The organism is Alkaliphilus transvaalensis ATCC 700919, assembly GCF_000621485.1.
Lineage (GTDB): Bacteria > Bacillota > Clostridia > Peptostreptococcales > Natronincolaceae > Alkaliphilus > Alkaliphilus transvaalensis.
Genome location: NZ_JHYF01000003.1, coordinates 1 through 115343 on the forward strand (window position 1 = coordinate 1; position 115343 = coordinate 115343).

The 115343-nt window shown below is 33.0% G+C and carries 104 protein-coding genes, 7 tRNA genes and 1 riboswitch (1 of these 112 running past the window's edge); of the genes, 90 read left to right on the forward strand and 21 right to left on the reverse strand.

All coding sequences use genetic code 11. From position 1 onward, the window contains the following. Nucleotide 1 precedes the first annotated feature (1 nt). The 9 genes from T335_RS0104510 (at nt 2) to T335_RS0104550 (ending at nt 3970) form a co-directional block, all read left to right on the forward strand. Nucleotides 2–77: transfer RNA gene (locus tag T335_RS0104510), tRNA-Gln, on the forward strand. 4 nt (nt 78–81) lie between these two features. Continuing rightward, nucleotides 82–157: transfer RNA gene (locus T335_RS0104515), tRNA-Lys, on the forward strand. 17 nt (nt 158–174) lie between these two features. Beyond that, nucleotides 175–263 (forward strand) — tRNA-Ser (locus T335_RS0104520). 23 nt (nt 264–286) lie between these two features. Then, nucleotides 287–363, forward strand: a tRNA-Ile gene (locus tag T335_RS0104525). Between the two features lie 17 nt (nt 364–380). Then, a tRNA-Glu gene (locus T335_RS0104530) sits at nt 381–455 on the forward strand. A 7-nt stretch (nt 456–462) separates the two neighbouring features. Then, nucleotides 463–538 (forward strand) — tRNA-Val (locus T335_RS0104535). 65 nt (nt 539–603) lie between these two features. After that, nucleotides 604–680, forward strand: a tRNA-Asp gene (locus T335_RS0104540). A 780-nt stretch (nt 681–1460) separates the two neighbouring features. After that, nucleotides 1461–2882: an aspartate aminotransferase family protein gene (locus T335_RS0104545; protein ID WP_026476479.1), complete on the forward strand. Its 1422-nt coding sequence runs from the start codon at nt 1461–1463 to the stop codon at nt 2880–2882. A 2-nt stretch (nt 2883–2884) separates the two neighbouring features. After that, the gene (locus tag T335_RS0104550; protein ID WP_026476480.1) at nt 2885–3970 is read left to right on the forward strand and encodes a shikimate dehydrogenase; all 1086 of its coding nucleotides are present in this window, start codon (nt 2885–2887) and stop codon (nt 3968–3970) included. A gap of 244 nt (nt 3971–4214) precedes the next feature. On the opposite strand, the gene T335_RS0104555 is transcribed toward T335_RS0104550, so the two are convergent. After that, the gene (locus T335_RS0104555) at nt 4215–5459 is read right to left on the reverse strand and encodes an argininosuccinate synthase (RefSeq protein ID WP_034327740.1); all 1245 of its coding nucleotides are present in this window, start codon (nt 5457–5459) and stop codon (nt 4215–4217) included. A 1330-nt stretch (nt 5460–6789) separates the two neighbouring features. On the opposite strand from T335_RS0104555, the gene T335_RS0104565 reads away from it, so the two are divergent. Beyond that, entirely contained in the window at nt 6790–7953 is a 1164-nt protein-coding gene (locus tag T335_RS0104565; RefSeq protein WP_026476482.1) for an iron-containing alcohol dehydrogenase, read from the forward strand. A 432-nt stretch (nt 7954–8385) separates the two neighbouring features. Here T335_RS0104565 and T335_RS0104570 read toward each other — a convergent pair whose 3' ends face one another. Continuing rightward, entirely contained in the window at nt 8386–9075 is a 690-nt protein-coding gene (locus T335_RS0104570) for a BON domain-containing protein (protein ID WP_051569138.1), read from the reverse strand. A gap of 331 nt (nt 9076–9406) precedes the next feature. Here T335_RS0104570 and cdaA point away from each other — a divergent pair, with 331 nt between their 5' ends. The 19 genes from cdaA to T335_RS0104665 all read left to right on the forward strand — a co-directional run bounded on the left by cdaA (nt 9407) and on the right by T335_RS0104665 (nt 36530). Further along, nucleotides 9407–10234, forward strand: a complete 828-nt coding sequence (gene cdaA, locus T335_RS0104575; RefSeq protein ID WP_026476484.1) for a diadenylate cyclase CdaA — start codon at nt 9407–9409, stop codon at nt 10232–10234. After that, the gene (locus T335_RS19870; RefSeq protein ID WP_034327742.1) at nt 10227–11468 is read left to right on the forward strand and encodes a CdaR family protein; all 1242 of its coding nucleotides are present in this window, start codon (nt 10227–10229) and stop codon (nt 11466–11468) included. The genes cdaA and T335_RS19870 overlap by 8 nt, the downstream gene beginning before the upstream one ends. Nucleotides 11469–11486: 18 nt before the next feature. Further along, complete coding sequence (locus tag T335_RS19875; RefSeq protein WP_051569139.1) at nt 11487–13208, forward strand: sigma-54 interaction domain-containing protein; 1722 nt, start codon at nt 11487–11489, stop codon at nt 13206–13208. A 587-nt stretch (nt 13209–13795) separates the two neighbouring features. Further along, nucleotides 13796–14884: a butyrate kinase gene (gene buk, locus T335_RS0104590; protein ID WP_026476485.1), complete on the forward strand. Its 1089-nt coding sequence runs from the start codon at nt 13796–13798 to the stop codon at nt 14882–14884. Then, nucleotides 14877–15788: a phosphate butyryltransferase gene (ptb, locus tag T335_RS0104595; RefSeq protein WP_034327745.1), complete on the forward strand. Its 912-nt coding sequence runs from the start codon at nt 14877–14879 to the stop codon at nt 15786–15788. The genes buk (T335_RS0104590) and ptb overlap by 8 nt, the downstream gene beginning before the upstream one ends. A 188-nt stretch (nt 15789–15976) precedes the next feature. Beyond that, a complete protein-coding gene (buk, locus tag T335_RS0104600) occupies nt 15977–17053 on the forward strand; it encodes a butyrate kinase (protein ID WP_026476487.1) in 1077 nt (358 codons plus the stop codon). Nucleotides 17054–17064: 11 nt separating this feature from the next. Beyond that, on the forward strand, nt 17065–17736 hold the full coding sequence (locus tag T335_RS0104605) for a hypothetical protein (protein ID WP_026476488.1): 672 nt from the start codon (nt 17065–17067) through the stop codon (nt 17734–17736). Nucleotides 17737–17840: 104 nt separating this feature from the next. Next, nucleotides 17841–18074: a 4Fe-4S dicluster domain-containing protein gene (locus T335_RS0104610; protein WP_026476489.1), complete on the forward strand. Its 234-nt coding sequence runs from the start codon at nt 17841–17843 to the stop codon at nt 18072–18074. A 23-nt stretch (nt 18075–18097) separates the two neighbouring features. Further along, nucleotides 18098–19159 carry a 3-methyl-2-oxobutanoate dehydrogenase subunit VorB gene (locus tag T335_RS0104615; protein ID WP_026476490.1) on the forward strand — a complete coding sequence of 354 codons (1062 nt, stop codon included), beginning with the start codon at nt 18098–18100 and terminating at the stop codon, nt 19157–19159. Then, on the forward strand, nt 19159–19905 hold the full coding sequence (locus tag T335_RS0104620; protein ID WP_026476491.1) for a thiamine pyrophosphate-dependent enzyme: 747 nt from the start codon (nt 19159–19161) through the stop codon (nt 19903–19905). Before T335_RS0104615 ends, T335_RS0104620 begins: the two co-directional genes overlap by 1 nt. 1 nt (nt 19906) lies before the next feature. Then, a complete protein-coding gene (locus T335_RS0104625) occupies nt 19907–20446 on the forward strand; it encodes a 2-oxoacid:acceptor oxidoreductase family protein (protein ID WP_026476492.1) in 540 nt (179 codons plus the stop codon). A 376-nt stretch (nt 20447–20822) separates the two neighbouring features. Beyond that, nucleotides 20823–22175: a phosphoglucosamine mutase gene (gene glmM, locus T335_RS0104630; protein WP_026476493.1), complete on the forward strand. Its 1353-nt coding sequence runs from the start codon at nt 20823–20825 to the stop codon at nt 22173–22175. A gap of 392 nt (nt 22176–22567) precedes the next feature. Continuing rightward, a complete protein-coding gene (gene glmS, locus T335_RS0104635) occupies nt 22568–24397 on the forward strand; it encodes a glutamine--fructose-6-phosphate transaminase (isomerizing) (RefSeq protein WP_026476494.1) in 1830 nt (609 codons plus the stop codon). 1033 nt (nt 24398–25430) lie between these two features. Beyond that, a complete protein-coding gene (locus T335_RS0104640) occupies nt 25431–26636 on the forward strand; it encodes a DNA cytosine methyltransferase (protein WP_026476495.1) in 1206 nt (401 codons plus the stop codon). Continuing rightward, nucleotides 26629–29001: a sensor histidine kinase gene (locus T335_RS0104645; protein WP_026476496.1), complete on the forward strand. Its 2373-nt coding sequence runs from the start codon at nt 26629–26631 to the stop codon at nt 28999–29001. The genes T335_RS0104640 and T335_RS0104645 overlap by 8 nt, the downstream gene beginning before the upstream one ends. After that, nucleotides 28998–29939 (forward strand): response regulator, encoded by a 942-nt coding sequence (locus tag T335_RS21520; RefSeq protein ID WP_026476497.1) that lies wholly within the window; start codon nt 28998–29000, stop codon nt 29937–29939. Before T335_RS0104645 ends, T335_RS21520 begins: the two co-directional genes overlap by 4 nt. Before the next feature lie 487 nt (nt 29940–30426). Beyond that, nucleotides 30427–34701 (forward strand): AAA domain-containing protein, encoded by a 4275-nt coding sequence (locus T335_RS21525; RefSeq protein ID WP_026476498.1) that lies wholly within the window; start codon nt 30427–30429, stop codon nt 34699–34701. Nucleotides 34702–34960: 259 nt separating this feature from the next. Continuing rightward, nucleotides 34961–35803: a 3-hydroxybutyryl-CoA dehydrogenase gene (locus tag T335_RS0104660; RefSeq protein WP_026476499.1), complete on the forward strand. Its 843-nt coding sequence runs from the start codon at nt 34961–34963 to the stop codon at nt 35801–35803. Nucleotides 35804–36164: 361 nt separating this feature from the next. Beyond that, nucleotides 36165–36530, forward strand: coding sequence for a CGGC domain-containing protein (locus T335_RS0104665; RefSeq protein ID WP_026476500.1), 366 nt, complete (start codon nt 36165–36167; stop codon nt 36528–36530). Nucleotides 36531–36658: 128 nt separating this feature from the next. On the opposite strand, the gene T335_RS0104670 is transcribed toward T335_RS0104665, so the two are convergent. Then, a complete protein-coding gene (locus T335_RS0104670) occupies nt 36659–37024 on the reverse strand; it encodes a DUF3796 domain-containing protein (protein ID WP_026476501.1) in 366 nt (121 codons plus the stop codon). Nucleotides 37025–37451: 427 nt separating this feature from the next. On the opposite strand from T335_RS0104670, the gene T335_RS0104675 reads away from it, so the two are divergent. Both T335_RS0104675 and T335_RS0104680 read left to right on the forward strand, forming a co-directional pair. Beyond that, nucleotides 37452–38333 (forward strand): HDOD domain-containing protein, encoded by an 882-nt coding sequence (locus T335_RS0104675; protein ID WP_026476502.1) that lies wholly within the window; start codon nt 37452–37454, stop codon nt 38331–38333. 79 nt (nt 38334–38412) lie between these two features. Continuing rightward, complete coding sequence (locus T335_RS0104680) at nt 38413–39066, forward strand: pentapeptide repeat-containing protein (RefSeq protein WP_026476503.1); 654 nt, start codon at nt 38413–38415, stop codon at nt 39064–39066. Nucleotides 39067–39076: 10 nt separating this feature from the next. On the opposite strand, the gene T335_RS0104685 is transcribed toward T335_RS0104680, so the two are convergent. Beyond that, nucleotides 39077–39538, reverse strand: coding sequence for an 8-oxo-dGTP diphosphatase (locus T335_RS0104685; protein WP_026476504.1), 462 nt, complete (start codon nt 39536–39538; stop codon nt 39077–39079). A gap of 275 nt (nt 39539–39813) precedes the next feature. On the opposite strand from T335_RS0104685, the gene T335_RS0104690 reads away from it, so the two are divergent. The 6 genes from T335_RS0104690 to T335_RS0104715 all read left to right on the forward strand — a co-directional run bounded on the left by T335_RS0104690 (nt 39814) and on the right by T335_RS0104715 (nt 45018). Beyond that, entirely contained in the window at nt 39814–40152 is a 339-nt protein-coding gene (locus tag T335_RS0104690; protein ID WP_026476505.1) for a PadR family transcriptional regulator, read from the forward strand. Continuing rightward, a complete protein-coding gene (locus tag T335_RS0104695; protein ID WP_242837246.1) occupies nt 40145–41503 on the forward strand; it encodes an FtsW/RodA/SpoVE family cell cycle protein in 1359 nt (452 codons plus the stop codon). Before T335_RS0104690 ends, T335_RS0104695 begins: the two co-directional genes overlap by 8 nt. 293 nt (nt 41504–41796) lie before the next feature. Next, nucleotides 41797–42486 carry a hypothetical protein gene (locus tag T335_RS0104700; protein WP_026476507.1) on the forward strand — a complete coding sequence of 230 codons (690 nt, stop codon included), beginning with the start codon at nt 41797–41799 and terminating at the stop codon, nt 42484–42486. A gap of 48 nt (nt 42487–42534) precedes the next feature. Then, nucleotides 42535–43245: a flavodoxin family protein gene (locus tag T335_RS0104705; protein WP_026476508.1), complete on the forward strand. Its 711-nt coding sequence runs from the start codon at nt 42535–42537 to the stop codon at nt 43243–43245. A 349-nt stretch (nt 43246–43594) separates the two neighbouring features. Then, nucleotides 43595–44425, forward strand: coding sequence for a GNAT family N-acetyltransferase (locus tag T335_RS0104710; RefSeq protein WP_026476509.1), 831 nt, complete (start codon nt 43595–43597; stop codon nt 44423–44425). A 32-nt stretch (nt 44426–44457) separates the two neighbouring features. Then, a complete protein-coding gene (locus tag T335_RS0104715; protein ID WP_026476510.1) occupies nt 44458–45018 on the forward strand; it encodes a GNAT family N-acetyltransferase in 561 nt (186 codons plus the stop codon). A gap of 176 nt (nt 45019–45194) precedes the next feature. Here the strand turns inward: T335_RS0104715 and T335_RS0104720 are convergent, their stop codons facing one another. Further along, nucleotides 45195–45461 (reverse strand): YciI family protein, encoded by a 267-nt coding sequence (locus T335_RS0104720; protein ID WP_026476511.1) that lies wholly within the window; start codon nt 45459–45461, stop codon nt 45195–45197. Nucleotides 45462–45740: 279 nt separating this feature from the next. Here T335_RS0104720 and T335_RS0104725 point away from each other — a divergent pair, with 279 nt between their 5' ends. From T335_RS0104725 to T335_RS21910, 10 genes are all read left to right on the forward strand, one after another. Continuing rightward, on the forward strand, nt 45741–46091 hold the full coding sequence (locus T335_RS0104725; RefSeq protein WP_026476512.1) for a PadR family transcriptional regulator: 351 nt from the start codon (nt 45741–45743) through the stop codon (nt 46089–46091). Continuing rightward, nucleotides 46092–47105, forward strand: a complete 1014-nt coding sequence (locus T335_RS19890; protein ID WP_051569140.1) for a hypothetical protein — start codon at nt 46092–46094, stop codon at nt 47103–47105. A 209-nt stretch (nt 47106–47314) separates the two neighbouring features. After that, nucleotides 47315–48205: a DegV family protein gene (locus T335_RS0104735; RefSeq protein ID WP_242837247.1), complete on the forward strand. Its 891-nt coding sequence runs from the start codon at nt 47315–47317 to the stop codon at nt 48203–48205. A 102-nt stretch (nt 48206–48307) separates the two neighbouring features. Next, the gene (locus T335_RS0104740; protein ID WP_242837248.1) at nt 48308–49177 is read left to right on the forward strand and encodes a metallophosphoesterase; all 870 of its coding nucleotides are present in this window, start codon (nt 48308–48310) and stop codon (nt 49175–49177) included. Between the two features lie 268 nt (nt 49178–49445). Beyond that, nucleotides 49446–50663, forward strand: coding sequence for a helix-turn-helix domain-containing protein (locus tag T335_RS0104745; protein WP_026476515.1), 1218 nt, complete (start codon nt 49446–49448; stop codon nt 50661–50663). Nucleotides 50664–50996: 333 nt separating this feature from the next. Further along, entirely contained in the window at nt 50997–52322 is a 1326-nt protein-coding gene (locus T335_RS0104750; protein ID WP_026476516.1) for a tetratricopeptide repeat protein, read from the forward strand. Nucleotides 52323–52364: 42 nt separating this feature from the next. Further along, the gene (locus T335_RS22190; protein WP_156943629.1) at nt 52365–52526 is read left to right on the forward strand and encodes a hypothetical protein; all 162 of its coding nucleotides are present in this window, start codon (nt 52365–52367) and stop codon (nt 52524–52526) included. 220 nt (nt 52527–52746) lie between these two features. Continuing rightward, nucleotides 52747–53247 carry a GNAT family N-acetyltransferase gene (locus T335_RS0104760; protein ID WP_330371188.1) on the forward strand — a complete coding sequence of 167 codons (501 nt, stop codon included), beginning with the start codon at nt 52747–52749 and terminating at the stop codon, nt 53245–53247. 161 nt (nt 53248–53408) lie between these two features. Further along, nucleotides 53409–54107, forward strand: coding sequence for a pirin family protein (locus T335_RS0104765; protein WP_026476518.1), 699 nt, complete (start codon nt 53409–53411; stop codon nt 54105–54107). Between the two features lie 203 nt (nt 54108–54310). Further along, on the forward strand, nt 54311–54469 hold the full coding sequence (locus T335_RS21910) for a DUF1540 domain-containing protein (RefSeq protein WP_084280988.1): 159 nt from the start codon (nt 54311–54313) through the stop codon (nt 54467–54469). Nucleotides 54470–54584: 115 nt separating this feature from the next. On the opposite strand, the gene T335_RS0104775 is transcribed toward T335_RS21910, so the two are convergent. Together T335_RS0104775 and thiT are read right to left on the reverse strand one after the other, a co-directional pair. Then, entirely contained in the window at nt 54585–55184 is a 600-nt protein-coding gene (locus T335_RS0104775; protein ID WP_026476519.1) for a nitroreductase family protein, read from the reverse strand. Nucleotides 55185–55431: 247 nt separating this feature from the next. Further along, nucleotides 55432–56091 carry an energy-coupled thiamine transporter ThiT gene (thiT, locus tag T335_RS0104780; protein ID WP_051569142.1) on the reverse strand — a complete coding sequence of 220 codons (660 nt, stop codon included), beginning with the start codon at nt 56089–56091 and terminating at the stop codon, nt 55432–55434. A 74-nt stretch (nt 56092–56165) separates the two neighbouring features. Further along, nucleotides 56166–56260: riboswitch (TPP riboswitch) on the reverse strand. Nucleotides 56261–56465: 205 nt separating this feature from the next. Between thiT and T335_RS0104785 the strand changes: the two genes are divergently transcribed. The 6 genes from T335_RS0104785 (at nt 56466) to T335_RS0104815 (ending at nt 64635) form a co-directional block, all read left to right on the forward strand. Continuing rightward, entirely contained in the window at nt 56466–56945 is a 480-nt protein-coding gene (locus T335_RS0104785; protein ID WP_026476521.1) for a permease, read from the forward strand. After that, nucleotides 56942–57481: a permease gene (locus T335_RS0104790; RefSeq protein WP_026476522.1), complete on the forward strand. Its 540-nt coding sequence runs from the start codon at nt 56942–56944 to the stop codon at nt 57479–57481. Before T335_RS0104785 ends, T335_RS0104790 begins: the two co-directional genes overlap by 4 nt. Nucleotides 57482–57779: 298 nt before the next feature. Next, nucleotides 57780–59972: a PAS domain S-box protein gene (locus T335_RS0104795; protein WP_051569143.1), complete on the forward strand. Its 2193-nt coding sequence runs from the start codon at nt 57780–57782 to the stop codon at nt 59970–59972. Nucleotides 59973–60137: 165 nt separating this feature from the next. Next, nucleotides 60138–61550, forward strand: coding sequence for a glucuronate isomerase (gene uxaC / locus T335_RS0104800; protein ID WP_026476524.1), 1413 nt, complete (start codon nt 60138–60140; stop codon nt 61548–61550). Nucleotides 61551–61874: 324 nt separating this feature from the next. Then, the gene (gene trhA, locus T335_RS0104810; RefSeq protein ID WP_051569144.1) at nt 61875–62546 is read left to right on the forward strand and encodes a PAQR family membrane homeostasis protein TrhA; all 672 of its coding nucleotides are present in this window, start codon (nt 61875–61877) and stop codon (nt 62544–62546) included. A 61-nt stretch (nt 62547–62607) separates the two neighbouring features. Further along, complete coding sequence (locus tag T335_RS0104815; RefSeq protein WP_026476526.1) at nt 62608–64635, forward strand: bifunctional metallophosphatase/5'-nucleotidase; 2028 nt, start codon at nt 62608–62610, stop codon at nt 64633–64635. Nucleotides 64636–64850: 215 nt separating this feature from the next. Here T335_RS0104815 and T335_RS0104820 read toward each other — a convergent pair whose 3' ends face one another. Continuing rightward, on the reverse strand, nt 64851–66467 hold the full coding sequence (locus T335_RS0104820; protein ID WP_026476527.1) for a hypothetical protein: 1617 nt from the start codon (nt 66465–66467) through the stop codon (nt 64851–64853). Between the two features lie 412 nt (nt 66468–66879). On the opposite strand from T335_RS0104820, the gene T335_RS0104825 reads away from it, so the two are divergent. From T335_RS0104825 to T335_RS0104850, 6 genes are all read left to right on the forward strand, one after another. Beyond that, on the forward strand, nt 66880–68046 hold the full coding sequence (locus T335_RS0104825; RefSeq protein WP_026476528.1) for an efflux RND transporter periplasmic adaptor subunit: 1167 nt from the start codon (nt 66880–66882) through the stop codon (nt 68044–68046). Beyond that, complete coding sequence (locus T335_RS0104830) at nt 68043–68735, forward strand: ABC transporter ATP-binding protein (protein WP_026476529.1); 693 nt, start codon at nt 68043–68045, stop codon at nt 68733–68735. The genes T335_RS0104825 and T335_RS0104830 overlap by 4 nt, the downstream gene beginning before the upstream one ends. A gap of 11 nt (nt 68736–68746) precedes the next feature. Next, entirely contained in the window at nt 68747–69955 is a 1209-nt protein-coding gene (locus T335_RS0104835; protein WP_026476530.1) for an ABC transporter permease, read from the forward strand. A gap of 15 nt (nt 69956–69970) precedes the next feature. Continuing rightward, nucleotides 69971–71470, forward strand: a complete 1500-nt coding sequence (locus T335_RS0104840; protein WP_026476531.1) for a sensor histidine kinase — start codon at nt 69971–69973, stop codon at nt 71468–71470. Continuing rightward, entirely contained in the window at nt 71448–72137 is a 690-nt protein-coding gene (locus T335_RS0104845; protein ID WP_026476532.1) for a response regulator transcription factor, read from the forward strand. The genes T335_RS0104840 and T335_RS0104845 overlap by 23 nt, the downstream gene beginning before the upstream one ends. A gap of 87 nt (nt 72138–72224) precedes the next feature. Beyond that, the gene (locus tag T335_RS0104850; RefSeq protein WP_026476533.1) at nt 72225–72842 is read left to right on the forward strand and encodes a DUF3298 and DUF4163 domain-containing protein; all 618 of its coding nucleotides are present in this window, start codon (nt 72225–72227) and stop codon (nt 72840–72842) included. Between the two features lie 83 nt (nt 72843–72925). Here T335_RS0104850 and T335_RS0104855 read toward each other — a convergent pair whose 3' ends face one another. After that, nucleotides 72926–74158, reverse strand: a complete 1233-nt coding sequence (locus T335_RS0104855) for an LL-diaminopimelate aminotransferase (RefSeq protein WP_026476534.1) — start codon at nt 74156–74158, stop codon at nt 72926–72928. Nucleotides 74159–74439: 281 nt separating this feature from the next. Here T335_RS0104855 and T335_RS0104860 point away from each other — a divergent pair, with 281 nt between their 5' ends. The 4 genes from T335_RS0104860 (at nt 74440) to T335_RS0104875 (ending at nt 78168) form a co-directional block, all read left to right on the forward strand. Then, a complete protein-coding gene (locus tag T335_RS0104860) occupies nt 74440–75108 on the forward strand; it encodes a uracil-DNA glycosylase (protein WP_156943630.1) in 669 nt (222 codons plus the stop codon). Then, nucleotides 75109–75828: a M48 family metallopeptidase gene (locus T335_RS0104865; protein ID WP_026476536.1), complete on the forward strand. Its 720-nt coding sequence runs from the start codon at nt 75109–75111 to the stop codon at nt 75826–75828. It begins immediately after the preceding gene. A gap of 39 nt (nt 75829–75867) precedes the next feature. After that, nucleotides 75868–76107, forward strand: a complete 240-nt coding sequence (locus T335_RS0104870) for a YdbC family protein (RefSeq protein ID WP_026476537.1) — start codon at nt 75868–75870, stop codon at nt 76105–76107. A gap of 561 nt (nt 76108–76668) precedes the next feature. After that, on the forward strand, nt 76669–78168 hold the full coding sequence (locus T335_RS0104875; RefSeq protein ID WP_026476538.1) for a PAS domain-containing sensor histidine kinase: 1500 nt from the start codon (nt 76669–76671) through the stop codon (nt 78166–78168). 187 nt (nt 78169–78355) lie between these two features. On the opposite strand, the gene T335_RS0104880 is transcribed toward T335_RS0104875, so the two are convergent. The 3 genes from T335_RS0104880 to T335_RS0104890 are packed head-to-tail and all read right to left on the reverse strand — an operon-like array spanning nt 78356 to nt 80117. After that, nucleotides 78356–79144, reverse strand: coding sequence for an ABC transporter permease (locus T335_RS0104880; RefSeq protein ID WP_026476539.1), 789 nt, complete (start codon nt 79142–79144; stop codon nt 78356–78358). Between the two features lie 10 nt (nt 79145–79154). Continuing rightward, nucleotides 79155–79784, reverse strand: a complete 630-nt coding sequence (locus tag T335_RS0104885; RefSeq protein ID WP_026476540.1) for an ABC transporter ATP-binding protein — start codon at nt 79782–79784, stop codon at nt 79155–79157. A 24-nt stretch (nt 79785–79808) separates the two neighbouring features. Continuing rightward, nucleotides 79809–80117 carry a PadR family transcriptional regulator gene (locus T335_RS0104890; protein ID WP_026476541.1) on the reverse strand — a complete coding sequence of 103 codons (309 nt, stop codon included), beginning with the start codon at nt 80115–80117 and terminating at the stop codon, nt 79809–79811. Between the two features lie 433 nt (nt 80118–80550). Between T335_RS0104890 and T335_RS0104895 the strand changes: the two genes are divergently transcribed. Continuing rightward, a complete protein-coding gene (locus T335_RS0104895; protein ID WP_026476542.1) occupies nt 80551–80757 on the forward strand; it encodes a hypothetical protein in 207 nt (68 codons plus the stop codon). 109 nt (nt 80758–80866) lie between these two features. Here the strand turns inward: T335_RS0104895 and T335_RS19895 are convergent, their stop codons facing one another. From T335_RS19895 to T335_RS0104940, 9 genes are all read right to left on the reverse strand, one after another. Continuing rightward, the gene (locus tag T335_RS19895; RefSeq protein WP_034327753.1) at nt 80867–82228 is read right to left on the reverse strand and encodes an urease accessory protein UreH domain-containing protein; all 1362 of its coding nucleotides are present in this window, start codon (nt 82226–82228) and stop codon (nt 80867–80869) included. Nucleotides 82229–82268: 40 nt separating this feature from the next. Then, the gene (locus T335_RS0104905) at nt 82269–82883 is read right to left on the reverse strand and encodes an MptD family putative ECF transporter S component (RefSeq protein WP_026476543.1); all 615 of its coding nucleotides are present in this window, start codon (nt 82881–82883) and stop codon (nt 82269–82271) included. Continuing rightward, nucleotides 82835–83671 carry a 4Fe-4S binding protein gene (locus tag T335_RS0104910; protein WP_026476544.1) on the reverse strand — a complete coding sequence of 279 codons (837 nt, stop codon included), beginning with the start codon at nt 83669–83671 and terminating at the stop codon, nt 82835–82837. Before T335_RS0104910 ends, T335_RS0104905 begins: the two co-directional genes overlap by 49 nt. A gap of 13 nt (nt 83672–83684) precedes the next feature. After that, entirely contained in the window at nt 83685–84509 is an 825-nt protein-coding gene (gene ccsB / locus T335_RS0104915; protein ID WP_034327755.1) for a c-type cytochrome biogenesis protein CcsB, read from the reverse strand. Between the two features lie 2 nt (nt 84510–84511). Beyond that, a complete protein-coding gene (gene resB / locus T335_RS0104920; protein WP_026476546.1) occupies nt 84512–85822 on the reverse strand; it encodes a cytochrome c biogenesis protein ResB in 1311 nt (436 codons plus the stop codon). 56 nt (nt 85823–85878) lie between these two features. Next, entirely contained in the window at nt 85879–87096 is a 1218-nt protein-coding gene (locus T335_RS0104925) for an ammonia-forming cytochrome c nitrite reductase subunit c552 (RefSeq protein ID WP_026476547.1), read from the reverse strand. A gap of 282 nt (nt 87097–87378) precedes the next feature. Continuing rightward, complete coding sequence (locus T335_RS0104930) at nt 87379–88116, reverse strand: amino acid ABC transporter ATP-binding protein (protein ID WP_026476548.1); 738 nt, start codon at nt 88114–88116, stop codon at nt 87379–87381. A gap of 11 nt (nt 88117–88127) precedes the next feature. Continuing rightward, nucleotides 88128–88802: an amino acid ABC transporter permease gene (locus T335_RS0104935; RefSeq protein WP_034327758.1), complete on the reverse strand. Its 675-nt coding sequence runs from the start codon at nt 88800–88802 to the stop codon at nt 88128–88130. 19 nt (nt 88803–88821) lie between these two features. Continuing rightward, nucleotides 88822–89634: an amino acid ABC transporter substrate-binding protein gene (locus T335_RS0104940; protein ID WP_026476550.1), complete on the reverse strand. Its 813-nt coding sequence runs from the start codon at nt 89632–89634 to the stop codon at nt 88822–88824. A gap of 244 nt (nt 89635–89878) precedes the next feature. Here T335_RS0104940 and T335_RS0104945 point away from each other — a divergent pair, with 244 nt between their 5' ends. The 26 genes from T335_RS0104945 to T335_RS0105070 form a co-directional block, all read left to right on the forward strand. Further along, entirely contained in the window at nt 89879–90331 is a 453-nt protein-coding gene (locus tag T335_RS0104945) for an NUDIX domain-containing protein (RefSeq protein WP_026476551.1), read from the forward strand. A 1237-nt stretch (nt 90332–91568) separates the two neighbouring features. After that, a complete protein-coding gene (locus T335_RS0104950; protein ID WP_034327826.1) occupies nt 91569–92957 on the forward strand; it encodes an NDP-hexose 2,3-dehydratase family protein in 1389 nt (462 codons plus the stop codon). A gap of 52 nt (nt 92958–93009) precedes the next feature. Next, the gene (locus T335_RS0104955; protein ID WP_026476553.1) at nt 93010–93921 is read left to right on the forward strand and encodes an NAD-dependent epimerase/dehydratase family protein; all 912 of its coding nucleotides are present in this window, start codon (nt 93010–93012) and stop codon (nt 93919–93921) included. A gap of 60 nt (nt 93922–93981) precedes the next feature. Then, entirely contained in the window at nt 93982–94404 is a 423-nt protein-coding gene (locus T335_RS0104960) for a flavodoxin domain-containing protein (protein ID WP_026476554.1), read from the forward strand. A gap of 165 nt (nt 94405–94569) precedes the next feature. Further along, nucleotides 94570–94974, forward strand: a complete 405-nt coding sequence (locus T335_RS0104965) for an acyl-CoA thioesterase (RefSeq protein WP_026476555.1) — start codon at nt 94570–94572, stop codon at nt 94972–94974. 67 nt (nt 94975–95041) lie between these two features. Beyond that, the gene (locus T335_RS0104970) at nt 95042–96259 is read left to right on the forward strand and encodes a beta-ketoacyl-[acyl-carrier-protein] synthase family protein (RefSeq protein ID WP_026476556.1); all 1218 of its coding nucleotides are present in this window, start codon (nt 95042–95044) and stop codon (nt 96257–96259) included. Between the two features lie 11 nt (nt 96260–96270). Then, on the forward strand, nt 96271–97002 hold the full coding sequence (locus T335_RS0104975; protein WP_026476557.1) for an enoyl-CoA hydratase/isomerase family protein: 732 nt from the start codon (nt 96271–96273) through the stop codon (nt 97000–97002). A gap of 36 nt (nt 97003–97038) precedes the next feature. Then, nucleotides 97039–97527, forward strand: coding sequence for a hypothetical protein (locus T335_RS0104980; protein ID WP_026476558.1), 489 nt, complete (start codon nt 97039–97041; stop codon nt 97525–97527). Between the two features lie 220 nt (nt 97528–97747). Continuing rightward, nucleotides 97748–100246, forward strand: a complete 2499-nt coding sequence (locus T335_RS0104985; protein WP_026476559.1) for an FtsX-like permease family protein — start codon at nt 97748–97750, stop codon at nt 100244–100246. A gap of 29 nt (nt 100247–100275) precedes the next feature. Next, on the forward strand, nt 100276–101010 hold the full coding sequence (locus T335_RS19900; protein ID WP_051569145.1) for an ABC transporter ATP-binding protein: 735 nt from the start codon (nt 100276–100278) through the stop codon (nt 101008–101010). After that, nucleotides 100982–102190 carry a nucleotide disphospho-sugar-binding domain-containing protein gene (locus tag T335_RS0104995; RefSeq protein WP_026476560.1) on the forward strand — a complete coding sequence of 403 codons (1209 nt, stop codon included), beginning with the start codon at nt 100982–100984 and terminating at the stop codon, nt 102188–102190. Before T335_RS19900 ends, T335_RS0104995 begins: the two co-directional genes overlap by 29 nt. Nucleotides 102191–102290: 100 nt before the next feature. Further along, nucleotides 102291–102593, forward strand: coding sequence for an acyl carrier protein (locus T335_RS0105000; protein ID WP_026476561.1), 303 nt, complete (start codon nt 102291–102293; stop codon nt 102591–102593). A gap of 27 nt (nt 102594–102620) precedes the next feature. Then, entirely contained in the window at nt 102621–103211 is a 591-nt protein-coding gene (locus tag T335_RS0105005; protein ID WP_026476562.1) for a hypothetical protein, read from the forward strand. A 10-nt stretch (nt 103212–103221) separates the two neighbouring features. Then, nucleotides 103222–103932, forward strand: coding sequence for an enoyl-CoA hydratase/isomerase family protein (locus T335_RS19905; protein ID WP_051569146.1), 711 nt, complete (start codon nt 103222–103224; stop codon nt 103930–103932). A gap of 17 nt (nt 103933–103949) precedes the next feature. After that, nucleotides 103950–105062 carry a 3-oxoacyl-ACP synthase III family protein gene (locus tag T335_RS0105015; RefSeq protein WP_242837249.1) on the forward strand — a complete coding sequence of 371 codons (1113 nt, stop codon included), beginning with the start codon at nt 103950–103952 and terminating at the stop codon, nt 105060–105062. 81 nt (nt 105063–105143) lie between these two features. Further along, the gene (locus T335_RS0105020; protein ID WP_026476564.1) at nt 105144–106541 is read left to right on the forward strand and encodes a B12-binding domain-containing radical SAM protein; all 1398 of its coding nucleotides are present in this window, start codon (nt 105144–105146) and stop codon (nt 106539–106541) included. 12 nt (nt 106542–106553) lie between these two features. Next, on the forward strand, nt 106554–107723 hold the full coding sequence (locus T335_RS0105025; RefSeq protein WP_026476565.1) for a 3-hydroxyacyl-CoA dehydrogenase family protein: 1170 nt from the start codon (nt 106554–106556) through the stop codon (nt 107721–107723). Nucleotides 107724–107921: 198 nt separating this feature from the next. After that, nucleotides 107922–108791 carry a glucose-1-phosphate thymidylyltransferase RfbA gene (rfbA, locus tag T335_RS0105030; RefSeq protein WP_026476566.1) on the forward strand — a complete coding sequence of 290 codons (870 nt, stop codon included), beginning with the start codon at nt 107922–107924 and terminating at the stop codon, nt 108789–108791. Next, a complete protein-coding gene (gene rfbC / locus T335_RS0105035) occupies nt 108791–109348 on the forward strand; it encodes a dTDP-4-dehydrorhamnose 3,5-epimerase (RefSeq protein WP_026476567.1) in 558 nt (185 codons plus the stop codon). Before rfbA ends, rfbC begins: the two co-directional genes overlap by 1 nt. A gap of 21 nt (nt 109349–109369) precedes the next feature. Next, on the forward strand, nt 109370–110440 hold the full coding sequence (rfbB, locus tag T335_RS0105040) for a dTDP-glucose 4,6-dehydratase (protein ID WP_026476568.1): 1071 nt from the start codon (nt 109370–109372) through the stop codon (nt 110438–110440). Nucleotides 110441–110510: 70 nt separating this feature from the next. Beyond that, complete coding sequence (locus T335_RS0105045; RefSeq protein WP_026476569.1) at nt 110511–110696, forward strand: hypothetical protein; 186 nt, start codon at nt 110511–110513, stop codon at nt 110694–110696. Nucleotides 110697–110752: 56 nt separating this feature from the next. Further along, on the forward strand, nt 110753–111340 hold the full coding sequence (locus tag T335_RS19910) for a hypothetical protein (RefSeq protein WP_034327766.1): 588 nt from the start codon (nt 110753–110755) through the stop codon (nt 111338–111340). A 58-nt stretch (nt 111341–111398) separates the two neighbouring features. Beyond that, nucleotides 111399–112592 (forward strand): glycosyltransferase, encoded by a 1194-nt coding sequence (locus tag T335_RS0105055; protein ID WP_026476570.1) that lies wholly within the window; start codon nt 111399–111401, stop codon nt 112590–112592. A gap of 70 nt (nt 112593–112662) precedes the next feature. Beyond that, nucleotides 112663–113817: a DegT/DnrJ/EryC1/StrS family aminotransferase gene (locus T335_RS0105060; protein WP_026476571.1), complete on the forward strand. Its 1155-nt coding sequence runs from the start codon at nt 112663–112665 to the stop codon at nt 113815–113817. A 94-nt stretch (nt 113818–113911) separates the two neighbouring features. Next, complete coding sequence (locus T335_RS0105065; RefSeq protein ID WP_051569147.1) at nt 113912–115078, forward strand: glycosyltransferase; 1167 nt, start codon at nt 113912–113914, stop codon at nt 115076–115078. A gap of 76 nt (nt 115079–115154) precedes the next feature. Next, on the forward strand, nt 115155–115343 hold the 5' end (the start) of the coding sequence (locus tag T335_RS0105070; protein WP_169735929.1) for a 4'-phosphopantetheinyl transferase family protein. 429 nt of this gene lie beyond the right edge of the window; only the first 189 of its 618 coding nucleotides appear in the window; it begins with the start codon at nt 115155–115157; its stop codon lies beyond the right edge, outside the window.

The following is a 115343-nucleotide window of genomic DNA, read 5'->3' on the forward strand; positions in this document are numbered from 1 at the left end:
TTGGGATATAGCCAAGTCGGTAAGGCAACGGACTTTGACTCCGTCATCCGCAGGTTCGAGTCCTGCTATCCCAGCCAATTTGACCCATTAGCTCAGTCGGTAGAGCACCTGACTTTTAATCAGGGTGTCCCGCGTTCGAGTCGCGGATGGGTCACCAATTAAGTTTTAACCAAAGGAGAGGTGTCCGAGTGGTTTAAGGAGCTGGTCTTGAAAACCAGTGATTCCGAAAGGGACCGTGGGTTCGAATCCCACCCTCTCCGCCAAATTACTTTTTAAATAGGATTAAGGGCTTATAGCTCAGCTGGTTAGAGCGCACGCCTGATAAGCGTGAGGTCGGTGGTTCGAGTCCACTTAAGCCCACCATTTAAAATAATAAATTTGGCCCCTTGGTCAAGCGGTTAAGACACCGCCCTTTCACGGCGGTAACAGGGGTTCGATTCCCCTAGGGGTCACCAATTAATTGGGCGCATAGCTCAGCTGGGAGAGCACCTGCCTTACAAGCAGGGGGTCACAGGTTCGATCCCTGTTGTGCCCACCATAAAATTCATTTCAATGGTATATAAGAATAATATACATTGAAGAAACAATAACTATATTGTATAAGGCCTGGTAGTTCAGTTGGTTAGAATGCCAGCCTGTCACGCTGGAGGTCGAGGGTTCGAGTCCCTTCCAGGTCGCCAATAAAGTATAAAAGTAGGTATAATTTGCCTACTTTTTTTATATGTCCAGATAGGGGCCGACTTGTAGGTGAAGGTCCTATAGACTAGCGCCTGCTCCACAAAATTTATTATAGAACCAAAATTTATTGGAGAACTAATTTTAGCTAGAGATAATATTGCATTACCTAAATGATTAATTACAAATAAGTAATTAATCATTTTTTTTGTCTTAAAATTAGATTTAAACTTAAATGGATATAAGTGATTAAGTAATATTAAGAAATTTATTATGTTGTATTAAGGAGACTGCTTACCGGAGGTCTCTTTGTTAAAAGAAATATCAAGTGCTCTATCGAAGATAAATAGAAGTACAAGCAGAATAAAATATAAAACATTGTGTCAAGAAGAAAATAAGTGTTTAGAATAAATCTTTAAAATAATGGAGAGTATCTTAGATAGATAATGTACTAGCTGAAAATAGAAATTAGGCTTTTGAAAAAGATCCCATAATATTAAAAACGGATCTTTAAAGATATGATTGAAAAAATTATTAAAGAATCATCAAGAAAACAATAAAATCACTAAAAAAAGATCAATAAAAAAAATCACTAAAAAAATCACTAAAAATCACTTAATAAATATGACTCAAAAGATATCCTTTAAATAGATGTCATCTAAAAAACTATTAATTAAAGGCCGTAAGTTTAATTTCTAATAAAAATGTAAAAAATTCCAATATACGAATTGATCAGGTCGTTATAAAAATGATAAAAATTAAATAAGAAAAAGGGGTGTAGTAAGATGGGAGAAGTACCAATGAAGAAAGAAGAAATAGTCTCAATCGAAGAAGCTATAGCAATGTCGGCAACGGAAGTAGAAAAAAACTATCGTCAAAATATCAATCCTAACTTTGTTACATTATTAAAATTACTGGGGTTAAACAAAAAGTTTATTCGAGCTGAAGGAACTAAGGTTTGGGATGATGAAGGAAAAGAATATATTGACTTCTTAGGAGCCTACGGAGCATTAAATCTTGGACATAATCATCTAGAAATAATTGAGGCCCTAAAAAAAATATCCAATTTACCTAATTTGCTACAGACGACTATTAACCCAATCACTACAGCTCTAGCTAAAAATCTTTCAATTATTACTCCTGGGGATTTGAAGTACAGTTTTTTTTGTAATAGTGGAGCAGAAGCTGTAGAAGGAGCTTTAAAACTAGCTAAAATAGCAACTGGTAAATCAGGTATTATTTACTGTAAAGGTTCATTTCATGGTAAATCTATGGGGGCTCTATCGGTAACGGGTAGAGATAAGTATAAAAAGTATTTTGGCCCCCTTGTGCCATTTGGAATTGAAGTACCCTATGGAGATCAATACCAATTAGAAAAGGCTATGATCGATGGAAAAGACAACATTGCGGCCTTTATTATAGAACCGATACAGGGAGAAGCGGGAATTATTACTCCCCCTGCAGGTTATTTAAAAAAGGTAAAAGAACTATGTAATAAATACAATATTTTAATGATAGCCGACGAAGTACAAACAGGTTTAGGTAGAACAGGTAATTGGTTTGCTTGTCAAGAGGAAGAGGTTGTTCCAGATATACTTTGTATGGCTAAGGCCCTGGGTGGAGGAATCATGCCTATCGGTGCCTATATTGCTAATGAAACCACCTGGAAACGTGGTTATGGTACTATCGATAAATGTTTATTACATACTTCAACATTTGGAGGCAATACCTGGGCTTGTACTGCTGGTTTAGCCACTATTGAAGTAATTAATAAGGAAGGGCTCCACTGTAGGGCTAAAGAGAAGGGAGACTACTTCTTAAATCAGTTAAATCAACTCAAGAAAGACTATCCATTACTAAAGGATGTAAGAGGAAAAGGTCTGATGATCGGAATAGAATTTGCAGAGATCAACTTGCCGATTATTAATAAATTTGTATCACTGGATCAAAAAATTATTTTAGAAGAATATGTAGGTGGCATGATAGCTTCACAATTAAGTAATGAGTATCAAATTATAACGGCCTATACTTTAAATAATCCAAACGTGATTAGGGTAGAGCCACCTTTAACGATTACAATAAAAGAGATAGACTATTTTGTTGAGTCTTTAGAAAAGATTCTCAAACAGAATAAAAAATTCGGAGGTATGGCAAAGGAAACAATAAAAAATGTCTTCAGCTCCTTCAGAAGACAAAGGGAGGCCTAATCATGGACAAATTTGCATTTCTGATTCATCCAATTGAAATAGATGATGTTTATAGAAAGTATAAGCTCTTAAAATATCTTCCAGAAAAAGTGGTGGAAAAAATAATAGAATTAATTCCTCCTTCTTATGTTTCTCATATTACCAACGTTAAGAGTGAAAGTGGAGAAGTAGAAGGATGGTTTATCGCCGTTCCATTAACTTCAAAGCAAATGATGACTCTACCAGAAGAGAAAGTAATCGGTAAAATTATTAAGGCTGGTAAAATTGCAGAAAAGTTAGGGGCTAAAATTATAGGTCTTGGAGCTTTTACATCAGTTGTAGGGGATGCTGGTATAACTGTAGCTAAAAATCTTAATATTTCAGTTACAACAGGGAATACATATACAGTTGCTGCAGCTTTTGATGCAACGAAAGAAGCTTGTAGACGGCTGGGTAAAAAGTTTTCTGATTGTGAAATAGCAGTAGTTGGTGCTAATGGTTCTATCGGTAACATATGTGGTCAATTAGCAGCAAGAGAAGCTAGTAAGATAAATTTAGTTGGAAGAGATGTAATTAAACTAGACCAATTGAAGCGATCACTTATGAAATCTTATCCAGATCTAGTAGTAGATGCAACAACTAGCATAAAGAAGGGACTAGATAATGCAGATATAATAATAACAGTTACCAGTAGTATAGAAGATGTTATTAAATCCGAATACATTAAACGGGGAGCTATTGTGTGTGATGTTGCAAGACCAAGAGATGTATCTAAAGCTGTTCAAGAAAAGCGGCGGGATGTTTTGGTTATTGAAGGTGGCGTAATTAAAGTACCTGATGGTGTAAACTTTAATTTTAATTTTGGATTCCCAGAAGGATATTCCTATGCATGTATGGCAGAAACCATGATTTTAGCATTAGAGGGTAAATTTGAAAACTATAGTATAGGTAGAGAAATAGAGATTAATAAAGTAGATGAAATAAGACAATTGGCAACTAAACATGGATTTACATTAGCAGGTTTAAGAAGTTTCGAACGGGTAATTAATGAAAAACATATAGAGTCGATCTTAGAAGCTATTGATTCTGGCATTGAACAACAGATATAGCTTGCAGAATAATAAAAACAAAAACAGGCACAATTTCAGGTAGAAATAGTTTAAGTTAGATGTAGTAAGATCAATTAAAGCTTAAGGAATATAGTTAAAATCAATCGAGTTAAAATTGAACATTATTAAATGAGGAATTTGCATTAAATTAATATTACTTATGCAATTTCCCCAAATAACAAAGATCACAGTACTTATCTCTGTGATCTTTGTTTTATAAGGAAGAATGATATGGGCAAATTAGTTATATAACTTGTTTCTTGTTATTATTATTGCTACTATTATTGTTTTTTTCCATATTCATAATGGCTCTAATAGTAAGGGGAAGGGTAAATAGATTAATAAATCCTTCTGCATCTTTTTGATTATAGACATCATCTTCACCAAAGGTTACAAATTCTTCGTTATATAGAGAGTAAGGAGAAGAAGTCCCTACTGCAGAACAAGAACCTTTATACAATTTTAATTTAACAACACCAGTTACGTATTCCTGAGTACTATCAACAAATTGGTCAAGAGCATCCTTTAGGGGAGTAAACCATAGACCATCATAAACCAGTTGGGCATACTTTTCAGAAACAGTCTTTTTAAAACTTAAGGTAGCTCTATCTAAAGTTAATTTTTCTAGTGCTTTGTGGGCAGCATATAGAATTGTTCCACCAGGAGTTTCATAGACTCCTCTAGATTTCATTCCTACTAAACGATTTTCAATTATATCAATAACACCTACTCCATTGATTCCACCAATTTCATTTAACTTAAGGACTAAATCAACTGGACTAATTTTTTGACCATTTAAGGAGACCGGGATACCTTTATCAAATTGAATTTCCACATATGTTGGCTCATCTGGTGCATTTTCTGGAGAATTAGACATTTTATAAATAGAACTATCATGTTCGTTCCATGGGTCTTCTAGATTTCCACCTTCATGACTTAAATGCCAGATGTTTTGATCACGACTATAGATATCCTTCTTTGTTACAGGAATAGGAATATTATTTTTAATTGCATAATCAATACAATCTTCACGAGATTTCAAATCCCAGATTCTCCAAGGAGCAATTATTTTAAGCGTAGGATTTAGGGCTTTTATTGTAGCCTCAAAACGAACTTGATCGTTTCCTTTACCTGTTGCGCCGTGGGAAATAGCAACGGCACCTTCTTTTTCTGCAATTTCTACTAATTTTTTAGCAATTAGAGGACGTGCAGTAGAAGTACCAAGTAAGTAATCATCCTCATAGACAGCGCTTGCCTTTAATGTTGGGTAAATATAGTCTGTAACGTACTCTTCTTTAACGTCGATAACATAAGCTTTAATAGCTCCTGTAGATAGGGCCTTAGCTTTAACAGCTTCAAAGTCCTCTTCCTGGCCAACATCAACACAGACAGCAATTACATCATAAGAATAAGTATTTTCCAACCATTTAAGTATAACAGAGGTATCTAACCCTCCAGAGTATGCTAAAACAACCTTTTCTTTTTTCATAATATAACCTCCAATATCAAATGAAATTTTATAAATATAATTATAAGTGATAATGTATAAATATGCAACAGTTATTTTAAATAAATATGCAAAAAAATATTCCTATGCTAAAATGAAGAATTGCAATTTGAGTAGATATAGCATAGACTTCTTAAATTTACTATAGGTTTTGGGATGTTAAAAAACTAAATGTAAAACAAGATGCCTAGATACTTGGTCATGTATTAGGTTATATATTAGTTGATATATTATAGTATGGAAAGATAGTTTGGAAAATATAAAGTATAGAAAAGTTAAGATTTACAGCACTAGGTTATTTATACATAAGCATGCATAAAAATATATCTAGGATAAGTTTGATATGAAAAAATATAAAAGAATAAATTACTCATTCCACAAGGGCGGTTTTTTTATTTGCATAAATCCTATATAAAAATACTATAAATTCATTATTATGGTATATGGAATTTCCTTAAGTAAAAATAATAAAGCTAAACTAATCCTCAATCCTCATTAAAATTGATGATTAAAATACAGATCTAAAAATACAGATCTAATAACATAGAACTAATAATATAGATTTAATAATACAGATTCAATAATATAGATCAAATAATATATAGCACTAAAATACTCAATTAAAATATGTTTAAGATATTCTTAAAACCGATTAAATGTGGATGATTATCATTGAAGCACATATTTTGAGACACATACTGAAGTTTTAGAATAGTATATAGAAAAGAGCAGAATTTTAAGGAGATGATCTAATGGCAAGTAAGAATATAAAGAGTAGTTTATTATTCTTTTTTCTATTATTAGCTATCATTCTTATGGATAGTGGATTATTTAACAAAGACGATACCAATTTATTATTTTTCTATTTAATTTTAGTTTTTCTATTTACAAGATTTTATAGTTGATAAAATAATAACTAATCAATTAAAAGAGTAAATGTTGCTATCATCGCTAACTAAACTAAATAACAATCTATACTTAATAATAATCTCTATCCTTAACGGCATAGAGATTTTATTTTTTATAAAATTTTTTTTGTTTGCACTGTTATTTTTTTGACTTGTTCAATTTTATAACACTTTAGGATAAAAAATGACCTGTTGTAAGTCAGAAATGTATCGTTATAGAGCAGTTGTACGATTTTGACATAGGGGTTGTTTCGTTATAGAACAGAAAGACATTGATTATTCTTTAACAATACACAGAAAATTCAGAAAATAACACCTTCTATTCAAATTTCTACTAAATTGGCATGGTAATTGCTCTTTAATAGGGTGAAAATAAAAAATAATTTTCAAGGGGGATGTATATTATGACAGTAGCAGATCAAGTATTCGGGTATTATATGCCAACGGTGAATTTAATGGGGCCAGGTTCAGTTAAGGAAGTTGGAGAACAGGCTAAGGGGCTAGGTGCTACTAAAGCTTTAATTGTAACAGATGCAGGCTTAAATAAAATGGGAGTTGCTGATCAAGTAAAAGAGATCATAGAAGGAGCAGGTCTTCAGGCAGTCATTTTTGATGGAGCACAACCAAATCCAACTGACTTAAATGTTGAGGCAGGGCTAAAAGTTTTACAAAAAGAAAATTGTGATTTAATTGTATCTTTAGGTGGAGGTTCCGCCCACGACTGTGCAAAAGGTATCGGAATTGTAGCTGGTAACGGTGGGAACATTAGAGACTATGAAGGTATTAATAAAAGTACGAAACCCATGACTCCATTAATTGCAATTAATACGACAGCTGGTACCGCCAGTGAAATGACAAGGTTCTGTATCATTACTAATACTGAAACCCATGTAAAAATGGCAATTGTTGATTGGAGATGTACAGCAACTGTGTCAATAAATGACCCTGTATTAATGATTAAGAAGCCAGCCGCCTTAACAGCTGCGACAGGAATGGATGCTTTAACCCATGCAGTAGAGGCTTATATGTCGACAATAGCAACCCCTGTTACCGACTCAGCCGCATTAATGGCAATTAAACTAATTGCTGAGAACTTAAGAACTGCTGTAGCCAATGGAGAAAACTTTGAAGCCAGAAATAATATGGCTTATGCCCAATTCTTAGGAGGAATGGCTTTTAACAATGCAAGTTTAGGATATGTTCATGCTATGGCCCATCAGTTAGGTGGATTCTATGACCTACCCCATGGTGTGTGTAATGCAATTTTATTACCCCATGTTGAAAGGTTTAATTTAATAAGTAATCCTAAACGTTTAGCCGATATTGCTGTTGCAATGGGAGAAAACATTGAAGGACTATCAGTAAGAGATGCAGCAGATAAGGCACTAGATGCTATTGTTAAGTTATCTGAAGATATAGGTATTCCTAAAGGATTAACAGAATTAGGAGTTAAGGAAGAGGATCTAAGTATCATGGCTGATAATGCTATGAAGGATGCATGTAGCTTTACTAATCCTAGAAAAGCAACAAAGGAAGATGTAATTAACATATTTAAAAATGCCCTATAAAATGGGATGATAGCAATTAGTTTCTGCTAAGGGAAAAGGTTTACACAAACAAACCCATTGAGAAGGAGTATTCTCGATGGGTTTGCTTCACTTTATTTTTATTTATTATCTTTATTCTAATTTACTATCTTTATTGTAATTTATTGTCTTTATTGTATTTATGGTGTTAGTATATAACTGTGGATACAAAATGATGTTAGTATATAACTGTGGACACGAAAAGTTTAACAGGTTACAATAGTTCCAAGAAAGGTGTGTGTTAAACAATGTCCAAGAACGGTATCCGTTATTCGGAAGAATTCAAACAACAGATAGTTGATCTGTATCAATCAGGTAGCTCTGTAAGCTATCTTAGTAGTGAATATGGTGTAGCAAAAATTTTATAAATCCTTTATCAACTCATAGTATTATATGATGCAATTACTCACTAAACTACTTTCTAATTTTAATTTTGTTTCTTACTTTTTTAACACCTTCAACCCCCATGGCAATTTCAGTGGCAATTTCGATTTCTTCTTTACTATTTAAAAAACCAGATAATGTAACAACCCCACCAGATACATCACGAGCCAAATCTTTGAAGCTTAATTCAGTAGTACTTAATTCTTGAAGGATCTTATTACTGATCCCTGTGTCTGTGTATTCGCCCCTACCAACCTCTATATTACTAACGACATCTTTTACACCCCTAGCTGTGGCGGCGATATGCATTGCTTTGTTAGAATCATTTAACGTAGATAGATTACCCATAAGACTTACCACACCATCTGTAACCTTAACACCAACCCCTGCTACTGCTTCGTTTTCTTGGCTTTGAAGCTTATTTAGAACTTCCTTTTCAATATGTTTATCTGTAATATTACTATCCATGGCAACTGTAATTTTGTTTTCAATACCCTTGATGCCCTCCGTATGAATAGCAATCTCTTCAGCAAGCTTTTTTTCAGAATAAAGATCTACTATTCCTGAAAGATGGACATACCCATCTCGGCTTGTAGCCTTAATATCCATTGCACTAGCTTGCATTTTCTCATGTAGCTTTTCATGAATGTTAGCTATAATTGTTTCATCAGAAGCTGGATTAATTTGATTATCATTGAATGTTTTATTGTTATGCCCCATATATATTCTCCTTTCCAAAGAATCTATAGTTAGTTTTTCTCAAACTACGATAAATATGTTTTCTAAAGGGAATAAATATGATTAACAGGTAAGTTTTTTGTGGAAGGGTTAATAATTTAAATAAAGTTTTAATAATTAGATTTAAGTAATTTTATAATTGTAGTACAATTGAGATATGGCTAGAATAAATAATGCCAATTTATTAAAAGATGGGGTTTTATACCCATAAAAAAAATTTTAATTTAAAAGGTTTTTTATTTTTAATATGGAAATATATTTAAAGTAGCAAATGTAAATTAGGTAACTTGAAAGGGATAGAGGTGTTGGATAAATGGAGCAACTGTTGGAGCTTTTTAAAAATATAGGCCTCAAGGATATCGTTGACATGGCCATCGTTGCTTTTGTATTTTATAAATTATATACGCTGATCCATGAAACAAGGGCTGAACAATTAATAAAAGGGATCGTAGTATTATTAGTAGCAACACAGTTAAGTGAATGGCTACAGCTACATGTAATTAATTGGATACTTAGAAATACCATGACAGTAGGACTAATTGCTCTTTTAATTGTATTTCAGCCAGAGCTGAGACGGGCACTTGAATATATCGGTAGAACAAAATTTTTGACAAAGTCTATCGTTGATATTCAAGAGGAAGAGGCCAAATTTACTGCTGATGAAATTACAGAAGCGGTGGCATCCCTTTCTAGACAAAAAATAGGTGCCTTAATGGTAATCGAAAGGGATACAGGACTAAATGAGGTTGTAGAAACAGGAACCCTCATTAATGGTAAAATTTCTAGAGGTCTTTTAATTAATATTTTTATTCCAAATACACCATTACATGATGGGGCTGCTGTCATTAGAAAAACCGAAATATTAGCTGCGGGATGTCTACTTCCTTTAAGCGATGATAAAAGCATTAGTAAAGATTTAGGCACGAGGCATAGGGCGGCAATAGGGATAACTGAAAGATCAGATGCTATTGTTGTGGTGGTATCAGAAGAAACAGGTGCGATATCTATTTCAGAGAATGGAAAGTTGAAACGATTCTTAGATATAGATGCCCTTAGACAGCTTTTAAAAGATGCTTTTAAATCTGAAGAGAGTAGACAATGGCAATTCTTAAAACTGAAATGGAGGCAGAAGGATGAATAATTTTTTTAATCGAAATACAACTGCTAAAATTATGTCGATCCTCTTTGCCTTAATCATGTGGACTTATGTTATGGGAGAAATAAACCCTGTAATGTCAAGAGAATTTACCAACGTACAAGTACAAATATTAAATATTGAAGAGTTGAAACAACAGGGACTTGTGATTGTAGGCGAAGTAAATGACAATATTCGTGTTACTGTCAGAGGTAGGAGAGACGAAGTATTCAAATTAAGTAAAAGTGATATTAGAGCAACGGCAGACCTAAGGGGTTTTGTTGTAGGAGATAACAATGTACCAGTAGAAGTAGCATCAATCAATAATATAGAAATAGACTATTTCCCTAAATTTTTAAGGGTAGAGTTAGAAGAAGTAATCAGAAGACAAAAGGATGTTAGTCTTCTTGTTGAGGGTAAACCAAGATCGGGCTACATATTAAGTGAACCCCAGTATAAACCAACGGTTGTTTGGATCGAAGGTCCTGCCAGCTTAGTTAATACTGTAGACCGAGTAATTGCTAGACTTGAACTTAATGAAGAAGCAGAAGATATTGTTGTTAGTCTGCCCTTAAAGGCTATTGATAATAAAGGAAATGAAGTATTTAATGTAGATGTTAAATCCCCCTACATAGATGTTTACCTGCCTGTAGAAAGAATGCGGACAATAAAAATTCAACCACAAATAAATGCTACAGCAGCAGAAGGGTATCAAATTACTGATATAACCCTTTTACCAGATCAAGTTACCCTTAGGGGACCACAGGAGATAATTAATAATATTACGATTGTTGAAACGGAAGATATCGTTTTAGAAAACCTAACCACTACCCAGCAAAGGGAAGTAGAATTAAAACTACCAGAAGGGGTATCTGTATTTAGTGAAGATCCTATAGAATTTAGGGTTAATGTTGAAGCACTGGAGGAAAAGGTTGTTTCAATTCCTAAAGAAAGAATAACCTTTACAGAAGTGCCAGAAGGTTTTACGCCAGAATTTAATGAAATTAATCAACAAGAAACTTTTGAAGTAAAGATTACTGCAATATCCAGTATCATTAACCGAATAGAGGATGGCGAAATACAATTAGTGGCGGATTTAAGTAATATTAATAGTGCTAACGGAGGTAATCGTGAGGTAGAGTTAAAAGTTACGATACCGAGAATCCCTGATGAAGAAATAGAAGAAATAATTGTTACGCCAAGGGTTTTAAGCTTTAGACTAGTTGAGAACAGCCAGTAGTATAACAGAGGTGATACATTGAAGAAGGAACTAGATGTTATTTTAAATAGCACCCACGATGCCATGATCGCTGTAGATATATCGGGTAAGATTACACTTTATAATCGAACGGCAGAAGAACTAACAGGATTTGAGGAAGAAAGCGTCTTAGGTAAGCCTATAGAGGAAGTCATTAAAAGTACCCGACTTCCTGAAGTTCTAAGAACTGGGGAAGCAGAGTTAAATCAGAAACAGCCCCTAGGCAACACCTTCATTATAACAAGTCGCCTACCAGTGAAAGACGAAGCTGGAAAGGTTATTGGTGCCGTTGCAGTTTTTCGTGATATTAGCGAATTAATGGATTTAACCGATGAAATTTATAAATTAAAAGAAATTCAGAGTTTATTAGAAGCTATCTTCAATTCAACTCAGGATGCCATAACGGTTTGTGATGAGAAGGGGATCCATGTTTTAATTAATCCAGCCTATACCAGATTAACGGGTTTAAGTAGAAGTGAAATTATTGGAAAACCCGCCGCAGCAGATATTGTGGAGGGCGAGAGTATCCATATGGAGGTTTTAAGGACAAAAAAGCCTATTAAGAATGCTCGTCTTAAGGTTGGACCCCACGGTAAAGAAGTTATAGCCGATGCTGCCCCTATATTAGTAGAAGGAAATCTACAGGGTAGTGTTGGTGTTCTACATGATTTAACAGAAATAAAAAAACTAAACAGTGAATTGAGGAAGGCAAAAGAAATTATTAGAAAGCTAGAAGCCAGATACACCTTTGACGATATTATTGCCAAGGATGAAGGCATGTTGATGGCTATCAATAAAGCAAAAGAAGGTGCTGTAACACCTGCTACAGTCTTACTTAGGGGAGAAAGTGGTACAGGTAAAGAGTTATTCGCCCACGCCATCCACAACTTATCAAATAGAAAGTACAATCAATTTGTTAGGGTAAACTGTGCCGCCATTAGCCAGAGTTTATTGGAAAGTGAACTTTTTGGTTATGAAGAGGGAGCCTTTACAGGAGCAAGAAAAGGTGGCAAGGTTGGGTACTTTGAAGAAGCCCACGGAGGAACAATATTTCTTGATGAAATTGGAGAAATTCCTATTAGTACCCAGGCAAAGTTACTAAGGGTTTTACAAGAAAAAGAAATCATTAGGGTTGGCGGGACTAACCCCATTAATATTGATGTTCGGGTAATTGCCGCCACTAATCTTCCTCTAGAAAAAGCCATAGAAGAAGGAAAGTTTAGAGAAGATCTTTACTACCGATTAAATGTATTTCCGATTTTTATTCCTCCCCTTAGAAAAAGGAAGAAGGATATTTTACCCCTAACCCTACATCTTATTAAGAAATTTAATGAAGAGTATGGTAGAAACGGAGAAGATATTTCAGAGGAAGCTTTAGAAAAGTTAATGGACTACGACTGGCCTGGAAATGTCAGAGAGCTTCAGAACTATATTGGTAGAGCAATTATTAACCTAAAATATCATGAGCGACAGATTACTTTAGAAAGCCTGCCAAAGTTTTTTGATAATGACAAATCCTTAAGTGGTGAAGAAAATCAGCAGACCCTAGAGGTTGTTGAGGGAGGAAAAACCTTAAAAGAGGTGGTTGAGGCCTACGAAAAAAACGTTATTATAAAGGCTCTTAAGAAAAATAATGGTAACAGAACAACAACTGCAAAAGAATTAGATGTCTCTTTAAGAAATTTTTATTATAAACTTGAAAAGTACAACATAGAAATTTAAGGGGATTGTTTAATAAGGAATATATTTTTTAGAATTAAGCTATTATGCAGTTTCCTTATTTAATAAAAGTCAATATAGAAAATTTAACTTTATAATTTAACTTAATAAAGAACACATTAGAGATATCATCAATAGTAAAATAGTAAAATAGAGAAATGGTAAAATTAAAAAATAAAAAAATAGAAAAATAGTAATATAGTAATATAAAAAATAGTAATATAAAAAAATAGAGAAGTAGAGAAATCGCAAATTTGAATTAAAATAGTATAAAAATAATATAATGAAAAAAGTTGCATAGTCATGTGCAACTTTTTTCATGCAAAAAATTGCACGTTTCTTAGTGGTAGGAAAATTATTTAAATGTTAACTAATATTACCAACGATGAAACCTTGAAAAATCAATATATTTATAAACTTTATCAAATTAATAAAACTGGCATAGCTTTTGCATTTAAGATATATGTGTTAATTTAGTATGATTTTATGAAGTTTTAAAAAGACTAATAGGGGATCAATAACGATCCCACAAAATTTAATTACATAAAATGAAGTATTTATTTCTTAATAAAATGAGATGAGGTGAAGGAATGAGAGAGTACGTATTAGCCATCAACCCAGGTTCTACATCAACAAAAGTAGCAATATTCAAAGGAAATGAAAACGTTTTACAAAAGAACTTAAGTCATTCCCCAGAGGAAATTGAGAAATTTACAAAAATAGCAGATCAGTATGATCTAAGAAAAGAAATCATCCTTAAATGGATGGAGGAAAATAATTTTTCAGTTGATGGCCTTATAGCCGTGGTGGGTAGAGGTGGACTTTTAAGACCTATGCCAGGTGGTGCTTATCATGTGACTGAAGCAATGATGAAGGATCTTAAAATTGGTTATCAAGGAGAGCATGCCTCAAACCTTGGTGGATTAATTGCAAAGGCCATTGCAGACTTAGCAGGAATAGAAGCCTATATTGTTGACCCAGTAGCAGTTGACGAATTTACTGATGTTGCTAGAATCTCAGGAGTGCCTGAAATCGAAAGAAGATCTTTAGGACATGCTTTAAACATTAAAGCCGTTGGTCATAGGGCAGCTACAAGTCTAGACAAAAAATTTAATGAAGTTAATTTAGTAGTAGCCCATTTAGGTGGAGGAATCTCTGTGGCACCTGTAAATAAGGGTAGAATTTTAGATTATAATAATGCTAATGAAATGGGACCCTTCTCACCAGAAAGAACAGGCGGACTTCCAGTTGGTGATGTTGTAAAGATGTGTTTCTCTGGAAAATATACGCCAGATGAATTTAAAAAGAAGTTAAGAGGTAAGGGTGGCTTAACTGCTTATCTAGGAACAAATGATGCGATTGAAATAGAAAAGATGATTGATGCCGGTGACGAAAAAGCTAAATTAATCTATGAAGCTCTAGCTTATCAAGTAGCAAAGGAAGTAGGAGCTATGGCAACTGTTCTTCAAGGTGAAGTAGATGCCATTGTTGTAACAGGTGGGTTAGCCTACGGTCCATTAATCGTTAACATGATTAAAGAAATGACAGGATTTATTGCACCAGTAATTGTATACCCAGGAGAAGATGAAATGAAGGCCCTAAATGAAGGTGCTTTAAGGGTTATCAATGGTGAAGAAAAAGCAAAAATCTATGAAAATGAGGTGGCTATCAATGATTAAGAACTTTCAAGAAGTAATGGAAATTGCTAAAGAAAGAGGTCCTAAGGTAATTTCTGTTGCCTGTGCTCAAGATTCGGATGTTTTATTAGCTGTTAATACAGCTAAAAAAGAAGGGGTTGCAGATGCCATCTTAGTTGGAGATCAAGAAAAAATTGAAGCCATCGGAAAAGAACATAATATCGATTTAACACAATTTGAGATTATTGATATTAAAGATCTAGCAGAAGCTTCTTTAAAGGCTGTCGAGCTAGTGTCTACAGGAAAAGCCCACATGGTGATGAAGGGATTAGTAGACACTTCTATTATCCTTAAGGCAGTATTAAATGCAGAAGTTGGTTTAAGAACTGGTAATGTATTAAGTCACGTTGCAGTCTTTGATGTACCAGGGTTTGATAAGTTATACCTTGTAACAGATGCAGCTATGAATATTGCACCAGACCTACAAACCAAGAAGCAAATTATTGAAAATGCAGTTCAAGTAGCTCAAGCGCTTGATATAGATGTGCCAAAGGTTGGCGTAATCTGTGCTAAGGAAAAGGCTAACCCTAAAATGCCTGATACAATGGATGCTCAAGCATTAGAAGAAATGAATAAAAATGGTGAAATTACTGGTTGTTTAGTAGGTGGGCCATTTGCATTAGACAACGCTATTTCTGTAGAAGCAGCTAAGCATAAGGGAATAGACCATCCTGTTGCAGGATATGCAGACATTTTAATGTGTGGTGATATCGAAGCAGGAAATGTTTTATACAAATCATTAGCCTTCTTTGCAAATGCTAAAAATGCTGGTGTTATTGTGGGAGCAAAAGCGCCAATTATCTTAACATCAAGAGCCGATAGTGAAGAAGCTAAGTTATACTCAATTGCACTAGGAGTTTTAAGTGCAGCAAAGCTATTTAGTTAAGTAAATCATTATTAAATAAATCATTATTAAGCAGTTCATTATTGAGTAATTCGTAATTAAGTAATTCATCATATAAATAAAAGATTCTTAAGTATTCATTGCTAAAAAGAGTAGAGCTAAAAGTAAAATATAATCAGTTCATCTAGTAGAACAAGCTAAAGCAAACATTATGGAGAGGTGGAAATATTTTGAGCGAAACATATAGAATTTTAACAATTAACCCTGGTTCAACTTCAACTAAAATTGCAATCTTTGATAACGAGAAACCAGTATTTGAAGAAACCCTTAGACATTCAAGTGATGAAATTGGAAAGTACGACACAATCTTCGATCAATATGAATTTAGAAAAAATGTGATACTTGAAACTTTAAATGACAATGGAATGAACTTAACTAAGCTAGATGCTGTTGTAGGTCGTGGCGGTTTATTAAAGCCTATCGCTGGTGGAACTTATAAAGTAGACGATAACATGTTAGATGACTTAAAAGTAGGCGTTCTTGGAGCCCATGCTTCAAACTTAGGTGGCGTAATTGCTTACGAAATTGCAGGTCAATTAAATATTCCTTCCTTCATTGTAGACCCAGTAGTTGTTGATGAAATGCATGATTTAGCAAGAATTTCTGGTATGCCAGAAATCGAAAGAAAGAGTATCTTCCACGCCCTTAACCAAAAGGCAGTTGCAAGAAGAGCAGCTCAAGAAGCAGGAAAGAAATATGAAGAAATGAACTACATCGTAGCCCACCTTGGTGGAGGGGTTTCAGTAGGAGCCCATGAAAAGGGAAAAGTAATTGATGTTGCCAATGCTTTAGATGGAGAAGGTCCTTTCTCACCAGAAAGATCTGGTGGTTTACCAGTTGGTGACTTAGCAAAGTTATGTTTCTCTGGAAAATACACTTTAGCTGAAATTAAGAAGAAAATTACAGGTAATGGTGGATTAGTAGCTTACCTAGGAACAAACGATGGTAGAGATGTAGTAAAGATGATTGAAGGCGGAGATCAAAAGGCAGAGGTAGTTTATAAGGCTATGGCTTACCAAGTAGCTAAGGAAATTGGTGCTTGTGCAGCAGTATTAAAAGGTAAAGTAGACGCAATTTTAGTTACTGGTGGAATTGCTTATGATAAAATGTTTGTTCAATGGATTAAAGATAGTGTAGCCTTTATTGCAGATGTTAAGGTTTACCCAGGTGAAGACGAAATGATCGCTTTAGCTGAAGGTGGATTAAGAGTATTACGTGGTGAAGAGGAAGCAAAGTCATACAAATAAGGTGATGAACAATGCTAAAAGATAACAGAATCAGAATGATTATTGGTCACTATGGAAGTGGTAAAACAGAATTTGCTGTAAATTATGCCATTAATCTTGCTCAAGTAGCCGATCATGTAGCAATAGCAGATTTAGACGTTGTTAATCCCTACTTTAGAAGTAGAGAAAAACATGAAATGCTTAAGCCCTATGGGGTAACGGTACTTTCTAGTTATGTAAAAGGCTCTGGTTCAGACCTCCCAGCTGTTTCGGCAGATGTATTGGGACCTCTACAAGACAAGTCCAGTAACATTATTTTGGATGTTGGTGGAGACTCTATGGGGGCTAGAACCTTAGGAAGATACCAAGAGTATTTTGTTCCTGGTGAATATGATATGTTCTGTGTTATAAATGCCAATAGGCCAGAAACCCAAGATGTGGCGGGGGTGCTTCATCATATTGACACCATCGAAAGGGCATCAAGGGCAAAGGTAACAGGCTTAATCAATAATACCCATCTATTAAGACATACAACAGTAGAAGAGGTATTAAAGGGGCAGGAACTTTGTAAAGAGGTTTCAAAAGCCCTTAATGTTCCTATCAAATATATTGGTGTAATTGAATCGCTAATGGAGAAACTACCAAAGGATTTAGAGGGAACCATTATGCCAATTAAAATGATTATGAGGGAAGATTGGATGTAGTAATTTGTTATTTTAGCCGGAGGGTAACACCGATGATGGCCTTTATATATAACCTATTTATTTTAATTATTATTTTCTACCTATTATTTAAGGAGGGTTGTAAAATGGCTAAAAGAAGAGGTATCGTTAAGTTTGAAGAAAATAGATGTAAAGGTTGTGAGCTTTGTACAACAGTCTGTCCAGTGAATATCGTAATTATGAATAAAAACAAGATCAATGTTAAAGGATATCATCCAGCAACTGTTGATGAAATGGAAAAATGTATTGCCTGTGCAAACTGTGCTACTATTTGTCCAGATGCTGTAATCCAAGTTGAAACATTAGAAGAAGAAAAATAGATAAATCGCAAGGAGGGAAAACGATGGCTAAAGTATTAATGAAGGGTAACGAAGCGATTGGAGCTGCTGCTATTAAGGCTGGTTGTAAACATTTCTTCGGATACCCAATAACACCACAAAATGAATTACCAGAGTTTATGTCTAGGGAATTACCTAAGATTGGTGGAGCTTTTGTTCAAGCTGAATCGGAGGTAGCTGCAATCAACATGATTTATGGAGCAGCTGGAACTGGAGCAAGAGTTATGACTTCATCTTCTTCACCTGGGTTAGCATTAAAGCAAGAGGGAATCTCCTATGCTGCAGGTGCAGAATTACCATGTGTAATCGTAAATATCAGTAGAGGTGGTCCAGGGCTAGGTGGTATTCAACCTTCTCAAGCAGATTACTACATGACTACAAGAGGTGGAGGAAATGGGGACTATAGACATCCTGTTTATGCTCCAGCTACTTTACAAGAAGCTGTTGATTTAACAATGGAAGCTTTTGATGTTGCTGATTATTACAGAACACCTGTTATCGTACTTGGAGATGGTATGATCGGTCAGATGATGGAGCCAGTTGAGTTTAAGGAAGCAACTAAGAGAGAATTACCTGCTAAAGAATGGGCAACAACTGGTACAGAAGGAAAGCGTAAACCAAATATTATTAACTCATTAGCTTTAGACCCTGCTGAGCTAGAAAAACATAACATTAAGTTAGATAATAGATATAAAGAAATTATAGAAAAAGAAGTAAGACATGAAATGTACAAAATGGAAGATGCAGAAGTGGTTTTAGTAGCTTATGGAACAACTTCAAGAATCGTTAAAAATGCCATTGATGCATTACAAGAGGAAGGTATCAAAGTTGGATTAATTAGACCAATTACTTTATGGCCATTCCCAGAAAAAGCATTCTTAGATATTCCTGAAACAACTAAGGCTATTCTTACAGTTGAAATGAGTATGGGACAAATGATCGATGACGTTAAAATTGCTAACGAAGGTAGATTACCTATTCATTTTTATGGAAGAGCTGGCGGTATGATCCCAGCACCAGAGGAAATCATCAACAAAGTTAAGGAAATTTTAGGGGGTGTGAAGTAATGGCTATAGTATATAGTAAAACTGAAGGTTTAACCGACAAACAATTTCACTACTGCCCAGGATGTACCCACGGAATCATCCACAAATTAGTAGGTGAAGTATTAGTAGAATTAGGTGTATTAGGCAAAACAGTAGGTGTAGCACCAGTAGGATGTTCAGTATTAGCTTATGACTACTTCAACTGTGATATGCATGAAGCTGCCCACGGTAGAGCACCAGCTGTTGCAACAGGCATCAAGAGAGTATTACCAGACAATGTAGTATTCACATACCAAGGAGACGGAGACTTAGCTTCCATCGGTACTGCAGAAATTATCCATGCAGCCCACAGAGGTGAAAAGTTTACGACAATCTTCGTAAATAATGCTATTTATGGTATGACTGGTGGACAGATGGCACCAACAACATTAATTGGGCAAAAAGCAACAACTGCACCTTTAGGTAGAGAAGTTGCTACAGCAGGTATGCCACTAAGAATGTCAGAAATGCTTGCAACAATTGATGGAGCAGTATTTGTTGAGAGATGTACAGTTCACAACGTAGCAGGGATCAGAAAAACTAAAAAAGCTATTAAGAAGGCTTTTGAAGTTCAATTAGAAGGAAAAGGGTTTGGTATCGTTGAAGTACTTTCAACTTGTCCAACTAACTGGGGGCTTACACCAGTAGAATCATTAAAATGGTTAGAGGAAAACATGATTCCTTACTATCCATTAGGAAACTTCCGTACACCAGAGGAGGGTAAATAATATGACAGAAAAAGTTATTTTAGCTGGATTCGGTGGTCAAGGGGTTATGTCCATGGGACAATTACTAACCTATGCAGGAATGATTGAAAATAAGCAAGTTTCTTGGTTACCATCCTATGGACCAGAAATGCGTGGAGGTACTGCTAACTGTGCAGTTATTGTTTCTAAAAGCCCAGTAGGTTCTCCTATCATTACAACCGATGCTACAGCTGCATTAGTATTAAACTTACCTTCTCTTTTAAAGTTTGAAGATAGCATAGTAGCTAATGGTAACCTATTAATTAATAGCTCTTTAATTGAAGAAAAAGCTAAAAGAAGTGATCTTAATGCTTACTATATTCCTGCAAATGATATTGCTAATGAAATTGGTAATAGCAGAGTAGCTAATATGGTTATGTTAGGTGCTTACTTAGAATTAACTAAGGTTGTATCTGTAGATTCAGTAATCGAAGCCCTTAAGAAGGTATTTGGTCCTGATAAGCAACACTTAGTGCCATTAAACAAAGAAGCCCTAGATCGTGGAGCAGCTGCAGTTAAGTAATTGCTACTAATTAAAATGGTTAATCCATATCTACTAATTAATATAGAATCCATATAATTTAAACTAAGTAAATTAATCAAATTAACCATCATAAACTTAAAGGCCCTCATCCCATAAAAGGTGAGGGCCTTTAATCTATTTATTATGATTTAGAGTATATCTAGTATATCTAAGTTTAAAAAGAAAGCCTCTATAAAAAATTTTTATTTAAAATAAATATTAAACACCTAAATTTTTTATGGTCAACGTACCTATTATAGGAATAGAATATATTGTAATAAATTAAGGAAATAATAATTAAAATACTTTAAATTGAGTTTACTTATTAACTATGCTAAAATGGATGGGATAAGGTATTTTGAAGGGAGTATGTTAGATGGGAAAATTATTTGGAACTGATGGAGTCAGGGGAATAGCAAACAAAGAGCTTACACCAGAACTAGCCTATAAATTAGGAAGAGTTGGTGCTTACGAGCTTTTAAAAGATAATAAAAATACTAAGGCAAAGGTTGTCATTGGTAAGGATACAAGACGTTCGGGAGATTTACTAGAAACAGCAATGGCTGCTGGCTTTTTATCTATGGGGATTGATGTAATCTCTTTAGGTGTGATTCCGACCCCTGCTGTGGCCTACTTAATAAGACATTTGAAGGCAGATTGCGGGGTAGTTATTTCAGCTTCCCATAATCCGGCTGAATATAACGGAATTAAGTTTTTTGATCATCGTGGATATAAACTTCCTGATGAGATGGAGGCAGAAATTGAAGGTTATATCTTAAGGAATGAAGATGTACCAACAAGGCCAACGGGGGCTGATATCGGGGTTTTAACCCACTATAATGCAGCAGGAGATGAATATATTAACTTCTTAAAATCTACAGTCAAAAGAGATTTTAAGGGATTAAAAATTGCAATGGATACAGGCAATGGTGCTGCTTACTTATTAGCTCCAAAGCTTTTTAGAGAATTAGGAGCAGAGGTTTTTGTTGTAAACGAAGAACCAAATGGACTAAATATAAATTTTAATTGTGGGTCTACTCATCCAGAAGTAGTGCAGAAGCTTGTTGAAGAAACCAACGCCCATGTGGGAATCACCTTTGATGGAGATGCTGATCGGGCCATTGCAGTAAATGAAAAGTGTCAAATTGTAGATGGAGACCATATAATGGCTATATGTGGTAGCAAGTTAAAGAAGCACAATGTCCTTAAAAATGATACTATTGTGGCTACTGTCATGAGTAATATTGGTCTTGAACTTTGCATGAAGGATTTTGGCTGTCAAGTAGCTAAAACAAAGGTAGGCGACCGATACGTATTAGAGGAAATGATTAAAAATAATTATTCCTTAGGAGGCGAACAATCGGGCCACATTATTTTCTTAGACTATAATACAACTGGTGATGGACTGTTAACAGCCCTACAACTGGTAGATACCATAGTAGAAGAAGAAAAACCCTTCTCGGTTTTATCAAGTATGATGACCTCTTATCCGCAGGTATTAGTTAATGCTAAAGTAAAGAATGAAAACAAAGATGGTTATCTTAAGGATGAAGAAATTATAGCTGAAATTAAACGGATAGAAGACCACTTAGCAGGTAAAGGAAGGGTGTTAATTCGACCATCAGGGACAGAGCCATTGGTAAGGGTAATGCTTGAAGGACAAAATCAAGAAGAATTAAATCATTTAGCTACAGAATTAGCAAAAATGATTGAAGAAAAGTTAAGTTAAGGTTATAATAAGATATTGGGGTTAGTTGGAATACTAGCCCCATGCTATCTATTGAGAGGGGGAATGTCCATGAAGAAAATTACAATTGAATAAATGATCAAGCGCCAGAACTTAGATAGTTAGTAGTTTTTCATATCTGAGTTGACGAGGAACAGGGTTTATCGAAGGATTCGGCGGATGCCCTGCGGTGTATTCACCACCGAAAGCAAGTCTACAAATCTACTGAGCAATCGGTAGGACAAAAAGGCTTAGGTGAAAGGTCTGTGAAGGGTTTTTTAGACTTTTTTTCAGAGGCTTTATTTGTATGTAAAAAATTTGTCAATCAGTCGTTTCAATAATCGAATTTAAGTAAACACTAATATAAAATATAATCTCGAAGGGAGAAAATAAATATGTGCGGAATCGTTGGATATATTGGGGATAAAGAAGTAACGGAAGTATTAATAGAAGGATTATCAAGATTAGAATATAGAGGATATGACTCATCAGGGATAGCAGTTTATGATCAGGGAGAAGTTCATGTAAGAAAATATAAGGGCAGATTAAGCATTTTGGCAGATCATTTAAAGGAAGAAACTTTAACGGGAGTAGTAGGAATCGGCCATACAAGATGGGCTACCCACGGTGAGCCATCCGACAGAAATGCTCACCCCCATACAAATGTATCGGGAAACATTGCAGTAATCCACAATGGCATTATTGAAAACTATATGAAGATTAAAGAGTGGTTAATTGAAGAAAAGGGAATTGAATTTAAGTCAGAAACTGATTCAGAAATTATTGCCCATTTAGTAGACCACTATTATGAAGGAGACCTTTTAAAGGCAGTCTATAAGGCGATAGACAAGATGGAAGGTGCCTATGCCATTGGAGTAATCTGTAAAGATGAACCAGATAAAATAGTTGCAGTTAGAAAGGATAGTCCTCTAATTGTTGGTTTAGGCGAAGGTGAGAACTTTATCGCCTCTGATATTCCAGCTTTACTGAAATATACAAGAAAAATGTATCTAATTGAAAATGATGAAGTAGTGCTTCTAACTAAAGAGGGTGTAACAATCTTTAATGAGTTAGGTCAAAAGATGGACCGTGAAGTATTCCATGTAACCTGGGATGCAGAAGCTGCTGAAAAAGAAGGTTACGAGCATTTCATGAAGAAGGAAATTCATGAACAACCAAAGGGGATTTCTGAAACTTTATTAAGAAGATTAGACAATGAAGATAATATTGTATTAGATGGCATTAAGATTACGAAGGAAGACTTAGAAAATATTAATAAGATTTATATTGTTGCCTGCGGAACAGCCTACCATGCTGGTTTAGTCGGTAGATATGCTATTGAAAAGTTTGCCAAAATACCGGTAGAGGTTGATGTGGCTTCTGAATTTAGATATCGTGATCCTTTCGTAGACGATAAGACTTTATTCATTGCCATCAGTCAATCGGGAGAAACCCTAGATACTTTAGCGGCTCTAAGAGAAGCTAAGAGAAAGGGTGCTAGAATTCTTTCAGTAGTTAACGTGGTTGGTAGCTCTGTTGCTAGAGAGTCTGACGATGTCTTCTATACTTGGGCAGGTCCAGAAATTGCTGTAGCTTCTACTAAGGCCTATACAACTCAATTGGTGGCGATGTATCTAATTGCCCTTCATATGGCTACAACTAAGGGTGTAATGGATCAAGCTAAGTATAAAGAAGTGATTGCAGAGTTGAAGACAATGCCCGATAAAGTAAAAAGTATGTTAGAGAATTTAAACGAGATTCAGTTCTTGGCGGATGCTCAATTTAATAATGAAAGTGTATTTTTTATGGGTAGGGGTGTAGATGTTCATGTAGCCCATGAAGGTTCTTTAAAGCTTAAGGAAATTTCTTATATTAATTCCTTCGCTATTGCTGCAGGGGAGCTAAAGCACGGTACAATTGCCCTAATAGAAGATGGAACCCTTGTAATTGCTTTAGCAACTCAAGATCATTTATACGATAAAATGCTTTCTAACATTCAAGAGGTTAGAGCAAGGGGAGCCTATGTTGTTGGTGTAGCTAAGGAAGGTAATAAAGAGATCGAAAAGACTGCCGACGTTGTGCTATATGTACCAGAAACAATGGATGAATTAACGCCTATTTTAAGTGTAATTCCATTACAACTTGTTGCCTACTATATTTCTGTAGCTAGGGGTTGCGATGTTGATAAGCCTAAGAACTTGGCTAAGAGTGTTACGGTGGAGTAGGGGGGAATTAATAAAATATTCAAGTGTGGACGTGTAATAAAGTCGTTCAATAATTACTAAAGTATCATAAATATTGATTTATCAATGGATACCGTAGCTTGTATTTCAAGATTGAACGACTTTATTTTTAAAACAGTAATAGTTTTTTCGAGTTTTTAATGGTTGTAAGAGTACGTTTTGAACGACTTTGTTTTATGCCTACATCAAGATGTATCCATCAAATAATCTCGACTCCATGTATTAAACTCGACACCAAGAAAATTAAGTCGATTCCAAATTCCCGTAGTAGACGCAGGAGAAATCCTCGTTTTCTGCGGGAATTGCTTTGTTAGAGGGATGGATTAAGGAAAACGGAAAGTAGATTTTCAATAGAAAAAGAATAGATAAAAGTGTTGCTTTTAAAGGTATTGAAAAATTATTGATTCAAGATATTAAAATAGAATCGTTAATCTTTTTTTTTCACCTTATATCCTTATTTAGAACCGATTTTATTATCATATATAGGGTCAAGAATTAGGGATTACGGGCTAAAAAATGGAGAAGAAGAATAGAAGTCTGGAGTCGACTTTAATATTTTAATAGAAAATGGAACGAAGTTTCAATGATTTGAAGGTGTGGGTGGATTGAGACGAATATGTTTATACAATTAGATTAGAGAGTATTTATGCTTAGGAATTTTATATACGCGCTCTATAACTCTGAATGTATTTTACGGTTATAGCACATAAGGGTTAATTTTATAATTTATTGAATATAATTAAATTAATGTAGTTTTTTATAAAAGATTATTAGTAAATATAATAAACAAAAAAACTACAAATATAATATAGATATGTAAACAAACTTGTTGTAAAATAAATATAACGTTATCATTCAACATAGATAGTTTTACTGTGTAGAGGCATATATTATTACTAACATTTATTATAGCCAAGTTATTTTTAGAAGGCAGGTATTTTTAATATTATATAGAATATAAAATTTATAATTATTTAGATTATTAACAGTGTATCTATAAGAAGGAGTTAAATATATGATTAATTTACAATACATTGATCTATTTTCTGGTTGTGGAGGGCTTTCCTTAGGTCTGCATAAAGCAGGATGGAAAGGTATTTTTGCAATAGAAAAAAGTCCAGATGCCTTTGCAACGCTTGAACACAATTTAATTAATAAGTGCCAACATTTTAGTTGGCCAGAATGGTTACCTCAAAAGAATCATGATATAAAACATGTTTTAAAAACTTATTCAAAAGAATTGAAAAAATTAAAAGGTAAGGTACCACTATTGGTAGGTGGACCACCTTGCCAAGGGTTTTCTATGGCAGGGAGAAGGAATGAAGATGATGAAAGAAATCAATTAGTTAATTCATATGTTGAATTTGTAAAAATAATCAAACCTAAGATTATATTTTTCGAAAATGTTTCTGGCTTTACTATGGCTTTTGATAAAAGTAAAACTAGCAAAGGTAGGGCTTATTCTTTATATGTTCAAGAAGAACTACAGAAGTTAGGCTATAATGTGCTTGGGAGAGTACTAGATTTTTCGGACTATGGTGTACCGCAAAGAAGAAAGCGATTTATTTTAATAGGTTGTTTAGGGTTAAATCCGTTAAATTTTTTCGAATTAATGGAAGAAAACAATTCAAAATTCTTAGGGGAAAATAAGCTAAACAATCATGTTACTATAAAAGAGGCAATTTCAGACTTGCTAAGACAGAATGGTGAAGTAGAATCACCAGACTCCCCAAAGTTTAAAGCTGGAAAATACAGTAAAGTAGAAAGTCAGTATCAAAGGTTTTTAAGGTGCGGGGTAAGATATAAGGGGAAAGTGGCAGATAGTCATAGATTTGCTAACCATAAAGCAGAGACAATTGAAGTGTTTAAATATATTATTAAAAATGCACCAAGAGATAAGCGGATATCTGGTGAAGAAAAGAAAAAATACAATTTAAATAGAAGAGGCTTCTTTGTACTGGATAAACACTCACTAGCCCCTACTCTTACAACAAATCCAGATGACTACTTACATTATTGTGAACCTAGAATACTTACAGTTAGGGAATATGCAAGAATACAATCTTTCCCTGACTGGTATGAGTTTAAGGGAAAATATACGACAGGTGGCAAACTTAGAGTTTATGAAGTGCCTCGATATACGCAATTAGGCAATGCTATTCCACCATTATTTAGTGAACAAGCGGGTATAGCATTAAAGGAGATGATTACTATTGAGTAAGGAGTATTTAAAATTTAAAATTAGCTCAGCATTGAAGGACTTAATCGGCAAAGACCTTATTACAGATCAATTTATTGCTATTTTTGAATTAGTTAAGAATTCGTTTGATGCACATGCTTCGCATGTTACATTAATATTCGAAAATATATACGGTAACAATCCTAGAATAATTATTAAAGATAACGGAAAAGGTATGGACTATGATGATATAGAAAACAAATGGCTATTTGTGGCATATTCAGCCAAGCGTGATGGTTCGGAAGATGAACAACTAGAAAAAGAGCAAGAAGATTATCGTGATAAAATAAATAATAAGAGAGTCTATGCAGGGGCTAAGGGTGTTGGAAGATTTTCTTGTGATAGATTAGGAAGTAAGTTAAACTTGGTGACTATTAAAAATAAGCAAGGGGCATTAATCGAGAATATTCAAGTAAATTGGGAGGATTTTGAACGAAATATTCAAGAAGAATTTATTAATGTTGGTGTTGAACATAGAGTTTTAGAAGAACACAGTTATGATATTGAGCACGGAACCGTATTAGAAATAACAGAACTTAGAGACAATTGGCAAAGAGATGATTTATTAATACTGAAAAAATCTCTTGAAAAACTTATAAATCCCAATCAAGTTGACAATAAATCAAATTTCCAGATCGAAATCATTGTAGAAGAGGAGAGGGAAAAAGATAAAATAGAAGTTGAAAACCTATTAAAAAAAGAAAGAAAAAAAGCCAAGGTTGAGAATAGAGACTTTGATTTGGAGAACTTAGAAAGACAAATTCACTTGGTACAAGTTAATGGGTTGGTTAAGAATACAATATTTGAAAGACTTGAAATTAAAACAACTCAAATAATAACAAGAGCTTCAAGTGATGGTCGATATATTGAGACTATCTTAAAAGATAGAGGGACACTTATTTATAAGATTAAAGAAAAAAACATTTATTCAATAGAAAATATAGTAATACATTTATTTTACTTAAACCGTGTTGCCAAAACTAATTTTTCAAGACTAATGGGATTTGCACCTATTGATTATGGTTCTGTATTTATGTATAAAAATGGATTTAGAATATATCCTTTTGGTGAATCTGGAGAAGATGTTTTTAAGATAGATGCCCGTAAGACACAGGGTTATGCAAGGTATTTAGGTACTCGTGATTTAATAGGAAGAATTGAAATTAACGGAGATAATGATCAGTTTAAAGAGACTACCAGTAGAGATGGTGGCTTGGTTAAAAATACTAGTTATAAACAACTTGAAGAATTTTTTTTAGAAAAAGCTTTAAAGCGGTTAGAAAAATATGTTGTTGATGTTATTGATTGGGGGATAGCACCTGGTACTTCAGATGAGGAAATAACTCCACTAGAAATTAAATCGAAAATAATGGACTTTATAAAAAAGCTAACACATACTAATCAGTTGCTTAGTATTGAATATGATGAAAATTTTTTAGAAGTAATTGAGAAAAAACAAGAGAAAAGTGTTATAAAAACTATAGATGAGATTAAAGAAATCGCAATCAAAGAGAAAGATCCTGTACTTCTAAAGAAGGTAAACTCAATAGATGGACAATTTAAACAAGTAATCCAGGCGAAAAGTGAGATTGAAAAAGAAATTGTTCAGAAAACAGAAGTCCTCAGGGCTGTACAAGAAGAGTTAGTACAAAAGACCAATCAAAATTTATTTCTGAAATCTGTTACTACTTTAGATTTTGACAATATTGTAAGTTTACACCATCAAATAGGTATTTATGCCAGTGATATTGACACACAAATTCTATTATTAAGTAGAAAATTAAATAGAGGTTTTGAAATTAATTCAGGAGAAATTAGATCATTTGTTGAAGGTGTAAGTTTGCTCAATCAAAAGATTTTAGCTGTATCTAAGTTTGCTACAAAAGCAAACTTCAATCTCCAATCAGAAACGATGGAGAACGATTTAATCGTATTTATAGAGGACTATATTAACAATATATATAATTTACTTGCAGATAATTCGATTAATATTGAATTAATTAATAATACTAGTAATGGTTACGTCGTAAAATTTAAGCCCATCGAAATAACTATTATTATAGACAATTTAATTAACAATGCTAGAAAAGCTAGTGGAAGAAATATTACAATAACCTTAATAGAAAAAGATAGCAAATTACAAATTAGATTTAGAGATGATGGAAAGGGATTAAATAAGCAAATCGAAAATAAAAACGAAATATTTGAAAAGGGTTATACTACAACACAGGGATCTGGTTTAGGTCTATATCACGTAGCTCAAATAATTAAGGACTTAAAAGGAACTGTGGAAGTTAACACTGAAGTTGATAAAGGACTTGAGATTGTTCTGGAGGTGCAAAAGTGAAATTAGAATATCGAATCTTGTGGTTTGAAGACAATGAATCATGGTTTAAGACGCATAAGCAGGTGATTGAAAATTTTTTAGATGATAGAGGTTTTGTGTTAAATGCAGTTAGGTACGAAAATGATGATAAAGGAATAGAAGAAATATTAAAAGAGTGTGATTATGATTTAATATTAATGGATTATAATTTAACCGATGCAAACGGAGATGTTATTATAGAGAGGATAAGAGAACAACAATTATATACTGAAATAATATTTTATTCTCAAAATGGCGCTCAGGCTATTCGTGATATTATTAAAGAACGAGGGGTCGATGGTGTGTACTGTAGTGGAAGACATATCATAGATTTTGAAGAAAAAGTGACAAAGGTTATTGAAACAACAATAAAAAAAGTACAAGATTTAAACAATATGCGTGGCCTAGTTATGGCAGAAGTTAGTGAGTTAGACGATGTAATGTTACAGATTATATCTAATTTCTTATTAGCTGTGAGTTGTGAAGAAAAGGATAAGTTAATACAAGAAATATTTAAAGTCATGAAGAATTCTATGAAGGATAACGCAAAAAAATTAGAAAGATTCATTGGTAGCAATGATATCCAAAATCTTATTAATTCTCGTTTGTTTGATTCTGAAAAAAAACGAAATGTTGTTTCTAAAATAATTAATATAATTAATGAACAAAATATCATGGAGAATTATAAAGAAGAAGTTTTGATAATACGTAATGTACTTGCTCATGTAAAAGAAGAGATAGTTGACGGAAAAAGAGTATTGAGGAGTAAACTCCCTGGATTTGAAGAATTTATTTTTGACGATCAAATATGTGTTAAGATTAGAAAAGACTTAAAAAAACATAATGACCTTCTAAAAAACATAAATACAACTATTCAAAAAAGAATTCAAGTATTAAAAGATAATCAAATTGGGGCATGACTCAGCTATTGATTTACAATATTTATTTTTAATAGCAAAGTCTTATTAAAGTATTTGGTAGGTCTTTATTAATATTAAATAACACTTCTAATAGAAGATACATTATTGTTTTTTGACAAATAACGTCTTATGTTTACTTATTTTTTCTAGTACTATTTTTATCATTGTCCTAGTATTAATTGTTTGTAAAAACTGCATAATTATTCATATGCAGATATTTCAAAAAGTTATTTACTACAAATACTGTAAGAGTTGTTCATTTAAACACCAAAGACTATAATTTTTATAGAATGACCCCTTGCTATTCTGGCAGGGTTTTTTTTCTGTCGAATTGTGAAAAATAAGTTAATAAATTAATATAAAAAATAGAATTAAAAAATCTAAATCATATCAATAAGTTGAAATAAATTGCCCTTTTCGGTAAAATATATCAGAAAGGATGATTTTTGGAATTATTAGATTGCTGCTAATAAAATGAGGTGGAAAATTGAGAGAGATATTTAGTAAATATAAAGAACGATTAATTAACCTAAGTAGTAGAAATAGAAGTCTTGTATTAAAGAAAGTGTACAAAAAAAGAGCATTTGACCTACATAAGCTCATCAGTATAAACGAAAATATAGATCAAGAAATCCTCAATCTTATTATAAGTGGAACAGAACAAAAACTTATGTTATTAGACGACCCCTACAAAATAAGAATTAGTAAAATAAAAGAAGCAGAGGTTAAATCGAAAGAAGCAGAAGAAAAAGAAATAGAAGAACTAGTAAATAAGGAACTAACTATTCAAGAATCTCAACAGAAAAAAGAGTTAATTCAAAAAAAGTTTCAAGAGGAACTAAAGCTAACTATAGATAAAATTGAAAAAAGAATCGAAACAATAATAGACTATTCTACTAGCCTTACCTATCTAGAAAGAGAAATTAATGCTTTAGAAAAAGAAACTGGTAGATATGAGCTATTTATGGGCTACCCCTTTGTAGAAGGTAGATTTCAAGATAATACCTTCGTTAGAGCACCTTTACTTCTAATACCAGTAAAAATTCTTAAGGAAAATAATAAATGGTATATTAAAAATATCTCTGATCAAGATATTTTAATAAATAAGGTATTTATTTTTGCTTATGGAAAATACAATGAGACAAAAATAAAAGAATTTAATACAGAGTTTTCAACCCTAACTGAATTTGGAGAAGATGTGATAGATGGGTTGCTTAAATACCTACATGATAACAAAATGGTTATACAAGATATAGCGAATAGAAAAATAGAAAAGTTTATAGACTATACAGAAAAGAATCTACCCCAATACAAAGTTGGAGAACTAATGTTAAAAAACCATATAATACTAGGCCAGTTTCCAATATCAAATTCTATCTACAACGACTATCAGCAGTTGGAAAAGATCGGAGAAAAAAATCAGCTGTTATCAAAGCTACTACTAAATGATGGTCAATACGAAATCCAAAAAGACAAGGAAGAGGGTAAATTGACTATATCAGAAGAAGATTTATATTTATTAAATTCTCTAGATTATAGTCAAGAGATAGCAGTAAAAAGAGTCAATGAAACAAACCAATTAGTTATATATGGTCCCCCAGGTACTGGTAAATCTCAAACAATTGCAAATATAATAGGGGATGCATTAGTCAAAGGGAAAAAAATATTGATGGTATCTCAAAAAAGGGCGGCATTAGATGTAATTTATAATAGATTGGCAGGTTTAAACTCTAAAATAATTTTGATACATGATGCTAATAAAGATAAAAAAGACTTCTATGAAAAGGTAAGTCAAACACTAGAAAATAATATCTTAGGTTCTAAAAAAGAAAGCGTATCAACGGGAATTAAGGCGAAGGCAAAAGTTATAAATGAAGGGATACAATCCTTAGAAAAAATTGCAAACATACTACATCAGCAAAGAGAATTTGGACTAACCCTACAACAGATGTATGCTAAAACCAAAAATATAAATTCTAAAGATGATCAACGCTTCGACGATTATAGAGGTTTTAGACGTAATAATAGCTTGAAAAACTACAACTATAAGCAATTAAATGAAGCAATAAAAAATATTTCAGATGACATAATACTAGACAACTATTTAGATTACAGAGATATGGTAACTGATAATAGATTATTGGAAGATTTAAAGCCAAGCTTCGATTATCTTGAAGCCCAAGAAGTTAATGAGTTTATAGATGAAATTATGAAGTCAGTAGAAATAGTAAAATCCCTATTAGCAAACAATAACTATCAGTTACTGATAGATGAATATAAAGCTAGTAAATTTCCTTTAAGGGGTGTAGCTATAGATGAGTTAACTCATCAAATTAATAAGACAGAAAACAATCAATTACTAGAGCCTTTAAATACAGGAAAATGGTGGAGTATTATTTATTGGTTAAACTATGGAAAAAATAAAAAGCAAGAAGAATCCAATAAAAAAGACTTTGAAGAGAAGGGTAATAAGATTCATAGTGAGCTTGAAGCGTATCAAGATATTATAGTAAAGTCATTGAAAAATACTACCTGTATAAGAAATGTTCTAATGGAGGAAACTTATTATAGTGTTGCAGAAGAACTATTAAAGGGAGAGCTTACGAAAGAAAAGCTGATCAAAATAGCCGATGCAATAGAGGATTACGAAAAATATAGAGAAGTCTCTTATAAAGTAAATATATTAAAGGCTATAGAAAAAGAACTACTAGAATATGCTTATAGCAAAGTAAAGGACAAACAAGCCGTTAAAAGGGAATTATCAAGGGTACTGGAGTATGTAATCTTAATAAATATTACTGAAATAGAAAAAGAGATGGGGGACACTTCATTATTGGATTATTCTCGGTTTGATGAACTAACCAACAAAATCTATGGACTCATGGCTGAAAAGAATCAATTAACACCAGAATTAATACTACAGGATTGGAACCAAAAAACATATAATCTAATGAGTATGCCTGAGTTTAGAGAGTTTAAGCGACAGGCTAACAAGAAAAAGATGCTATGGCCTCTGCGTAAATATATCACAGAGTTTCAAAGTCTTATTTTTAATACCTTTCCTTGCTGGTTACTGAGTCCTGAAACTGTATCAGATATGCTACCATTAACAGAAGGTATGTTTGATTTAATAATCTTTGATGAAGCTTCCCAATTATTTATCGAAAATGCCATACCAACCATTTTTAGAGGAAAGCAAGTAGTAGTGGCAGGAGATGATCAGCAACTTAAGCCCACTTCAATGTTTAAAGTAAAGTTTGATGATGCTGATGAAGATGATCTAAGTATAGATACAGCAGCAGCTTTAGAAGAAGAAAGTTTGCTAGACTTAGCCAAGGTAAATTATGATTCAGTCCATCTGAATTATCACTATAGATCCTATCATGATGAATTAATTAACTTCTCTAATTATGCCTTTTATGGAGGGAATCTACAGGTATCACCTAATATATCTAGAAGTAATGCTAATCAGCTACCTATTGAAAGAATAAAGGTAAAAGGTACTTGGATCGACAGGAAAAATACTATGGAAGCAATAAAAACGGTGGAACTAGTAGCAAACATTTTAAAAAATCGGGATAATAACGAAACTATCGGAATTATCACCTTTAATATCAGTCAAAAAGACTTAATAGAAGACTTACTAGAGCGAAAGGCAAGCCTAGACCCAGCATTTAAAGTTAAATATGCTGCTGAGATAGACAGAAAAGATGGTAATGAAGATTTAAGTATCTTTGTAAAAAATATAGAGAACGTACAAGGAGATGAAAGGGATATTATTATATTCTCAGTAGGGTACGCTCCAAACGAAAGTGGAAAAGTCTCAGTTAATTTCGGTGCATTATCTCAAGATGGTGGTGAAAACAGACTAAATGTTGCCATAAGTAGAGCTAAACAAAAAATATATGTAATTACATCTATTGAGCCAGAAGAATTAAGGGTAGATCATACTAAAAATAGAGGTCCTAAACTATTTAAAAAGTATCTACAATATGTGAAGGCAGTATCTGAAAGTCGTATAGAGGAAGCTAATCAAATTCTCTATAGCTTAGTAGATTCCGACATTAAAGTAAATAAAGAAATGGACTTTGATAGTGACTTTGAAATGGAAGTGGCAGATGCCCTAACTGAAAGGGGGTATGATGTCCATACACAGGTTGGGGTATCTGGTTATAAAATTGACCTTGCTATCTACGATGAAGCTTCATCCAGATATATACTTGGTATTGAATGTGATGGAGCAACCTATCATAGCTCAAAATCTGCAAGAGAAAGAGACATTCATAGACAAAGGTATCTCGAATCAAGAGGATGGAATATTATTAGAATATGGAGCCGTAATTGGTGGCAGAACCCGATTTCCGAAATAGCTAAAATTGAAAAAAAACTTAAGACGTGTATAAAAATATCACCTGTAAAGAAAAAAGATAAATTATTAAATCTGCAGATAAATCAAGCAAATGAAGTAAAGTCTACTATTATAGATAAATCTATAGAACAACAAAGATCCCAAAGAGAAAAGATTGCAGTCAAACCAGCATTGAGGGGGAATTTAATAGACTATGGAGACTACGTAATATTAAAAGATATCTTAACTAACGAAACCTTTGAAATACAGTTAGAAGAAAATAAATATAATCGACACCATATGAAGGAAATAGAACGAAAACTGTTAGGACATAGGCTACAAGATCAATTTATATACAAAGGTGCTACATATGAAGTTATAAAGGCTGAACCAATAGCATATAAACAAAATTAACAATTTTATGATAATAGAAGATGGGATATTCATAGATGGATAAGATTCAGTAAAATTATATAAACAAAACCTAGTAGAGAATGATATTAGTATAATAGTAGACATCTAATCAAACAAATATCCTGTAAATTAGTTTGTGAAAGCTTAGTAGATATTTGTAGTTCGTACTATTTATTTCAAAAGCCGAAGGAATCTTCTAGAATCATGAAAAAAACTACAACTATACACGACAATCAACAAATGAGAGGAGCTTACAAAAATGAAGACAGTAGGAGTAATAGGCGCAGGGGTAATGGGTTCAGGAATATCACAGGTTTTAGCCCAGAGTGGATTAGAAGTTGTAATCTATGATATTTCTGAAGCTTCCTTAGAAAATTCAAGAAAAACAATAGAAAAAAATCTAACCAAACTAGTAGAAAAAGAAAAGATGGATGTAGAAAATAAAGAAAAAATTCTTAAAAGATTACATACAAGTAATGAGAAACAAGATTTAAAAAAATGCCAATTAATTATTGAGGCAGCTACAGAAAACATGGAGATCAAGAAAAAAATTATTCAAGGATTAGCGGATATTATAAATGAGAATACAATATTAGCCACTAACACCTCTTCACTTTCCATCACAGAAATTTCAAGTGTAGCTAAATATCCATCTAATGTTATCGGGATGCATTTCTTTAACCCAGTACCAGTGATGAAGCTGGTTGAGGTGATTACTGGAATCCAGACAGATCCTAAAGTAAAAGAAATAATCCTTGAATTGTCAAAAAAAGCTGGTAAGACTCCTGTATTAGTAGAGGAAGCCCCTGGTTTTGTTGTTAATAGAATATTGGTACCAATGATTAACGAAGCTATTGGGGTATTAGCCGATGGAGTGGCAACCGCCCATGATATTGATGAAGCCATGAAGTTAGGTGCAAATCACCCAATTGGCCCCCTTGCGTTAGGAGATCTAATTGGATTAGATGTAACTTTAGCTATTATGGAGACCTTGCTTGAAGAGTTTGGAGATTCGAAGTATAGACCACATCCTTTATTAAAAAAGATGGTAAGGGCAGGCTATCTAGGGAGAAAAACAGGAAGAGGATTTTTCCAATATTAAGGGTATACATAATGTAAATTAAGAACTTCTATCTACAGCACCTAAAATGCGATTACTACGTTTGGTATTATTTACTGTAACATTTATGGTTGCATAAGCATTCGGTCATTCGGTAGAATAATAAAGATAAGTAAAGATAAATAAAGATAAATAAAGATAAACAAAGGTAAATTAAGATTAAATAAAAACCCAGTGTATATGTCTAGAAAAAATTACTGACATAATATACTGGGTTTTGTCTTTTACTTAAAAAGAAAAATAGGCATAAGACAAAGGGCTTACATGTGATAACAATCACATATTAAGAAGGTATGAAAATGATACAATATCAGAATAAATTGTACTTAAGAGGTGATAAAAAATGAAAATTGCCATTTTAGTAAATGAATCTACAATGGATCGTTGCACAGGAAAAGGTTGTTTTAATGCATTTTATCAGAAAATTGATGCCTTTCAGGACTATGATTCAGAGATAGAACTGATAGGATTTACCCATATAGGAGGAGATCTAGAAAGAAAAATATCAAAACTAATTGACAATGGTGTAGAGGTAGTACATCTTTCGTCTTGTCTTAGAGCAAAGTATTTAGAATATGAAAACTTAGCCCATCATCTTGCTAAACATTTCAAGGTTGTAGGCTATACCCACGGTTCCCAAAAAGGTAAGACTAGAGATGCTATTTATTTAGATAAGGTAAATGGTATACATAGTAAAGATTCTTTATAAAAACAGTTTGAACAAATAGGGATGACTTGTGTTCGAGTAGATAAAATAGATTTTAATTATAAAATAGTAATGAGAGCATATCAAAATCGATATGCTCTCATTAAGTGTACCATAAAAAAGTAAGCTCATTAACTAGCCAAACTAAACTTATAAGTCAAAAATGCCCATAGATTTATTGATACTGCAAAAGCTAGAGACACAATTAATAGTTGTAACTTAAAACCTGTTTGCAAATCAAATGAAGTTAGCTTAATAACAATGCTTAATACAAAGGCAATTGCAAAGCATATACTAAAAGATAACGAAGCCGCCTTAAATTTATGATACTTTAAATGCTTATCATCAAATTGCACTAATTTAGCCCACCAAATATAAGCAAAATATCCTCCAAAAGCAAAATTTAAAAGGTATAAAGGTTCATTGTTTATTCCTTTAAACCCTAGGAAAGCAAGAAAACCTAAGAAAAAATAATACTTACTTACACCTTTTTTCATAACAATTCTCCCCTTAATGTTATAAAATTTCATTTTCTTATATACTTCAATATTCAAGTTTAAAGCAATTTATTACTAAAACCAATTGTATAAATATTAAAGAACAAAAATGTCTTTTTATGTATATAGCTTATTACAGAAATAAAGGCTAGACTTTTATCAGTTCTAGCCTTTATTTCGTGGGAAAATAATTATAAATATTTCATATGTTAAAATAATATCATCTATGAAAAAAGGAGAATTATGAATTTACACAGAAATATTAAATGTGGAATCCCATAAAACTTTAGGATTGAGCTTATATTTCATTCATGTATTAATATAAACTTTAAATTAGTTATATAATTTTCTAAAGTATGGAATTTACTCGAATATAAGCTAAAGTAGATATCAAAGGTAAATTAGTAGTACATAAGGAGATGGATATATGGAAAGTCATACAATTATTAATGAAATAAAAAAATCTAATCACTTACCCCAGATGCCAAAATCTATTGGTGATGTTTTTACTATGGTATTAAACCCAGAAGAATTCGAAGTAGACCATTTTATATGTAAGGTTACAGACCATCCTAAACTAGAATCCTTGCTTATACAGTATCTAAATTCTCCATATTTCAGACTCAATCGTGAAATAGAAAATATTAGAGATGCAATCATTTATTTAGGGATTAATAATGTTAAATTAATTGTAATTTCCTTTATCACTAGACTACTACTACCCGATAAAAAAGGGCGTACAAAAACCTTTAATCATAATACTTACTGGAAGCATTGCATTGGTACATCAATTGCAAGTTTTATGATCGCAGAATATACAGGTATAAGCGATAAGCAGAAAATGTTTACTTATGGATTAATACATGACATTGGTATAACTGTGTTAGACATCTGCTTACCAGAGCATTTGGATAAAATTCATGAACTACAATTGAAGGGACTACACCAAATAGCGGCAGAGAAGATCGTCCTTGGGGGAAAAACCCACGCAGACATTGGAATGTGGCTATGTAAAGAATGGGGGTTGCCAATTGAAATAGCTGAAGTAGTAGGGTTTCATCATGGACCGACCCTTTCAAAAGAAAATGTTGATGAAGTTAAGCTCCTCTACTTAGCTGACTCAATTAGTACAAATTATTATGAAAGATTGTTAGGAAATGATAAAACCTTTACCTATTCAGATAAAATTATGAAGGCCATTGGTGTCACGAAAGAGCAGATTGATACAATTATTAAAAGACTGCCCAAGGAAATAGAGAAAGTAAATCGAGTTGTGAATTTTGAGCCAATAGATGAAGAGAAGGAATAATTCAAAGTGAGAAAATCGTATTATTAGATTATGAGACCATAGAAAAATCATTATATCATTAATAAATAGGAGAGAAGATATGACTAAATCTAAAAAAAATAAAATTTTAGCCCCAAAACTGCCTAAAGGGATAGAATCTATTAAAGGTGAAATAGATGGGCTAGAGGATGAAATGAAAATTAGCAACCAGTACATAAGCAATTGCCATCTAGATTACCAAGAAGCAAAGGAAGTATGCTTTGATGGTGTAATTTTGAAGAATGTAAGTCTGAAAAATAGTACCTTAAGTAATTTAGAATTAATTGATGTTAGATTAGAAAACTGTGACCTATCTAATGTAAACATGAAGGGAGCTATTATCCATCGGCTAGAGTTAATAGGTTGCAAGCTAACAGGGATAAATTTAACAGAAGCCACCCTCCATAACACTTATATTAAGGAATGTAATGGTCAATTTGCTTTATTTACCTTTAGTAAGCTTAAGAAAGTAAAGATTGAAGAAAGTATATTAGAGTATAGTAATTTCCACGATAGTCGCTTCGATCAAGTGGAAATTGAAGGCTGCAACTTAAAAGAAAGCGAAATGTCTGGGGTAAAATTAGAGGGAATAGATTTAAGTGACTCTAATATTGAAGGCGTAGGGGTAAGGTTAGAAGACCTAAAAGGAGCAGTGGTTTCCCCAATGCAAGCTGTAGATTTATCGAAACTTATAGGTCTAGTAATTAAAACATAGAATGGCAGTATTACTTTAAGTGATACTGCCATTCGGTTTTTTCTTCATTCTTAATAATATAACATTCATTAATATCATCATTTAAGATCACTTCTAAGTTCATTTCAAACCCTTTAGGGGAAGTTAAATTTCTAATATTATCCTTATCCGTCCAAAAAACCTCCCCTTCATGGGTAGACTCTATTAGATCCCCTTCAAAATCTGAGGTTTTAAATTGGAAGACGATATAACGCAGGTTTTTATCCTCATCGTACCAGTTTTTAATACCACAGGCCTTTAAGTTTTTAATCGTCAGTCCAGTTTCTTCTTTTATTTCCCTTATAGTTGAATCAATAATAGATTCTCCCTGTTCTACATGACCACCAGGAAAAACAATTCCCCTCCAATTTCCTTTTGCTCTATTAAGTACAAGTACCTTGTTGTTAACGACATCCTCCACCATACACATATTAGTTAAGATAACATTCTCCATGGGTTCCTCCTTGCTTTTATCTCCAAAAACTACATATCAAAATTAATGATAACTCTGGGGCTACTTAAGTATTAAAGCTAGTGCTTATCTTTATTTAGATATAGGCTGCTATGTTTTTAAGAGCCTATAGATATATACCCCCAAGCCATTAAAATAAAAAGACATAAAATAATTATAAATGATAATAATATATTTCACCATATCCCTTGACAATTTTTTCTATATATTATATTCTATACATAGATATTCGATGTATAGATGAAGGAGGTATATTGATGAAGATTGATAAGGACTTAATGAAGGGCAGTACAACAATGCTGATACTTAATTTACTAAGTGGTGGAGATATGTACGGTTATCAAATGGTTAAGGAACTAGAGAAGCGTTCGGATCATACCTTTACCTTAAAGGAAGGAACCATGTATCCAATTCTCCATGCCCTAGAAAACAATGGGATGGTTGAATCCTATTGGGATGAAGGGAATTCTGCAAGAAAAAGGAAGTATTACCACATTACAAATAGTGGTAGAAAATTATTAAAAGAAAAGCAAAAAGAATGGGAAATTTATAGTAACACAGTAAATAAGGTGATGGGTGGTGTCTGCTATGAATAACTTCATTAATGATTACATAGAGGAAGTTTGCAGACAAATAAAATATAAAGCTATAGTTGAGGATATCTCTACTGAAATAAAGGGTCATATCGACGAGTTGACAGAAGGATTCATAGAAGAAGGATTATCTGAGCAGGATGCCATAAAAAAAGCCATAGAACAAATGGGAGACCCAATCCAAATAGGTAAAGAACTTAATAAAACCCATAAACCAGTAACAGAATGGTCTATAATAGCCTTAATCGGTACAATGGTATTAATAGGTGGGTTCTCACTATTTTCTATAGCAAAAGACCCAGCTTCTCTTCTTAATTTAAGTCATATAGGCAGATCATATATTATACATCTAGTATTAGGTCTTGGGGTAGCTTCAGCATGTTATTTCTTCGACTACACTAAATTAGAAAAATATTCCCTAAAGATGTTTATAGGTACTATTGCATTTTTATTGATTGGTTCAGGAATAGGTCGAAGTATAGCGGGTACACAGTACGTTGTAATAGGCGGGGTTAGCTTTGCAGTTATATCTGTTGCACTACCGCTATTTATCATTTCTTTTGCAGGTATTGCTAAAAAATGGGTGTCAGGAAATATTAAAGACTTATTTAAAGTGGCAGGAATTGCCTTTCTTGCTATCTTTATATCCCTATTGAGTCAAAATTCATTATCTATAATCCTGTTATTAGCTGGTGGTTTTTTAATCATTATGATAGCAACAATCTTTAACAGGGAATTTAAAGGAAATAGAAAACAGCATTTACTAACTATTTTTGGAGGATGTAGTTTTATTTTAGCTTTAATGACATTTTATATCTTTAATAGCCCCTATCGAAAGGCTAGACTGTTAGTATTTATTAATCCCGGTGCAGATCCACAAGGGGCAGGTTATATAGGCTATTTAATAAGACAAATAATATCGGGCGCTAATTTACTTGGGAAGAATGAAAATATGTATTTTACCTATCAAGGGGTAACAAGAATAGCATTACCAGAAGTAAGTACCGATTTTATCTTTGCCTACATCGTTGGGGCCTTTGGTTGGCTATTGGGAATTGTAACTATTTTAGCCATTGCCTTAGCTATTTTAAGAATGGTGGTGGCAACAAAGAAGATAAAAGACAACTATGGAAAACATTTAGGGGTTGCAATTATAGCCATATTTTCATTACAGGCAATAGCTAATATTCTAATGAATACGGGTATGTTTCCAACCTTAGGGCTATCTCTTCCCTTCATATCCTATGGGGGTACTAATTTAATTGTAAATATGGGCCTAATAGGACTATTCTTAGGAATTTATAGAAGAAAGAACATTGTTTCATTTAAAAAACAAAAACATTCAATTATCTGAATAAATGCCCCTGATCTTTTTATTCAGGTCAGGGGTTAAATTATTTTAATAATTTCAGTAGATAAAGGATCAAGCAGGTAGAATAATTTCCTGATAGAAGTAAAGGAATATATTGACAACATGGAAAATATATGTAATAATACATAAAAAGTTAGTAAAATTAACCCTTCAGAGTTACTCTTAAATAGAATTCTGTAGGGCTTTTTAGTCCATATTTCCAAAAAGAAGAATATTAATAATATTTAAGAATCAATTTAATTAAATTAAAATACCACTATAAGGAGGTTTGAAAGATGGATGCTCAAGATTTAAAGTTAAAACATGCTCAAAATTTAATACGAAATGGCATTATATATTCAATAGTAATTTTCTTATGGCCAATTTTTATGGGGCTATCAGCTGTTTCTGGCTCAATTGAAGAGCAAATAAGATTAATCTCACAAAATACTTTAATATACAGACTTAATTTTATAATTGCCTCCCTTATAGCACCAACCTTTTTCTATTTAATCGTTGTCTTTTTAGAATTATATAAAAAAGAATATAAAAAAGAAAAATATAGCAAAAGGGAGATAGTAGGCTGTGGTTTTTTAACATTATATACCTTTCTTATTAGTATCTCCTACATTTCTCAATATACAATTTTCATAAGACGACTTGAGGGTAACGTCTTAGAAAATATAGAGAGATGGTACTTTGGAAATGTCAATTCTATGGCTTATTTCTTAAATCAATTTGGCTATGCAATGTGGGCTGTAGGTATTCTATTGCTAATTTATAGTTTATTAGAAGAAAAGGGCCTTAAGAAAGTAGCAGCTGTTTTATTACTAATATCTGCAGTAGCATCTCTCTTAGCCTTTAGTGGTTTATTACTTAATAATAGCTTTTTAAATTCTTTAACGATTTTTAGTGGCATATTAATCACTCCTATTGGAATTGTATCAATAATAATGGGATATAAAATTAAGAAAAGCTATAATTAGATTTCCTTGAAATAGAAGCGTTATTTGCAAAAAGGGGGCCTCGTATAAATGAAGGTTGCAATCGTATATGGTAATAATAGAAAAGGGAGTACCTATCATTGCGTGGAGGTTGTAAAGAACTCATTATTAGAATATGGAGAGGTTAGTTTTCAGGAAATTTTTCTACCAAAGGATCTATCAGAGCTATGTCTAGGATGTTTTAACTGTATCATAAGAGGAGAAACCCTATGCCCCCACAGCAAGCAGGTTTCACCGATTATTACTTCCTTAATAGAAGCTGATGGTATAATTATGGCATCACCCGTTTATGGACTTGACGTTTCTGGTGCAATGAAAACCTTAATTGATCACCTATGCTTTATGTGGATTCCCCATAGGCCCCATCCCGAAATGTTTTCTAAGGTTGGCTTTGTCATTTCTACAGCTGCAGGAACAGGTACAAGTAGAACTAATAAGACAATGAAAAAAGCACTAGACTATATGGGTGTAAAGAAGACCTATCAATTTGGGGTATCAGTTGCTGCATCTAGCTGGGAGGATATTAACAAAGATAAGAAACGTAAAATTGAAAAAAAGTTGATAAAAAAAGCTAGAAAATTTTATCATACAACACAAAATAGAAATAATTTAAGAAGTAGACTATTTACAAAGTTAATGTTTACAATGATTAAAAGAATGATTAAAAATTACGAAGACACCAATGTTGATAAACAATATTGGTCTAATCATGGTTGGTTGGAGAAAACAAAGCCATATTAGGTGTAGAATAATATCAAAAGTTATATTATAAAATATACTTTGAAAAAGCATAAACAAGTATATCAATAAGACAATTTAACAACAAATCAATCAATAAATCAATAAATCAATAAGTCTATGAAACAATAAAACAATGAAACAATAAGAATATAATTAATTTACCAATACATATTGACAGTATAGGTAATATATGTAATAATACATAAAAAAGTGAGTATGCTTAAACATTAAATGTGAGCAGCATAGGGGCAAAAAGCCCTACACGTATGGATATATCCCTACGGAGTCACTCTTACGAGTGATTTTGTGGGGTTTTTTTATTTGTTTTTTTATTTCAGGAGGTGGAAAAATGATTAGATTACTTACTCAGAAAGACAAAGAAGCAATACTAGCATACCTTGGAAGAAATGAGATTGAAACATCCTTCTTGTATGGAAATGTAATTGAATTTGGAGTTGATAATAACCCAGAGATTAGACGATGTGCAGATTATTATGGGTATTTCTCTGGAGAAGAACTGAAGGGAATATTACCTTTTTATAATCTTGGAAGTTGTATTCCCCATTATGAAGAAGAGGGAGCCTTACCTTTATTTGCAGAAATTATGAAGAAAAGATCCTTTGATATTATATTAGGTATGAAAAAGGTGGTTGAACCCCTATATTTTCAGATTAAAGACCATAAAGAAATTGAGTCCTGCGACGAAAGTTCATATTATATCAACAAGGACTTTAAGCCCTATCAGTTAGATGAAGCAGCCTTTATTAATATAGATCAGAACTTTGGAGAAGCGATTGTTGACTTTGTTGTAGAGGCTCGACTAAAGGGATTTAACCATAGGATAACGAGAGAAGAGGTTAAAAAGATACTACTTCAAAAGAGCCCAGAAGAGGGTTATATCCTACTTGAAGTTAATGATCAATTTGTAGCCCAGGCCTGTATACAAACCTACACAAAACAATTTAGCCAAATAGGAAGCGTATATACCCTTCAAGAAGAAAGGGGTAAGGGGTATTGTAAAGCAATTGTTTCAGAATTATGTAATAGCATCATTTCAAAGGGAAAGATACCAACCCTCTCAGTTAAAAAGAGCAATGTACCAGCAGTAAGGGCCTATGGTGCATTAGGATTTAAACACTATGATGATTATTTAATTGTAAAAATTAAAGTAAATAAGTAGATTGTTTATGAAGGAAGAAAAGGAGTGGAAGTATGGGTAAAGATATTTCAATGAAGATCCTAAGAACAGTAAAACTGAAAAATGAGAAAGAACTAATACTCAGAATACCAACAGTAGAAGATGCAGAAGCGATTGTTAGGTACTGTAATATTGTTGGGGGTGAAAGTGATAATTTGTTATTTGGGAAAGATGAGTTTCCCCTAACGGTAGAAGAAGAAAAAGCTTTTCTAGAAAAGATTGATGAAAATGCTAATATGTTGTTGGTTTTGGGGATTATTGATGATGAAATTGTAAGTGTTGCAAATATCAATAGTCCTAATCGAAAAAGAATAGCCCACAACAGTGAAATTGGGATTTCAGTTAAAAAAGCTTACTGGGGAAAAGGTATTGGAAGCCTTATGATGGAGGAATTGATTAGATTTGCAAAAGAGCATCCTTTAATTAATAATATAAGTTTGGGTGTTAAAGCTAGTAACCAAGATGCCATCAAGTTATATAAGAAGTTTGGGTTTGAAGAAATCGGGCTATATCATAAGTACTTTAATGTAGAGGGAAGTTTTGATGATAAAGTAATTATGAATCTATATCTATAAAAATGAATTAGAAATAATAATTTAAAAGCACCTTTTGCTAAAGAAGGCTATACACACCCCAGAAGTTAGACCCGAAATCTAATTTCTGGGGTTTTTTTATGCAGTAAACTGTATTTTTTAGCAGCTCTAAAACTTATAAATGTAAATATTTTGCTAGAACATTCTTCTATCAACTACTATTCTGGTAAAGTACTTTTCCATTCTTTAAAGGTCATTTTGCGACTATTTTCCTTAATGACGGGGTCATTCTCAGCTATTAATTTTGCTTCTTCGTAAGAATTAGTCTTATAAATGATCAGTCCCCCTGTGTGGTCTGTAAAGGGGCCTTTAGCATATATTTTTCCTTCGTTTATGTATTTTTGAAGATAAGCCTTATGAACTTCTAGAATTTCTGCATCCTTTTCGGGGTCAATGGTCTCTAAAAAAGCTATATAGTAGGGCATTAACATTCCTCCTCAAATAAACTTCCTTTTGTTAGATTGTATCTAACATTAACAGAAAATTCAATCTAAAATATAGATAGCTATGAAAAAGTTATTGAGGTAAATAAAGAAAATGCATAATTACTTTAAAAATAGTTATAGGATTATGCAATTTCCTAATCTAAAAAATAAAAACATAAGAATGATGATAGAATATTTTAAAATATTTTATTTAATACAATAATAAAATGTTTACAATAGTGTGTGACATACAGTATAATATCATTAGGAGGTGAGTTAATGGACTTAAATAAAGAAGAACAGGTGCTTGAGGGGTTGATACAAGAACTAAGAAGGGGAACCATTATACTTTGCGTCCTAAGCCAGCTAGAAGAGCCTCAGTATGGATATTCCCTAGTTGTTGCTTTAGAAGAAAAGGGAATGACGATAGACCCAGGGACCCTATACCCTTTATTAAGAAGGTTAGAGAAACAAGAAATTTTAATTAGCAATTGGAATACAGAAGGATCAAAGCCAAGAAAATACTACGAATTAAGTAACGGAGGTAAAAGAATATACCAGAAATTATGCCATCAGTGGCATGAGATATCTAGGTCAATGGAAAATTTTATTGGAAAGAAGGGTGAGTAAATGAATTTAGTAGATCGATACGTCTATGCAGTTGTAAGTAAATTACCTGAAAAGCAAAGAGAAGATATTGAAAAAGAAATCAGGACACTTATTGAAGACATGATGGAAGCTTATTCACCAGAAGAGCCAGACGAAAGTAAGATAAATAAAGTATTATTAGAGTTAGGAGATCCAGATCTATTAGCGGAAAAGTATCTGGATAGAAAGAGATATTTAATTGGTCCAAGTAACTTTAATAATTATGTAAATGTACTTAAGATAGTTTTAGGGGCAGTTTTTTTAGGAATTACAATTGCCACAGGAGTAGGTGTTATTCTATCTTTAGATCTAGACTTTGCAAAAACCATACCACGCTATATAGGGTCTTTGTTTTCTGCTTCACTACAGGCTTTTTCGTGGGTAACTTTAGGGTTTGCCATTGCAGAATATAAAGGAATTAATACAACAGAGCAGCTTGAAGATAAAGGTGATTGGAATCCCAAAGATCTTCCGCCTGTCCCTCAGAAGGGTGATAAAATTCCACCAATGGAACCTATTTTAGGTATGATATTCTCTGTAGTTTTTTTAGTTCTTTTCTATTTTACACCTCAATTAATAGGTGTTGCCCACATTTCAAGGGGAGAAGAACCAGTTGTTATCTCGATGTTTAATATTGAAACCTTAAGAAGCTTTGGTTTTATTATACTGGGCATTTTCAGTGTTAGTATGCTAAAGGAGGTTTTAAAACTGGTATATGGGAAGTGGACTCTTCAGTTGTCAATATTATATTCAATTTTAAGTGTTATTTCATTGGGTTTAATAATTGTCCTACTGTATAATGCTCAAGTATGGAATGGCAGTTTTTTAGTAGAGTTGACGGAAAATCTTAATCTTAATTTTATTAGTAAAGAGTTCGATTATTTACAGATTAGAAATATAGCCATTACAATAATAACCATCATAAGTGGGATCGATATTGTTTCGGCCTTATATAAAGGACTAAAGTATAATGCTAGATATCAAAAGACCCTGTAGTTTTTACAATATAATTAATAGAGATGAAATATAATTAATAGAGATGAAAATAGCCTGTAGTGAATAACAATTTATCTATAGGCTATTTATTTTTCCTTATATTTCAAAAGATAGTTTCAAGCCTAAGGAAAAAATGATAGAATATAAAAAAGGCTAATCCAATGACATAGATAGATTTAGTGGGGGAACCAATTATTAGTTAAAGATTAGTGAAAAAAGGAGGGGTATTTATTAAAACTAAAATTATTACGGACTCATGCTGCGACTTAACATTAGACTTTGTTAAGGAAAATGATGTACATGTAATACCTTTTACATTTTTATTAGGAGAAGAAGAGTATCAAGATAACTTTGGCGAATCCTTAAGCTACAAAGATTTTTTTGATGAGATTAGAAAAGGAAAAATGGCTTCAACTTCTCAAATAAACTCATATATATTTGAAGAGACCTTCAAAAAATACATAGAAGAGGGTTATTCTATTATTTATATAGGCTTTTCATCAGCCTTAAGTAAAACCTTTGAAAATGCAGAAATGGCTAGAAAAATTATATCAGAAGAAAATACAAATGCAGATATTAGTGTTATTGATACTAGAAGTGCTGCAGTTGGATTAGGCTCACTAGTTTTTTATGCTTGTCAGATGCTTAAGGAAGGAAAGACTAAAGCTGAGATTGTAAACTGGATTGAAGCAAATAAGCTTAAGCTTAACCACTGGTTTACTGTGGATAGCCTAGATCATTTAAAAAGAGGTGGTAGAATTTCTGCTACAAGTGCTGCTATCGGTACGTTGTTGGAAGTAAAGCCCGTTCTAAATATGGACGATGAAGGCAGACTGAGGATGTCTAAAAAGGTTAGAGGTAGAAAGAAAGCAATTAAAGCATTAGCAGATGAATTAAAAGCTAGAATTGTTAACCCTGAAGATCAGACAATTTTTATTAGTCATGGAGACTGTTTAACAGAAACAGAAAGCTTAAAGGAAATTATTCTAAATGAAGTGAAGGTTAAAGATGTAATAATTAATTATATAGGACCTACAATAGGAAGTCATACTGGGGCTGGAGTAATTTGTTTAGTTTTCTTTGGTGAAGGTAGAGATTAATGTATTATGGAGAACGTGTATTATTTAAGTACATGTTCTCTATTAATATATAGACTATTTTATTAGAGTTAGACAATGGAAAAATGAAAGAGGATTAATAATATGAATAGGATAGAGTCGATTATGAAAAGAAAAAGTAAAAAGAAAATCTTAATCCCACTACTGCTATTATTAGGACTGCTTGCTTTTTTATATCAGCAAAATAATATGATTTCAATAACAAGAATATCTATTGAATCTGAACAACTGCCAGAAGCTTTTAATGGCTATAAAATTGTACATTTATCAGATTTACATGGCAAAGCCTTTGGTAAAAAACAGAAATACTTGGTTGAGAAAATAAAAAAGGCTAAACCTGATTTAATTGTTTTTACTGGAGACCTAATAGACAGCAGACGTTATAAGGAAGAAGCCAGTATTGAGCTGATGAAACAATTGATACCTGTAGCAGACATTTATTATGTTAATGGAAACCATGAGGCCGGATCGGGAAACTTTCCATCTTTAGAGAAACAGTTATTAGATGTTGGTGTTAAGGTACTAAGAAATACTGCTGAAATAATAGAAGTTAATGGAGAGATGATTTATATTATTGGACTAGATGATCCACTATTCGGTTATGCTATCGACCGAACATTTGTGTCTTCGGAGGGAATGTTAGACCATATAACCAACGGATTACAGGAAGATGGTTTTAAAATATTGTTATCCCATAGGCCAGAACTGTTTCACCTCTATATAGAAAATGATATTAACGTAACTTTTTCTGGTCATGCCCATGGGGGACAGATAAGACTACCCTTTATCGGAGGATTAGTTGCTCCAGGTCAAGGGATTTTGCCCCAGTATACTGAAGGTGTATATACAGAAGGAAACTCAAACTTAGTTGTAAGTAGAGGACTGGGAAATAGTCTTTTTCCTCAAAGATTATTTAATAGACCAGAAATCATTGTTGTTCAATTGATGAAATAAAATGATAATCGGATATTTTTGTTCATAACCTTCAATTTTTCGTAAATATATGAAAAGGAAGGTTATTTTTCTTTATTTTTAATACTAAATTAATAAATTTAAGAGAGGTTTTTTTCAGAACTTGTAGAATTTTAAACATACTGAAAAAACATATAATTTAAACTATATTAAATTAGATTATAAACGTAAAGGGATTACAATGCCCTAAAATAATGAATGATTACTTAAAAAAGCGAATCGAAAAGAGGCGAAAGGAGCTAATTTGATAATGGAAGTAAAAACACCAGGAGAACGAATAAGAAGACTAAGAACACAACTAGGACTAAGACAAGAAGACCTGGCAAATGATGAGGTTTCTAAAGCTTTAATAAGCATGATTGAAAAAAATAAAAGAAACTTAACTTATCCAGTAGCTGTTGTAATAGCAAATAAGTTAAATACATACTTTGAAATGATCGGTAGAAAAATCACACCTGAAGAATTAATGGAAACAGAAGCCGAAAAGGCAAAGAGGGAATTACAAGAAGATATAGCCCATTTCCAAGAACTTTTAGAGTCCGATGACATAGATATAAAGATTGCAACCCCTTACTTCGAAAAGCTAATGGCAACCGCAAAAAAGTGGAATCTCAACCATGAAATGATGAGTCTGATATTATTGCGGGGAAGACTAAACTATTTAACCTTTCAATATGAAGAGGCATTAAAAGACTATTCCGATATATTGCCTTATTATATACAAACAGAAGATTACTATCAGATAGCAAGAGTGTATAATTTGATGGGCTGTTGTAATCACAAACTTTTTAGGATGGATCAAGCCCTTAATTATTACCAGAAATCATACAATTTAATAAATGAAAATAATTTTGAAAATGATAAGGTTATGCTTCAATCGTTATATAATTTAATTTTATGTAATAAAAAATTACTGAAATATGATAGAGCTATTTATTATATAAATAGCTTTAAGGAACTGCAAGAAATTGATAGTACAAACCCAGCGTTCTTTAAATATCTTTCAAAAGAAATAATACTAGTTGAAGCTAATATATACCGAGATTTACGAAATTACGATAAAGCTAAAAAAACTTATGATAAATTGTTGGCCCTAAAAGATGAATTGGATGATAGCATACTATTTTTAGCATACGAGAATTACTCTCTAATGTATGAACAACAAGGAAAAATAGACAAAGCATTAGTATATATCGAACAAGCCTTACAATTAAAAGATAATATTGAAAAAGTATATTTGCCAGTGGCATTAATAGTTCAAACAAGGTACTATCTAATGTTAAATGACGTAGAGCGGGCAATAATGTCACTTAAAGATGGATTAGATCTTTCAACAAGATTTGCTGATCGAGAAAAAATAATAGATTTTCAATCTAAGCTACTAGAAATTTACATAGAGCAAAATGACTTTGAAAGGGCTTGCGCTCATTTACAGAATATTGAAGGTTTTATGCGGAATCAGGGGTAAATAAGATGATTCTGAGTAAAGTAATGAAGTTATTAGTTAAAAAATATTAAAACAAGAATATGAGTACTTCTAAAAGCATAAATATAGTTAAGCGAAGTTTAGATAAGTTACTTACTTAATATTTAATTATTTCTTTAATAGTATGAAATATTGTATAAAACCAATCCTAAAAAAATTTACAACATACACGAAAAATCATTGAATTGTGTTAATATTTAGTGTATTATTAAAAGTAGGACAAATAGCCTAACAGATATGCACTTTCTAAATTACTTTGGTTAACATGCTAATTTGAATTTACAAAGCATTTGTAGGGAAAGGGGATTGGTGTAAGTGGAAGTATTAACACCCGGTGAAAGAGTTAAAAAGCTACGAGTCGAGTTAGGATTAACACAAGATGACCTTGCTAATGAAGCAGTCTCGAAAAGTTTAATAAGTATGATCGAAAAGAATAAGAGAGGTTTAACCCCTTCTGTAGCAAAAATAATAGCTAATAAGCTTAATACCTATTATGAAGCCATGAACAGAAAAATTACACCAGAAGAGCTGATGGAGACTGAAGGACAGAGGGTATGTAGAGAAGTAAAAGAAGAAATTAAACATCTACAATCTATAATAGATTCGGGGAAGGTAGATGCAAAGCTGATAATGCCATATTTTGATAAGTTGTTAGGTATAACTAAAGAGTGGGATTTAACCCCTGAGGAAATGGAACTTATTGTTTTAAGGGGGAGACTCTACTATAAAACATTTCAATATGTGGAAGCCTTAAAAGATTATTCCGATGCACTACCATACTACCTACAAGTAAAAGATCATTATCAAGTTGCTAGAATTTATAATTTGATGGGTACATGTAATCATATGCTTATGAGGATTGATCAAGCATTAAATTACTATCTTAAATCCTATGACACTGTGATTGAAAATAATATAGAAAATAGTGAAAGACTAATTATTGAAAGTCTTGCAAATTTAGTTTTATCTTATCGAAAATTAAATCAGTTTGATATGGCTCTTAAATATATTAATTTATTTAAAGAACTTGGTAGTGCTCATTCGATTTATAAGAAAATAAGCGATGAGATTCTTTTAGCAGAGGGAAACACCTATAGAGATATTAGAAACTATGAAAAAGCTACTAGAATTTATGATAGATTACTCTCTATGGAAGAGGATATAGATAAGAATCTATTGTTCTTAGTATATGATAATTATGCAACGCTATATCAAGAACAAGGGAAGGATGGAGCGGCATTAGCGTGTATGGAAGAAGCTTTAAAAATGAAAGATGATATAGCTCCAAGATATATACCTAGAGGGCTACTAGTTCAAGCAAAGTGTCAGTTTATATTAAAAAAATATGATGAAGCTATATGTACTTTAAATGAAGGATTAATTTTATCTAAAAATTTATTAGATAATGAAATGATTATCAAGTTCCAATTTGCATTAATACAAACTTTTCTTGAGAATAGAGATTATAATAGTGTTCTATACCATTTAAATAATTCTGAAACGTTTATGCAACAACATGATATTAAGACAGAAGAAAAAGATCTATATAGTTTTTACGCAGAGGTATATTGTAGACTCGGTGAAACTGATAGAGCAATTGAATATATTAGCAAAACAAGAACAGATTATTTAGCTATGTAGTAAGTTTTAATAGAAAATATAAATTATCTAGGAGGTATTATAATGAAAAAATTAAGAGGTTTATTAGCTGCAGTAACGATTTGTGCTTTATTAGTAACGAGCTCTAGTAGTATTCTAATGAACGTACAACTAAACGACAGTAACCCTGTTGGTGGAGGAGAGGTTACAATACTAGGTGGCGACCCGTTTCCATATGAACATTAGAAATAGCTAATAAAGTGTTTATCTATAATTAATAAACTATCTGTTTTTTTAATATCCAATAAACTATAACGTCAGACTATGGCACCCCCATATCTGACGTTTTTTTCAAATAAAAATTAATAATGTAAATTAAACATTTAAGATAAAATAAACTTTAAGGAGAATACCAAATGGCATACATACCTCCAAAACAATTCAAATTAAAAACGGACAAGTAGAGATCGGTAGTTTAGAAGTACAAGATTCCGAAGAAGTCATAGAATTAATTAAAAGGTTAGATACAGAAACGGATTTTTTGATTAGAGAACCTGGTGAATTTAGTCTTGGAATTGATGCTGAAAAGAATTTTATTTCAAGCGTGATAGAAACAGAGAAAAATATATTAATTAAAGCAACTCTAGATGGAGAGATTGTTGGCACCTTAGGTTTTACAGTACCAACTAATAAACGATATAGCCATAAAGGGCAATTTGGTGTAGCCTTAAAAAAGGACTATTGGGGTAGAGGGATTGGAAAAGCCCTATTAAATACGATGCTACAATGGTGTAAAGAAAAGAAAATTGAAAAAGTGACACTAGAAGTAGATACTAAAAATGAAAGAGCAATTCAAATGTATGAAAAATATGGGTTTCAGAAAGAAGGATATCTCGTTAAAGATAAAAAAATGTCCGATGGTTCTTATCGAGATACCTTAATTATGGCATTATTAATAATTGAATAGACTATATTTTCTTCATGTAAAAAAAATTTAGTCTAAATGTTTGTAATCCTCCACTTAATGGGTATTAAATAAGCAAGAAGATTTAAAGTGAATGTTTAAATCACATTAAATAAACGATCTAGGTGGATACTATACCTATTAGAATAAGGAGGGCGAATTTGATGTTAAAGAAAAAAGAACATGGAAAAATGGGAAGAAATAATTTAGATTGGTTGCAAGCGTTATTTCATTTTTCCTTTGGAGATTACTATGACCCCAATAATAAAAAATTTGGAGTATTGAGAGTATTTAATGATGATATTATTGCTCCTAAAACAGGATTTGATACTCATCCCCATAGAGATATGGAGATTATAACCTATATTATAGAAGGGAAACTAACCCATGAAGATAGTATGGGAAACAAAAGCTCCATAACTAGAGGTCAAGTTCAGTATATGAGTGCCGGTACAGGTGTCTTCCATAGTGAACATAATCTTGAGGATGAACCAATAAGAAGTTTACAAATTTGGATTTTACCAGATGCAAAGGACCACACGCCAAATTATGGAGACCAAAAATTTGAATGGGATGAGAGAAAAAATAAATGGTTGCATATTATTTCAGATAAAAATGGTAGTGCACCTATTAAAATTAATCAGGATACTAATTTTTATGTAATTGAGTTAGATCAAGGGAAGGAAATAGACTTTCCAGTAAAAGAAAACCGACAGGCATACTTGGTACAAATAGAAGGAAATTCAACTATTAATAACATTAAATTAGAAACAAGGGATGCTTTAGAAATTTACGAAGAAGATATTAAAATTATGGCAGATGAAACCTCACATTTCATCCTAATAGAGATGGCAAAGCAATAGTAATTGAAGATACATTAAAAAAGAACTGTGTAATTGCAGTTCCTTTTTAATGTAAAAAATACAAAAATAGTATGAAACTTATAACTATTTTACAGGATAAAAATTGCCCCTTTACAAATAATAATTAGGAAGATTTCAGTACAAATCCAGCGTCGATTAAAGTACAAAGTCTTTTAAAATTTTATTACTAGGAGGGTTTAATTATGAAAATAAATAAAAGCATAGGCTGTACAGTTAATGAATGTAAATACCATGCAAAAGATGACTCTTTCTGTAGTTTAGATCATATCAACGTAGTAAAACATTCGAATAGAGCCACAAGTCAAGAAGCTACAGATTGTGGAAGTTTTGAAGCTGAATAGTTAATATCTATAAAAACCTCTTAAGGTACAGACTAAGTACCTTAAGAGGTTTTATAGTTACTAGTTAATATTTATTAATTAACTTATCTTTTTATAGATTTTGCTATATAAGCCTTTACCTAAAAACTTTAACTCTGTCTTCAACAGGAATAAAATTCTTATCTCCTGCTGCCTCAGTGGGTTTTCCAAAGGGTAATTGTGCAACTAGCCTCCAATGGGCTGGTATTTTCCATTGTTCTCTTACATCATCATCTATTAAAGGATTATAGTGTTGTAATGAAGCCCCCAAACCTTCAAGCTCTAGTGATGTCCATACATTAAATTGAAGCATACCTGAAGATTGTTGAGACCATATAGGGAAATTATCTTTGTAAGAGGAAAACTGGGCTTGTAATCCTTTAATAACACTTTCATCTTCAAAAAATAGTACCGAACCATACCCTGCTTTAAAGGAATTAATTTTACTTTCTGTTTGAGGAAAATTCTCAGCAGATACAATTTTACGCAATGCTTCCATTGTAATATCCCATAACTTATTATGCTCTTCTCCAAATAAGATCACAACTCTTGCACTTTGAGAATTAAAAGCACTAGGTGTGTATTTTACTGAATGGTTAACAATTTCTATAATTTTATCATCAGATATTGGAGATTCTTTGCTGATACTATAAATACTACGTCTTTTTTCAAGGGCTGTTCTAAAATCTATAGTCATTTTTATACGCCTCCGTTCAAGTTTTATTTTTTCCTTTTCTATTTTTACCTAAATAATAATGGAATAAACAACTATTTTCCATTAGTTAAAGACATATATTAAATATATTAAAAGTAATAAGAAGAGATAACTCATTTAAATATTTTTTTTATATAGATATAAGAAGCATTTAACTCTCTTATAAAAAAAAGGCTATTGGCATATACCAATAACCTTAGAAAACTACAATAATTATAAATGATAAAGCTTAAATGCCTTTAGCATATCCTTGGACATGCTTAGTAACATTTTTTACTTGTGGGATAATTGCGATTGCTGAGCAAATTAAAACTTCAATAAGAAGGAAAGAACCATTATAAGTTAAAGAGTAAACAAGTACTGGTGTACCTTCTGGTGTTGCAGAAGCGAAGAAGATTACCCCTGAAATAACATGAATGACTAATCTACCTAAGGCGGCTAATAAAATAGAAATAGTAATATTTTTACGATATAGTCCTGCTAAACCAATCATACCAAAGGCGATAGGATAGTCTAAAAGTACTTGTACCCAATGAACAACATATCCACCTTGAATATATTGTAGAAAACCAAAGGCAAAACCTGCAACAATTCCTGGAATAGGACCAAACATAACTGCGAATAAAATTAAAGGCAACATACTCGCAGGAGTAATACTTCCTCCTTGAGGCATTCTAAACAAACGAATATATGATAGTACGAAAGATAAAGCAATGCAAAGACTTCCATAAACAAGAACTCTAGTAGTAAACTGAGTTTTTCTACTGTTCCATAAGAAGATTGCGCCACCCAAGCCAATAATAATTAGTACTGCTAAAATGGATAAGGTAGTGCTGTTGAAGGCAAACAGCCTTCTAGTAATTTCTGAATTTTTCAATGCATCTAACATAAAACAACCTCCTAATATTATAATTGTATTTATCCCTAGAAATAAAAAAAACATGAAAAGAAGCTTTTCATGTTTAATCCATGGTATGGCTTCCCTACGCAGGTCTTAACCTACAGGTTCAAAGGGTCGGATTTTATCCTCTCAGCCGATGGCTCCCCCAGCGATAAATATGATATTAATCAAATTATACCACAAGAAAGACAAGTTAATCATTCATTATTTTTATTATAGTTATTAAAAAAAAGAGATAACTTAATTGACAGTTAAATAATGACAGGATATAATACTTATATACCCCCTACACAGGGGGTGGGGTATGGCGGAGTAGGGTAGGATGGAATTAGGAGGAAAGTCTAATTGAAAGGGGAATAAAGATGTTTAATACAATATTATATCTATTAGCTAGTTTACTATTAATCATTTCCTATTTTAAAGATCAAGACAAGACTAAAATGGCTTTAAAAAAAGCTTGGAAGTCATTTGAAACGATATTACCACAGTTTATTGTCATATTAATTATCGTGGGAATCATGCTTTCTGCAATAAGTCCTGATACAATTTCTAAATGGATTGGAAGTGAATCGGGATGGTTAGGAATGCTAATAGCGGCGATTGTGGGAGCAATCACTTTAATTCCGGGATTTGTGGCTTTTCCACTGGCAGCAGCCCTTCTTGATGGAGGAGCAGGTTTTATGCAGATTGCAGTATTTATCTCTACTTTAATGATGGTGGGAGTAGTTACTATACCAGTTGAAATCAGTTATTTTGGGAAAAAAGCAACGTTATATAGAAATTTACTAGCATTTGGTTTTTCATTCATAGTAGCTATGGTGATTGGAGTGGTGATTAAATGAAAAAATTAATTAAAAGATATAAATATGCTTTATTAATGATGATCGTAAATGTAATCCTTCTGTTGTTTTTACCAACAATGGGACGCAATTCTATGAAATTAACTGTTAATAATACGAAGGAGATGTTGTTGGTTATTCCACCCATTTTTGTACTTCTAGGGTTATTAGATGTTTGGGTAAAGAGAGAGACTATGATAAAGTTAATGGGAGAAAAATCGGGTATATTTGGAATGCTCATTGCCTTTACTATGGGCTCTGCAGCTGCTGGTCCACTATATGCGGCCTTCCCCATAGCTGGTATTCTATTAAAGAAAGGAAGCAAGTTATCAAATGTCTTAATTTTTATTGGTGCATGGTCTACAACAAAAATTCCTCTTTTGTTGTTTGAAACTTCAGCAATGGGATGGAGGTTTATGGCTACAAGATTTATGGTGAATATCGTAGGAATTGTTACCATTGCTTATTTGATAGAGAAAGCTCTATCTATTAAAGATAAAGAAGAACTACATCAAAGGGTTTCAGCGATGAGCCAGTAATATTTTCATATACGACATTATGTCGTTTTTTTTTGTCTTTTTAGCATTGTAGTTTAAAGGAATAAGAAGCCAAATAGGTTATTTATGTTGAGGAAAACTGTATAATCCTATAACACTGAACTTATACTTATTTTGCATTAATATAAATCTAATATCAATTATAATGGCTTTATTAGGAACATCGGTTTATTTATAAAAAATATTGCTTACTTAAAAGGAAATGTGAACTTTTTGCCTAATATTTACACATAAGTATATATATTGATTAATAGATTGATTTATTGGGGTGAGTCTAATCATGAAGGAATTAGAAATTGAAATAGAAGCGTTAAAGTTAGAAAACGAAAGATTAAGATTCGAACTAGAACAATATAAACAAGCTGGAAAAGTAGTTGAACAACCCAAAGATTCCTTAAAAAGCAATTTAGATAATATAATTTTTGGTTGGGAAGAGAATACAAGGGATTGTTTTTGCTTAAAGGATATATTTGATCCAACTGATAAGACAGAACAACCTTGTTATAAGGAATGCCTTATAGACAAAAAATTATATAAGAACATCTTTGTGGATAACACATCTGTTATGCTATTACTTGATCCTTATACTGGTAAGATTATTGATGCTAATTATGCTGCCGAGAAGTTTTATGGCTATGATATTAGCAAACTAACTCAAATGAACATAGGCGATATTAATAATCTATCCCCTCAGAATATCTCTAATAATATGTATAATGCCCTACATCAACTAGAGAACAAATTTTATTTTAAACATCAATTAGCTAATGGAGAGATTAGAGATGTTGAAGTAAATAGCTCACCTATAGAAATTAATAATATACGTTTCTTGCATACAATCATCCACGACATTACAGAAAATACCAAGAAGGAGGAATTGCTTAGAAAAAGCGAAAAAAAATATCAACAGTTATTTAATAATGTTAATGATATACTGCTACTTTTTAGCTTAGAGGACAGTAAGCCTAGTTGTTTCTTGGAAGTAAATAGTGTAGCCTGTAATAGGCTAGGTTATACTTACGAAGAACTTCTAAGGAAAACCCCCTTCGATTTAGATAACCATGATTCTACTGAATTATCTAAGATATTTCACAAACTATCTACTACCAATAAAAAATCTATTGGTGCTTTTGAATCAGGAATTATAACAAAAAATAATAAAGTAATCCCTGTTGAAATTAATACCCATGTTTTTCAATTAGATGGAGAAAAACTTGTTTTAGCAGTTGCTAGAGATATAGGAAGAAGAAAGTTAATTGAAAAAGAGTTAAGGCTTAATGTGGAAAAACATAAAATTATTATGTCATTTCTCCCAGACGCAGTAACAATTATTAAAGGTGGAAAAATTATTTATATAAATGAAGCCGGTTCTAATATGCTGGGGTACCCCCTAACTAGAAAACTAATAGGAGCTAAGTTTATTAATATCATTCATCCCGATTATCATAAAAGTGTCAAGCAAAGGCTAAAGAAAATGAATAAGGAAAATTGTATAGCACCATTAGTAGAAGAAAGTTATATTAAAAGAAATGGTGAAGCAGTTGATGTAGAAGTAACAGGAGTTAAAATTCCCTATGATAATAGTCATGCATTTTTAATGGTGGCAAGGGACATAACAAAACGGAAAAAAGCAATTATTGAGCTAGATGAGAAGATAGAATTTGAGAAGCTGAGAACTGAATTTTTTGCAAATATTTCTCATGAACTTAGGACACCCTTGAATGTTATTTTAGGTAGTTTGCAGCTATTAGAACTTTATGATCAAGATGATGTGGCTCTTAATAAAACAGAGAAATATATAAAAATGCATAAAAAAATGAAACAGAATTGCCATCGACTATTACGTTTAGTAAATAATATTATCGATATGACAAAAATAGATGCTGGATTTTATAGCATTAATTTAGAAAATTGTAATATTATTAGTTTAATGAAGAATATCGTTTTTTCTGTTGAAGATTATGTAAAAAATAAAGGTATTACAATCCACTTAGAAACAGACCTAGATGATGTTATCATAGCTTGTGATCCAGAAAAAATAGAAAGAATTATGCTAAATCTACTTTCTAATGCCATCAAATTTACACCAAAGAATGGTCAGATTAAAGTAGGTGTAAAAAAAGTAATAGATAGGCTAATCATTACTGTAAAAGATACGGGAATAGGCATACCTAAGGAAAGTTTAGGAGAATTATTTAATCGTTTCACGCAAGTTGATAAGTCCTTAACTAGAAACCATGAAGGAAGTGGTATTGGTTTATCTTTAGTGGAGTCGTTGGTTCAGATGCATCAGGGTGAAATTGTTGTTGAAAGTCAACTAAACGAAGGTAGCATTTTTATCATTACCTTACCTATAAAAAAAATTGTAGGCACTTCAAGAAATGAAGATCATACTTATGACAAAGAGTTAAATATAGAAAGGATGCATATTGAATTTTCGGATATATACCTAAATACGGATGTAATAAAGTAGTAGAAAAGATGGATTTTGGGTGGACAATTACCATGCATAATTATATAATTTACTGTATACACGAAAATATACTTTACTAAGGTTGAGACTAGTTTTAAAACGAAAAGGGTATAGTATGAGTGGGGAAGTATATTGTAGTATAAATAATAAAATTGAGGTGAGAGTATGAAGAAATTTATGGATGAGAACTTTATGTTAAAAAACAAAGTGGCAGAAGAACTATATCATAATTATGCTAAAAATATGCCTATTTATGATTATCACTGTCACTTAAATCCAGCAGAAATCCATGCTAACAAAAAATATAAGAATATTACTGAAGTATGGTTAGGTGGAGACCACTATAAGTGGAGGGCAATGAGAAGTAACGGAATTGATGAAAAGTATATTACTGGTGATGCAAGTGATTATGAAAAGTTTATGGCATGGGCAAAAACAATCTCTATGTGTATCGGCAACCCCCTTTATCACTGGACTCATTTAGAGCTTCAAAGATACTTTGGCATTTATGATATACTAAGTGAAGCTACGGCTGATAAAATTTGGAATAAATGTAATGAGTTGTTGGCAACTGATGACTTTAGACCAAAAGAATTGATTAAAAAGTCTAATGTTAAGGTAATTTGTACAACTGATGATCCGATAGATTCATTAGAGTACCATACCTTAATTAAAGAAGACAAAGACTTTAACGTGGCTGTTCTTCCAACCTTTAGACCTGATAAAGGATTAAACATTGACCGAGAAGGCTTTGACAAGTGGTTTGAAGAATTAAAGAAGGTATCTAATATTGATATTATAGATTACCCTGCATATTTAGAAGCATTAGGCGCACGTATAGATTATTTCCATAAGGTTGGTTGTAGAGTTTCAGACCATGCCTTAGATACAGTTTTCTATGAAGATACAAACATAGAAGAAGTAACAGAGATTTTTGAAAAAGTATTGAAGCATGAAGCGGTATCTTATGCACACGTTAACAAATTTAAAACCTATACATTACAATTCATGGCTAAAAAATATAATCAGTATGGTTGGGCAATGCAACTTCACATTGGTGCTTTAAGAAACAATAATACTAGAATGTTTAATAGCTTAGGAGCAGATACTGGATTTGATTCAATTAATGATGAAATTGTAGCAATACCATTATCTAGATTCTTAGATAGTTTAGCAGTCGAAGACCAACTACCGAAAACAATCATCTACTGCTTAAATCCAAAAGATAATTATGTTTTAGGAACAATGATTGGAAACTTCCAAGGTGGCGGGGTAGCTGGTAAAATTCAATTTGGTTCTGGTTGGTGGTTTAATGATCAAAAAGAGGGAATGCTACAACAGATGAGTGCTTTAGCTAACTTAGGTTTATTAGGTAGATTTGTTGGTATGCTTACCGACTCAAGAAGTTTCTTGTCTTACCCAAGACACGAATACTTTAGAAGAATTTTAAGTAACTTAATAGGGGAATGGGTTATGGATGGAGAACTTCCCTATGACCTAGATCACTTAGGACCGATAGTAGAGAATATTAGCTTTAATAATTCTAAAAATTATTTTGATATTGAAATACCAGAATAAAAATTGATTTATAAAAATTGTAAAAAAATTTCATAATACTTTAGCCTTCTTAACGTTGTTGAGAAGGTTTTTTTATGTTGAAAAACAGCAAAAAACAAGAGTATTTTAGCTTAGCTGCAGTAAATGTTGTAATGGTAGTAATTAATGCAAAATCTTTCGGAATGTTATACTACTCTTATGTCTATAATTTATGATAAAATGAAATTAAGAAGAATTGTAAACCAGTGGAAAATTTAAATGAAATATTTTGTTAGCTAGAAAATTTGATAGGGAATATTTTATTAAAGAGAGTATACATATCTATTTAAAAAGGAGGATTTTTTTATGAAGGAACAAAAACAAAATCTACCAAGTGCATTAAAAAAATATTCAATAAAAGAAGAAATTGCCAATGGCATTACCCATGGCATCGGTATTCTCTTTAGTATAGTCACTTTAACCGTATTACTAGTCTTAGCTATCCAGCAAAGAAGCGCAGTTTCAATTATCGCCTTTAGCATATATGGACTTTGTTCTATTGCCCTTTATAGCGCCTCTACCCTTTATCATAGTTTTCAAAAAGAAAAAATTAAAAAGGTCCTAAGGGTATTTGACCATTCTGCCATATTTCTATTTATTGCAGGAACCTACACACCAGTTTCTTTAATTGCCATGAGGGGGTATTGGAGAATAGGAATCCTAGTTGCTGTCTGGAGTATTGCAATAGCAGGAATCCTCTATAAGATACTTACCTTTAAAAGTTTTGATAAACATAAGTTTGTATCCTTAAGTCTCTACATCTTGATGGGTTGGATCGCCATCGTTGCTGTGAGACCAATTCTTCAAATCATGCCCTTTGGCTTTTTTGGATGGTTACTAGCGGGAGGTTTAGTATACACTTTTGGAACGATTTTTTATGCCATTAAAAAAATCCCTTATAATCATGCAATTTGGCATGGCTTTGTATTAATGGGTAGCGTCTTCCACTTTGTTGGAATTGTACGATATCTTGTGTAATAGCCCTGCCCTATGGTAGCATAGTTTTAAGCACTTAAATTATGATGAGGGGGACCAAAAGATGAATCGTTTAAAAAAACATGTGGCTTTTTGCACTGTTCTATTCATAACAATTGCATATTTAGGGGGACTACCATTATGGAGCGAAGGAACTTCAGGCGGAACTAGCCCTACCCTAATTGAATCTGAAATTTACTTTACATTACTGCATACTAATGATGAACATTCCCAACTAATTCCCCACTCATCGGCAGTAGATTACCACCCTACATTACCAAATACAGCAATAGGCGGCTTTCCTAGATTAGCTACAGCCATCAAGCAAATAAGGGAAGAAAAGGCAGCTTTAGGAGAAGAGGTATTGTTGGTTTCAGGGGGAGACTTTATTGGGGGTACTGCCTTCAGTTGGTTAATCCCTAGAGGGCATGGGGCAGAACTTACAATTATGCAAAAATTAGGCTACAATGTGACCACCATTGGAAATCATGAATATGACTATGGAACTGAGGTTCTTACTAACTATCTAACGGCAGCAGGGTATCCAGAGGCCCACACAACAACAGCTGTACTGGCAACTAATATTCAGGTAGACCCTAACCATCCCATGATGAAGAATGATCTATATAGGGAATATCATATTGTAGAAATGGAAAATGGCTTAAAAGTTGGGTTTTTTGGATTTATCGGTGAAGAGGCCATAGTCGTTTCAGCAGATACTAAACCCTTTACCTTTAAAGACCAAAAAGAAACAGCAAGAAAGGCAGTTGCTGATCTTAAGGCCCAAGGGGTAGACTTAGTCATGGCTGTGAGCCATTCTGGATTAGAAGAGGATAAGGTTTTAGCTAAAGAAGTAGAGGGAATTGACGTAATTATTGGGGGACATAGTCATACAGAACTACATCAACCTATCTGGGTGGAGGAGACAATGATCCTACAGGCAGGAGCCTATCTAAAGTATTTAGGTAGGGTAGACTTAGCTTATAACCCCCAAACAGGAAAGCTACGTTACAGAAATCAAGAATTAGAACAACCCTTTTTAATGCTAATGGATAGTAGTATACCAAGTGATCCAGAAATAGTAGAGTTAATTGCTGGTTATACCGAAGAACTAAATCTATTAATTAGTTATTTTACCGATGGTAAATTTAATGACATGATGGATATTGTAGTTAAATCGGATTTCACGTTAGAGACCTTAGCCCTACAAGAAAGCCCCTTCGGAAATTTTGTTACCGATGCTATGCGGTTGATTACTACTGAAAAAACTGGCAAGCGGGTTGATGTTGCTATTCAGGCAAATGGGTCAATACGAGGAAGTTTAATACCAGGCTCTATGGACTATTCTAAAGGTCAAATCGCTTTTTATGACCTATCGGCTCTAATTAGTTTAGGATACGGTTCCGATGGTTATGCGGGATACCCCATTACCTCTTTTTATCTTACTGGAGATGAGATTAGAAGATCATTAGAAGTTGCTAATTTAATTTCAGAGCTAATGGGAGACATATATTTTCTACAGTTCTCTGGTTTAAGATATGATTTTAATCCTAGTGATGTGGTACTGTTGAATGTACCAGTAAAGGACATACCTGTTCCTTCTGTTCGATCGGTTAAAAAGGCTGAGTTATATACAGGTGAGGGAATACAATCATTTGATGGTGAAAACTATATCCCACTGAAGAAGGGAGACTCTACCCTTTATCATGTGGTAGCAGACTCTTATATTCTATCCTTCTTGCCAATGGCAGGAGAACTACTTCCTCAATTGGAAATTGTGCCAAAGGATCAAGATGGGAACCCAATAGCCTTTGAAGATTTCCATACATTGGAGGTTTATGATGGAGATAAGCAGCTAAAGGTTTGGCAAACAGTTGTAGAATATGCGGCTTCGTTAGAGAGAGGACAAGATGGAATTCCAGTAATTCCAGAATATTATAGGGATGTTGCAGGTAGAATTAATCCTGTAAAAGGAGTCCCTCTATTGGTTTGGATGATTGGAATTTTAGTAATAATCATTATGGTATTTGTTTTATTAGTTAAGGGGATTTTAAGAAATAGAAGAAGACGAAGACGTTATTTATTTAGATAAACTTATTGTTTAGATAAATTTAAGGTGTTTAGATAAGCTTAAGTTGTTTAGATAAAGTAGGCGATCTTTTTAGAGGCGATTATTATAAAATACCTCCCAAGTGGACAAAGTACTAATTTAAAATACTTTGTGATCTTAGGAGGTATTTTTATGGAATGAAATTGTAAACTTATCTACTTAGCTTTAATGAGTAATACATGATTATTTATGATTATTTAGTTGTTGGGTGAAGTTGAACCTATATTAAAGTTCGTAAAGTTAGATAAGTTTATACTCTCGGCAGGACTATTATAGTAGCTTACTTTTACTCTGTCCCCTTCTTTAGTTAATGGAAGATGGTTACTCATGGTTAGGGGTGCAATAAAGATTTTATCCTCCATTGTATCTAAAATTAAATAATAGTAGGTGGCAGCATCAACAATAGAAGTACCAATTCTTACAACAGTTCCTTCTAAGTCAACTTCATCATAAACATTTTCGATAGGAGACCATTGACCTTGATCCCTTAAACGGCTAACATAGTTGGAACTAGCTTGGTTCTTAGTTTCTCCAATACCAACTATACTATAATCCCTTACATTAACAAAGGCAAACTGCTTAATTAGCCCTTGTCTATCTAGCAATGTCATATAATAGGTAGGCTCTCCTTCTAGGTTAATTAAAATCGGGAAGGTAGCTTCATATTCAAATTGTTGTACGGCTCCTTCAGCAGACCTCATGGCAGCCCTTTCGGTAGCACCAGATATTCTATATAATACAGACTCTTTAGTTCTTGTATCTACTAACATAAAGCCAATAGTAGACTGATCTGCACCAGCAGAAGTAATTCCTGTATAATAGTAGCTTTGTCCTTCATTGTAGACAATATTTGTACCATCGGTAGTTTGAAGAATGCCCCGTTTAGATGGGTTCCACCAACCATTAACAAATCGACCCCAATAGTTAATTTGCTCCACAGCAGTTTTTAGCGGGATAGCCCGATCTACCCAGCTAGGCATATTATCTAAGCTATATTCTTCCATTTCACCAGTTTGAGGGTCGACGATTACGACACCAATAGGGTTTCTACCAGAAGCACCTATGGTATTTTTGTATAGAGTAACAACCCAATAGGGATTAAAGTCATCATCAAGTTCGAAGGAAAAATCGGTTAATCCAACATTTCGATAACCTGCTCGATAAATTTTACGTTTTAAATCATCTCCTAAATATCCATCGGGTTGATATTTAATCCGTATCGGTTCACCATTTACTTCCCTCACTAATCTAACATCCCGCTGGTTAGCCGCATTAATTATGACATAACCAGGGGTACCTTCTCTGTTATCCATCCATCTAAAGAAACCCGAATGGGCTAAAGGTGCAACGTAATATAGTTCACCATCTACATGATTAGCCCAAAATTCTGTTAAGGTTACTTGACTTCCCAAGGCCAAATCTTCTCCTAGACGTTTATCTCCAAGGTTTAATGCCATCGTAGGAGTAACCTCAGGTAGTTTTGAAAGATCAAGAGGTGAAATCTCTGTTGAAAATTGTTTCTCTGTAATATCTCCAATTAAAGCCCTTTTATCTTGGTGATTAAAAATACTAGAACTTCTAAAAAATTGTCCAATGGCAAGAAGTATAACTAAGCCCACCAAAATTAAGCTAAAGTAAGATACTTTGTGGCGAAATAGTAAGATTATCATTCCAGAGATCATTAGAGATAGTAGAAATAAAATTAACAATGTAAAAGAAAAATTTAATGACCATACAGGCATTAAAAAATAGTCTATAAAAAATAATGTAAATAAAAGCAAAATAGGCATAAAGATTAGACTAAATTTTTTCAAGTTTTTTCCCCCTTAAATTTTTTATTGTTTGCCACTACTATATTATACTGTATACCCTCAAAAAGAAAACTTAAAAATTACCTTTTTTAATAAAAAGCATTATCTTTTACGATCAGTTATAACAAAGGGACTGCCTTGATTTAAGATTTTGACCACTAACCTTCAGCATTTCATCCTCTGCTTCATGTTTACATAAACCTATATAGATTCATGGTTGGGGTATGATGAAACATCCTCATTATAATTATTATAATGATAAGAAATAAGATAAAGGGATAAGGGACTAATCCATTGAAAATAATAGAAGAGGAAATAAAAGACAAACTGTTTAGAAAAAATTAATATTTGATTTATATCAGGTTTAGATTAATAGGTTACAATGATAGTATGATTAAAATAGGGGAGGGCCAACATGAAAAAGAAATGGCTTATGATAATAGCGATTGTGATATTATTAGGGGGAGGCATTTTTGCAAGAGGTATGGTAAGAAATAGAAACAGATTTGTAGAGGTTAGGACCAGTCAAGTAGCATTAGGCGATTTAAAAGCCTATTTGTCAACAACTGCAATTATAAAATCTCAAGATAGTAAGGAGTATTTTGGGCTGCAAGGGCGAGTTAAGGAGGTACATGTTAGCGTAGGGGATACTGTAGAAATTGGTGATGTATTGGTATCTTATGAAGTGCAGGATCTAACGACAACCCTTAGACAGGCAGAAATACAATACAGTAATGCAGTGCTTCAAAGACAAGAGCTAGTTAATCAGAACAAGCAAATTTTAGATAGAATTAGAGAATTAGAAGAAGAATTAAAAGAACTAGAAGCATCAGATAACCCTTTAGATTTAACCAGAATTGAAGGACTAAAACAACAGAAAAGTAGTTTGCAACCTATATCTCAAGAGCGGCTTAAACAAGCAGATAATGCTGTTGAATTGGCACAACTAACAGTAGCGTCCACAAAGGAAAAAATAAGCGAGAATAAGGATAAGATTGTCTCTGAAAATAGAGGGGTTGTGACAGATGTTACAGTGGTAGCAGGGGGAGCAAGCACCGGTGCACAACCGGCTGTTATTGTGCAGGACATTACAAATTTAAAGGCAGAGGCTTCTATTGGTCGATATGATGCTAACATTGTTGCGGTAGGACAACCTGCCATTATTAAGAATGGAAATGAAACTTATCAAGGAGAAGTGTCTTTTCTGCATCCCGTTGCCAGAAGATCTGTATCGGCAGGAGGTAACGAGACCCTATTAGCGATAGAAGTTGCTATCAAAGAAGAGGCTACAAATTTAAAAGTGGACTTTAGTGTAGATATAGATATTTTAGTAGGAGAAGCCAATCATGTTATTAAAATCCCTGCTGAAAGTATAAGAAGAGACAGAGATGGGCGTTATTATGTGTTTGTAGTAGAGGATCAAAAGGCTAGAGAAAGGGAAATTACCCTTGGTTTAGAGTCTGATATGGAAGCTGAGGTGATAGAAGGGCTTCAAGTAGGAGAATCCATCATCATAAACCCGAGGGCAACCTTAAGGGATGGTAGTCTAGTTACAGATGAAGCAGGGGGCAGAGGAAGATGATTGAAGTAAATAATTTAATTAAAACCTATAAATCGGGGGAAGAGAGCTTTAATGCCCTTGATGATATTAGTTTGAAAATAGATAAAGGAGAATTTACAGCAATTATGGGACCTTCAGGGTCGGGTAAATCTACCCTAATGAATGTTTTAGGGTGTCTAGATCGAGTCAATAGTGGAAAATATACCTTGAATCATAAAGATGTTTCTAATATGACCGATGGAGAATTAGCCACTATTAGGAACAAAGAAATTGGGTTTGTCTTTCAGGCCTTTAATCTACTGCCAAGAATGAATATTTTAGAAAATGTAGAGTTACCGATGACTTACTCAGGTGTTCCTTTTAAGACAAGAAGAGAAAGGGCAATGGAGGCATTAGAAAAGGTCGGTTTAAAGGACAGAGTGACCCATAGACCAAATGAAATATCTGGTGGGCAAAAACAAAGAGTAGCAATAGCAAGGGCGATAGTGAATAGACCTAATGTCATAATGGCCGACGAACCTACAGGTAATCTAGATTCTAAATCTTCAATTGAAATTATGAGGATTTTTCAACAGCTAAATGATGAGGGGGCAACAGTGATTATGGTAACCCATGAGCCAGAAATTGCTCAACATTGTAAAAGAATTGTTAGTTTTAGGGATGGAAAAATTGTTGAAGATATGCAAGTACAGAATAGGATTCTATTATAAGGAGGGATAGGATGAATTTTTTTGAAAATGTTAAAATGGCTTTAATCAGCATTAAATCAAACAAAATGAGATCCTTCCTTACCATGCTTGGAATCATTATTGGAATAAGTTCTGTCATTACAATTGTCTCCCTCGGACAAGGGGGACAAAGGGCCATTACTGGTGAGTTTGAAAAGATTGGTGCATCCACCATCAATATAAGGGTAGATGGAAGCGTCGCTCAAGCAGGTGACTATATCACTTTAGAAGATATAAGACAAATTGGGGAGCGGGTAGATACAGTTCAATATATTTCACCAACCCACCAGAGAAGAGGAATAGCTACTGTTGAGAATAAAAGTAGAACAGCTAGTATAAGTGGTGGAAGTCCAGAACTTTATTACATTAATAATGTAGAAATATTGTATGGTAGGTTCTTTAACGAACGGGAATATATAGAAGGAAGACCAGTAGTGCTGATCGATGTAGATTCAGCCATCTATTTATTTGGCTATGAGGATGTTGTGGGGAATAGTCTTTTAATAGGTAGCAGCTCTGCTCCTAAAAAAGCAACAATCATTGGAGTAACCCCCGGTATATCAATGCCCTTTGCAGGAGCCCACAGAAATATGCCTCTAATGGCCACAGTACCTATTACTTTTTTAAATAACCTTTATCCCGACAATTTTAGAATAGATGCCCTTTCATTAATGGCAACAACCCAAGCCGAAGGGGAAATTGCAGGAACTGGGGCGGTCAATGTACTAGAGGCAAGGCATAGTAATAGAGGGAGAGATGTATATCATGCAGAAAATGCTCTATCTCAACTGGAACAAATTAATACAGTGATTGGTATCTTTACAGCCTTTATAGGGGCCGTTGCAGCCATATCCCTTTTGGTGGGGGGAATAGGTGTAATGAATATTATGCTGGTATCTGTAACAGAAAGAACTAGAGAAATTGGAATAAGAAAGGCCATTGGTGCCACCACTAAGGATATTATGCTACAGTTCTTGATGGAATCAGCGATTATTTCTTTAATTGGAGGCTTAATAGGTATGACATTGGGAATTATCGGAGCTCAAATCATCGGTAGGTTTGCCGACTTTCCACCGGCCATATCCTTGTCATCAATAGTTGGTGCTATTGTATTTTCTTCTGCTGTTGGAATATTTTTCGGAATTTATCCAGCAAAGAAAGCAGCAGCCTTAAATCCTATAGATGCTTTACGTTATGAATAAGAAAGGGGGAGGGGCATGTCGATAAGAGACCGCCTAAGGGCATCCTACGCAGCTATGCTGATTATTCCCATCATTATATCTGTTTTAGCAGCTGGCTTTATATCAAGATACTTTATTACGGAGATTGAAGAAGCATATAATATCCAATTGAATCAAAGTCCTATTTTAGAATTTATGGACAAAAATTCCCTCTTAATTGATGAAATTAGCCGACTAAGGGAGATGAACCCAGAAGCCTTTAGAAATATAGGGTATCTAAAAAAAATAGATGCAGAGTTAAGTGAAATGAATACTGGAATTATTATTAGAAAAGATCATGAGGTAGTCTACCTATCAGAAATGCTAAAATCACTTGATTTAATAGATAAGCTTCCCCCTTTTGAAATGTTAGAAGAAAGGGATGGAAGAATTTTTGTGCAAGGACAACCATTTTTAGTCAGACAACAGGATTTTTACTTTGAGGATTCTTCTGAAGGAAGTTTGTTTTTAATAATTAATATGAGTTTAATTGTAGCTAATTTAAAGCGTTATATGTTAACTCTTTTTATTGTAATTATAGGGGTAATTATTATAACAAATGGGACTTTAACATTGCTAGTTTCCCGTAGTATATTAAAGCCCCTTAAGGTTTTAGAAGATGCAGCAAATCAAATTAAAGAGGGGAATCTAGACTTTCACATTAAAGGAAGTTCAAAAGATGAAATTGGCCAACTTAGTATTGCTTTTGAAGAAATGCGCCTCAAACTTAAAGAGTCAATTGGATTACAATTAGAATATGAGCGAAATAGAAATGAATTAATGTCTAATATCTCCCATGATTTAAAAACGCCGGTGACTGCCATTAAGGGTTATGTGGAAGGGATTATGGACGGAGTAGCAGACTCGCCAGAAAAACAAGAACGTTATATAAAAACCATCTATACCAAAGCAAATGATATGGATCGTCTAATTGACGAATTACTTCTATATTCTAAATTAGATATTAAAAGACTACCTTTTCATTTTGAAAATGTTAATATAGGGCAATTCTTACTTGATCTTACTGAAGAGTTACAGTTTGATCTAGAGTATAGAGGTGTAAAAATAGCCTTTAAAGGCCAGCAGGGGGAGCACCTGCGGGTTTTAGCTGATCGTGAGAAGATTAAAAGGGTAATTGGAAATATCGTAGAAAATGCAGTAAAGTACATGAACAAAGAAAATGGAGTAATTGATGTTTATTTAGAGAAAAAGGCTACTGGCAATATAATGGTGGAAATTAGGGATAATGGACAAGGGATTCCCGAAGAATATCTTCCTTTTATATTTGATCGTTTTTATAGAGTGGACCCATCAAGAAATATAAATACAGGTGGAAGTGGTCTTGGACTCGCTATAGCTAAGCGGATTATTCAAGAGCATGGGGGCGAAATATGGGCTAAAAGTGAAGTGGATCGTGGAACAAGTATTATATTCACACTAAAGGAATGGAAGGAAATAGACGGAGGTGAAATCAGTGAAGAGAATACTAATCATTGAAGATGAGGTGACAATTGCAGAGCTTCAAAGGGATTATTTAGAGATTAACGGATTTTCAGTAGATATTCAACAACAGGGAGACATCGGATTACAACAAGCAAAAAAAGAGAAATATGACTTAATAATACTAGACCTTATGTTACCCAGAATGGATGGGTTTGAAATTTGTAAGGAAATTCGTAAAGAACAGGACATACCAATCTTGATGATTTCAGCTAAAAAGGAAGATGTAGACAAAATAAGAGGTTTGGGATTGGGAGCCGATGACTATATTACAAAACCCTTTAGTCCAGGAGAATTAGTAGCAAGGGTTAAGGCCCATCTTGCTAGATATGAAAGGCTTTCAGGAAATAATAAAGGAGAAAAGGAAGAAATAAAGGTAAGGGGTTTGACCATAGATAAAAGTTCACGAAGAGTTTATATGAACGAAAAAGAAGTGACCTTAACTACAAAAGAATTTGACTTATTGACCTTTTTAGCTTCTAATCCTAATCGAGTTTATACAAAGGAAGAACTTTTTGATAAGGTTTGGGGAATGGATTCAATAGGAGATATTGCAACTGTTACGGTTCATATTAGAAAACTTAGGGAGAAAATTGAATTAGTGCCATCTAACCCGCAATATATCCATACAATTTGGGGTGTAGGCTATCGTTTTGAGATTTAAATAATATTTTTTCTATTTTGATTAACCAAACCCCCTTCATCAGCATAGAATGTATAGATATATTCTGATGAAGGGAAGGTGTAAATAATGAACTTTGTAAAGCATCCCGCTCAAATCATGACTAAAAGAATTGTTGCCCATAATTTGACGGTAAATTATCCTGCTGTAGTAGGACTTCCTAATCCATGGGTAGAACAAAAAATAAACTATCATATCTATGCTTTAGTCCATAAACTAATTGTGGATACAGGATATTTTCAATATCCAAGCACAACCGTTGATGGTTGGTATGAGATCAAGACCAATGAAAGAGGGATTTTAAGCTTAACAATTGCAGTATATCATTACCCATATCGAGCTGCCCATGGAACAACGGTGGTAAAGGGATTAACCTTTAATATCGAGACAGGCAAAAGCTATGACTTAAAGGATCTTTTTAAGCCCGATAGTGATTATGTAAAAGTAATATCAGAAAATGTTGCAGCCCAGATTAAACGAAGGGATATTCCATTGTTGGGGGATTTTCCAGGCATAGCTCCAGACCAAGATTACTACATAGCAGACAAATCTTTAGTGATTTTTTTCCAATTGTATGAAATTACCCCCTATGTATATGGTATTCCATTCTTCCCGATATCAGTTTATGATCTACAGGATATCATAAGAGAAGGTTCACCTTTAGATTTAATGGCAATTAATTACTAGTCATTGTTGGGTATTATGGAAATCCCTCAACTTATTAAAACCCCCTAAATTGATAATCAAAATCAATACAGGGGGTTTTCCTATTAAAACACTAAATTCAGCTTTAGTAATCGCTCCTTTAACTCATTTATAATTCTTTTTTCTTCTTCGATCCCATTGGCTTCAAAAGTTACCGACATTCTAATATATGGTTCGGGAGTATTCCAAGGAACAGTACATATAAAGGCTTTTTTTAATAAATACATACAAAACTCATCTGCACTATTGAAAATAACACCATCCTTTGTTCCTTTAGGGATAGGAAGATAACAATAAAAGGTAGCCTTGGGCTTATCAATTTGGAAGCCTACTTCTCTTAAAGCATCAATTAATAGATCAAATCGCCTGGAATATCTTGAACTGTTTTTTTCAGCTATTTCAGGATGATTTAAGGCGTATATGCCAGCTTTTTGAATAGCTCTAAACTGTCCAGAATCTGAATTAGCTTTAACTACACTAAAAATGCTGATTGCATCTGCATTACCTGCAATAAAGGCTAATCTCCAACCCGTCATGTTAAAGGCTTTTGATAAGGAATGGATTTCAACACCAACCTCCTTTGCGCCATCAATTGATAGGAAACTTAAAGGTCTTTCACCATCAAAGGTAATGGTTGAATAGGTAGAATCTGCGACAACAACGATGTTATTTTTATGGGCAAACTCTACAACTTTTTTATAGAAATCTTCTGTTGCCACTTGACTAGTAGGGTTATTTGGATAATTAATATAAAGTAATTTAGAACGATATAATATAACATTTGGGATGTTTGTAAAGTCAGGGTAAAAATTATTAGCCTTTGTTAGTGGAAGTTCATAAACTACGCCCCCTTGATATTTAGTGTGGGTGGCTATGATGGGGTAACTGGGGGCTGTTGTTAAAGTAATATCTCCAGGATTAATAAAACATAGGGGGAGCATAGACAAAATTGATTTTGCCCCTATTCCGTGTAATATTTCTTCTTGGGGATTAATATGATTAATGCCAAAAATACGATTAAGATAATGAGCAGCTGCCAATTGAAATTCTTTAATACCATTATCGGCATACCAGCGGTTTTCGGACTTTCCAGCTTCTTGGCAAAGGATTTCAACCATTTCTGAATCAGCTGGCAGGTCAGGTTCACCAATTCCCATATCAATTAATTTTGCATTGGGGTGTTTTTCTTTAATCTCTTCCTTTGCCTTTTTGATAATCATAAATTTATAGTCTTGCTTTGCTATGTCGAAACTTTGATCTCTAAATCGATCGGCTATTAAATCACTTATAAAACTCATAGGAAGACACTCCCTTCACATAAGATCGCAATACAATAGAAGCCCTATAAAATAGTTTATTCTAATGGGAATAAATGTGTTCATGGGAAAAAACTGAATATGATCAGATGGATAATTTAACATATAAATAATATGATAAAATAGGAGTATGAAAGATTAGTTATCGTAAGGAAATGCATAACTTCCCACTGGATGATTAGTTTTATATTGTATAAAAGGAATATAAATTCCGAGTTATGGTGCTATGTAATTTCCTCAAGTAGATGAAGGAGGTTGTTGGGATGATAAAAATAGATAATGATTGGAAGGAACTTCTTAAAGAGAACTTTAAGGGAGATCATTATATGAAGTTAAAGGCGAAACTTGATGAGGAGTGTTCGACCTATAAGGTATATCCTAGAAAAGAAGATATTTTTAATGCACTAGCTTTGACTTCTTATGACGATACAAAGGTGGTTATTTTAGGACAAGATCCTTATCATGGTGAGGGTCAAGCCCATGGCTTAAGTTTTTCAGTTAAGCCAGGCGTAAAAATTCCACCATCATTAAAAAATATATTTAAAGAATTAAATCATGATTTAGGCTATATTATTCCAGAACATGGTTATTTGGCAAAATGGGCAGAAGAAGGTGTTTTATTATTAAATACCATCCTTACAGTTCGAGAAGGACAGCCTAATTCCCATAAAAAAATTGGTTGGGAAGTTTTTACTGATAGCATTATTACATTATTAAATAATCGAGAAAAACCAGTTGTATTTATTTTATGGGGAAAAAATGCCCATGATAAAGAGGCGCTAATAACTTCTAATCATCATTATATTATAAAATCTCCTCATCCAAGCCCTTTGTCGGCAAATAGAGGTTTTTTTGGAAGTAGACCATTTTCTAAAGTAAATGAAATATTAAGGTCCTTAGGTGTTGGAGAAATTAACTGGAGAATAGAGTAAATGAAAAAGAATAAAATTCATATAGATGAACATACAATTTCCTACACAATAACGAAAAGTAATCGAAGAACGATAGGAATCTCTATTAGACTAAAGGATGGAGTGAGGATATTAGCTCCTCATTTTGCTACTAAAAAGCAAATAGAGGAAGTAGTAAGGAAGAATAGTCAGTGGATTATGAAAAAGTTGCAAGAAGTTGAGGTTACTGCCAAAAACCAGTTGATATATAAAGATGGCGAATTATTTCCTTACTTAGGAGAAAAATATAGATTAAATATCATAAAAAACATTGGCGGGAAGAAGAATTTAATAGAAATTAGTGATGATAAGATTCTATTGAAGCTGATTGATGAAAATGATGAGGAAGCAAATATTAAACAGGTAATAACAAGATGGTATAGAGAAGAAGCTGATAGCCTTTTAAAGGAAAGATTAGATCGTTTAAGTAAAGAAACAAACTTATATCCTTTGAGTGTTAGAATTAAAGAGCAAAAAAGTCGCTTTGGTAGCTGTAGTTCAAAGAAAAATATTAATTTAAATTGGAAATTGATTATGGCTCCTATCGAAATAATCGACTATGTCGTAGTTCATGAGCTATGTCATTTAAAAGAGATGAATCACTCCAAAAATTTCTGGAGCTTAGTAGCGTATTATATCCCTGATTATAATGAATTGAGGAAATGGTTAAAAGAAAATGGAGGATTTATAAAATTAGTCTAGAAGTAGTAATTGATTCTATGGAAAGGTAGGGATAAAGAGATGGCTGAAATTAAATATGATATTATTAGGCATATAGGAATTATAGGAGAGGGGAACAAGGGTTGGAAAAGAGAAATTAATATAATTAGTTGGAATAACAGAAAACCCAAAGTTGATATTAGGGACTGGGATGAGAAACATGAAAAAATGGGAAAGGGTATTACTTTAGGTAAAGAAGAAATGAAACTTTTAAAACAAATTTTAAATCATATAGAGGTTGATGATTTAGGAGTAGAATAAAAAGTATACGCAGTAAAGTAAGATACGTTTATTTTATGTGGAATAGTTGTAGTTTTTTTTGAATTTTGATTAAATAAACTAACATTTTAGTTAAAAAGTGATGTAAAATTGAGAAAATAAGCGATATGAAACACTAGAATTAATAAATATACACTTAAACAGTATATATATTATGGAGCTCTCTTGTATTATAGAGGGCTTTTATTAATGGATAATATCGTATAACAAATTAAAATATGTAAAATAATGACATAAAAGCCTTTGAAACAAGCTAAAAGAAGGAGATGAAATAGTGAATTGTTAAAAAAATAGCATATTTCCTTAGAATATTCAAAAAAAAAAATTATTTAGGTATGGATAAATATGTGAACTTATAATATAATTTAATTATGATTTGTTAAATTCCAAATTAACAGTAAATCTTATTTTTTTTTACATAAATCCATTTAATTCGACACGTATTAATGTAAAATCGATGTCGAAAAAATGAAGTTATTAAAGTAAAATGTTTTAGTCCACAAGAAACTTTAGGGGCTGAGGTTTTACGGGGGGGAATAAGGGATGGGTGTATTCAGTAATACAGAAGTAGAGAAAGTAGATTTAACCAAAAGATATAATCTAGTACAAACTATAGGGATCTATGCACTATTATCAATAGTTTGGATTATCTTCTCTGATAAGCTAATTGACTTAATTGTAAAGAATAATACTCAAGCTATAATTCTTCAAATAACTAAAGGAAGTGTTTTCGTAATTATTTCCGCCCTCCTAATGTATCACCTCATTAGTAAAAACATTGAAACCATCAACGTACTACAATATCAAGTTGACTCTTACGAAGAGCAATATAAGTTTGTAATTAATAATACCACCGATGGTCTGTGGGATTGGGATATAACCAATAATAAGGTAGTGTTGCCTGTTAAATGGAAGGAAAAATTAGGATATAACAGTCATGAATTACCTAATACGGTAAAAGGGTGGGAAAATGTAATTCATCCTGAAGATCGTAAATGGGTAAAAAATACAATTACATCCTATATTAATGGGAAAATTCCTGAATATAATGTTGAATATAGAGTTGTGATGAAAACTGGCGATATTATGTGGGTGCAAGATTGCGGTAAAGCAATTTGGGATCAGAAGGGAAAACCCATAAGAATATCTGGAACCCATACAGATATAACTAATCGTAAAATGGCAGAAGAAGCTTTACTGTATACGATAGAAGAAAACAATGTACTTTTAGCTAAGTCACAAGAACATGAACGCCTGCAAGCAGAGTTTTTCTCGAACATTTCCCATGAGTTTAAAACTCCTTTAAATGTTATTTTAGGTACAATTCAATTAATAGATTGTTATAAGCAAGATGACCTTAATGAATTAGATTTCAATCAAGTTGTTAAATGGATTCCCATGATGAAACAAAATTGTTTTCGTTTACTTAGATTAATTAATAATTTGCTAGATATATCAAAACTAGATGCAGATGCATTAAATATTAAATATAAAAATTATAATATTATATATATAATTGAAGAAATTACCCAATCAATAGCTGTACTGGCACAAAATAAAGGAATTAGTATAACCTTTGATACTGATGTAGAAGAGAAGATTATGGCTTGTGACATTAACATTATAGAGAGAATTATACTCAACTTACTTTCCAATGCAATTAAATATACGGAATCGGGAAAACATGTGTATGTTACGATTTTTGACCAAGATGATCATATCCTAATTTCGATTAAAGATACAGGTATTGGAATACCACAGGATAAGCTAGACACGATCTTTGATCGGTTTAGACAAATTGACGCTTCTTTACATAGAAAAGTTGAAGGTACCGGTATCGGATTATCTCTAGTAAAAAGCCTAATTGATAAGTTAAATGGACAGATTTGGGTACAGTCTAAGAAGGGAATCGGAAGTGAATTTTTAATAAAGCTTCCAGTAATCGTATTAGAAGAAGAGAGTATAGAATTAGATAGCCACGACTATACGAAAAATCTTGTTGAGAAAATTAATATCGAACTTTCTGATATTTATTCCTTATAAAAATATAAAGCCTTAAAATAACTCCCTTCTACCGAAATAGAAGGGAGTTTAGCTTATAATACATAGGAAATTAAGGTCTTTTAAAGGTTACAATCGTCATAATTTTCCGTAATGTATTTCAACACAAGCCTACCACTAAATCTTTCGTAGGAAGGCTTTGTTCTAATAGCCCTAATAATAGATCATATTATTCTTCATCGAGGACTAATTGTTGCTCATGATTAAAGAAAGTACGATATCCTAACTGAACAAATAAGATTACTGTTAAGGCAACACTTCCTACAATACCTAACATAATTGCTATTTGATATTCTATTGCTGTTATTGGAGAAATACCAGATAATATTTGACCAGTCATCATACCTGGTAAAAAAACGATTCCCATACCTACCATGGAATTAATTGTGGGTAAGATGGCAGAGTCAAAGGCATTATTAACGATGTCTCCAGCTGCAGCTTTAGGGGTTGCACCTAGCATCAATGAGGACTCCACTAAGTGACGTTGATCCTTCATTCCATCTACAAGTTTACTTACTCCGAGGGCTATACCTGTCATTGAATTACCGATAATCATACCAGCAATTGGCACAAAGTAACGAGGATCGTACCAAGGTCTTAACCCAATAACCACTAATAGAAAATAAAGTAAGCTTGTCATGGTTCCAATAAGCATTGATAAAGCAATGGTCTTTTTCAATTTTTGATTTAATTTAAATTTCATTCGTTTAAAAATGTTGAATATTGCAAAAATCTCCATAATTGCGATTGTAAGTATGGTATAGAAGGGGTTTATGTTGTCAAATAGGTACACTAAAACGTACCCTGTAGCAACTAACTGTAAAGACATCCTTACTGTTGCGATTAAAATTTCTTTTTCTCGTGGAATACCCTTTAGTCGAACAATAAATAATAATAAAAGAATGAAAATATAGGCAGAGAGCATTTGCCACATCTGAAGCTGAATCACTTGATCCATAAAGCACCTCCTATCGATTAACTATTTTTCCGTTTTTAATTTCAATGATAAAATCAGCAAACTGATTAGCAATTTTTTTTGAGTGAGTTACCATAATAAGGGATTTGTTATAGTTTTTACAGTGTTCTACTAGCTTCATAATAATTGTTTCTTCGGTTTCTTCATCTAGGGCTGAGGAGGGTTCATCCAGTAAAAATACTTCAGGGTCCATTAATAACACTCTTGCCAAAGCTAACCTTTGTTTTTCTCCCCCCGACAACTTATCTGAACTTTGATCTAAACTCTTTTGTAGATTAACCATCTGCAAGGCATTCAGTAGGTTTGGGTCGGAGGCCAAAGGCTTTTCAGAGAAGCGAAGTCCTATTAATAAATTGTCTCTTACAGTACCAGAATAAATAGCAGGAGCCTGAGGAAGCATAACAACTTTTCGGCGTAATTCAACTGAATCAATTTTCGATAGATGGGTACCTTCATATAAAATTGTACCTTCATCTGGACTAATAAGTTTGTTTAACAATCGAATTAATGTGGTTTTACCACTTCCACTTTCACCTATGATACAGGTAATCTGATTCTTAGGAATCCTTACATTTGTAATGTCTAAAATTGATTTGTATTTTAGATTATTAATTTGAAACATTCTTTTGCACCTCCTTTGATTTAATTATTCTTTTATTTCCTTGAATAATTCATAGGCCTTGGCTCTTGCATCTTCTAGAACCTCTGCTCCCATAGGTGTGATGGAGTAATATTTGCGAATTTTACCTTCATTAACTTTTTCATGCATTTTAAGAAGTTGATCAGATTCTAAACTGTGAAGAAGGGGGTAGAGGGTACCTGGACTAATTTCATAGCCGTGCTCTTTTAATTCTTCTATCATCCAACTTCCATAAAAAGGCTCTTTTGCAGCATGGTGGAGAATATGAATATGAATAAAGCCTAAAAACAATTTACGTAAAATCTTTTCTGACAATAGAATCACTTCCTTTGTTTTTTATAACGAATAGAAAAGTTCCACTTTAATTATTATTAAAATAAGAGAACTTTACGTAATGAGTTTCAATAAAGTCATCATATAAATCTTCCGAAGGAAGACTTTGTTCTAAGTTAAATAATTGAGGATATTTCATATTACCATAAATCTGAAATTTATTCGTCTAATGCAAAGGTGAAAGATGAATTTACTCAATTATTACTTTGCTTCCATTATTATTGATCTAGTTCAAATCAAGCTATTATTTTCAGTGTCGATTTATTGCTATCAATTTGCGTTATCGGATTTCGTTATTACTGATTTAAGTTTATCATAACCATAATTAGAGTGCAATATGAGTAAAGTATTTTAGCCTAAAATTTCCTAGTATGTTTAGATAGGTCAAGTTAAAAATAACACTGAGGTGATAATAATGATTAAGAAAGAATCAAGACGAGGACAAACTAAAAGAGGAAGAAGTTTAAGAGATATGAATGAGAACTTCTTTAACGCAATGAATTACGAACTAGCTGGAGAAATTGGTGCAATCGACAATGAGGATATGCTAAACAATAGAAAACTTCTTACAGGAAAGAATCAGAATAGAAGTAGAAGTCGGAAGGATAATGCTAGAAGATGATGTATGTATAATAGGATTTTAAAAAGGGATTTCTTTCGAGAAATCCCTTTTTAAATGATGATATTTACATAAGCATAAAAGTTATATATTTATCGAAAATTAAAGAAGCTTAAGATTGTGCAACAACTTTAAAGCGACCATTTAACATACCCATCCAACAGGTGAAGCCTAAATTCCCTTCTTTTTCAGGAGTAAATTCTATAATGTTATCTTCTCCTGCCTTGACGGAGGTCCCTATCTGTAATTCTGGTATGAAAATGGCATTATTACAACCATTAACCTGATCTCCACTAATAATCCACCTTACAGGTTTTCCTACTTCAATGATATAAGTGTTGGGGATATACCCTCTATTATTGGCAGAGGTTCGGATTACTTGAACCCCCTCTTCATCAATTTTAGGAAGTTGTCCATTAAAAGATTCAACAGTTTGGCCTGTAGAGAAAACTAAGCTTGTGAGGGGGGTTCCTTGAAGACTCATTCCCCTATTAACCATTATGAGACCCAACGCCATTACTAAAACACCACTAAATTTAAGGAGTTTGCGAGAGGTTCCACCACTTATCAAGGAGCTAATTGCTCCAAAGCTCAACATCAAAGGAACCGTTCCAAGGCTAAAAATAAGCATTGATAAAGCCCCTTGGGTAGCGCTACCAGTTCCTAAAGCATAAAGTTGCATTGTTTGTAAAGGTCCACAGGGCATCACTGCAGTAGCTAGTCCAATAAAAAAAGGGGCCTTGTTATTCTTAAATAGACCCTTCTTAATAAAGTCAGGTAGGGGCAGGGTAGGGATTTTAATAATTCTTCTTAGGAAACTAAAACTGTCCAATAGACTTAATCCCAATAGGAGCATCATTAAGCCGGCTAAGATAGTAATAGTACCTTGAAGTGAGAGGGAGAAGCTGATAACAGACCCTATAGCACCTACAACAGCTCCCACCAGTGTATACCCTAACATTCTACCCAGATTATATAGTACCGGTGCCTTGATGGTTTTCCAGTAGTTTTTTTCCTGACCTTCTTGAGAAAATGCAAGACTTTGAGAAACAACAATACCGCCACACATAGATAGACAATGGAGGGAGGTAAGGATGCCAACAATAAATAATAGGGGATAACTCATATCGTTTCTAACTTCTGGAATAAAGTTGAAACCGATGGTATTTTTAATTATTAAATAAAGCCCAAGTAAAGTAAAACCTAAAATCATAGTCCATTTATGGGGCATAGCTTCCTGATGAGAGTCATCTACTGTAGAAGCGTTTCTAGTTACCCCATAACCTAAAATTTCGAGGGTTTCTATAACTGTGTTAATTTCCTCTTCCTTAATTCTAGCCTCTAATAATTTAGTTTCAAAGGAAACCTTAAAATGAGTAATATTAAAAGACTCTAATTTTTTAGCAATTATTTTTTCGCAATTTTTACAATGCATACCTTCTATCTTTAAAGAGTAAAATCTAACTGTAGGCATTGAATTACCTCCATATATTTTTAATAAAATTATACATTTTTCACAGACCTCTATTTGATAAAATCCGATCTAGTCCCTTCGAAGTAAAATATCCAAGGCCAAAGGTCACGAGGGTTGGGAGGGTGACTACTAAGGGGTGCCTAATAAGTTCTCCAGAAGGCCCCCCTATGGTATAGGCTACCATAATAAAAGCTAAAGGAAGTTGAAGGGCAGGGAAAAGACCTGAGGCTATCCATATACTCCTTTTTGAGGCATATCCTTTAAAGATCAGTCGAATAACTACATCAGTTAAAAAACCACCTATTAAAGAAATTATCAACATCCATATAAAAAATACACTGAGTAGAGCACCTATCACAAGCCCCAACATTGTGACAGTACCAAATTTATCAATTTTTCTAGTAAGTAGAGTAACGCCACTACCATAAATAGGAGCTACCAAAAGGGCTCTTAAAGCAGGTAAAGGTAACATCTGCATTAAGGGTAGTAGTAGATAACCTAATACAAAGATAGAAGCTACGATTAAAGCCATCATCGATAGTTCCTTTAATTGAAATTTTCCCATGTTCAGTCTCCCTTCAATTCTTAATCTACTTACAGGATAAGTTAATGATTGCCTACTGTCAATAGAAGTAATTCCTTTACGCCTTCCCATCCTAATGATTCCACCTGTTGGCTAATTTTTTTGCCATCTTTAATCCATGTCATGTAGACCTGAATCAACTTAGTAAGCAAATCTTCTAATTCTTCAAGACTAGAAACTTCTATTAATTGTTGAGCAAGGTGGGGTCTTCTACCTAATCTTCCTCCAATGATAACTCGATAACCTTGTTCCTCTGAAGTAATGGAGCTGGTGGGACAACTATTAATGCATCTTCCGCAGTCAATACATGCTTCAAAGTGGATATTGGGTTCAGCATCAACCGTTATCAGTCCTTCAGGACATGATTTGACACATTGTTGACAACCAATACAATGACCTTCAGTAATAATAGGTCTAGCATAACCAACAACTCCGAGGTCTCTAATTTGGGGTTGAGAACAACTATTGGGACAACCACTAATGGCAGCTTTAAATTTTTTATGGTAGAGCATTGGGCCTTGATTCTGAGAGGCCATCAGATCTTCTAAGCCTACTTGCTTAATAATTTTAGATAAGGTTCTGATAACATTTTCATCTTCAAATAGAGTTAAAGGGCAACCCTTTAGTCCACCACAAGGTTTAATCTCTAAGTACTTTGTTTCAGTAATCCCATCTATTGATAAATCAATTTTACTTAGGTCTTCTAAATCTCTAATGCCCTTTGCTAATTCAATATCCTCAACATCTACATAGGTTTTACCTCTTGAAATTGCCATATCTTCAGCTTTTTTTTTAGCCATTTTTCTTATGAAAAAGGGGGCCTTTTTAACTCTTTCTTCTGCCTCCTTAGTCCATTCCATTTAACCCATCTCCTTATGCGTAACTATGAATACTTGGTAGTAGAGTATTGACACCGATGTATGTAAATAATACACATATAAAACCAATCACACTAAATATTGCAGCTCTTTTTCCACTCCAACCTTTAGTTAATCTTAAATGAAGATAGATTGCGTAGATAATCCATGTAATAAAAGACCAAGTTTCTTTTGGGTCCCAAGCCCAATATCTACCCCATGCTTGTTCAGCCCAGATGGCACCAGTAACCATTACAAGGGTAAGGAAAAGGAAGCCTAAAGCGATTGCTCTATAACTGATTAAATCAAGTCTTTCTAGGGAAGGCATATGTTTCTCCATAAATTTGTCTTTAGAGAATTTGTCCTTTAATAAGTACATAAAGGATACCCCGCAGGCAACCCCAAAGGCCCCATAGCCGATTACGGCAGTGCTAACATGAAGGGTAAGCCAATGACTTTGTAGGGCAGGCATTAAAGGACGAACATCCTTAGACTGCATTGCTGCATAGCCCATAATAATGAAGACGATAGGGGTTACAAAGGTTCCCATTGCCCTAAAGCTATATTTATGCTCAAATACCATAAAGCATAGGGCGATCCCCCAAGCAAAACTGGTAGCAAACTCATATTGGTTTGTTAAAGGTACTCTACCAGCACCAAAACCTCTAGCGACAATGGCGATAGTATGAAAGATAAAACCGATCTTAATTAAAAATGTAGCATATCTACCGTGGTTTTCGTTTTTAATAACGAAGAAAAGAAAGTATAAAACCATTGATGCAATATAAAGAGATATAGCAATGTTAAAGAAACTATTTTCTATTTGTAATAAATTCTCCATTATTAAGCCTCCGATTTCTTTTCTAAATAATTTTCTAATAATTTTTCTATTTGATTTTTATAATTTTCACGATCAACAGTGGTATCAGCCCAAATTACAGTTGTACCATCTTTTCTTTTGAAAGCCTTTAACTGTCTAGGGTGGAAGTAGAAGGCAAACATAATCCCATGAAGTAAGACTAAGCCCCCAACCTTAGCACCCCTATAACCAGGGTCGCTAACGATTTGAAGTAGGGTAAATTGACGGGGATTACCTATTGTAAAGGTGTATTCTTCATACTCTATTTTTTCTCCCATTCCCACTGCATTCATATCAACCCTTTGACCATCATAGAAAAGGGTGTATAGTAGCTTCGGGTTGTTAGGATATGGACTAACTGTTACGGGTCTTCCTATTGAATTATCATAATCTGGGAAGAAATTAACAAATTGGAGGGCGATCTTTCTGTTATCATCTACATGAACTTCACTTTGGTATAGGATTCGTTCAGCAATAACTTCACCATTTCTTTCTAAAGTTAGATCTAAAGCCCAACCGGTTCCATTTTGATAGATACTAAAGTTATCTCCCCTAAAGGGGTTATTCACCGATAATTCACCACCCTTAACGACGTTTCCTGTATCGGGGTCTAAAACTGTAATCTTACTGATATACTGCCTTACGGTATGGTCATCTCTAAATTGGATATCAAAATCATCTATTCTAATTTCATATGAAGTTTCTTCTACGCTTTCGGTAACGCCAGGTACTCCGTAGATATATGTATCAAAGCCTGCCACTTGACCAAACATATAGGCTAAAATAATAATTAATATACCTACATGGGTCAACCAAGAACCTAAAACACCAAATCGATTCTTATAGCCAAAATAATAAGTTCCTTCTTCTGTTTCTTGCTTTTTTACTCTAAAGAATCTCGCTTTTCTAAATAAGCCCTTCACATCTACATCGTTATGATATTCTTTTATTACTAGATAACTTTTTCTCTCTAACTCTGCTTTTATTTGTGGTGTTCCAATCATTCGTTTAAATAAAACTGGAAAACGAATGATACTGCATAGGGTTAGATTAAGGGAAAGAACCAACATCATGGTAATAAACCACCAAGAAGCATAAACATCATGGAGACTTAAAGTGGTAATTAGGGTATATGCAAAGGAACTGTATTCCCTTTCATAGAAAACAAGAGGGTTTTTTTGAGGAATAACTGTTCCTGCAATAGAAGTGATTCCAATAACTAATAATAAGATAATTCCAAATTTCATCGAATGAAGGGCTTTCCAAAATTCCTTTAAAATACTATCCTGATTCATCCTTTTCGCTCCTTTTTGAATAGAGGGGGCTAAAAATAGCCCCATATAAACTATATTTAATTACCTCTTAATAAAGCTAAACCTTCTTCAGCATACTGGCGGGCTGCATCAAGGGTTTCATGAGCAAGTTGAGAGTTATGGAAACCTGTACTGTTTTCTACGAATACAAAATCCCATCTCCATTGGGCTTTACGGTGGTAATCCCGGACTTGGTCTAAGAATTCCTCCGAATATGTACCGCTTTCAATTGCAATTGTAAGCTCTTCAATTAACTCAACAATTAAAGCACTCACTTCATTAGTCTTATCAGCTACACCCTTTTGAATATTTTCAACCCGTTCAATTAAATCTTGCGGATCTCCAGTATGACAACTCATACAAGATTGTTGTATTGTGTGAAGTGGACTAGTCCAATGGTGAGAATTAAAAATATCACCATCGTCATTTTCTGTTCTAGGCATATGACAGTCAACGCAACTCATACCTAAGTTACTGTGGACACTACCCATCATATAGGTCTCAAATTCTGGATGCTGTACCTTTAATAATGGTGTACCTGTAGTAGGGTGAATCCAGTCATAATAACCCTTATCATCGAAGTATTTCTCTATGCCATCTACTGAAATACCATTATCCCAAGGTAAGGTAACTTCTTTAGTTTCTGGGTCTAGATAGTATTCAACATGACATTGAGCACAAACCAGGTTGTTCATGCTAAACTCCATCTCCATTTTGTCTAGAGCTGTTTGAAGATGATCTCTCGTTAGAACTACTTCGCCTGGTGTATTGGTATGGCAGTCATAACAGCTGATGGGGCTGGTCACCTTTGCAGCCATTTCATCAAAATCCATAGCATAAAACTCTGTACCATACTCATTAACTAATGCAAGGTAATCTGGAGTTTTACAACTTAGACAGCTGGCACCTGGCTTTGGTCTAGATGTTTCGATGACATCCTCTAAAGAGTAGACATGGCCCCTAGCCCTAAGGTAATCTTTACTGAATCCCATACCATCATATAGAACTAAAAGGTCTGGATACTTTTCAAGATAGTCATAGGGTTCAGAGCCACCATAGGTGGTCTTAACCATCTCAGAATTTCTTAAGTAAGTGTTGTATTGGTCTGGATATTCCTCCTCCCATTCAGATGCGGCGATAATACCTTCACCAATAATAATGTCATCGTTTTCCTCTTGGGTAAGGGTAGGGCTAGCACAGGCCACAACAAAAAACACAAATGCCATTAGTAGAGTCAATAATTTTATATGCTTCATAATTTCACCTCCTTTCTAGTGAAATTATAGTAGAAAAAATAACAATGTTTCTGTGATTAAAATCACAATTGACCTAGTGTGATATTTATCACAGAAAATGATTGGTTTAATAGGGACTTCGGGAAATTTTGTATGAGGAGAGTTTTTCAGAAAAAAAGAGATTTTTAAATATAAAAGAGATTTTTAAATATAAAAGAGATTCTTAAATATAATGGAAAAGGTAAAAAAAAACAGTAGCAAACTTCTCGTATGGAAATTTACTACTGTATAGGGTTAGTATAATTATCTATTAATAATTTGTCTTAAAAAGCGTTTCGTTCGTTCTTCTTTAGGATTAGAAAAAATTTCAGAAGGTAGACCTTCTTCAACGATGATTCCTTCATCCATGAAAATAACTCGGTCTGCAACGTCTCGGGCAAAACTCATTTCATGGGTGACAATAATCATTGTCATGTTTTCTTCAGCTAGCTTACGAATAACCCCTAGAACCTCTCCCACTAATTCGGGGTCTAGGGCAGAGGTTGGTTCGTCAAATAAAATAACATGGGGATTTACTGCCATTGCCCTTGCAATAGCTACTCTTTGTTGCTGTCCGCCAGATAGCGTAGAAGGGTATTGATCTCTTTTATCCTTCAAACCAACCATATCTAAAAGAGATTCGCCTAACTGTATTGCTTTATCTTTAGGCATTTTCTTAACAATTAAAAGAGCCTCTATCACATTTTCTAAAGCTGTTTTATTTTTAAATAAATTATATCCTTGAAATACCATAGCAGTACCTCGACGTAAAGCTAAAATTTCTTTTTGTTTCACTTCTTGAGTATCTACCTGCATATTATTTAGGGATATGATTCCAGCATCAGGGCTTTCTAAATAGTTTAAACAACGCAGAAAAGTTGACTTACCAGAACCTGATGGGCCAATAATTACAACAACTTCTCCTTTCTTAACTTCAAGATTAATTCCCTTTAATACCTCTAACTTACCAAAACTTTTATAAAGATTTTTTGTGCTTATCATAGTATCACCCTTTAATATGCTTTATTTAGCTTAATCTCTATACGGTCTTGTAAAAATCCTATCGTAATGGAGATCCCCCAGTAAATTAGTAATGCAACAAGAAAGTTCTCAAAGAACTTATAGGTAGCAGCAGAAGACATTCTTGCTTGGGCCATCATTTCAGCTACCCCTAAAGTAAAGGCCAAAGAAGACTCTTTAATTAAACTAATAAAAGAATTAGCTAAAGAAGGTACAGCTACTCTTGTTGCTTGGGGAAGAATGACTCGTCTCATAGCTTGCATAGGAGTCATTCCAACCGACAGACAAGCTTCCATTTGTCCTTTTTCAACAGAACTGATAGCTCCACGTATTATTTCAGCCATGTAGGCAGCACTATGCAAACTCAATCCTAGTATTGCAGCAGTCATAGCGTTCATTTTTGCTAAAGAAGGTATAATTTGCGGTACACCGTAATAGAGCATAAAGAGTTGTACCAGTAGGGGAGTCCCTCTAAAAAAGGAAATATACACTCTTGTTAAGGTGCTTAAAACCCTTATTTTAAAGACACGGGTTAAAGCTAAACAAGTTGCAATAATTAAACCAAGGATCATAGCCGAAAAGGCTAGACCCAAGGTTAAGGGAGCAGTTCTTAGAATACGTGGAAAAACCTCTACCATATAGGCGTAATCAATATTATAAAAGTTCATTATTCATCACCATTTCTAGTTATCTGCTGGTTATATCTACAGAAAACCATTTATTTGAGATTTCATTTAAAGTTCCATCTGCCCTCATTTCAATAATTGCTTCACTAATTTTTTCAACTAAATCAGCATTCTCTTCATTATTAACAAATGGGAAAGAGTTTTCTAGGGGATGAACAGGGTCACCACCTAATTGAAGGTCTAGACCAGATTTTTCAATATTAATAATGGCAGCAAGTTTATCATTCATTACAGCATCAATTCTACCAATTGCAACATCTTGTAAAGAACCAATAAAGTCTTCGTAAGTGATAACGTCTATTTCATTATTTACATCGTAATTTCTAATTAACTCTTCATAGTTTGAACCTAAACTAACACCAATTTTTTTACCTTTTAAATCATCAAGGTTTTTGATGCTTTCGTCGCCTTCTCTTACGATCAACTGAGCTCCCGAAAATACATAAGGAGATGGGAATAGATATTTTTCTTTTCTTACATCTGTCATAGTAATTTGGTTAGAGATGGTATCAATTCGACCAGTATCTAACATACCAAATAGACCACTAAACTCTGATGCTTGAAATTCAACCTCGTAACCAATACGTTGACCAATTTCTCCCCAAACATCAATTTCAAAGCCATCTAAGTTACCCTCATTATTCATAAAAGTAAAGGGAGGGTATCCACCAGAAGTACCAATTCTAATAACTTTTGTATTATCGTCGGAATTATTTCCTACTGTATTAGTTGAATTTGAACGACAACCTACAAATACCATAATAACTAACATAATAATTGAAACAACTAAGACTGATTTCTTTTTAAGTAACATTAATAATCCTCCTTTTAATTCACAGTAAACTTATCGGAATACTTATGATTAATCTAATTCTATCACCCCCCATTAAGGCGGTCAATCATTTTTTTTCATAAAATAAATGATGTAATAAAATGAATTTTTTAAAAATACAAAAGTAGTTTCAATTTATTTTAATATAAGATGTTATAATAATTTTATTGAAGGATGATAGAATTAAATGATTGCTAACTTTAGATAAAATTGAGGTGTTTTAATGATGACTTATGATGTAAATGGGATAGTGACTAAAAATAAATTGGGGCGGGGGTGTAGTGGAATTGCTGTTATAAAAGATGATAAGATTTTAATAGGTTTAAGGAGCGATGGACAGGGCTGGTGCATTGCGGGAGGAAAGCAGGAGGCTTGGGAAACAAATGAAGAATGTGCTTATAGAGAACTGAGGGAAGAATTTGGACTCATTGCAAAGGAACTTCAGTATATAGGGACAGTAAAGTCTGTAGTTAAGGAAAAAGGACAGGTAATTTCTGTAGAACCATCAATATATGTATGTCGTAATTTCTATGGGGATTTAGTAATTAGTCGAAGGGAGTTTCTTGAATATCATTGGTGTAATTTAGACAGAGTATTAGAGGTAGAAAATCTATTTCCACCTAGTAAAGAAGCGATCAAACTTCTTCTAGCATATTTCAAAGAAGTTAATAACAGTTAAATAACATATTTATAATATATTAATAACATATTAATAACAAATTATTAACTTATTAATGATAATATGTAAATATATAACAAGCAATGGACTAATCTGTTGAGTTAATTTTATTTTGAAAAGAATCTGAGAAGTGTTAAATAACACTAACACTAAAATATGTAAAAAAACTTTACTATGATGGTGGTTTTTTGATGGAATATTATTTAAATGTAGGCTACGACCCTGTTAGAACTTAAATCTTATGATTACACTTATATTAGAAGTAGTGAATTTAGTGAATGGTTGATGAGTGTAAAGCAGATCGTTGATATTTAATAACTATGGAATAGGATGTACTCCATATAATAAATATTATATGAAAAAGTAAAAAATATGCATAAAAAAATGTTGCAATTTAATGAATTTTTTGATAAAGTTTACTTGTAAATGGTTTTGTTATTAACAATAAAGCATTTTGGGTTAATATTACGTATAGTAATTTATTATGTAAAAATATTATTAACCATATAAAGTTACTTGTTGTACAATAAAAAGTGAACAATATAGAAGTATCTAAGGTGTATAAAAAATGCCGCCTTGAGCTAAATAGCTAGTAAATAATCTATGTTACAAAATACACACTACAAAATAAGGAAGATTTTATCAGTCCCTTGTTTACTCAAAATTGTGACTTTCGATAAATAACTGTACTTGTTTTTAAAAAAATCAAGGTTAACTTAGAAGTCCTCCGCATGTCTTCATAGGTTACTTTGAAAATCCATTCTACTATTATAAAAATAACCTTCAAAAACAATTCCAATAAAATGACACAATAAATAATGCTTACAAACAGATAAACATCAATAATAACGACGTATGATGTATATCATAGTATAATTAAATATTAAATATTTAACAGTCACCATAAGGCCATAATTTTTTTCTGAACTTAAACATCTAGAAGATTAAATGAAGTATTTTCTTAAATAAGTTGCTAAAGAAATCACTGTATGATTAAAAGAATCAGTATATCACTAAAGAAACTGCAGGTACAATTTTATTGGATGACCGACTTAAAGGGGGGCGAATAAAAAACATATATTAATAAGTACATCATGTAGCGTAGTTGAGCATTGAAGGGGGATTCACTTAACAACTACGAAACGAAAATATGTGTACTTTTGGGATGGATAAAAATCTGTTTTATTATATAATAAGCGATATCTATTTGATAATAATGAGAGTAAAGGTGATTGATATGTGGTCAAATCAAACATTAGTTAAAATTATTGAATCATGGGGATTAACAGATAATCCTATGAATACTACAGAAGAGATTTTGGAGTGGACTAGAAAAAGAAATACAGAGGTTAAAGTAAAAATAAATAAAATACCCTTTGAGGACTCTGGATATTGGTATTATGATGAAAATGAAAAAGGCATAATTAACAGAGATAAAACTTTTTTTCAAATTAAAGGTCTTATAAAAAGAAGTGACGATACAGAGGTAGCACAACCAATTATAATTCAAAATGAAATTGGATATCTTGGCATTATAGCAAAGGAAATTGATGGTATACTCTATTTCTTAATGCAAGCAAAAATCGAACCTGGAAATGTAAACAAGATTCAGATCTCTCCAACCATACAAGCAACAAAAAGTAACTTTATGAGGGCCCATGGGGGGAAAGCACCTGCATATTTGGAATACTTTTCATTTAAAAAAAGCTATGAAATAATTGTGGACCAGATTCAGTCAGAACATTCCTCCTTCTTCTTTGGGAAAAGAAACAGAAATATTATCATTATAGTAGATGAAGATATTGAGGTTTTAGACTCCCATAAGTGGATGACGCTAGGACAGATAAAAGAACTGATGTATTATGACAATCTTGTAAATATGGATACAAGAACGGTTTTGTCATGTATTCCCTTTGCTTTACGGAATTACACTTCAGATGAATTAAGTAAATTAGAGTCTTTGTTTAATCAAAAAGCTTTCTATAACTCCATGTTTTCAGGTGATTGTGGTAGTAGTATTAACAACATTTTTAGATATATCAATGAGTTTAAGATGCATGATAGAAGTAAAGTTAGCATTGTTGATTTGTATGCTCTTCCTGGATGGCAAATGGTAAATAATGAGTTTGTAAATCTCAGTAGCGACTTTAAAATAATATATTGTGATATCGAGATTGCCGGCAGAGAGGTTAATCAATGGAAGCAACCTTTATTTGAAACAATTGGACAATCGTTATTTGGTTTAATTTATTGCATAGAAAATGGCTCCATGAAGTTTCTAATACAGACAGTTTCAGAAGTAGGTTGTTTCGACAAGGTGGAAATAGGTCCTAGTGTGCAATTAAGACCAAATGATCGAAGAGACAAAGATGCAGTTACAGAATTATTTAGTGAAAAAATGGAAACTGGTGAAGGGGTATTATTTTCAGGGTTATTTTCAGAGGAAGGCGGACGCTTTTATCATGCTGAAAACAGGAATATCTTGATAAAGATAGATAAGGATGAGCTTCCAATACTGCCCCAAGGCTATTTCTGGGCAGATTTTCATACCCTTAATATATTGGTTCAGTTCAATAATTGTCTAAATATTCAGTTAAGAAACTTATTGTCAATTTTAAAATTGTAGGTATTTGCTAAAGATTTAACTGTACTTTACAATAAGCTAGGAGTGGGTATAAATGAAAGCTGCTATAGTAACGGGTGCAAGTGGTTTTATTGGCGCTAACATGTGTAAATCATTATTAGAAAAAGGAATAAAGGTATATGGTATTGTAAGGAATAAAGGGTCAGTTAGTCATATTAATCATCCCTTATATCAAGCGGTGGAAGCTGACTTTTCTACATATAATAGTCTTCCAGAACTAATTAAAGATGAGATCGATGTGTTCTATCATATTGCTTGGGGGGGCACCTATGGGTCTAGCTTAGGAGATTACGAGCAACAAATTAATAATATTAAATATACCTGTGATGCTTTGACCGCTGCCCATAAAATTGGTTGCAAAAAATTCATCATCGCAGGGACAATTAATGAATTTGAGGCACTACAATTACTTAATGCTGAAGAAAATAAGCCTAGACTTGCATGTATTTATGGTGTTGCAAAATTGTCCTGTGATTTTATGTGTAAGGTAATCGCTACTAATTTGGGCATAGACTTTAATACAGCTATTATAGGGAGTTGTTTTGGTCCTGGTGATACGTCAAGAAGAATACATAATGTATTTATCTCTAATATGCTGAAGGGAAGTCGTCCTAAACTTGTTGAAGCTGACGTCCTTTATGATTGGATATATGTTGGCGATGTGGCTGATATGCTCTACACAATCGGAGTGAAAGGCGTTAATATGAAGAACTATTATCTAGGTCACAATAAACTAAAGAAGTTAAAGGATATACTTATAGAGGTAAGAGATATTCTTAATCCTAGTCTAGAACTTGTATTTGGCGAACTAAAGGATACCACTAAAGTAGACTACTCCCTTGTTGATATTAATGCGATTTATGAGGATACAGGATATGTTTGCAACAGTGACTTTAAAGAATGCATCTTGAAAACTGCAGAGTGGGTAAAAGAGCAAAAGATATAAAAGAACACTTAGGGGAGGACTAGAGCCTAATCCCTATATCGACCTTTAAGGAGGATTTTAATGATGAATGTACATATTATTTATGCAACTATGACTAAACATACAAAAAAGTTAGCAGATTATCTTGCCGACTCATTGAAGATAACAGCTCAGGATGTAGAGGATAAACCTAATTTAGTTAATACAGATGTTCTTTTTGTGGGATCAGGTATCTATGGAGGGAAAATATCCCCTAATTTAGAAAACTATATAAAAAGTATAAAGGTAGGAGATGTGAAGAAAGCAGTCATTTTTCTAAATTCATGTGGTGGAAAAGATGAATCTAAAGAACTTAGAGGATTATTGGAAGAAAAGAAGATTAAAGTCTACGACAAGACATTTATTTGTAAGGGTAAATGGTTGCTATTTAATCGGAAGCATCCTAACGAAGAAGATTGCATGGATTTGGTAGATTTTTCTAAAAAAGCGTTATCAGAGATTTAGTAATCATTCTAAAATTAAGAGCTAAGAAAGTTCAGCAAGAATAACAGTATACAATGAAATCAATTAAAAAAGATAAATCAAAAAAGATTAATCAAATAAAAAAGATAAATTAAATAAAAAGGATAAATCAAATAAAAAAATATAAGTTGAAAGGAATTGTCTAGCATGCTTCAACACGAATCAATATTTGAAGTAAGAGGATATGAATTAGATTCATTTGGACATTTAAATAATTCAGTATATCTCAATTATTTGGAAGAAGCAAGATGGGAATTTTGCAGGGAATATATCCTTGTAAATAATGGCGGAAAGTATGAATTTAAAAATGACTTATTTCTTGTTGTCATTGAGACAAATATAAAATATATACGTGAATTAGTTTTGTTTGATAAAGTAATGATAAAATCTAAGTACACTTGTGAAGGTGATACGATTATAGGTGATTATGTCTTAATTAATGTTGCTACAAATAAGAAGGTAGCAACTTCAACTAGCAAGCTAATTTTTGTTAATAAAGATAGGATAATACATAGCATACCAGATGAGTTAAAGGATCTATTAAAAGGCTAGACCAGTTAAAGCTTAATTAGTTTGTTCTAGATAAGTTAAGTTTATTAAGAACCAGGGGGGAATAGAAATGAGAAAAGTTGTAATTACTGGAATGGGTATGATTACAGCATTAGGAAGTAATGTAGAGAGTACATGGGAAAATATGATGCAGGGGAAGTCTGGGGTAAAGAAGATTACATCTTTTGATCCAAGCCTTTTAGAAACTCAATTTGCTGCAGCTGCTAATGATGATTTTGAAGAAAAGGCAGCAAAAATTATTCCAAAGAGACAAAGAAAACAGATGACTAGGGCCACGAGAATGCTTGTAGTAGCCGCTGATGAAGCGATTCAACAAAGTGAAATTAATTTTGATGAATTTGATCGAACAAAGATAGGTACGTTATTAGGGGTTATTTCCGCTGGTTATGATGAATTTGAGAAGGAGCAGTCAGGCTCCCACATGATTGTAAGATCAATGGTGAATGCCCCCAGTGCCTGGGTGTCTATGAAATATGGTTTAGAGGGAGCGGCATTTAGTTTGTCAACAGCCTGTGCTTCTTCTGCATACGCAATTAGCCTTGGGAAAAGCCTTATTCAAGCTGGGGTATTGGATGTTGCTATAGTTGGTGGGATAGACTCTCATATTAATCCAGAGTACATCAGTGGATTTAACCAAATACTTGCAATGTCTACAAGAAATGATTCGCCAGAAACTGCTTCGAGGCCATTTAGTAAAACAAGGGATGGTTTTGTTATGGGTGAGGGAGCTGGAGTAATGGTACTGGAATCGGAAGAGAGTGCAATGAGACGAAGTGCTACTATATTTGCTGAAGTAGCAGGTTCTGCCCTTACTAGTGAAGCAAGTGATATCACTGCTCCCAAAAAAGATGGAGAAGGTATGGCTAAGACAATGAAGCTTGCATTGAATAATGCTAAGGTTGAAATAGATGAAGTGGAATATATTAACGCCCATGGGACATCTACTAATTTGAATGATTTATGTGAGACATTGGCTATAAAAGAGTGTTTTGGAAATAAGGCAAAAGAAATTGCCATAACTTCAAGTAAATCTATGATAGGGCATACTTTGGGAGCCGCAGGGGTTATAGAAGGAATTTCTACTGTTTTGACGATTTATCATGGTATAATTCCACCGACTATCAATTATTTTGAAGCAGATGAAATGTTGGATTTAGATTATGTTCCTAATGTCTCTAGAAAACAAAATGTAACAGTAGCACTATCTAACTCCTTTGGTTTTGGTGGACATAATGCTACTGTAGTTTATAGAAAAGCAGTAAAGTAGGGGTTGATGATATGAATGAGAACACACTTCAGTTTGAAATGGTAAAGTTAAAAATGGAAGATCAAATTGCAATAATGACATTGTGTAATGGAAAACAAAATAAAATAATAAATGCAGAGTTTTTAGAATTAGAAGTATTTAAGAATTGGCTGCAAGAAATGAAACCAATTGGATTAATTATTTGTGGGGAAGGAAGGCATTTTTCTGCAGGTGCTGATCTAGAAGAAATTGAAAAGTATAAAAATACGCCCGAACCCCTAAAAGAAAGGTTAAATAAAGGAAAAATAATCTTAGATTTTATAGAAAGGCTTCCTATTGTAACAGTAGCAGCAATCAGTGGTATGTGCTGTGGAGGAGGCTTGGAAATTGCATTGAGTTGTCAATTTAGGGTATCAACTAGCAATTCAATTTTTTCCTTTCCAGAAGGTACAATTGGCTTGTTACCTGGCTTAGGTGGAACAATACGTCTACCTAAGTTGATTGGAAAAAGTAAAGCAATAAAAATGATCATGTCGGGTGAGAACTATATTGCATCAGAAGCGCTGGAAATGGGGTTAGTTGATTTAGTTGTCGATAAAAATAAACATTTAATTGAAGCAAAAAAATTCATTGAGAACCTATCTTCAAAGAAAAGTTATTTTCAAATTAATAGTATCATTTCTTCCATTAATAATAATTCAATCGAACATGAGACCGAAATGTTTATTGAACACATTAAATTAAAAGATTTCAAGGCGATTTAATTTAATGGAACTAAATTACATAAAGGAGAAAGTTTTATGCAGAAATCAAAGATTGAGCCAGTCAATTTAGATGTAGGAGTTGACTACGATTCAAATGAAATATCATGTGAAGACGTCTATGAACATGTAAGAGACATTAATAAATTTAAAAAATGGTTTAATTGCTTTCCCTTAATATGGCTTACGTCTAAAGATGATACATTAAAGAAGGGAACAGTAATGATCATGCATGGAGGTTTTCCACCAATCGGTTTTGTTTTTTCTGTAACCATTACTGAATTATCTCAGCATCATTGTAAAGCTGAGGTAAAGGAAATAAATGGTAAATTTTACGGAGAAACATCCATCTATGTAGAAAGAATTGGAAATATTACTCGTTTACAGAAAGACTTCTGGGTTTGTGCAGACACGCAAAAAGACTTAGATGCCTATGCAATAGGAGCAAAGAAATTTCATGGAAAATATGTGAGATGGAGAGCTGGTCTTTTAAGAAAGATAATTTTAAAAGAAAAAAATAAGTTTTAACATTATCTAGGTATATGAAAATATTAGTCTTAACTTGTATAATTACCCCTCATAGAAAAAGAAATTTTAAAAAGAAGTAAATATATAAATATTGTGGACCTTACCTAAAAGCGAGAGTTTTGTATTTACTATATTGACATAGATTATCTTTCAGTGAATATAATATTATCCGTAATAAAAAAACAGAAATGGTTGTAGAAAATTTGGAGGTGAAAAGAAAGTGAGTATTTTACTAAAGTATATATTAAGGTTTATTAAGGGAAGTATGGGAAGAACCTTCTTACTTGTCTTAGCCATAGCAATTTCTGGAGCAATGGTTTATTCTATGTTATCGGTTAATACTAATTTAGAGAGTGTATACAGGGATAAACTTACTAACTTGAAAGGGAATGCAGATATTGAGATAGTCGTTAATGATAACACCGATATAAAAAGTATAGATCCTCAATACATAACTCATATAAAAGACGATATCCTATATGCTCAAAATATTGTTAATGTCACTGGAATATATGAGTATGATAACAATAGGCGTAAGTTATTTAATTTGACCGGAATCAGCCTTGAAGATTATATGGAAGGTTATAATACAATTTTTTTAGAAAAAGGATCTTTTGAAAAGTTTGAAGGTAATTCTATCATTATTAGTAAAGTTGTTGCAGAGAAGTATTCTTTACAATTAAATGATAAAATGACGATTTATGTTGGACCAAACAAAGAGGTATTAACAGTGGCTGCTATCGTTGCACCGACTGGACTATTTTTAGATGAATCTGTACAATTACAAGCTATCCTACCATATGATACGTTAAATGAATGGATGTATTTAGATGGTAATCCCAATAAAGTATATATCCAACTAAAGAACAGTGAAGAGCGTAATCAAATTATAGAGAAGCTAAAGGAGTTTTATCCAAATTATCTTATAAGAGAAGCCATTAATTTAGAAGAAGTAGAGGATAAAATTTATGAGGTGTCCATTCCTTTGATTTTTTCTTCCTTGATGGGAAGTTTGATGTGCTTCTTCATTATCTATTCATCTTTTAGAGTCGTTTTATTAGAACAACTACCCCATATTGGAACCTTTAGAAGTGTGGGTGCCGATAAAAGAAAAATTAAATTAATTATGTTTTTAGAGAGTATATTTTATGGTGTATTTGGTGGAACATTAGGCGGTATTTTAGGGGTTGGAATTTCATACGTTATTACGAGCCTTTCGATACCAGAAGAATTAAAGGGAATAACAGAGGTGGGAATTAATGTTAATATGATCTATTTTATTATCTGTCTTTTCTTTTCAATACTCATTAGTATGTTGGGTACTTTAGTTCCAATATACCAAATATCAAAAATTTCCGTAAAAAATATCGTGTTAAATTTAATTGATACAGAAGAAAAAACAAATTTTAAAGGAAGTATCATTTATATACCAATGTTAGTGTTTGCTTTTTTAGCACCCTACATAACAACGAAAAAATTATTAGGTGTGGGGGCCGTGGCAGGAATCGTATTAGGCCTTATAGCCCTTATCAAATTACTTCCTATATTCTTAAATATTATTGCAAGAATCATGCAACATCCATTAAAACTGATCTTTGGGAATAGTGGATATATTGCCAGTGCCAATGTTTCTTCTAACAGTACTTTTGCCAATAGTTCAAAACTACTAGTGATAGGAATTAGTATTATTTTAATGATGAATGTGATCTCTAAAGGCATGACAGATATTTTGGTTAATAACGTGATAGATATAGAAAACTATGACTTAAGTGTAGGTGCTCCTGAAATAGAAGGTTCAAAGATTAAACTTATTAATGACTTAGACAGTGTTCAGGAGACTTATCTGATGTATAGTTTAGAAAATGTTGAGATACCAGAGATGGACTCGGTTATTAGTCTAGTAGACGGTGTTTCAGATGAGAATTATTTAAACTTTAGAAATATAGAAATAGATGATTTAGGATTAATGAAAGAATTACAAGAGGGTAAGAATATAATTTTAACAAATGTATTAGAGAAGAGACATGGATTAGAAATCGGAGATCATATTACATTATCTTTTGATAATAATGATGTTGAATATAAGATTATTGGTTTTGCTGATAGTTACATGACTGCGGGTAGCTTTGGATTGGTCTCAATCAAATCATTACAAGAAGATACTAATAAAAAAATACATAATAGTATACTGATTAAAACAACCGCTGAGGTAAGCGTAGAATCAGTTGCCGATCATATGGCAGTATTGTTTGAAAATGATTTTGCAGTTGTTCAGGTTGTAGATGATTTTATTGATTTCTTTAGAAATACCATGAATCAAATAACTTTCATGATAAAGGCCCTTTCTGTCTTAGGTATAATTATCGGGTTAGTTGGGATTATCAATAATCAGTTATTGACCTATATAAAACGAAAAAGAACTACTGCTATCTTTAGGTCAGTTGGAATGTCGAGAATACAATTAATCAAAATGTTATTTGCAGAATCTATCACTGTAGGTATAGTTGGTGGTAGTGGAGGTGTGATAGGAGGATATTTATTTATAAGTATTGTACCAATGTTTTTTGAAATGGGAAATTTAGCTGTACCATTAGAATTGGGGTTGAAGGAAAGTTTACTTTACACCATTTCTGCAATTCTAGTAACTGTATGTTCAAATATTCTAATTGCGATTAAAACATATAAATTTGATATTGTTGCAGCAATTAAAACAGAATAAAAAACACTTAAAATTGGAGTGATATGAGTATGGAGAAAATCATTGAAGTATCAGGCATTTATCGAAATTTCCAGAGTGGGATGCAATCAGTTAATGTTCTAAAAGATATTAATTTTACAGTAAATAAAGGAGACTTTGTATCCATTATGGGGCCATCTGGTTCTGGTAAGAGTACTTTGCTTTATATAATTGGAGGCTTAGATCAGCCAACATCTGGCGAAATTAAATTAAATGGCAAAAGGAATATTGCAAACTTAAATGATAAAGAAGCCAGTATAGTAAGGAGAAGGGACATTGGATTTGTGTTTCAGTTTTATAATTTAATACCTGATTTAAATGTTGAAGAAAATGTACTATTGCCAGTACTGCTTGATGGAAAAAAGAAAAAAGACCATGAGGAATACTTGGGAGAAATTCTTAATGAAGTAGGGCTGTATGATAGGAAGAAATTTAGACCAAAAGAATTATCAGGAGGCCAACAGCAACGTGTAGCCATTGCAAGAGCTTTAATTAACAATCCTGAAATTATCCTTGCTGATGAACCGATTGGTAACCTAGATTCAAAAGTTGGTATGGATATCATGAATTTATTCCGTAGTTTAAATTTAAATAAGGGAAAAACGATTATCCAAGTAACTCATTCTAGAGAATCGAGTCTTTATGGGAATAGAATAATACATTTAAAAGATGGTGAGATTGAAGAACAAGAAAATTTAAAGAAAGAGGTTACCAACTATGAAAATAAAACTCCTATTAATGTGTGATGGTATTGCCTTATCCCATATCGTGCGATTAATGGTTTTAGTATCATATTTGGATAGAGAGAAATATGAAATAGTTGTAGCTGCTAGTCCTGAGTATAAGCATATAGCAGTTGGAAAAGCAGATCAGATTATAGAATTAGATACTTTATCAGTAAAAGAATTTGAAGAAAGAGAGAATACAGTTACTGGTAATATATACGATAAAGATGTTTTGAAAATGTATATCGAATCTGATCTAAAGATTATCTCCGAAGTAAAGCCAGATATTATCATCGGAGATTTAAGGGTATCCCTAGGCATTACTGCAAAAATATCTAAAATACCCTATATTAATATACAAAATGCCCATTGGAGTACATTTTCAATGGTGGATTTTCCAATGCCAGATTTTAATCTCTTAAAATTATTCTTATGTATTATATCAGGAATGACCCCTACTAAAGCACAAAAAAACTTTGTAAAGGCTTATAACGAATATCGTATTCAATATGGTATGGAAAAGATCAATACTTTTCAAGAGTTTTTTACATCGGGAGATTTAAATTTATATGCAGATATACCATTATTGTCTCCTACAAGAGCGTTAACAGATGGACATGCATTCATTGGACCCATAATTGACTTTATTGATAATCCATTACCAAGTTGGTGGGATGAAATTAAAGACGATAAGAAAATTGTATATTGCACTATTGGCTCAACGGGAAGTATCGATAAAACAAGAAAAATTATAAAAGCATTAGAAAAACTTGATGTTACGGTTATTGTTGCCACTGCTGGTAAAATTGATCCTAGTGAATTTCCTGAGCATTTCTATGTTAGCAAATACGTACCAGCACTTAAAGTAATAGAAAAAGCAGATTTAGTTATCTTTAATGGGGGAGCAACTTTGTATCAAGCCCTGTCTAAAGGTAAACCGGTTTTATCTTTACCAAATATGGTGGATCAATTTATGTTTTCTAGCCAAATAGAGAAATTAAAAATAGGAAAAGTATTAAGATATAACAAGATGAACAGTTCTAACCTAGTCAAAGTAATAAGGGAACTACTTTCAGACAGTACATATAAAGAAAATGCAGGTAAAGTTATGAATGAGATTAAGCAATACAATGTGAAGGAACGATTTGTGAGTATATTTGAAGCCTACATTGATGATTTAATGGCAAATAAATCAAGTTAGGTTTTGGTAAAAAAGACAACATTTAAAATTTGTGGGAATTAATTAGAAATAAATAGGTAGTAACCTATTTAAATAAAAAAAGCAAAGGAGATAAAAAGATATGAAAACAATTAACCAAGAAGTAAAAGAAGAGATTAAGGAATTAGTATATCAGTTTTTTGCTGATGAATGTGAAGTGGAAGTAGATGAAATTAATGATGAGACTCTGATCATTGACGAATTAGATGGAGATTCATTAATGTTTCTTGAGTTGGTAGAAACCCTTAAGAAAAAATATAGTTTATCAATTCAGTTGCAAACCTTAGGGAAATATCTTCTTAAATATCCAGCAAAAACAATTAAAGAAGTAGTAGAAACAAGCTATTTAATTTATGAAAAAGAGGATGAGCTTGCTGCATCCTAGTATTCTTCAGTATTGAGGTGAATAGCTGTGATAGAGGTTGTAGAAGAAATTAAATATTTTTCCCTTAAGTCTTATATGGATTTTTTAAAGATAGAAAAAGAAGTGAGCAATGATTTAAATGATTTAAGAGCTATTGCATTTATACTGTCAGAAAAATTTATTGAGGAGAACATTTCTAAACAACACAAGTATAAGATCCTAAACTGGTTATGTAGTTTAGATGTTATATCAATTGCTGTTATTAACTGTAATATCAGTGAAAAGAGTATTGAATACTTGTTGAGTTTTGATTTATGCCTAGAAACCACTAAATCCTCTATTACTCTTAATGGGCTAAGCAATGCTGATTATTTTACAGACGAGCATATTAAACTTTTGATAGGTCAGTCAACTAATTTTCCATTAATAAATGGAAGCATTGACTCCGAAAACATAGCGTCTAGTGTTTGTCAGTTTGTAGCTCCTATCTTAGAGGGAAAGACAAGTGAGTATATCGGTTTTTTAAAAAAATACTTTAATCTTTATAAGCAGACTAAAGACATCAACAGATCTATACTACAGTGGGAAGAAACAATATCCTTTTGTGAGTTATCAATAAAAAAGTATGAGAACGGGTGAAGAATAAATTATGAAGGTGGAATTTGATACAGTTTATTATCTTGAAGAAGGCGAAATTGCCTATATTTACATCAATATGCCACCAGCAAATAAGATGATTCCAAAGTTTTTAGATGAGATTGTTACAGTCATTGATGATCATGCAGTTCATACTAAAATGAAGGGAATTATTGTTACAGGAGAGGGGCGGCATTTCAGTTCTGGTGCAGATGTAGATTTATTAATAAAGAATATCTATGAAAATACTACTCTGGAGAATGAAAACAGACTGGTTCCCCCCCAACGGAATATTGATGTTAAAAATGCTTTTGACGGTTTATATAAAAGTAAGATACCCGTAATTTCTGCAATTAATGGATTTTGTATAGGTTCAGGATTCGAGTTTGCTTTGCAGACCCATATAAGAATTGCAGAGAAAGGAGCAAGAGTCGGGTTACCCGAAACGACTTTCGGTTTAATGCCTGGCCTTAATGGGACTCTGAGGTGTATCGAAGAAATAGGTTATAAAAAAGCATTCGAGTTTATTTTAAAAGGAGAACTAATACCAGCTGATCTTGCTAAAGAACTTAATTTAGTTGATATTGTTGTAAACAAAAAAGAAGCAGTGGGATTAGCTAGAGACTTTATAAAATTTGTAGGTGACTACTCACAAAACTACAATATTCAGAATGCTCAAAATATTTTTAAAAAATTTCTTGATTTAAAGAAAGAGACCTGTTGAAAGGAGGGAATCGTTCATTGAAATACTATGTAAAAATGGATAGTGTAGCGTCATATTTACCAGGCGAGCCTATAAAATTTCAGGACATAAATGATTATTTAGGTAATTTTGAATTAACGCCTAAACTTGATAAGTGGGTACATAGGATACAACCAATGATGGAGGAAATGCTTTCTTTTAAGTATTGCTACTATGCATTTGATAATAAAACGAGAACATTTGTTGATGACAACTTGAGTATGTCGGTAAAGGCAGCCAAAAAAGCTTTAGAAAAAGCTCAGAAAGATGCAAAGGAGATAGACCTATTAATCTATGGAGGAGCTTTATCTAATCAAATTCCACCAATATCGACAAGGATACAGGAAGAATTAGGAATTGACCTGTGTGGCGAGTTACATATTCATGCTAATTGTACTTCTGTTTATAAAGCAATAAAAATGGCCCATATGCTTTTACAGACAGGAGAATATAAAAATGCATTGGTGATATCCTCCAATGTTGCAAGCTCAAGTTTTATTAGAGAGTTTTATAATGAAAAAGTTCTAACGAAAGATGATATCTTCTTAAGATGGTACTTATGTGATGGTGCAGGAGCAATGGTATTTTCGGCGCAGGAAGAAAAGACAAGCGGTTTTTATCTAGAAGACACTTATATGGAGTCTGCTGGAGGAAACAAAAAATCAGCAATGTGCAACGAAGTACCTTATCATTGGAGTAATCCTCTTGATGACTTCGAAAAGGGTGCCCACCATGTTCGCCAAATATATTTAAATGATATGAAAGAGCATGCTGTTGAGGAAAATGGTAAGACAATCTTTTATAATGCTTTAAATAGAATGCTTAAAGAAAAAAATGTTAATTTAGAGGGATTGAAGAATTTTGTTGTAAATATGCCTTCGAAGTTTGTTCGCCAAATCATTATTGATGAGTGTACAGACCTTGGAATACCATTAGAGACCTTCTACAGTGCTATAGAAGATGTAGGCTACGCTGGTCCTCCAGCTGCAATTATATCCATCGATAATTTGCTTCAAAGCAAGGAATTTGAGAATAACGATTTAATTATGAGTTTTGTAATGGAAGTAAGTAAGTTTATGCAGGCGGGTTTTACCCTTAGATATACTAAGTAGATCTAACAGCAGCAGTAAAATAAAATGCCAGCGCCAGTGGGCGCTGGCTAAGAAAAAGGCCAACAACAGAGAGGTGAAATAATGAAAATACTATTGGTTAATCCTGTAATTCCCCATGCTTTTCGCCTGTTAGACTTTGCTGATGAAAAGGCTAAAAGGTCAATCGGAAGAAGAGTTATGGTGGGGCCGCCCCTTGCCTTAAACGAATTGGCAGGAATGGTCCCTGAAGAAGAGATCATTATTCTAGATCAAAAAACAGAGTTAGATAATAACCCGCAATATGATTACTTAGAGGCATATAAAGAAGAATTAGAAGTATTTAAACCAGATATTGTTTGTATTACTTGCATCACTGCACAGTACAATGCTACGTTGAAAATTTTAGAAGTTACAAAAAAATATAATCCAGAAATACTTACAATGGTAGGTGGAATTCATCCCACTCTTTGTAAAGAAAGTTTTATTGGTACAGATGCAGATATTTTAACAATAGGGTTAGGTAAAAACAGTTTTAGAATGATTGTTGAAGTTTATAAGGCACAGGGATATTATGGAGATTATTCTAAAATACCTGGACTAGCATTAAATAAAGATAATCGTTTAATAATTACAAGAAGTCTTTGTAGTTTAAGTTATTCAGAGATTAAAGAAAATTATTTGTTCGACAAGGTTATGCCTAACAGGGTCCTTACGGATAAGTACAATTATACAATTAAGCATGTCAATCAAAAAATCCATTATTTGAGTACTTCTTCAGGATGTACCCATAAGTGTAACTTTTGCAGTATTTGGCAAACAACTAATGGACTATACTTTCATAAGGATGTAGAAACAATCATCGATGAATTAAAAACAATGGATCAATACCATATTATTAGATTTTGTGATGCTAATACTTTTGGTGATATTAAAAAAGCAAGATTACTCTTTAATCGTATTATAGAAGAAGGATTAGACTTCCATGATTATATGGCAGACGTAAGAACAGATACTGTTTTGAAGCATCCCGATTTAATTGAATTGGCTGTTAAAGCGGGTTTGAAAATCGTTATTTGTGGGTTAGAAGCAACAAGTGATGAAGAACTGAAAGCTTATAATAAGGACAACACAGTTGAGAATATTACCAAAGGATTACGTGTTCTTAATGACTTAGGGGTTTATGTAAATGGTAATTACATTGTAAAACCAGAGTATGTTGAAAAAGATTTTGAGCGCTTAGCAAAATTTGTAGAAGATAATCCTATTTATCATTCTGGTTTTACCGTTTTAACACCTTTTCCTGGCACGCCATTATGGGAAGAGGTTAAGGACCAGATTACAATTAAGAATTTTGATTACTATAATCTGACAAACGCTGTGGTAAAGACAACTTTACCTGAAAAAGACTTTTATTTAAATGTTGCTGAACTGTATAAGACTAGTTTGAAAACAACAGATAAGTACTTAAAAATATATGGAAACGAATTATTAACAGAATAGGTTGTGGAGCTTATGAAAATTGGAATTATTGGAAAAGGAAGAATGGGAATCGATATGTTCTTATATCTTCTCAATTATAACTGTGAGTTAGTTTTGATATGTAGAAAAGAAGATGATGTAAAAGTAATCAATGCAGATGTTGAAAAAATATTATTGAAAAAGAAAAAGCGTGGCTTGTTATCGGAAGAGGATTACAAGATCCATCGACAATTATTTACTGTGTCAACAAAATACGAAGAACTAAGGAACTGTAATCTTGTAATTGAGACTGTAATAGAGGACTTAGCTGTAAAGCAGGAATTAATAGCTAAAGTTGAAGAGATTGTATCTGATGAATGCATTATTTCCTCCAATACATCTTCTTTAAATTTAGAATTAGTATTTAAGAATTGTCGACTTAAACATAGATGTATGGGGTTACACTTCTTTTATCCTATTAAATGTACAAGCTTTGTTGAAATTAGCTTAACAAAAGATACCGACCGAGCCTATGTAAATCAGGTAGTAGACCTAATGAAAAATGTGGATAAAGAATCATTAGTGGTACAAGATGAGGGTTGTCTAGTAATGACTAAAATCATTAACACCATTGTTTCTTATTCATATCTAATTTATCAAGAGGGCTATTTGAGTATTAAACAGTTGGATTCATTAATTAAGAATGAGGTAATGATGTTTGGTCCATTTGAAATTGTTGATTCAACAGGTTTATATATCATTTTAGCATGTCTTAAAAACTTTGACTTAAAGTCAAGACGATACGATAATTTGTATGAAAACTTTTATTCTAAGTTATTGAAGGTTTACGAAAAAGGATATATTGGAGGAGCTACCGGAAAGGGATTAGTTTTTTTTGAATCAGAAGAGGCTCAAGATAGAAATAATTTAAATAATTTAAGTGAGAGTGAACTTGATATTTATCAAGCAAAATGTGTGAAAAGACTTCAGTCTATGCTATTAAATGAAGTGGCATATTTGTTAAATAGTAAAATCGTTAAAGATATAAAATTACCATTAGTTATACAGGAAATCCTTGGGTTAAGAAAGAGCTTAGTGGAAATGTACAACGATATGGGTAAAGGTACCATCGAAAAAACCTTGGCTGATGACTTTATTACTTACAATATGGAACTATTCAAAAAAGAAGATTTTAGTATTTTTGAAGACCTCATTAATAATTAGTGATTAATGAGCATTGAGTATTGAGTATTCAGTATTGATGTAACATGACTTTATTTTCACCCTGCAGGAGTAAACGACCAGTAAACGGATGAAAATGAGTTTACGAATGTTGACTGTTTTACATATGAACTTAGAGGTCTATACATAAAGGAATGGATTTAATAAGGACAGCGTATAAACGAAAGGAGAGAATAAATAATGAAAGGAATAATTTTAGCGGGGGGTAGTGGTACTCGCCTTTACCCAATCACTAAATCTATATCGAAGCAAATATTACCATTATATGATAAGCCAATGATCTATTATCCTCTATCAACACTGATGTTATCAGGAATTCGTGAAGTTCTAATCATATCAACACCCCATGACTTACCCCTATTTAAAAGAATGTTTGGATCAGGCGAACAAATAGGCATGAGTTTTTCTTATGCAGTTCAAGAAGCACCAAATGGTTTAGCAGAAGCATTTATTATTGGTGAAGAGTTTATAGGGGATGACAAAGTTGCCCTTGTTTTAGGTGATAATGTCTTCTATGGCAAAGGCTTTAGTGGCATGTTAGAGGAATGTGCAGAATTAGACGAAGGAGCGATCATTTTTGGATACTATGTTAAAAACCCAAGGGCATATGGGGTTGTTGAGTTTGATGATGAAGATAATGCCCTTTCGATAGAAGAAAAACCACAAAATCCAAAATCAAATTACGCTGTTCCAGGGCTATATTTTTATGATAACGATGTTGTTGAAATTGCTAAAAATGTAAAACCATCAAATAGAGGCGAACTAGAAATAACGGCAGTAAATAATGAGTATTTAAGAAGAAAGAAATTAAAGGTCAAATTATTTGGTAGGGGAATGGCATGGTTAGATACAGGAAACCATGAAGACCTATTGGCTGCAAGTAATTTTGTTGAAACCATTCAAAAAAGGCAAGGTTTATATGTATCCTGCATTGAAGAAATCGCTTATCGAAAAGGATTTATTAACAAAGATACATTAATTCAATTGGCACAGCCACTTATTAATATTGATTATGGTAAATACTTACTTGAAATTGCGGAGGGTCTATAATGATTAGTTATGGTAATTTTACTTTTATAAAAACAGAAATTAGCGGAGTGGTAATTGTAGAGCCTAAAATATATGGGGACAGTCGTGGTTACTTTATGGAAAGCTACACTAAGGAAGATTTTAAACTTGGTGGCATAGATGTAGAGTTTGTGCAAGATAACCAATCTAAGTCTAAAAAAGGTGTGTTGAGAGGATTACATTTTCAAACCCAGAACCAGCAGGGTAAGCTTGTTCGAGTTTTATCGGGGGAGGTTTATGATGTAGCAGTAGATATTAGAAAAGGTTCTAGTACATATGGTAAGTGGGTTGGTACATATTTAAGTTCTGAGAATAATAAACAGTTTTACATGCCACCAGGATTTGCCCATGGCTATTTAGTCTTAAGCGATGAAGCTATATTTGGATATAAATGTACTGACTATTATAATGCAAAAGCTGAAGGGGGCATTATGTGGAATGATCCTGATATTGGAATTGAATGGCCCCTAGAAAGAATTTCAGAAATGATCTTATCAGAGAAAGACAAAAATCTGCCATATTTAAAAGACTTAAAATAATATTTTAAAGGGGAATCGCATATGACAACTATTTTAGTAACTGGTGGAGCGGGGTTTATCGGTAGTAACTTAGTAAAGTATATGTTAAATGAATACAAAGACTATAAAATAATAAACTTGGATCTCTTAACTTATGCAGGAAACCTTGAAAATTTAAGTGATCTAGAGGATACAGAAAATTATAAGTTTATTAAAGGTGATATTACAGATAGGGAACTTATGACAAGGTTATTTAGTGAAAATCAAATAGATCAAGTAATCCATTTAGCAGCTGAATCACATGTTGATAGAAGTATAACAGATCCTGAAATATTTATTAAAACAAATGTTTTAGGCACACAAGTACTACTAGATTGTGCTAAATCAGCATGGACAACAGGTAAGGATGAATGGGGATATCCAACATTTATAGAAGGTGCCAAGTTTCTTTTTGTTTCTACAGATGAAGTTTACGGTGAATTAGGGAAGGAAGGATTATTTACTGAAGTTACTCCAATTGCCCCTAATAGCCCTTATGCAACTTCTAAAGCAAGTGCAGATTTGTTGGTTCGAGCCTATAATAAAACCTATAAAATGCCTGTCAATATAACAAGGTGCTCTAATAATTATGGTCCTTATCAATTTCCCGAAAAGTTAATACCACTAATGATATCTAATGCCATTGATCATAAGACATTACCTGTATATGGGGATGGTATGCAAATCCGTGACTGGCTACATGTTAAGGATCATTGTAGTGCTATTTGCACAGTACTTCGAGCGGGTAAAGATGGAGAGGTATATAATATTGGCGGCAATAATGAAAAAGCCAACATAGATGTTGTAAAATTAATCCTTTCAGCTCTTGGAAAGTCTGAAAACTTAATTACCTATGTAACTGATCGCTTAGGTCATGATAGAAGATATGCCATTGATAACACTAAAATTACAAATGAGCTTGGATGGAAGCCTAGTTGTACTTTTGAAGAGGGGATTACTGAAACGATAGAATGGTATATAAACAATGCTAACTGGTTAAAGAAAGTACGCTCAGGCGAATATATGAACTACTACACAAGAATGTATGGTAGTAGAGAGGTACTAAATGGATGAAATTCCTTGTAAGAAAGGGAAAGGCTCAGTTGGATTATGAAATAAGACGATCTAGATTGGGGTGAAAACTTTGAATAATAATGAAATTTTAGAGGCGATTCTTCAGCAATGTATTGTAAAAGATGAAAAAATGTTTCTAACTTGTGAGATAGCTTTTAAAATTGCTAAAGAGATGGATGTAAGTATCTCAAATATAGGGCTATTATGCAATGAAAATAACATTAGAATTAAGAATTGCCAAGTTGGATGTTTTTAGATTTACCTAATATCCTAATTTGAAGACAATTATCTAATCGTAAGGGGTTGTAAAAAATGATACCTAAAAAAATTCATATACCTCAAATGTTGATGATAGGATCTACAGGACGAAATAGCGGCAAAACCACCCTTGCCATGGAAATTGTAAAACAGTGGCAAGATAAAATTTCTGTGATTGGTCTAAAGGTTGTAACAATTGAAGAACGGGATGGAAAATGCCCTAGAGGTGGGGCGGGATGTGGTATCTGTTTAGCCTTGAAAGGAAACTTTGAGCTACAAGAAGAAACCAACCCAAACAATAATAAAGATACATCATTATTATTGTCTTCTGGTGCAGAAAAGGTATACTTGCTAAAAACATTGAAAGAACATATGAACAATGCAATTAAATCTTTTATGGAGTTAATTAATGAAGATGCAATGATAATTTGTGAATCCAACAGCCTTCGTAAAACAGTAGATCCTGGATGTTTTCTAATGATTGACAATAACAAGAAGAGCCCTATAAAAAGGTCAGCTGCTGAGGTAAGGGATATGGCAGATATGATTATTGATGATGATATTAAAAGTAATCTTAATAATATTATGAAGAAAATAATAGTTACTAATACTGAAACGGGCCTTACTATATCTTTAAAATAATAATTTATAGTTACTGGATAGAAACCCATATGAGCAATAATATTTAAAGGAGAAGCTTATGAAAAAGAAAGTTTTGTTTTTTGGAGAGGGAATAGCACTGTCACATATTGTAAGACCATTATATTTAGCCAGATGTCTTGATAAGGAAAAGTATGAGATATCATTTGCTTGTAGTGAGGCTTTTAAGGGTTTTGTAGAAGGAAAGGTGGATCATTATTATGAAATCCCAAGTATGTCACCTGGAGAGTTTGAAAAACGCTTAGAAAGTCCAAAAAAAATCTATGATAATAAAATATTATCCCAATATATTGACTCGGAATTACAATTACTATCTGAGGTAAAGCCAGATGTAGTTATTGGTGATATGAGGGCTACGTTAGCTATTTCTGCTAGGCAGGCCAATATTCCATATATCAATATATCTAATGCATATTGGAGCCCATTTTCTACTCAAGAAAGACAAATGCCCGAGATCCCTGCTTTAGAATGGATGAATTTTAAGTTTCGAATGAAGTTTATGAAGCTGGTTTTTCCGTTGGTAGTTAAAGGATACATTCAGGATTATAACAAAAATAGGGTTAAGATAGGATTACCACCTGTTAAATCTATGCAGGAGATGCATTGTGATGGTGATTGGAATTTATATGTGGATACGCCCACCCTTGCACCGACCTATAATTTACCTAAATCACACCAATATATTGGGCCAATAACAGAGTTTATTGATAATGAACTTCCAGATTGGTGGCACGATGTAAAGAATGACAAGCCTATTATATATTTTACCGTAGGTTCTACAGGAAATGTAGCAATCTTAAAGCCAATATTAGAGGTACTAAAAAAGCTTCCAGTGACAGTTCTTATGTCAACGGCAGGCAGGGATCTTGGTACTTTACCTAGCAATTTTTATGTTAGCAAATACCTACCAGCCCTACTTGTGATTGAAAAATCTGACTTAGTAATATGTAATGGCACTGGAGGGTTATATCAAGCGCTTTCAAAGGGGAAACCGGTACTTGCTTTCACAAAGAACATGGATCAATTTTTAGCAATGGATATGGTTGAAAAAAATGGAGCTGGAAAGCTAATTAGACCTTGCTTTGCAACGGAAGACTACATTTTACAGAATATTGAAGCCATGTTACAGGAATCTTCTTGGAAAAAAAATGCCCAAAAAATTCAATCACAAATAGAAAAATACAATCCTAAGACACTTTTTATTGATGTCATTGATCACGTAGTTAACCATTAGTGAATGAAAAAATAGTCGAGGAATTGATATCAAAACTTTATACCGATCTAAAGAGGAAGGGAGAGTACATATGGCGATTCAGTTATTTGTTCCTAGTTTTGATGTAGAAAGTTGTTTGTCTGAAATTAAGGAATGCTTAGAAACAGGATGGACAGGACTAGGGTTTAAAACAGTACAATTTGAGGAAGCGTGGAAAAGCTATACAGGGCTTAATAATGCACATTTTTTAAATTCTGCAACATCTGGTTTAAATATTGCCTTTGATATTTTTAAAGAAAAATATGGTTGGCAGGATGATGATGAGGTTATAACAACACCGTTAACTTTTGTCTCTTCAAATCATGCAATTCTATTGGCTGGACTTAAACCAATATTTGCTGATGTAGATGATACATTATGTTTGGACCCAGTTGAAGTAGAAAAAAAGATAACCGAAAAAACAAGAGCAGTTCTATTTGTTGGGATGGGGGGAAACGCTGGACATTATAACAAAATAGTAGAACTCTGTAAAAAGAATAACCTTAAGTTAGTTTTAGATGCTGCCCATATGGCTGGTACACGAGTTGATGGAGAAATACCAGGTAAAGAAGCTGATGTTGTCGTATACTCATTTCAAGCCGTTAAGAATCTACCAACGGCAGACAGTGGCATGATCTGTTTTAAACTAAATGAATTAGATGAAATAGTTCGCAAAAAAACTTGGCTGGGCATAAATAAAGATACATATTCTAGAACAAATACAAAAGGAAATTATAAGTGGAAGTATGATGTCGAATACGTTGGACAAAAGTATCACGGTAATTCCATAATGGCAGCAATTGGTCTAGCGCAATTAAAACAATTGGATAGGGATAACGCATATAGAAGACAAATTGCAAAATGGTATAGGGACGGTTTTGCCCCTTATAAAGATAAAATCGGGTTAGTCAATATTCCTAGTGAATGTGAGTCTTCTTCACATTTATTCCAGATTATAGTAGAAGATCGGGATTCTCTGATGAATGCTCTTAATGAGGAGAATATTTACCCGGGAGTACATTATGTAGATAACACCCAATATAGGATGTATGAATATGCCAAAGATACTTGTTCGAAAGCAACTTATATAAGTGACCATATCATATCATTGCCGATTCATATGAAACTGACCTATGAAGATGTTCAAATTGTAATATCTGCCGTAATAACCCATATAACTAAAGGTGATATGGTGATAAAAAAATAGAAAGTTAACTGTCTAAAAGATAACTTTGAAAGAAAAGGAAAGGTATGTACTTATGAAAAAAATAATATTTATGAGTTTCCCTGATGAGGGGCATATGAATCCGTCAATAGAACTATGTAGGCAGTTAGGTGCCAAAGGTGTGAAAATTGTCTACTATGCTCTTAAACAAGACTTTCATAAATTTGAAGGAATCGAAAACATAGAGCTAAAAAGTTATCCAGATGAATTTCTACCTGTGATCAATTACTTTGCTACTCAAGTTGATAAATTAGTAAGAAATCTGATCAAAGCGATACATATGTTGTATTACTGCAATCGTGAGTTGATAGATTTTACGATGAAGGAAATTGAAAAAGAAAAACCAGATTTAGTGATTAATGATATATTTGCAATATGGGGAAAAGCAGCAGCTAGGTATCATAAAGTACCAATAGCTATATTTAGTTCAGCCTTTTTAATGGATCCAAAAGGAAGTGGAGATCCAGGAATGTTAAAAACGATTTTCACCAGTATTCCTACTTTAGTACAAGCACTCAAATTAAGAAAAGAAGTGATGAAAAAGTATAATGTAAAATGCGATTCTCCCATGCAGATACCATCAGATCAAGGGGAATATACAATTGTTACTACTTCAAAAAAACTTCAACCAGGTAGTGAAAACTTTGGTAGCAATGTTAAATTTATTGGATTCAGTAAAGAAGCAAAACCTTCAGATGCCCAAAGAGATACTATTTTTGTAAGTTTAGGCTCCATTAGTAAAAGCAAGACTTTCTGGAACAAGTGTTTAGAGGCAACTAAAGATTTAGGTTATAAGGTAGTATTTGTCTTAGGTCTAAATGCTGAAGAGAACATTAATAAAGAACTTCTAAGTGATAATGTAACAATACATACCAAAGTATCTTTAGCCGATTATGAGAATTATATTCAAAGATCAGCCCTATTCATTAACCATGGGGGGTTAAATAGTATTACTTTGTCCATTTTTTATAAGACTCCAATATTGGTTTGTCCTATTTCTATGGAACAATATGAGAATGGAAAAGCCATTGACAATAGTAATTGTGGAAAAACCTTTAAGAATCAGAAGATGTCAGTATCTAAATTAAGAAAAGCCATTCAGAGTATTCTAGAAGATAAAACGATTCCTTTAAGTATTGATGAATGTAGTAAAGAATTACAAAATTCTATTGGCTTTGCAAATGTTGCAGATGATATTATTGAGACTTTTAACTTGAAAGATAGAATAATTAATTATGATTAGTGACGTTAATAGCGGGATTAATAAAGTAATTGAATCAAGTTGCATTGTCTCAAATAATCTTGTGAAGGTATGGGTTATGAAACTAGATTACTTTATACCATTTAGGGAATTGCTTATTTCATTTCTAGCTGCCGATGAACGGGAAAAGTATAAAAATTTTAATCGTGAGTTAAGTAAAAATTTGTATCTATTAAGAAAGGCTATAACACGCAAAGTAATCAGTGACTATCTAAATTTACCACCTAATGATTTACAAATACGATAT

Excerpts from the sequence above, each read along its gene's own strand:
- T335_RS0104545 (WP_026476479.1), top strand. The coding sequence starts at position 1,461 with ATGGGAGAAGTACCAATGAAGAAAGAAGAAATAGTCTCAATCGAAGAA.
- T335_RS0104550 (WP_026476480.1), top strand. The coding sequence starts at position 2,885 with ATGGACAAATTTGCATTTCTGATTCATCCAATTGAAATAGATGATGTT.
- T335_RS0104555 (WP_034327740.1), bottom strand. The coding sequence starts at position 5,459 with ATGAAAAAAGAAAAGGTTGTTTTAGCATACTCTGGAGGGTTAGATACC.
- T335_RS0104565 (WP_026476482.1), top strand. The coding sequence starts at position 6,790 with ATGACAGTAGCAGATCAAGTATTCGGGTATTATATGCCAACGGTGAAT.
- T335_RS0104570 (WP_051569138.1), bottom strand. The coding sequence starts at position 9,075 with ATGGGGCATAACAATAAAACATTCAATGATAATCAAATTAATCCAGCT.
- cdaA (WP_026476484.1), top strand. The coding sequence starts at position 9,407 with ATGGAGCAACTGTTGGAGCTTTTTAAAAATATAGGCCTCAAGGATATC.
- T335_RS19870 (WP_034327742.1), top strand. The coding sequence starts at position 10,227 with ATGAATAATTTTTTTAATCGAAATACAACTGCTAAAATTATGTCGATC.
- buk (WP_026476485.1), top strand. The coding sequence starts at position 13,796 with ATGAGAGAGTACGTATTAGCCATCAACCCAGGTTCTACATCAACAAAA.
- ptb (WP_034327745.1), top strand. The coding sequence starts at position 14,877 with ATGATTAAGAACTTTCAAGAAGTAATGGAAATTGCTAAAGAAAGAGGT.
- T335_RS0104605 (WP_026476488.1), top strand. The coding sequence starts at position 17,065 with ATGCTAAAAGATAACAGAATCAGAATGATTATTGGTCACTATGGAAGT.
- T335_RS0104610 (WP_026476489.1), top strand. The coding sequence starts at position 17,841 with ATGGCTAAAAGAAGAGGTATCGTTAAGTTTGAAGAAAATAGATGTAAA.
- T335_RS0104615 (WP_026476490.1), top strand. The coding sequence starts at position 18,098 with ATGGCTAAAGTATTAATGAAGGGTAACGAAGCGATTGGAGCTGCTGCT.
- T335_RS0104620 (WP_026476491.1), top strand. The coding sequence starts at position 19,159 with ATGGCTATAGTATATAGTAAAACTGAAGGTTTAACCGACAAACAATTT.
- T335_RS0104625 (WP_026476492.1), top strand. The coding sequence starts at position 19,907 with ATGACAGAAAAAGTTATTTTAGCTGGATTCGGTGGTCAAGGGGTTATG.
- glmM (WP_026476493.1), top strand. The coding sequence starts at position 20,823 with ATGGGAAAATTATTTGGAACTGATGGAGTCAGGGGAATAGCAAACAAA.
- glmS (WP_026476494.1), top strand. The coding sequence starts at position 22,568 with ATGTGCGGAATCGTTGGATATATTGGGGATAAAGAAGTAACGGAAGTA.
- T335_RS0104640 (WP_026476495.1), top strand. The coding sequence starts at position 25,431 with ATGATTAATTTACAATACATTGATCTATTTTCTGGTTGTGGAGGGCTT.
- T335_RS0104660 (WP_026476499.1), top strand. The coding sequence starts at position 34,961 with ATGAAGACAGTAGGAGTAATAGGCGCAGGGGTAATGGGTTCAGGAATA.
- T335_RS0104665 (WP_026476500.1), top strand. The coding sequence starts at position 36,165 with ATGAAAATTGCCATTTTAGTAAATGAATCTACAATGGATCGTTGCACA.
- T335_RS0104670 (WP_026476501.1), bottom strand. The coding sequence starts at position 37,024 with ATGAAAAAAGGTGTAAGTAAGTATTATTTTTTCTTAGGTTTTCTTGCT.
- T335_RS0104675 (WP_026476502.1), top strand. The coding sequence starts at position 37,452 with ATGGAAAGTCATACAATTATTAATGAAATAAAAAAATCTAATCACTTA.
- T335_RS0104680 (WP_026476503.1), top strand. The coding sequence starts at position 38,413 with ATGACTAAATCTAAAAAAAATAAAATTTTAGCCCCAAAACTGCCTAAA.
- T335_RS0104685 (WP_026476504.1), bottom strand. The coding sequence starts at position 39,538 with ATGGAGAATGTTATCTTAACTAATATGTGTATGGTGGAGGATGTCGTT.
- T335_RS0104690 (WP_026476505.1), top strand. The coding sequence starts at position 39,814 with ATGAAGATTGATAAGGACTTAATGAAGGGCAGTACAACAATGCTGATA.
- T335_RS0104695 (WP_242837246.1), top strand. The coding sequence starts at position 40,145 with ATGAATAACTTCATTAATGATTACATAGAGGAAGTTTGCAGACAAATA.
- T335_RS0104700 (WP_026476507.1), top strand. The coding sequence starts at position 41,797 with ATGGATGCTCAAGATTTAAAGTTAAAACATGCTCAAAATTTAATACGA.
- T335_RS0104705 (WP_026476508.1), top strand. The coding sequence starts at position 42,535 with ATGAAGGTTGCAATCGTATATGGTAATAATAGAAAAGGGAGTACCTAT.
- T335_RS0104710 (WP_026476509.1), top strand. The coding sequence starts at position 43,595 with ATGATTAGATTACTTACTCAGAAAGACAAAGAAGCAATACTAGCATAC.
- T335_RS0104715 (WP_026476510.1), top strand. The coding sequence starts at position 44,458 with ATGGGTAAAGATATTTCAATGAAGATCCTAAGAACAGTAAAACTGAAA.
- T335_RS0104720 (WP_026476511.1), bottom strand. The coding sequence starts at position 45,461 with ATGCCCTACTATATAGCTTTTTTAGAGACCATTGACCCCGAAAAGGAT.
- T335_RS0104725 (WP_026476512.1), top strand. The coding sequence starts at position 45,741 with ATGGACTTAAATAAAGAAGAACAGGTGCTTGAGGGGTTGATACAAGAA.
- T335_RS19890 (WP_051569140.1), top strand. The coding sequence starts at position 46,092 with ATGAATTTAGTAGATCGATACGTCTATGCAGTTGTAAGTAAATTACCT.
- T335_RS0104740 (WP_242837248.1), top strand. The coding sequence starts at position 48,308 with ATGAATAGGATAGAGTCGATTATGAAAAGAAAAAGTAAAAAGAAAATC.
- T335_RS0104745 (WP_026476515.1), top strand. The coding sequence starts at position 49,446 with ATGGAAGTAAAAACACCAGGAGAACGAATAAGAAGACTAAGAACACAA.
- T335_RS22190 (WP_156943629.1), top strand. The coding sequence starts at position 52,365 with ATGAAAAAATTAAGAGGTTTATTAGCTGCAGTAACGATTTGTGCTTTA.
- T335_RS0104765 (WP_026476518.1), top strand. The coding sequence starts at position 53,409 with ATGTTAAAGAAAAAAGAACATGGAAAAATGGGAAGAAATAATTTAGAT.
- T335_RS21910 (WP_084280988.1), top strand. The coding sequence starts at position 54,311 with ATGAAAATAAATAAAAGCATAGGCTGTACAGTTAATGAATGTAAATAC.
- T335_RS0104775 (WP_026476519.1), bottom strand. The coding sequence starts at position 55,184 with ATGACTATAGATTTTAGAACAGCCCTTGAAAAAAGACGTAGTATTTAT.
- thiT (WP_051569142.1), bottom strand. The coding sequence starts at position 56,091 with ATGTTAGATGCATTGAAAAATTCAGAAATTACTAGAAGGCTGTTTGCC.
- T335_RS0104785 (WP_026476521.1), top strand. The coding sequence starts at position 56,466 with ATGTTTAATACAATATTATATCTATTAGCTAGTTTACTATTAATCATT.
- T335_RS0104790 (WP_026476522.1), top strand. The coding sequence starts at position 56,942 with ATGAAAAAATTAATTAAAAGATATAAATATGCTTTATTAATGATGATC.
- T335_RS0104795 (WP_051569143.1), top strand. The coding sequence starts at position 57,780 with ATGAAGGAATTAGAAATTGAAATAGAAGCGTTAAAGTTAGAAAACGAA.
- uxaC (WP_026476524.1), top strand. The coding sequence starts at position 60,138 with ATGAAGAAATTTATGGATGAGAACTTTATGTTAAAAAACAAAGTGGCA.
- trhA (WP_051569144.1), top strand. The coding sequence starts at position 61,875 with ATGAAGGAACAAAAACAAAATCTACCAAGTGCATTAAAAAAATATTCA.
- T335_RS0104815 (WP_026476526.1), top strand. The coding sequence starts at position 62,608 with ATGAATCGTTTAAAAAAACATGTGGCTTTTTGCACTGTTCTATTCATA.
- T335_RS0104825 (WP_026476528.1), top strand. The coding sequence starts at position 66,880 with ATGAAAAAGAAATGGCTTATGATAATAGCGATTGTGATATTATTAGGG.
- T335_RS0104830 (WP_026476529.1), top strand. The coding sequence starts at position 68,043 with ATGATTGAAGTAAATAATTTAATTAAAACCTATAAATCGGGGGAAGAG.
- T335_RS0104835 (WP_026476530.1), top strand. The coding sequence starts at position 68,747 with ATGAATTTTTTTGAAAATGTTAAAATGGCTTTAATCAGCATTAAATCA.
- T335_RS0104840 (WP_026476531.1), top strand. The coding sequence starts at position 69,971 with ATGTCGATAAGAGACCGCCTAAGGGCATCCTACGCAGCTATGCTGATT.
- T335_RS0104850 (WP_026476533.1), top strand. The coding sequence starts at position 72,225 with ATGAACTTTGTAAAGCATCCCGCTCAAATCATGACTAAAAGAATTGTT.
- T335_RS0104855 (WP_026476534.1), bottom strand. The coding sequence starts at position 74,158 with ATGAGTTTTATAAGTGATTTAATAGCCGATCGATTTAGAGATCAAAGT.
- T335_RS0104860 (WP_156943630.1), top strand. The coding sequence starts at position 74,440 with ATGATAAAAATAGATAATGATTGGAAGGAACTTCTTAAAGAGAACTTT.
- T335_RS0104865 (WP_026476536.1), top strand. The coding sequence starts at position 75,109 with ATGAAAAAGAATAAAATTCATATAGATGAACATACAATTTCCTACACA.
- T335_RS0104870 (WP_026476537.1), top strand. The coding sequence starts at position 75,868 with ATGGCTGAAATTAAATATGATATTATTAGGCATATAGGAATTATAGGA.
- T335_RS0104875 (WP_026476538.1), top strand. The coding sequence starts at position 76,669 with ATGGGTGTATTCAGTAATACAGAAGTAGAGAAAGTAGATTTAACCAAA.
- T335_RS0104880 (WP_026476539.1), bottom strand. The coding sequence starts at position 79,144 with ATGGATCAAGTGATTCAGCTTCAGATGTGGCAAATGCTCTCTGCCTAT.
- T335_RS0104885 (WP_026476540.1), bottom strand. The coding sequence starts at position 79,784 with ATGTTTCAAATTAATAATCTAAAATACAAATCAATTTTAGACATTACA.
- T335_RS0104895 (WP_026476542.1), top strand. The coding sequence starts at position 80,551 with ATGATTAAGAAAGAATCAAGACGAGGACAAACTAAAAGAGGAAGAAGT.
- T335_RS19895 (WP_034327753.1), bottom strand. The coding sequence starts at position 82,228 with ATGCCTACAGTTAGATTTTACTCTTTAAAGATAGAAGGTATGCATTGT.
- T335_RS0104905 (WP_026476543.1), bottom strand. The coding sequence starts at position 82,883 with ATGGGAAGGCGTAAAGGAATTACTTCTATTGACAGTAGGCAATCATTA.
- T335_RS0104910 (WP_026476544.1), bottom strand. The coding sequence starts at position 83,671 with ATGGAATGGACTAAGGAGGCAGAAGAAAGAGTTAAAAAGGCCCCCTTT.
- ccsB (WP_034327755.1), bottom strand. The coding sequence starts at position 84,509 with ATGGAGAATTTATTACAAATAGAAAATAGTTTCTTTAACATTGCTATA.
- resB (WP_026476546.1), bottom strand. The coding sequence starts at position 85,822 with ATGAATCAGGATAGTATTTTAAAGGAATTTTGGAAAGCCCTTCATTCG.
- T335_RS0104925 (WP_026476547.1), bottom strand. The coding sequence starts at position 87,096 with ATGAAGCATATAAAATTATTGACTCTACTAATGGCATTTGTGTTTTTT.
- T335_RS0104930 (WP_026476548.1), bottom strand. The coding sequence starts at position 88,116 with ATGATAAGCACAAAAAATCTTTATAAAAGTTTTGGTAAGTTAGAGGTA.
- T335_RS0104935 (WP_034327758.1), bottom strand. The coding sequence starts at position 88,802 with ATGAACTTTTATAATATTGATTACGCCTATATGGTAGAGGTTTTTCCA.
- T335_RS0104940 (WP_026476550.1), bottom strand. The coding sequence starts at position 89,634 with ATGTTACTTAAAAAGAAATCAGTCTTAGTTGTTTCAATTATTATGTTA.
- T335_RS0104945 (WP_026476551.1), top strand. The coding sequence starts at position 89,879 with ATGACTTATGATGTAAATGGGATAGTGACTAAAAATAAATTGGGGCGG.
- T335_RS0104950 (WP_034327826.1), top strand. The coding sequence starts at position 91,569 with ATGTGGTCAAATCAAACATTAGTTAAAATTATTGAATCATGGGGATTA.
- T335_RS0104955 (WP_026476553.1), top strand. The coding sequence starts at position 93,010 with ATGAAAGCTGCTATAGTAACGGGTGCAAGTGGTTTTATTGGCGCTAAC.
- T335_RS0104960 (WP_026476554.1), top strand. The coding sequence starts at position 93,982 with ATGATGAATGTACATATTATTTATGCAACTATGACTAAACATACAAAA.
- T335_RS0104965 (WP_026476555.1), top strand. The coding sequence starts at position 94,570 with ATGCTTCAACACGAATCAATATTTGAAGTAAGAGGATATGAATTAGAT.
- T335_RS0104970 (WP_026476556.1), top strand. The coding sequence starts at position 95,042 with ATGAGAAAAGTTGTAATTACTGGAATGGGTATGATTACAGCATTAGGA.
- T335_RS0104975 (WP_026476557.1), top strand. The coding sequence starts at position 96,271 with ATGAATGAGAACACACTTCAGTTTGAAATGGTAAAGTTAAAAATGGAA.
- T335_RS0104980 (WP_026476558.1), top strand. The coding sequence starts at position 97,039 with ATGCAGAAATCAAAGATTGAGCCAGTCAATTTAGATGTAGGAGTTGAC.
- T335_RS19900 (WP_051569145.1), top strand. The coding sequence starts at position 100,276 with ATGGAGAAAATCATTGAAGTATCAGGCATTTATCGAAATTTCCAGAGT.
- T335_RS0104995 (WP_026476560.1), top strand. The coding sequence starts at position 100,982 with ATGAAAATAAAACTCCTATTAATGTGTGATGGTATTGCCTTATCCCAT.
- T335_RS0105000 (WP_026476561.1), top strand. The coding sequence starts at position 102,291 with ATGAAAACAATTAACCAAGAAGTAAAAGAAGAGATTAAGGAATTAGTA.
- T335_RS19905 (WP_051569146.1), top strand. The coding sequence starts at position 103,222 with ATGAAGGTGGAATTTGATACAGTTTATTATCTTGAAGAAGGCGAAATT.
- T335_RS0105020 (WP_026476564.1), top strand. The coding sequence starts at position 105,144 with ATGAAAATACTATTGGTTAATCCTGTAATTCCCCATGCTTTTCGCCTG.
- T335_RS0105025 (WP_026476565.1), top strand. The coding sequence starts at position 106,554 with ATGAAAATTGGAATTATTGGAAAAGGAAGAATGGGAATCGATATGTTC.
- rfbA (WP_026476566.1), top strand. The coding sequence starts at position 107,922 with ATGAAAGGAATAATTTTAGCGGGGGGTAGTGGTACTCGCCTTTACCCA.
- rfbC (WP_026476567.1), top strand. The coding sequence starts at position 108,791 with ATGATTAGTTATGGTAATTTTACTTTTATAAAAACAGAAATTAGCGGA.
- rfbB (WP_026476568.1), top strand. The coding sequence starts at position 109,370 with ATGACAACTATTTTAGTAACTGGTGGAGCGGGGTTTATCGGTAGTAAC.
- T335_RS19910 (WP_034327766.1), top strand. The coding sequence starts at position 110,753 with ATGATACCTAAAAAAATTCATATACCTCAAATGTTGATGATAGGATCT.
- T335_RS0105055 (WP_026476570.1), top strand. The coding sequence starts at position 111,399 with ATGAAAAAGAAAGTTTTGTTTTTTGGAGAGGGAATAGCACTGTCACAT.
- T335_RS0105060 (WP_026476571.1), top strand. The coding sequence starts at position 112,663 with ATGGCGATTCAGTTATTTGTTCCTAGTTTTGATGTAGAAAGTTGTTTG.
- T335_RS0105065 (WP_051569147.1), top strand. The coding sequence starts at position 113,912 with ATGAATCCGTCAATAGAACTATGTAGGCAGTTAGGTGCCAAAGGTGTG.